The sequence below is a fragment of the Pseudomonas sp. 15A4 genome, from assembly GCF_016925575.1.
In the GTDB taxonomy this organism is placed as follows: Bacteria; Pseudomonadota; Gammaproteobacteria; order Pseudomonadales; family Pseudomonadaceae; genus Aquipseudomonas.
On sequence record NZ_CP068986.1, the window covers coordinates 986,479 to 1,101,821 of the forward strand.

Consider the following 115,343-nt stretch of genomic DNA (forward strand, 5'->3'; position numbering starts at 1 on the left):
CCCATCCTTCAACGCTGAGCATTCGCGCGATGGTGCGGGCAATCACCCCAGCCCCGATAAATCCTACGCATGCAGCCTTACGTGACTGACCGTTGAGCCAGTAAGCGCCCGACGCCGCCGAAGCAGCCGTTCGCACTGCGCTGATCTGCGCACCTTCAAGGCAGGCGAAGGGATAGCCAGTCTCGCGGTCGTTGAGGATGACCACGGCTGACGCCCTCGGCTTCTGCTGCGCGACGTTGCCGGGGAAGCTGGAGATCCACTTGATCCCGGCCACGGCATCCTCTCCCTCCAGCGCCGCCGGCAGCGCGATGATCCGGTTGGCAGGTTGTTGAGGGAAACGCAGGAAATAGCTGTCCGGGTTGAGCGTCTGGCCGTCATGGTGCTGCAGATACACCTGCTCAATGCGTCGCACCATGTCGTGGGCGTGGCTGTCGAGGATGTCTTTGATGACAGCGCCGGGGATCACGTGAAAGTCAGACATTCAGCGCTTCTCCCTCGAACGTGTGGACGTACTGCTTCAGATACCGCGTGATCGGTTGCGAGCTGAGCGCAGTCAGCTCGGCACGTCCGAACTTCTGCATCACCCACTCATCGTTGTAGATCGTCTCAAGGTAACGCTCGCCGGCATCCGGGGAGATCGCCACGACAACGGCGTCTTTGGGAATCCCCAGCGAGGGCGCTGCCAACCCGGCCACCACGGTCCCGGTGGAACCGCCCGCCAGCACGCCATTCGACTTCGCCAGCCAGCGACACATGGCGACAGTGGCGCGCTCATCCACCACTTGCTGCTTGTGCAAGTGGTGGGCGCGGAATATCGGCGGCATCTGGCTGGAGCCAAGTCCAGGAATGAAGCGCGGACCGGGCGCCTGACCGAAAGTCACCGAACCCGCGCTGTCTACCGCGATGATCTTGGTGCGCGGCGAATGCTTGCGGAAATACTGCACGCAGCCCATCAAGGTGCCGGTGGTGCCAGCCCCGACGACCAGGTAGTCCAGCGCCGGGAAGGCGATATGGATCGAACGCGCCGTGGTGTGTTCATGGGTCTTGGCGTTGGCCGGGTTGCTGTACTGGTTGAGCCAGAGATGACGGGGATCACGGGCCACGGCATCGCGGATGTACCGAATGCGCGTGCCCAGATAACCGTCGTTGTCATCGCGCTCCGTGACGATGACGATCTTTGCGCCGAAGGCTTCCATCATCTTGATGTTGTGCAGGTTGGTGTTGGGGTCGACGACGCAGCAGAACGAGTAGCCCCGCTCGGCGCATATCATTGCCAGCGCAACGCCGAGGTTGCCGGACGAGGACTCGATGAGAACGGTGTCCTTGTGGATAAGTCGGCGCTCGGCGTAGGAATCGATCAGGCCAATGGCCGTCTTCATCTTGATCGAGCCCGCGGGGTTGCAGGACTCAAGCTTCAGGTGCAGGTTTTCAAAACCCAGGCCTTTTACCCTGACGAAGTTTGAATCGCCGACGATGTGGGAAATGAAGTTCATGGCCGTGCCTCGATGCGTGCAGGCCGGGTGTAGCTCGGCATGGTCATCAACGGCGCGCGCTGCCGGGGCTGGGCCGCCAGCAACGCATCGGTCAGGTGCTGCGCACGGAGGGCGACCATGGAAAATGACTGAGCGTCGCTGATGCCGTGGGTCTTTTCCGACGTGCCGTTGGCCAAAATCTGCACGCCCTCGCTGTGCTGCAGGGCAACGCGGTAATGCCGGTCGACCGCAAGCGTGCCGTCCTCGTCGCGCACCAGCCAGGGTTGCAGCAGGGTCAGCAGCGGCGGCACTGCGAGCTGTTCGTAGCCGGTGCCCAGGACAATCCCGTCGACGTACAGCACGGTTTCAACGCCGGTATTGCTGTCACGCAGCACCACCGAATAGGCATCGCCCACTTGTTCCACCGAGGCCACTTCGGACCAGGCATGCAGCTTCAGACGTCGGTGCCCCGTGACCTCGCCTTCGTACAGGAAGGAGTAAAGCGCCTGACTCTCGTCGACGTCGATGCCTGCGTAATTGGTCGACCGGATTTCTTCAAATACCCGGTTGCGGCGGCCCGGCTCCAGGTCGTGGAAATAGTCGACGTGCTCCGGCAGGAACGCCATGTTGGGGAACTGCCCCAGTTGCCCTACCTTGAAACCCACACCGCGGTGCACCGAATGCACCTGTGTGGTGGGTGCGGCACCGAGCAAGTGCGTCACCGCTTCGCCCGCGCTCTGACCCGAGCCCAGCACCAGCCAGCGTTGCGCGATCGGACCGCCGCCGAGGTGGATGTTTTTCAGGTACTGGGACGTGTGGAAGACACGACCGCCGAGATGCGGGCTGAATGCGTTCGGTATCCGGGGCAGGCTGCCGTGGGAAAGCACCAGCCGCTTCGTGCGATAAGTGCCCTTGGCCGTTACGACATCCACGCCCTTCAGGATGCCCTTTTCCGCCACCGGTAACACATCGAGCACGCCTTCGTCGTAGGCAACGTAGTCCTGGAGTTGCGCAGCGACCCATGCGATGTAGTCGGACCATTCGACCCGGCTGGCCGGACGTCCGAGCAATCCGAATTTGTACAGCCGCCCCTTCTCCTTCAGGTACATGGCGAAGGAAAATCGACTGCGCGGATTGCGCGGCGTCACCAGGTCTCGAAACACATGGTGGTTGATGTCTGTACCGGCCAGCAGAAACGCGCCATGCCACGTTGAATCACGCCCTTTTTCGAAGAAGCGAACGCGCTGGAAAGGCTTTTTGCCGTTGTCTTCCGCGTCATCTTCCAGCGCACAGGCCAGAGCGATACCAGCCGGGCCGAAGCCGACCGAAATGACGTCCAGCGATTCACGCACACCATCGGTTTCATACTGAGTCATGGTTATTCTTCCTGAAAGTTTCAAAAGACGTGGCAAGCGTTTGGGCAGGCCGCTTCAACACAGCAGACGTCGTTCATGGGCGTGCTCGTCGGTGTAAACCCACAGCGAAACCCGCGCGTAACTGTTCTCCCCGTCGCGGAAGCTGACAGGGCCGGCAGGGGTGGCAAAGTGATCAAAACGTAGCGCGTCCAGCAGTTCGCGCTGATCAGCGGCGGCTCGGTCCACCACGGCAAACGCTGCAAGCGTCTCGACGGCGTAAACCGGCGCCTGTTCGGCGTAGATCTGTTGATAAGTCGCATCGAATGACTGCGCCTCTGCCAGATCTCCCGCCCTGGGAAAGCTGATGACGAACACCGTGCCGGTTCGTTTCAATCCCTCCACCAGCGCAGGCGAAGCGGCATCGTCGGTAAAGAAAAGGGGCAACTCACAGCCATTAGCGCGCTTATCCACAAGAAACTGCCGACTGGCTTTCAAGCGGCCGCAAAATACAATGGCATTGGCGTGATTCACATCGTCGACCACTTCGACTGTGGATAACTGCGCTGCCTCACGCAGTTCATGCATTTGCTGACGCCCATGCAGGCTCGGGTCAGTGAACAAAGCGAGCCTGTGCAGGCCTTCAGCGTTGGCAAATTCGATAAGGCGTGTGGCCAACAGTCGGTCAGACGCACAAATGCGGAACGTGGTTTTCCCGGCGTCGGTCAAGGCTGCGCAGGTGGACGCGGGCAGGATCAACGGAATTCCGGCCTGTGCATAACTTTCAACAACTGCTGCGGCAGAGTCCGAAGCAAAATGACCAATCACAGCATCCACCTTCGCGTCGATGAAATGCCTTGCCGCCGCACGGCCGCCGTCAGCGCTGGCGCCGTCATCAAAATAGAAATGGCGCGCGCGGCGTACATGGGGGAACAGGTGACTGGACAGGTACACGCTGCGCAAGAAACCGCGCGCGTGCAGTGTGGTGCCGACGTCGAGTGCCGCGCAGATACCCAGGCGCTTCATGAGAACACCACCTCTGCGAATCGCGAAGGGCGGAACGCTTCCATGACCGATCTATAAGCCGCATCCATCGACACGCCGGACATCAATCCGCCCAGCTCGAATGCCAGCAGCTCTGCAACATTGGGTGCCATCTTGAAGCCGATCCCGCAAAATCCGGTGGCTATAAAGACGTGGCTCCTGGCGCTGGAACGCCCGATCAGCGGGCGACCGTCTTCGGTGTACGCGTCCCAGCCGACCTGTGTGACCACCGGCAAACTGTGGTGCCGGTCGTAGCCGAGACGAGAGACGCGGTCCATAACGTCTTGCTCGTTATCCAGCGGCGCCAGGTTCAGCTGATCCGCATGTTCTGCGCGCAGGCGTCGCTGGCCGCCCACTTGCACGAGATTGCGTCCAAGCGGCAGCAGGTAGGTATTCAGATGGTGAGCAACGATCGGCATGCTCGGGGCCTGGTCGCAGCCGAAGCGCGTGAAGGGGATCGTCCGCGCGTGCACGGCGTTGCTCGGCCGGGGCAAAGGGCCGCTGGCGCCACAGGCATCGACCACCCACGTCGCTTCCAGGCACAGCTTGCCAGCATGAACCTGAACATGGCCGTCCAGTTCGACGCAGCGATCCACGGCAAGGTGATCGAGGTACGTTGCTTTTTCACTGACGTAGCGGCACAGGTTCGAAACCGTGACACGGGCATCCACCGTGCCGCCATTGCGTTCGATAAGCAGGCATTCCCCGGCGCAGAATGGCGAGAAACGGCCGTTATCCAATGCATCGACGGAGGCGTGCAGTTCAATGCCCTCGCAGCCTTCGCTGTCCACCGCCTCCAGGTATTGCCCGCACACTTCGGCGCTGGCGATGTAAGCGACGCCACTGCGATTCAGTGCGCTTTCGTAGAAGGCGTGGACGATGCCTGGATTGCCGTAAAGTGATCCGCGCCGGGTCAACGGACGCAGCGCGGCGTCCAGCTCCAGACCGCGAACGATGCCGCCCGTGTCCCGCGTTGCGCCCTGGGCGCCAGCGATGCCTTTCTCCATCAGCGCCACATCGAGGCCGCTTTCAACCAGCGCCGCTGCGATCGAAGCGCCCATGATGCCGGCCCCGATCACGATCACATCAAATGAAGTTTTCATCGTCGTCGCGCGCCTCTCGGTCAGATTTCGTACTCGACCGCGCTGACATACACCAGCTGCTGCAGGACTTCTTTTTCAGTAAAGCGGCAATAGCGCAGGATCTGTTTCGCCAGATCCGGGAACACCGGCGCGCCGATGGCACCGATCAGCGCCATGTACGGCAGAATCCGCTTGCCGAGGGTCTGACGATCACGGGCGGCGTTGATGATGTCCGACAGCAGCACGGCGAGCCCCTTCATGCTGAAGTGATCCACCGACGTGGCTTCGAACCAGCGCGCGACCAGAATCTTGAGGGCCGCAGCGTCTGCCGCACTGACTTTCAGGCTGTCGCCGTCCACCCGTTCGCGCTCAGCCTGGGTGGCCAGTTTGGCCAGGACCTCATTGAAGGTGTGTTCACGCCAGGCGGAGAACTTCTCGACATCGAAGTCATCGGTGTCCTGCTCCGGCGCGATCAACGCCAGATAGAAGCGCGCGCTGTCAGTGCAGGCGTCGGCCACCAGGTCCCGCGCCCAGATCGCATAGTTGCGGCTAGTGGAAAGGTTCTTGCCGTTCAAGGTCAGAAACTGGTTGGTGTAGAAGGTCTGGCGCATGCGATAGCCGTGCATGGTCTGCAGCAGAGACGGGTAAACCATCATGTGGCTGAAGGCGCAGTCATAGCCCAGAAAGTGCACCAGCCGGCCTTTGCCGGAGCGGCAATATTCGTCGTACTCCCACGGCGCAAGCTTGTGTTCATTGAGGTATTCGCGAAAGGCCGCCAGGTAACCGGACAGGCCCATGACCCAGGTGTGTATGCGCCGGCTGCCATCGGGCTTGAGATCCAGCCCGCCATCGTAAGGCCGGGTAATGCCCCAGTCCGCCGGACCGATTTCGAATTCCTCCTCCAGGAAGCGGCGAATGAATGGCCGTAGCGGCGCATGTTCGAACGTGCTTTTGAGGTGGTTACGGAAATTCGACAGCGCCAGAAATTCACGCTCAATGGGACGCCAGATCATGGGCGTCGCACATAACTTGCAGCGGAAGTTATTCATCTTCGAGGCATTGGGCGTGTGCGCGCACTCTTCACACTGGCTGGCATCCGAGTCCGAGCCACAGTGGTCGCAGTTGCCCCGCCCAAAGGCTTCGTAGCCCCACTTATCACAGGCTTCGCAATACGGTTCCTGGCTGACTTTTTGTAAATGGCCCCCGCCTTTACCGCGTACTCGTACATCTCCTCGACGGCATTCTTGAAGTAGCTGTTGCCGTACGGGCGCATCCAGAAGTCGACTTCAATACCCATCTTCTTCAGCGTGTCGTTGATCTTGTCGGTGTTCTCCAGCGCAAGTGCTTGAGGGGCCCGGTCCAGCTCGATTCCTCGCCGCAGCATGTAGGACTGATAGTCATCGGAGTATGAGACGAGGGTGCAATCGTGACCGCGTTGACGTTGGGCGCGGGTGAAGATATCTGCCGCGAGAAACGGCCCCGCCATATGACCGATATGCAAATCACCATTTGGCGTGGGCGGCGTGATCGTCACGAGTAACTTGCCCATCACGACGCCCTCTGATCGGACACGTCATGAACCGTCGCCTTGTGCAGGACGAACTCATTGGGGGCCAATGCCTGCCGGGCATCTTCATCGAGAAAGCGGTTGGCGGAATCTCGATCCCACCACACGACGTAGAAGTGGAAGTCTTCGTCAGTGTTGTTGAACACATAGTGATCGGTGTGTTTGGGAATGGCGGCGATGTCACCCATGGTGAACGGGTACGTCTGATCCCCAACGATCAACTGAGCGGTACCCTTGATGCCGATAAAGAATTCCTGGTCTATCTGGGTGTGCGACAAGGATTTGGTGTGGGGTCGCACGACGCACCAGCCACCGCCGATGGGCGTCGGATAGCCGTTCCACGGCAGTAACCTTGCGCCATCCAGGTCATATTCATGAACCAGTTTGTCCCACGCCATAGGGCGAAAAATATCGAAATCAGTCATGAGGTTTTCCTTCAGTCAGAGCATCCTGCTCGCTGTTTTATCGGCGCCAGATTGAGCTGACGGGCACGTGCCAGTTAAGGGATAAACTGAAGAAAAGTGCCCCACTGGGCAAACTAGAAATCCGCAAGCAGCGGTTAAGTTTGACTTAACAGGCGTTGGCTTAATTGTTCGAATAATCAAGAAGTTGACTGGATTTATCAGCGCGGGTGTATCACCCGCGGACACTGAAGCAGGACTTAACTGCGTTGATAACTAACCAACGCTTTATGACACTGCAGAAATTGAGGGTGTACGCACTACCCGCTTCCCGGCTAAAGCCAGTCCTGCTGACACACCGCGTACTCACTGTAGGACCGGCTTTAGCCGGGAAAACGTCAGTGGCCACAGCGCGGAATCGAGGGTGGATGATCGCGAACTATCGCGTGGTGAATTCACGCTGACTGGCGACGGCCTGAGACACTAGCCAGTCGCGAAACTGTTTGCTGGATTTGGGGAGAATGGCCGTCTCGTCATAAACCAGGTAGTAGGCAATCGGCGTGTCGATCGTCGCGCGAAACGGTACGACCAATCGGCCGGACGCCAGCTCTTCCCGAATCAGCGAACGACGCACCAGCGCAATGCCCATTCCCGCCAGGGCAGCCTCGATGACCCCGTTGGAATCTACGAACACCGAACCTTTGTGAACAGCGGCCTCGCCATCTTCGATACCCACTGCACGGAGCCATAACGCCCAGTCTTCGCGGTGTTCGTCGTGCAGGAGGTTGTAGCTTTTCAGGTCAATGGGCGAGGACAGATACCGGGAATCCGGCAGCAGAGAGGGGCTGCAGACAGGCTGCAGTCGGTCGTTGATCAGCATCTCCACTTCCAGACCGGGGTAACGCCCCAGGCCGTGGCGCACGGCGAAGTCGACACCGTCGCCGAGCAAATCAACCAGCCGGTTGGTGGTACTGATCAGCACCTCGATGCCGGGGCAGATGGCCTGGAAATCAGGCAGGCGGGGCAGCAGCCATTGCATCGCAAAGCCGCTGGTGCAGCTGACAGTGATTGTATTCGGGCCGTTGTCGCTCATCAGACGCTGGGTGGCGTCGGATATCTGCCCGAGCGCGGGACGAATGGCCCGCAGGTAGATCTTGCCCTCGGCCGTCAGCTCCAGGCGTTTGGTGTTGCGGATGAACAGCGTGACGCCAACGGCTTTTTCGAGCTTGGCGATCTGTTGGCTAATGGCCGCAGGGGTCACAAACAGCTCACCGGCCGCGCCTTTCATGCTGGCGTGGCGCCCCGTCGCTTCAAAACACAACAGCGCGTGCAGGGGCGGGAATTTCATGCCTGACCTCGGTTAAGAAAATCTAATGTGCTTAAGAAAAGCTCGCTTGAGCACCGCCCTAGACACTGCTCAAATCATCACACCCTGACTCGAGGAGCGTCAATCAACAACTTTTCGGTCAGCGGATCAGCGATACGGATCAAGAAAGGAAGCGCAATGAAAGTCTCCGACTACGTTCGACTCATTGTTCTGGCCGCCATCTGGGGAGCCAGTTTTCTGTTCATGCGCGTTGCTGCACCGGTACTGGGCGCATTGCCGACCGCTTTCTTTCGCGTGTTGCTCGGCGCTATTGGCTTGATGGTGATTCTGGCCATTTTAAGAACCCGGCATGAGTTCAACGGCAAGTTCAAATCCACCTTGATCCTTGGCATCATCAACTCAGGCATTCCGTTTTTGATGTACAGCATGGCGGCCCTGTTATTGCCCGCAGGTTATTCCGCCATCTTGAATGCGACCACTCCATTGATGGGCGTATTAATAGGTTCTGTGTTTTTCAGTGATTCACTGACGCCCAAGAAAGCCATAGGCGTATTTCTTGGTTTGCTGGGCATAACCTTACTCACCACCACAGGCCCGGTGACGTTCACCACATCGGTGGTCATGGGCGCACTCGCTTGCCTAGTGGCGACCAGTTGCTACGGCGCCGCAGGCTTCCTGACCCGTCAGTGGATCGGCGATCGGGGAGGACTGGATGCCAAGCTCGTGGCGTTCGGCAGCCAGATTGGCGCGACGCTGTTCCTGCTGCCCTTCTTCGCCGTCTCCGCGACCGTCAACCCGCCAGCCACCTGGGGCGACTCAACCGTATGGCTATCACTGGCAGCCGTTGGTTTCGTGTGCACGGCCTGCGCTTACATTCTGTACTTCCGCCTGATCGCCGATATCGGCCCGGTCCGTTCGCTGACCGTGACCTTCCTGATCCCGCCCTTCGGCGTCCTGTGGGGGTGATGTTCCTGGGTGAAAAGGTTTCCGCCGGACACCTTTACGGCGGCGGCCTCATCTGCCTGGCCGTCTGGTTCGTATTGAGCCAAAGCAAGCCGAAGCCGGCACCTGTTCCTCAAGACCGCGCCGCCACAACCTGACAGCAACGTTACCCACACTTGATATCGGCGCCGGGTAAACACCCGGCCGGGCCCGGCTGTGCCTGAAATATCCAGCGTCGGGTGATAAGAACGCTTTGGGGATTCATCCGATGGCAACTCAAAGACACTTTTCCGTCACTTGGCTCACTGACAGCACTCTCACGGCGAGGTATGCAGGATGAGCAGAGCGATCCCGTTGATATCCCTCCGCACGTTCGTTGAGGTGTGCAAGGCCGGCAGCATGAAACGTGCAGCGGATCAGCTGTGTGTGTCGCCGGCCGCCATCAGCCAGCAGATCAAAGGGCTGGAGGACCAGATCGGCAGGCGCCTCTTCGAGCGAGACGCCAAAGGCATCCAGCTCACCCCTTGCGGACGCAGCCTGTATGACGAGCTCGCCGGCACCTTTGACGTCATCGAAAAAGCCTGGTCGCGCGCCGCACTCAAGGCGCCACGTCAGACGCGCCTGGTGATCAGCACGACCTCTACGATTGCCAGCTCCTGGCTGATCCCGGCACTGAGCAGCTTCAAGGAGCGCTGCCCCTACGTCGAGATATCGATTCAGATCTGTAACGGTCTTTCGGAGCTCAAGCACGGCCATGTGGATATCTGCATACAGCGTGAGACGGCGGCCTGTTGCGACAACCACGCGACGCACCTGTGGTCGTCCTACCTGATCCCCGTGTGCAGCCCGCACCTGCTCAGCACCCAGCGCAATATCGAGAGCCCGCAGGATTGTCTGACGTTCCCGCTCCTGCAGGACACCGAGCGCAACTACTGGAAGGTCTGGATGAACGCGTTCGGCATGAGCAATCGCAAAATGATTCAGGGTTCCAGTTATGGCGACGAGTCCCTGTTGATAAGTGCGGCTTGTGCCGGCCAAGGCATCGCACTGGTCAACAGCGTCTTCGCTTCCGAGGCTCTGCAAAGCAAACGGCTGGTGCAGGTCACCAATGCCACGGCGGAGCTCAAGTTCGACTATTTCGTGTATTGCGCGAAAGAACGGCGGGAAGAATGGGCGATAGCGGAGTTCATGAAATGGGCCGTGCAGCAGGCGGGCAAGACCGCGAAGGGGCAAGCGCGGGAGATTGAAAGCGCGGGCCAGGTGGCTTGATTCAGTTCGGACAAGCCTTTGAAAACATCTTTCAATTAATCATGGGGCTCATGCCAATTGAGTCCCGCGATGGGAGGCCAGCTCCGGGATTGCCCATGCGCCGCTGGCTTCCACTGCGGAAGCACCGTGAACGTTCGTTCCGGACATCATAGAACAGCTGTGTAGCCTGTTCGCCAGTCACAGTCCCTTCTGTTCGTGCCTGCTCGATCCGGCTGAATAGCGCGTCACACTCATCTTCAAGCCTGGGCCGGTCGACCTTATGCAGATCGTTGATGGATTGCTTGAGAACATCGAGAATAAAGATCACCTGGATCACGCTTTACCTTGGGGTCACTGAGAGGTGCAGACGTGAAGCATTGCAGCAACCATTACTGCCCGGCTTGACCCGAGAACTGCTCAACGGCAACCACAACACTGTTGGCACCTTGTTGAATATCCTTGATCACCTCGTCCGCCTCACTGGCCAGATCCAGCGCCGCGCCGGCCTGCTGCCTGCTTTTACCGATCATGGTCACGGCGCTGGACGCCAGAACCTGGTTGTTTTTCACGACCTCGAAGATTTCCGCCGTCGCTTTAGTGGTTCGAAGCGCCAGGTTTCTGACCTCGTCGGCGACTACGGCAAAACCCCGGCCCTGTTCCCCGGCACGTGCGGCTTCGATCGCTGCGTTCAAGGCCAACAGGTTGGTCTGGTCCGCGATGCTGCCGATGGTTTTGACAATAGTGCCGATTTCCTGGCTCTGGGCATCCAGTGCTTCAATGCCATGGGCAGCATCTTCCATCAACGCCGACAGTGTATTGAGGGTCGTGACGGTGTTCTGAATGACTTCGCGGCCTTGCTGGGCGCTGGCATTGGTTCGAACCGACGTGCCGTGGGCCATGCCTGCTGCTTCGGAGACAGCGCGCTCGCGGGTGACCTGGTCGGTGATAACGGTGGCTAATTTGGCAATCTTGTACAGCTTGCCGTTGGCATCCACGATCGGATTGTAGGAAGCCTCCAGCCATACCTCGTTGCCGAATTTATCCACCCGGCAAAACCTGCCGGCGACATACGATCCGTGTCGCAGGGTCTGCCAAAACTGATCATATTCTTCTGACTGAGCGTCGGATGGCGCGCAAAAGATTCGGTGGTGCTTGCCCAGGATTTGGGGAAGCGTATAGCCCATAGCGTCCAGAAAATTCTGATTGGCTGTCAGCACTAACCCATCCAGAGAAAACTCGATAACGGCCGTGGAGCGCATCAGAGCGCCCACCAGCGCTTCATTCTCTCTGGAGGCTTCGATGGTCCTCGTCAGCACGCTTGAATACAAAACGATTCGTTCGACTCGCCCGCTGTCACCTGCGAAGGGTATGACCATCGCCCGTAGCCAGACGTGTCGACCTTCACGGCTGCACAGGCGCAACGTGCCGCTGTAATGCTTGCCCTGGGCAACTGCATCAAGAGCCCGACGCTGATGTACATCACCGCTCAGTTCAGAAGGACTGAATTCACGCAGGGCACGACCGGACAATTCAGCCTGGGTGAAACCCAACTCTTTCTCAAACAGAGCATTCACCTCCAGGATGACGCCTCCCGCATCCAACGTGACGGATACGGTTTCGAGATCCAGCGTTGCCTTGACCTGCTCAAGAGCCCCCAGCCGTTTTTCCAATTGCTGGATTTTGTCTTTTAACCGGGTATTGAACATGGGGGCCGCTCTCATTGACTTGAGAAGCTATCGACGCGGCGAGGGAAACCTTGAGCCTCATAGACCGTAGGTCGTCAGGGTGGGTGCAGAAGGGATGCAGTTGACTTCAGCAAGGATGTAGGCAGGGTGAGCGAAGGCAAATTAAAAGCCGTGCTCATTAAGCTCACTAACTATCCACTCAACCTCAAAATCAACTAACTGAGCCTGAAGCCCTGCCTCATGCTCAAACCAATAGTCAAAACTTTCAATATCACTTTTCTTCAAGTAAAGATAATAGCCGCCAGTATCGCCATCACGGTCGTTCGCAACAGTAATTTCCCAGCCAGAATATTCGCCTGTGGTAACAATACCATTCCGAATGATAGACATATCCATATCCTAGTCCGCATAGGGATCATGATTATTAGAAATATATTTCCCAGTGCATTTTGGGGACGTTAGAACGTCAGCCCAGCAAGAAATCCTGCGTATCTACTGTCTCAACAGAGCCGTTCGTAACTAGAACACCTAAACCAAGCTGAGGGTCAAAGGTCGCGTCAAAAATAAAACCAATTTGACGCGATCCCGAGTCAAAAGGAGACATCACCTTAATGCACCTCAAAGAAACCAAATCCCGCATATCATCAACTGCGTGAACCTTGGGCGCTTTGATAGTTACCTCATCAGCATCAAAGCCCTCTCGGTACTCTTTAACCCTACGAAAGTAATAGCTAAATACCGCCTTTTCTACAGCCATAGAAACAGAATTTTTATTTAGATCAAATTCTCGGAATGCAAGTCTTTGAACTTCAGATATAGAATCCTCATCAAAAACCTGAATGACAAGTTCCACCTTACGCACGCTTCCAAAAATCAATAATTCAAATAACCCTGTCCAAACCCCGTCAAAATTCAGCTCACCAAAATCTCTATCAGCTATACCTGTCATCTCTTAAGCGCCTCCAACAAAGCTCTCTCAGCGACCCCGCCCAGATGACCGTACTTTACACCAAAATCCATCGAACCCACCTTGCCCGTGTGTAGCAACGAGGGCACCAACTGCAGGTTCGCATATCTTCAGCTTCATGCCAGGTAAGGTCCCTCCCGCACCGAGCTATATTTATCCTATATCTGGTCGAGCGATAGTCGCCCGAATAAGCAACCATAGCCGCTCTAACCGGATTCATTTCGATATACGTACAGCAAGCTAAAACATAGCTCCTAGCTGACCCCGACATTAACGGAAGCGCCCTTACCACAACTTCCGTTCGTCGAAATGTTTGATTGATATTGAACCTAGCGCTGCCCCATCCCCTGCGCAACAGTAGAAATTTAAGCTCACCATCCATACAATTCAGGAAGCGCGGTTAGTGTATAAATTTAAAATATAGTCTATATTTTAATAGAGGCACGCAGACTGATTGCGCCCCAAATAAAATGCAACGGCATACCCGGCGATAAAAATCGCAGATGACGAACCGTAAGCCCCCCTGACTGGAACAGAGCATACTTAGCCGCGCATCAATAGGCCAATAAACTAGAGCAATCAAGAAAGTAATCATATTTTTAAAGCGCAGCTCGGCTGAACTCTAACGCGCGCAAAAACGTGGGCTGACCCCTTAATGCATACCGCTATATGGATCCGACAACGAGTCGCCCAACTCAGAAATGGCAAGTGAAATCTCATTAAACACTTCTGGCGGCACATCTCTTTCAACCAAAGACCTCAGAAACATGTTGAGTCGCTCGAGCCCCAACCTAACCATAATACCAATGAAATTTTCAACCAGCTCTAAATCCTTGCCATCCCAGACGGATAGCAGATATTCCTCAATCCGGGTCCTCACACACAAATTTAAGACACTATAGGTATGCCATTGCCTTTCACCTAGCTCCATTAATGCCTTAATAAAACACGCACTATTCACCCTTTGGTTTTCTAGCGCACATAATAGCTGTCGAAACTCAGATTCAACCTCATTAACCGTCATTGAGTCTGGCAGTGAAGAGTAATAAGCAGAGCTTTTCATATTTAAAAATCTACTGGTATGTGCCCTGCCTTATTGGCAGAGTCCAAGATGGCTTTTGGGAAAAGCTTTATTTTGTGGAGGAACCTCAAGAATAACAGTACCTTGCCCGGTCTTGGGATTGATGAGGTTGTCCGTTCGGGCCCAGTCTTTGTAGTCCGTATCTGTAAGCGTTGTCTCAATTTGCCTGCCTCGGGCGCGCGGTTCAAGATCCCAAACATTTTTGCCGTTTTTCGGCGGCAGGACATCCGGTCTTGAAGATGCTGGGGACTCTCTCTTACTGGCCGCAATGGCGCGTTTGTACGCCAACGCTCCGGCGGCAGTACCCAGCCCCACCGCAAGCGCAACTTTGAGACCGTCGGTAATGTCTTTCGCTTGCGCGTCGCTCAGATTCCATTTTGCTTTGAGCGTATCGACCATCGCACCGACCGTGTGCTCAGTCGTCGCTGTCGCTAAAAGCTCATGGAATTCGAAGTTACAACAGCGGCAGTTCCTTTTGCACCAACGCATTATTGCCCTAAGAAAGCAGCCCGCACCATCAACATCCAACTTGTTGTACTGCGTTGCGTTCTGGGCAATCCAGCGGCCCTTCTCGAGTGATTTCGCGTCCGCGTCGCCTTGTGCGGCTGCTGCTGCCACGCCGACGATCTGAGAATTTTTAACAGAATTTATGATTTCTGCTTGCCAAGCCTGTGACTTTGAATTGGCAAGGAAAATGGACAGCTTCCACCAAGAGCACCATACTTGGCATTCCAGACGATCACAGATCGCGATGAGGGATCATACGTTATGTAATCAGCACCTGGGAGTGACGCTTTCCCAGGTCCGGAAATCGGGGTTTGCCCCGATTCAATAGCCTGACTCCAGCCGCGAGCATCCCCAACTGCGCCGTTTAACTCAGAATATGGGCTGCGTCCGTTATTAACCTTTGCAAGGACTTCTGGCTCGGCTTGATTTATTACTTCCAGACTCGTCTCCAAAACGTTCCTTTCAACTAGCGTGACTGCCTCTGAGGCAGTCAGCACACTAGCGCATTGGCTTTTTTAGACACAGTAGCTTTTGCACCATTTCACAAGCCCTAAGTTGAGACACAGCCCTTTCCTTCATATATGCTCACTAGACCAGCCCCAAGATCGGCTTGATCTGTTCGTTCATTTGTACAAAATTTTCATAGGACATGTTCGGATCATCGTTGAGAATTAAATAGACGCCCCCCATCAGCCGTATCGCCATAGGACACTTGCCTTTCAATCGTGCAACTACTTCATCAGGGCCATAGCCTAGAGCACGCTGACAGAGGGCTGCATTCCAGAACTGGGCAGGATATAGCGTATAAATATTGTTTCGGCCATCAATATCTATAGTTTTATCCTCACGCAACCGATTATAAACCGCATTATCATCATTTAACCCTCCTTGATAATACAGACCATACAGATCGTAGGATACATGAGCCCTATATCCCTTGAACGCCTCAATCACCTTTGGCAAGTGTTCACTCACAACAAGCTTATAATCAATGGCCTTGTTTGAAATTTTGAATCCAAACCGCAAGTGTTCGTCATAGGAGGCCTTATCTTCATATACGTATCGATCACCCCGATATGCATAGTCCCCCACGCACCGGAGCCCTCTGACGGGAAGTTTAACCGCATAGGTAGCACCTAACCCGTCGCCACAGCTTGGGGTAGCCGGAATCTCAAGACCCGCAAATCCTAATGGAGCACCGACACGAGACATCCTATCCATGACTTCAGCATGTCGCTGATTTATAGATAGACTTTTATCAGGGCACGCATAAAGCCATAGTTCTATATCTGCTGCACTCTTGGGGTTCTTGTCCTAGTACTAACAATGCTATCGAAACCATAGGACCGAATGAAAGCCTTGGCCTGAGCCTCAACTTTTTGATTCGGAAACTCATATACAACTTTATATCCGGGATTCTGATCCACGGCAGATTTCACACGCTGCAAAGTATCCAAAACCGACTTTTGCGTTGAAGGGCTCCAGATGGCCAGCTTTGTCTTTGCATCAATTAACATAACAGACGAACCATCAACCGCCGTCTCAATTCCGTCAAACTTAATGAAATTAACGCCTTTTTCATTGGGGTTGGTATAGCGCAGCGCCGGCACCCCTCCTTTACCTGTCGCTAAATCAGTAAACGCGCCACTAGTACCCGCCTGAAAGTCCTATGCCGCAGGCTTTCCTTTTGGGCCTTCCGCGACATAAATCAGACCTTTATTTTCACCACCCAAGGCTCTTGCCTCAGTCTCGGTAAGTACCCGAGTATTGAGGTTTGGCAGTAAGTCATCAACCTTACTTCCGAGGCTTTCTGCACCTTCGCCGTAAGCCTTCAGCAAAAGCTTACCAGTCCCCCGCAGAACAATCGCCTCGGCACCGACTCAGCGGCATTTCTGGCCAACGCCGTCAACGCACTGTTGTCTGGCGTGTTGTTTGCGGGATTGAGAGAGCTGAGGACCCGCTGTCCCTCGGTTGACAAATACGGCCCGGTGATAGCGCTTGCAGAATCGGCTGCGCTAGTGAACGACCACGCCGCCAAGACCGGCGGGAACCGCGCAACCAAAAACAGAAACACATCCCGGTAGTGTTGCAGCGGCGCCCAGTGACGAACCCCCGCCGATGGAGGTGTTCACACCGGTGCTGACAAGGTAGCCTTGCCAAACGTTAACTCTGCTGCACCACCTGTTGCTTTCGAACCAATTAATTGACGTCATAGTAGCTGTAAAAATCCGCATCAGACCAAAGTTCGTCATATGCGGTTAACGTGCTTCGCAGGGCCTCGCTACGAGGCTCCTCGGAAGGATTCATATTTGAAGTTACAAACTCTTTAATTTCGGACCACTGAAGCTCACGCATACAAAATGCCACAACTTCAAATGGCGAGTCTCCAGACATTAAAATCAATTTAAACTTATCTCTAAAATCTTCTTTATAGCAACGATGCTTTTTTACAAACTCCAAAATATTTAACAAGGACATCTCGTAGGAAATGTCTAGCTCTTCACCAAAAGCGGCTATAGCTATATCGCAAAGCTCATCAAACTCTTTAATGACGTCATTCATTTCGGCACCCAGGCACCTTTTCTTGAATTGCTAGGATCTGGCACCCAAATTTTTTTACATATCCCCCACTTCAAGCCCTTTTGGAGAAAAGGCATTTTCTGCTGCGGCTGGAGCAGCCCGACCAGAGGGCTCATAGTGCCCTGATATAGTATAAATATATTTAACTTCGCCGTTCAAAATCTTCACTTCTCCCGCAGCAACAACGGGTTTGCCATTCGCTAGATAAATGTGACCACCACCTACATCATTAAATTTTCGCCCGATCATTAACTAACCATCCTGAAGAACGATATAGTTATATCTCCTTGCGCCTGGGTCAACTTTGTATCTGAGATTAGCATTGGAATACCCGTTGGGTGATCTGGGAATTGATTGAAAAAACTAGGCGTCGCTTGCTTTTCCACAGAACCCGCTGTTGCTTTTTTCCACCTGCCGAAATTGTTCTATCAAATCAACCTCAGAACGAATGAGAAAGCGAGACAGATTTATTTAGAACGCAAACACTTTAATTAAATAAAACCGAACCCTTTCCACTTCAATATTTCAACCGCCATAAAGCTTAAAAAATTCATTCTATCTAGGATCCAGTATTGAACATCGTCAGGGATGAGCAATCCAAAATCGCTACTACAACGAGCATTCCACTGTGTTTTTGGCAACGCCAATTCCTCATGCAACCGACCATAGTCGGTATGTCGGTAAATCCCACGGTCGAAATTTACGTAAAAGCTCGGCAATTTCATACGCAAAAATTCCATTTTCGCAAATCCATTTCTCCACCATAAGACAAGAACCGCTCTACATCCTTATAAAAACTCTTGGCACTTTCCAAGGTTAAGCCTTTGAAAAAGAAATCGCGCATCATGGTAAAACTTATCACTTCTGCTTCGGCACTATCGATGTACTGATAAAAATTATGAGCTCCTAGGACTGAGATTCCACCCCGAAAGAGCCCAAGAGCTTTATCATAATCTTCCTGTTTTAGCCGGCCTGTTTCAATATACGACAAATAATCCGGCCGGACATCGATACAGTAATTGGACTTATCATCCACAACGTAATAATGCTGCTCTTTCAAAACAAACAGGGCAATTGATTTTCGCCCTTCAAACAGCTCACTTTCTAATGAGCTAAGCTTAGCGTCCAAACTCATGAAAAAACTCCTCCTGCGTCAATACTCGTGCATTTGATGAGTGTTTCTCAAGCAAGGAATCCCATACTTTCGGGAGTTCTAGTGAAACACTTGGCTTCCCTTGATTTGGATCCACAATCTTGGGGGCGTTAGGGTTCCTTATCTGACCGGGCAAAGGTCGTTGATCAATAGCTTCGGACATAATTTTCTGGTGCAACGATTGATCAACCTCAAAAACAACTACGTTACCGTCAGGCCTTTTATTAGACAGATAATAAGCAGCATGGCTGGGGCCATTTGTACTGACACATAACTGACCACTGCATCCAGAGTCAATCGATACCGTCCCATCAGATTTCACAGTAATTCGATTTTGACTAGTCTGGAATCCTGAGCCACCTGATTCAACCCTGAAATAAGTTTCAGTTTGTGTTGACGGCGCACCGCCATTTTCCGCAACAGGCCGAGAGCTTGGTTCATTTAATGCGGTTTTGCCTTTTGGACCTTCCCCGTAAGCCTTCAACAAAAGCTTACCAGTCCCCCGCAAAATAATCGCCTCGGCCACCGACTCAGCGGCATTTCTGGCCAACGCCGTCAGCGCACTGTTGTCTGGCGTGTTGTTTGCGGGATTGAGAGAGCTGAGGACCCGCTGTCCCTCGGTTGACACATACGGCCCGGTGATAGCGCTTGCAGACTCGGCTGCGCTGGTGAACGACCATGCCGCCACGCCGCCAAGACCGGCGGGAACCGCGCAACCAAAAATAGACACACATCCCGGCAGTGTTGCAGCGGCGCCCAGTGACGAACTTCCGCCGATGAAGGTATTCACACCGGTGCTGACAAGAGCGCCGGTCCGGGTTGCCGCCTCATCATGCCGGGCGATGAAGTCGTCGGCACTGTCCATGTAGCCGTAGTCGAACTGACCTGTCGCCTTCAGTTCGGCCAGTTCACGGGTGTAGCCCGCGCCTGCTGCTTCAAGCGCCTGTAGCTCATCATAGTGTTTGTCGGTGGTAGGTACGGAAGCGCTGCAATGAGCCAGGGCACAGGCAGCCGCATCAAGTCTCACCGCTCGATCCGGATTCTCGTTGCGCGCTTTTTCAAGCTCCATCGCAGCGGGTTGATGAAGACCCTTGTTGTACTGCGTTGCGTTCTGGGCGATCCAGCTGCCCTTCTCGAGTGATTTCGCATCCGCGTCGCCTTGTGCGGCTGCTGCTACCACGCCGACGATCTGAGAACTCATGTTCAACAGATTTTGATCGCCTTTGACCAACTCGTTCAGATACCCAACCAGAGCTTCATTGACCCCGGCCGCCAGTGCGCCCGTTCTGAAATCTCCACCCGTCGCTTCTGACAGCAGGCCGCCCACCATGGCGTGAATGATGACCTTGGGCGGTGTGCCATCCGAGATTTTGCCGTAGGTGTAGTCCCCTACGGCGTTAAAGCTGGCCGCTGCCAAGGTGTTGAACAGTGCGGTTTTCAGTGCATCACTGCCGCTACCGCCTTCACCCAGCGCATTGCTTAGCAGGGTTGACGTTCCGTTTTGCAGAACCTGATTACCCGCAAACTGGCCAACGCCTTCCCATGTGGAAAGATTAGGACCCGTAATCTTTCCGGTGTTTATATCGGTATGAGTGCCGGTCAAATCATCAAAATACGCAGCGGTCAGGCCAGCGGTTACACCCGAGATGGCATACCCCTTCAGAGCATCGGACGATGTCACGTCCTTGAATACCGCTCCCAGGTCCCCACGGTTGTTGATCACACTCACAGTCGCATTAGTCGCGGCGCCTGCGGCCACAGCACCCGCTCCTGCGGTCAGGAACGCCGCTGTGTTGGCGCCCATTGTTCCGGCAGTAACCGCCGCGCCGGTAGACGCACCTACCGCCCCCATTGCCATGGGGCCTACTACCGCTGCCATGACGATGGCGATAATGATTTGCGACGCCGGCCCCAAGCCTGAGTTGCTGTATTTGAAGCTTTCGTGGATCTCCTTGACCTGCCTCCAATCCACATCACCGCGCTTCTCGGCATCCTTGATCCACGCCAACTGCGGATCGGCCTTGACCATGGTGTCGATGGTCTGGCTGACGGTTTGCTGATTGACTTGTTTAACATCGATCTTCAGCCCGTTCACGGCTTGGATCACGGTCCGGCCCTGGGCAATCAATTGGCTCTGGCGGACGGTCTCGTCGGTGTTTCCTTTACCTTTGGAGGAGACCCAGAACGCATTGTTATTGCTCTTCTCATGGCTCTCTTGATGCAGGTCCTTGACCGCCTCGAAGGTGATAGCACCAGCGCTGTCCAGCGTAATGTCCTTACCACTTTGGAGCTTGGCGAGTTGATAGGTCTGGTCGCCTCCACTCTCGAGTATCAGGTCGCCGCCGTTTTTGATTTCAGTGCCTACATTGGTAACGCGGGTTACCTCATCGCGCTGGGTCTTTTTGGAGCCCCAGCCGCTGTCTTTCTTCATATCGTAGAGGGTGTGCGTGCTGTTCTCAGCCGCCAGCAAACTCAACTTACCCCCGCTATACAGATAAGCCTCATTCCCCGCACTGATCTTGCTCGCCACTACCGTCGTATCGCGCCCGGCCTGGCTTACAAAGTCCCCGCCTGCCGTCAACACGCTCGCCACTTGGGTAGTCTGGTCATCCGAGGTCTTGATGCGTTTTTTGCCGTGTTTTTCCTTGCCCTCGACGTTGTGCATGTCGCTGACCGACGCCACATTGAAGTCGCGCCCAGCCTCAACGATCAGGTCTTTGCCGGCCGTGGCCGTGCTGCCGATGATGTTGACGTCCTGCCCGGCCTTCATGTTGAGGTTGCCGCCCGCCGTGACGCTGGCGGCGAGGTTTTTGACGTCGGTGGTGATGCTGGATTTCTCGCCGCCGTCGCGGCTCTCGTGCTTGACGCGGGTGTCGCTGGCGGCGATCAGGTTGAGGTCGCGGCCGGCGGTCAGGTTGGCGTCTTTGCCCGCGGTGAGTGCGCCTCGGTTGGTGAGGTCGCGGCCGGCGTCGATGGCGAGGTTTTCGCGGGCGACGATGGTGCTGGCGCTGGTGTCGGTTAGGGTGCGCATGCCGGCGCCGTCACGTACCTGGATCGCGGTGTTGTCGTTGGTGATGTCGCCCTTGAGGGCGGCAAGGCTGACTTGGTTGCCGCGAATTTCGCCGGCCATGGCGTTGCGGATGCTGTCCTGGGCCAGCAGGCTCAGGTTATTGCCGGCTTCCATCAGGCCGCCGGTGTAAATGCTGCCGCTGCTGACGGCGGTGAGGTTGTTGCTGGCGCGCAGGGTGCCGACGTTGATCAGGTCGCCGCCGGTGACCAGGTTGAGGTCGCGGCCCTGGATCAGGCTGTTGCCGCGTACGTTGCGTGATTCGGCCTGGGCCAGGTAGAGCACCGGCACGAGGACGGTCTGGCCGTCGACTACGCGGTTTTCCATCCACACGATGTCGTGGGTCAGGGCGCCGACTTGCTGGCTGGTGAGCGTTACGCCGAGGCTCAGGCGCAAGGCGTCTTTGCTGGCGAGGGCGTTGTCCATCAGGTAGCGGAACTGGTCGGCGTCGCTGTAGAGGCCACCGGCGAGGAAGCGTTGGCCGGTTTGCGCGAGGACGGCGTCGCGGATCAGGCGGCTCTCGTATTGGCCATCTCCCAGCCGGCGCCAGGCGTTGTCATCGGTTAACCCGAGTTTGCCGAGCATGTAGTCGGAGCTGAAGAAGCCCGCGGTGGTGGCAAATTCCGGGTTGGTTTCGATCAGGTAATGGCTGGTGGGGTCGGGGTTTTTGACGAACAGGCCGTACTCGCCCTTGGGCGTCTGGAAGTTCGGCGCGGTGGTGGGGTCGACCGGCGCGAACGGTGTGCCGGTGTAGTCCACGGGTACGAAGCCGCCGCCGGGGGCGACGCTGGCAACCGGTAACACGCTACCGGCGGCTTGGGCGCTCGGGTCGTTGGCGTGTTTGCTCAGGTTGATGTTGATGCCGCCGACGGGGATGCCGGTCTGGTCGTCGCCCAGGGTGCCGGTCAACTGCGCCAGGGTGTTGTTGTGCAGCGTGCCGTTTTGCAGGGTGCGCGCGACGTTGAGGTTGACAGTGCCGCCGGCTTGCATCGTGGCGGCGTAGCCTGGGCCACCGTTGTCGGTCCAGGTGGTGACGTCGCTTGAGTGGGCGAAAGGCCGGCTATCGGGTGAGCGGTTTTTCAGTTCCTCGAAGCGCGCCTTGTCGAAATGCCCAGCCGCCGTGGCCGCATTGAACGCTGGAACGTCGACATATTGCATGCGTTCAAACAAATCGTCGGAAACGTGACCTGGCGTGCTGACGACAATCTTGCGCTCCCCGTGCGCGTCGCGGCGCCCTGGTTCAGCAGGTCACCGACGGTGATACTCAGGTCGCCGTTGGCTGCCATCAGGCTGTAGCGGTTCTGCACATTGTCGCCTTGCACCAGCATGTTTTTGCCAGCCACCAGGCGCGCCGCTACCGAATCCTTGGTCGCCGCCTCAAGGTACGTCTCGTAGATGGTGATCTCGCCACGTTCCCAGCTGTCTTTCTCGCCGCAGTGCTGGTAACAGATCCAACTCAGGCTGCCAGTGGTCAACGTCTGCCCGAGTTCGAATTCGTCTTTGGCGTTTTCGATAAAGCCTGCATTGATGCCGATGGAGCCTTCGCTTTCCACGGTGCCAGAGCGATTGCTGAACAGCGCCGCCTTGCCGCCATCCGCCGTTGCAAAACTCAAGTCGCCCTTGCTGTAAACGTCGCCATACAGGTTGCTGAAACCATTACCGCGCAGCGTCATGTCGCCACCGCTGAACAACAGCGTGTCTGCCGCGTTGTTGATACCGTTGACGGCCGTGAGGTTAACCGCGCCTTGAGCGCCGAGGGTGCCCCGGTTATTGATCTGCGCCGCTGCGATGTCCAGCTGCTGACGCGCAGTGAGGAAACCGAGGTTGTCCAGAGTCCCGCCCAGCTTGACCTGGGTATTGACGCCTGCGAGACGCCCGCCGTTCTGGCTGAGGTTATTCGCCGCCACACTCAGTGTTTGCAGGGCCGACACCCGGCCACTGTTGGTCATGTCGCCGGTGGTAGTGATGCTCAAGTCACCGTCGCTGAGCAGTTCCCCGCCATTGTCCAGGCTGGCTACGTCGAGGATCAAACCCTTGCCGCTCGCCATGCGGTCGCCCGCCTTCAGGGTCAGGCCTTGGGTGCTTTTATAGGTGAGGACTTCGTTTAGTTGCACGCTCCCCAGGCCATCGACGGAGCCGAATGCCCAATCGGCGCTGCCCATACCGTTGATAGTGCCTTGGCTACCGGTGAGGCTGGCGGTATTGATGTGGAACGCGCCCAAGCCCGCATGCTGCAACAGACCAGAAGTGTTGTTCAGGCTGGCAGCATCGAGGTTGAAAGCCGTGCTGCCGAATTCAAGGGTGCCGTTCTGGTTGTTGAGTGCGCCGCCGAGGTTGAGGGTGCTACTGGCACCGCCCAGAGCACGCAGTTGCCCGCCGGCGCTATTGTCGAGGTTGCCGCCGGTGAAGGTCAGACCCTGGTTAGCCTCGATCAGGCCGCCGTTGTTGGTGAGCGTGTCGCGTGAAGTCAGGTTGATCAGGTTGCCGCTGATCTGGCCATCTGCGCTGTTGTCGAGGCTGGCGCCGCTGACGGTGACCTGTTCTTTGGCGAACAGCTTGCCGCCGCGATTGGCCAAGGCTTCGACGGTCAGTTGCAAGTTGCCGAGCAAGCTTGCCATCAGGCCGCCGTTGCCGTTGTCAGCCGTGTTGGCGGTGACGGTCAGGGTATCGCCCTGCACGGTGCCACCGCTGTTGTTCAGGCTGCCGGTGTCCAGCTGGGTGTGCGCGCCTCCGCTGAGGATCAGGCCTTTACGATTGGACACATCGCTGCCGCTATAGCTCAGGCCTTGATCGCCAGCCAGCAGTTGGCCGCCCTCGTTGTTCAGGTGCTGGGCGGTGATGTCCACGCGCTTGCCGCGTAAAGTGCCGCCGCTGTTATCGAGAGTAGTGAGGGCCTTGACCAGAATGCTGCGCTCACCCGCATCAAGGGTGCCGCCAGCGTTGGTCAGCAGGTCGCTGACGTTGAAGGTGATGTCGCCGCCGTCGCTGACCAGTGCACCTTTATTGCTGTTGGTAAAGGTCGGCGCAGTTACTTCGACCGACTGGCCGAGCAGGATCCCCGCACTGTTGTCGAGGCGCTCGCCGCGCAGCTGCAACAGGCCTTCGCTTTGAATACGGCCTTGGGCGTTGAGCAATTGGCCCGGTCCTTTGAGCAGCAGGCTCACCCCTTGCGCACCACCGGCCAGCAGGCCAGCGTCGCGGTTGTCTAGGCCTGAGGCGCGCACATCGAGTTGATCTCCCAACACACGCCCGGCGCGGTTGTCGATGTCACCGCCACTGGCATCGAGCAAAATCTGCTTGCCGACGATCACGCCGCTCTGGTTGTTCAGTTTCGCGGCGTGCAGCTCCACGTTGCCCTGCCCGGCTTGCAAGCGGCCCTGAGCGTTATCGAGCTGCTGGGCGGTCACCAAGGTCAACTTGCCGGTATTGGCGCTAAGTACGCCATTGGCGTTGCTGCTAACGCTGCCTGCGTTGAGATTCAGGTCGGTGCCGGCCTGGGCAAAACCCTGGCTGTTATTGAAGGCATTGGCAACGGAGAGGTTCAACGCGCCGTTATCGGCCTGGATCAGACCCTTTTGGCTGTTGTCGAGGTCGCTGGCGTTCACCGTCAGCGCACCGGCGACCAGCACGCCGTTCTGATTGTTGAGGCTGGCCGCGTTGACCGTCAGGTCGTTGGCGACGATTTGCCCGCCACTGTTGTTCACGGCAGCGCTACTGAGCACCAGGCTGCCGCCGGCCATTTCAATGCGGCCCTGGCGGTTATCCAGAGAGGCAGTGTTGAGCGTCGCGGCCTGGCCTTCACCGAAGCGAATCAAGCCGCCCAGGTTGGCAATGGCCGGTGCATTTATTGCCAGGTTTTGCTCGCCGAAGATGCGTGCGGTGGCGCCCTGATTGGTCAGGTTGCTCGTATTGACGCTGACGGTTTTGGCCTGGACGATGCTGCCCTGGTTGGTCAGCGCCTGCGCGGCGGTGATCGCCAAGGCGCGGCTGGCCAGCAGGTCGCCACTGGTGTTGACGGTTTGCGCGTTCACCACCAGGTCGCCGGTGGCGTTGCGGCTGTTGTCCGTTGCCACGCCCGCTTCGATGATGCCGGCGTTAGTCACGCTGGCCGCGTTGAGTTCAATGCGTTGGCCGGCGGCCACGCTCTTCTGGTTGACCAGGGCTTGAGCGCTGGTGACGTTCACGTTGCCGGTGGCGTAAACCTTGTCAGCCAGATTAACGCTCTGCGCCGTAACCCTGACGTTACCGGTGGCCGCCGCCTGGGCCATGCTCAGGCGCCCATTGGCGTCCAGTTGAATATCACCGCCACTGGCCGCCAGCGTGCCGTCGAGCTTCACGCCCACACCCGCTTCGGTGCCCACCAGCTTGATTGCGCCAGCATACATACCGCCCAGAGCCGACGAGTCAATCGCCAGCTCGGGCTTGGTGCTGCCGTCGTCGGCGCGGGGTGTGGCTGTCAGGCTTTGGGCGTCCACATCGTTGCGACCGGCGATCACATTCAGTTCGCGCGCATTGATCTGCGCGTTGATCTTGGCCGAGCGGGTGATGATGTCGAAGCGGTCGACGTTGCTGGCGTTCAAGCCTTCACCGTCGATGGTCACGGCGCCACCGTCAACCTGATAGCTTTTCAGTTGGCCGTTTGCGTCGAGCACCGGCTTGCCGGTGGTGAGCGTGACGTTCGGTGTGTTGATGAAGCCGCAGCCGCTGCAGGTGACGCCGTAAGGGTTGGCAACGATGACTTTGGCCGACTGCCCCGCCACTTCGGTGTAGCCGCGCAATTGGCTGGGGTTGCTGCCGGTGACTTCGTTGAGGATAACGTTGGCCGCGCCGCCCTTGAGGTTGGGGTTGCCGACGATGTAGCCGCCCAACTGGGTGTTGGCCACCGTGCCGGTGGCGTTGTTGAGGATCACGCCGTTGGCGCCGACGTTGTAGTCCTGGAACTTGTTATGGGACAGGCCGCTGCCGTTTGGCGTGGCGATGTTCACCACGGGCATGCCGTTGCCCGCCTGGCCTACGGTGGTGCCCGGCGCACTGACCACGATGCCTTCGGCTTGGGCCAGCAGCGGCTGCCAGAACAGCGCGTTGATCAGGATCAGCACCACGCCGCGCTTGGGCAGACTAAAGAACGAGTCCCGCGGCTTCAGCGCAGCAGAAGGTTGGCGGGCGAGGAAGGCAAATTGGCGAACGTCCATTGTCAGATTCTCGATGTAACGGGGCGTTGAATTACAGGAAGAAATCCATGCGGAAGTAGATCGGCGCTTCGCGCTCGGTCACCACTCCCGGTCTTTCTAAAGAATGGGCAAAGGTCACGCTGGTGCTGACGTACTTGCCCCGAGCGAATAGCTCCAGAGAATTACTGGACACGCGACCATGTACGTCGCCGTTGTAGCGGTCGTTGCTGATCACGCCCTGGTCGTAGCCGATGCTGGTGCCGTACTCGGCAAAGGCCGGGCGCATCCAATCCAGCGTTACCGGGCGTGCCCAGCGCACTTCGTTGCGCCAGTAACCGCCGCTGTCGCCGGTCAGTTGCTGGTCCTTGAGACCGCGTACCGAGGCCGAGCCACCCAGGCTAATGCGCTGCGGGCTGAAGAGAATGTCTTCACTGCGCTGACCGGTGGCCAGGCTGGAAAAGCTGAACGACTCGCCCCACAGCGTGAACGGCTGCAGATAACTGACGGTGGCGGTGTATTTGCGGTAGCGCGAATTGGCCTGTCGGTTGCCGAACTCATCGCGTTCTTCTTCAGACTGGGCATCGAGCAAGCCGATGCCATTCTGCATGCCGAGGTCAAGGTTGACGAACGCATTGCCGATGCGCCGACCGTGGTTGAGGCCGAGCTGGAGTTCGCTGAGGCGGTTACTGCTCGGCTCCGTGCGCACGTCGAGGACGTAGTTGTTGGTACGCAGATGGGCCAGGCCAACGTTCACCGAGGTCTTGCTCACGTCGTCGCGATGGATCACCCGCTCGGCGCGCAGTTGGTGGTTCTCGTTGTCGCCATTGAGCTTGAATTTGCTGCTGTCGGTCTCGCCGTAGGTGCGATAGTCGCTTTCGCTGTACGTGTAGCTGAAGTTCCACCAGCCCCACGGCACGTTGTAATACAGCATGTTGTTTTTCGAGGTTTTGTGGTGGTCGCTGACAGCGTCGTGGCCGCTGCGCAGTATCAATTGGTCGCTCAGACCCAGCGGACTGTCCCATTCCAGGCCCGCGTCCCATTGCTGTTCACCGGTGCTTTCCTGGCCGTCGTTATTGCGCGACAGGCTGGCGCGCCAAGGTTTTTGCGGGACGTTGTTGACCACCACTTCACTGCCGCCGATCTGCTGGCCCGGGGTCAGTCGCATCTGCGCCTGCCTGGAGGGCAATCGGTTGAGCTGGTCCACGAGTTGCTCGATCTCGCGCAGGTTGAGCGCCTCGCCGACCTTGCCGGGAAAGGCCATGGCCAGTTCGCGGTCCGTCACAGTGCTGCCCTCGGCGGCTTTCAACGCTTCGAGTTTGCCTTCGACCACCAGCACCTGCAGGTGACCGCTGGAGAGGTCTTGTTGCGGCAAGTAGGCACGGCTGGTGACGCGGCCCTTGTCGATGTAGTAGTCGGTGATGACCTTGAGCAGCTCATTAAGCTGCGTTACGCCCAGGCATTGGCCGATGTAGGGTTTGAGCAGACGCGTGCGGTCGGCGGCGGACAGGCTGTCGGCACCCTTGAGATCGATGTCCTGAATCGGGAAGCAGCGGTTATCGGCCGGCGTGGCCGGGGCCTCGGGCTTGGTCTGCTTGCCGGGCAAGTCCTGAAGCTCCTGCAGGCGGCGACTCTGCTCTTCGAGCAAGCGGTTCTGCCGGTCGCGGATCAGGTCCTGATCGCCGGGCGTTGGGGCGGCGGTGGCGCTGTTCAGGCTCACATACGTGAGCAGAAAAGTGCAAAGCAACAACCGAATCCGTGGCAATGAGAAGGGCATGTTCGATCCGTCGAAAAATCAAGGGGCGGCAAATTACCATCGAATCCCGTTGATCCAAAGCGTTGGATCAGGTGGGCATTCGCGCCTGAAAAATCTGCAAACCCTTGATGGGCAATAAAATAAGGCACCGAGAAAGAGTTGCAGCCTGTTACGAGACTGGTAGTCCGACGAGCGGCAAGCGTTTAGTAGCAGGTCGGCGAGGCTCGCCGAGATGCTGTTAATTAGCCATCAGCCGGTGCCCGAGATTGCTTAGTGATGAGGAATGCAGAAAAGTTCGCGCGGTCTTTGTGAAGTGGATCCCAATTATCAAATTGCCGCGCTAATTCAGAAAGTCGATAACGCCCTGAGATCTGTGCTTATCTCACCGGCAGGTTAACGCGCACTTAACTGCGCTTTAAATGGCCTAAAGCTCACCGGAGTGAGCTTTAGGCTTAACGCATCGAGGGCTTCGATTCCCCGATTCGCTGGGACAGTGGCGAGATTGGCCAACGCACTGTGGATAACTTATTCCACCGTCACAGACTTCGCCAAATTACGCGGCTGATCCACATCCGTACCCTTCAGCACTGCCACGTAATACGAAAGCAGTTGCAGCGGGATGGTGTAGAGAATCGGCGTCAGTGCATCGAGGATATGGGGCATGGAAACCACATGAGTGCCCTCCCCGTTCACCAGTCCAGCCTGTTCGTCAGCGAAGACGATCAGCTCGCCACCCCGTGCGCGCACTTCCTGCAGGTTGGATTTCAGCTTCTCCAACAGCTCGTTGTTTGGTGCGACCGTGACAACAGGCATGTCACTGTCCACCAGTGCCAACGGGCCGTGTTTCAGTTCTCCGGCCGGATAGGCTTCGGCGTGAATGTAGGAGATCTCCTTGAGCTTCAACGCCCCTTCCATCGCCACCGGGAATTGCGCGCCACGACCCAGGAACAGGGTGTGATTCTTCTCGGCGAACAGTTCGGCAATTTTCTCCACGGTCGTGTCCATGGCCAGCGCTTCACCCAGGCGGGTCGGCAGGCGGCGCAACTCTTCAACCAGTTCTGCTTCCACGCCAGCGCCCAGCGTGCCCTTGACCTGCCCCAGTGACAGCGTCAGGAGCATCAGTGCGACCAGCTGCGTGGTGAACGCCTTGGTCGACGCGACACCGATTTCCGGGCCGGCTTGAGTGAGCAGGGTCAGATCGGATTCACGCACCAGCGAACTGATGCCTACGTTGCAGATCGCCAGGCTGGCAAGGAAACCCAGTTCCTTGGCATTGCGCAGCGCGGCCAAGGTGTCGGCTGTCTCGCCGGACTGGGAGATCGAAACGAACAGCGTGTCCGGCTGGACCACGACTTTGCGATAGCGGAATTCACTGGCGACTTCGACCTGGCAGGGAATGCCGGCCAAGCCTTCGAGCCAGTAACGCGCGACCATGCCGGCGTGATAGCTGGTGCCGCAGGCGACGATCTGCACGTTGCGTACTTTGGCGAACAGCTCCGCCGCTTGCGGTCCAAATGCCTGCACCAAAACCTGCTGCTGACCGAGGCGTCCTTCCAGGGTGCGCTGCACGACTTTGGGCTGCTCGTGGATTTCCTTGAGCATGAAGTGGCGGTACTCGCCTTTGTCCGCTGCTTCTGCACCCTCGTGGTACTGAACGATCTCACGTTCGACAGGCAGGCCGGATGCGTCCCAGATCTGCACGCTGTCGCGACGGATCTCGGCAATGTCGCCCTCTTCCAGGTACATGAAGCGGTCGGTGACCTGACGCAACGCCAGTTGATCGGAGGCGAGGAAGTTTTCCCCAAGGCCCAGACCCACAACCAGCGGGCTGCCACTGCGAGCAGCAATCAGGCGATCCGGTTGGTGTGCGCTGATGACCGCAAGGCCATACGCGCCGTGCAGTTCCTTGACCGTTGCCTTCAGAGCTGCAGCCAGATCGGGCGTGTCCTGCAGTTTGTGGTGCAGCAGGTGGACGATGACCTCGGTGTCCGTGTCAGACGTGAACACGTAACCCAGACCCTTCAAGCGCTCGCGAAGCGGCTCATGGTTTTCGATGATGCCGTTGTGCACCACCGCCAGTTGCTCGCTGGAGAAATGCGGGTGGGCGTTGCGTTCCAACGGTGCACCGTGTGTGGCCCAACGAGTGTGGGCAATACCCAGGCGGCCTGTGACCGGTTCGCCGGCGAGTGCCCGCTCCAGTTCGTTCACCTTGCCGACTCGACGGCGACGCTCAAGCACGCCGGCGTTGTTGAATAACGCCACGCCGGCGCTGTCGTAGCCCCGGTATTCCAGGCGCTTGAGACCCTCCAGCAGGATGGCAGTGATATTCCGTTCAGCGACAGCGCCGACAATTCCACACATGGTCTTCTCCTAGGAAACAGCAGCGCAAATCAAGGTTACGCCGCGAGCCTGAATTTGTTCGCGTGCCTCTTGAGGCAGGCGGTCATCGGTAATGAGGGTATGGACACTGCTCCAAGGCAGCTCCAGATTGGGAATCTTGCGACCGACCTTGTCGGCCTCGACCATCACGATCACTTCCCGGGCGACTTCGGCCATCACCCGGCTGAGGCCGAGCAGTTCGTTGAATGTGGTTGTACCGCGGGTCAGATCAATGCCGTCGGCGCCGATGAACAGCTGATCGAAGTCGTAGGAACGCAGCACCTGCTCCGCTACCTGGCCCTGAAACGATTCTGAATGCGGGTCCCACGTCCCGCCCGTCATGAGCAGGACCGGTTCGTGCTCCAGTTCACCCAGCGCGTTGGCGACATGCAGGGAATTTGTCATCACCACAAGGCCCGGCTGCAAGCCCAGCTCCGGAATCATCGCAGCCGTTGTGCTGCCGCTGTCGATGATGATCCGTGCATGTTCCCGGATGCGGGCAACAGCAGCGCGGGCGATGGCCTGCTTGAACCTGGAAACGGGCTGGCCGGGCTCGCCAATCAATTCCTGGGGCATGGGGATGGCGCCGCCGTAACGACGAAGCAGCAGCCCATTGCTTTCAAGCGCAGCCAGATCCTTACGGACCGTCACTTCGGAAGTCTCAAAGCGCTTGGCCAACTCGTCCACGCTTACCTCGCCCTGCTCATTGAGCAGAGAAAGAATGTTGTGGCGGCGTTGAGGCGTATTACGTTTCGACATGACTGGTTTAAGTTTCGTTTCGAAAGTTAACGAACGCAATGAAAGCTCATCGAAAGATATACGTCAAGGGGGAAATGAGTGTCGGTGAGAAGAACAGAGGATTTTTTCGAACGGTTGCCGCTCAGAGGCCGGCATCGGCTGCCTGTTTTGCAAACAGCCGACGGCACTGTGGATAACTTAGTCTTTCTTGATTTTCACCGGTCGCTTCCATCCTTCGATGTTGCGTTGACGCGCTCGGGCGACCGCAAGCTGTTCAGCCGGTACATCCTGATTGATGGTAGAACCCGCGGCAGTGCTAGCGCCCGACGCGATATGCACAGGGGCGACCAGCGAGTTGTTCGAGCCGATGAAGACGTCTTCGCCCATCACCGTCTTGTGCTTGTTGGCACCATCGTAGTTGCAGGTAATGGTGCCAGCGCCAATGTTGGTGCGCGCGCCGATGACTGCGTCACCCAGGTAGGTCAGATGACCTGCCTTGGCGCCCTCGCCCAGATGAGCATTCTTAAGTTCAACGAAGTTACCCACATGAGCGCGAGCGTCGAGGACACTGCCCGGGCGCAGACGAGCGAAAGGCCCTGCATCCGCGCCTTCGCCCACAATCGCGCCTTCGAGGTGACTATTCGCCTTGATGACTGCGCCCTTGCGCAAGGTGCTGTCCTTGATCACGCAATTCGGCCCGATCAAGACGTCGTCTTCGATGACGACTCGCCCTTCGAGGATGACGTTGACGTCGATCATCACGTCGCGGCCAACAGTGACGTCACCACGAACGTCGAAGCGCGCCGGGTCGCGCAGCGTGACGCCCAATGCCATGAGTCGGCGTGCTTCGCGCTGCTGGTAATGACGCTCGAGTTCGGCAAGTTGTTTACGGTCATTGGCGCCCTGCACTTCCATGGCATCGTCGGGCTGTGCGGTGGCGACCTCCAAGCCATCGTTTACAGCCATGGCAATCACGTCAGTGAGGTAATACTCACCCTGGGCGTTTTCATTGGAGAGACGACCCAGCCAGTCGGCGAGGCGCTTGCCCGGTACCGCGAGGATTCCGGTGTTACCTTCGTTGATAGTCTTCTGCGCTTCGGTTGCATCCTTGTGCTCGACGATAGCGCTGACGCGATGCTGCGCGTCACGGACGATGCGGCCATAACCGGTCGGGTCTTCCAGCGTGACCGTCAGCAGACCCAACTGCTGATCATTTACCAGCGCAAGGAGGCGGTGCAGGGTCTCTACCTGTATGAGCGGGACGTCGCCATAAAGAATGAGCACCGTCCCAGCCTTCAGCGCGGGCAACGCTTGAGCGACGGCGTGGCCAGTGCCCAATTGTTTCTCTTGAAGCACGAAATTCAGATCATCGCCCGCCAGTTGCTCTCGGACCCGCTCTGCGCCATGGCCGATGACGACGTGAATGCCTTCGGGAGAAAGCTGGCGTGCGCTGTGGATAACATGGCCAAGCATCGAGTTACCGGCTACAGGATGCAACACCTTGGGCAGAGCGGAACGCATGCGAGTGCCCTGACCCGCGGCGAGAATGACGATATCGAGAGACATGAAAGGATTCCAGACGAGCAGCCACATTAGCCGGGCTGATGATTCAGGCGATAAAGCCGAAAAAGAAAAAGGGTAGCCGAGGCTACCCTTTTACTCAATCGCGCAACGAGTCGCCGGGGTTAGCCGCCGAACTTCTTGCGAATTTGCTGAACGGTGCGCAGCTGAGCTGCGGCCTCCGCCAGACGTGCAGCAGCAGATCCGTAATCGAAATCTGCGCCTTTTTCATTCAGAGCACGCTCGGCAGCCTTTACGGCTTCCTGAGCTGAGGCTTCGTCCAGATCGGCAGCGCGTTGCACGGTATCGGCAAGCACTTTGACCATGTTCGGTTGAACCTCAAGGAAACCACCGGAGATGTAAAACACCTCGGCTTCGCCACCCTGCTTGATCAGGCGGATCGGACCTGGCTTCAAATCGGTGATCAACGGTGCGTGACCTGGAGCAATACCGATATCACCCAGGTTACCGTGTGCAATCACCATCTCGACCAGACCGGAGAAAATCTCTCCTTCCGCGCTGACGATATCGCAATGGACTGTCATAGCCATTTGCCTGCCTCAACCTGATTAGCGCCCGTCACCGGGCGCCTGGATTACAGTTTCTTGGCTTTCTCGATCGCTTCTTCGATGCCGCCGACCATGTAGAACGCCTGTTCAGGCAAATGGTCGTAGTCACCGGCGAGGATGCCTTTGAAGCCAGCAATGGTGTCTTTCAGGGAAACGTATTTACCCGAGGCACCAGTGAAGACTTCAGCCACGAAGAACGGCTGCGACAGGAAGCGCTGAATCTTACGAGCGCGGGATACCAACTGCTTGTCGGTTTCCGACAGCTCGTCCATACCCAGGATCGCGATGATGTCTTTCAGCTCTTTGTAGCGCTGCAGAACATACTGAACGCCGCGAGCGGTGTCGTAATGGTCCTGGCCAATAACGTTCGGGTCCAGCTGGCGCGAAGTCGAGTCCAGTGGATCGACCGCTGGGTAGATACCCAGAGAAGCGATGTCACGGGACAGAACGACGGTGGCGTCCAGGTGAGCAAACGTTGTGGCTGGCGATGGGTCGGTCAAGTCATCCGCCGGTACGTATACCGCCTGAATGGAAGTGATCGAGCCTTCCTTGGTCGAAGTGATGCGCTCTTGCAGCACGCCCATCTCTTCAGCCAGCGTCGGCTGGTAACCTACTGCGGAAGGCATACGGCCCAGCAGTGCGGATACTTCAGTACCGGCCAGTGTGTAACGGTAGATGTTGTCAACGAACAACAGAACGTCGTTACCTTCGTCACGGAACTTCTCAGCCATGGTCAGGCCAGTCAGGGCGACGCGCAGACGGTTACCCGGCGGCTCGTTCATCTGACCGTAAACCAGCGCTACTTTGTCCAGAACGTTGGAGTCCTTCATCTCGTGGTAGAAGTCGTTACCCTCACGGGTACGCTCGCCCACACCGGCGAACACGGAATAACCGCTGTGCTCGATGGCGATGTTACGGATCAGTTCCATCATGTTTACGGTCTTGCCGACACCGGCACCACCGAACAGACCAACTTTACCGCCCTTGGCAAACGGGCAAACCAGGTCGATGACCTTGATGCCGGTTTCCAGGAGGTCGTTGCCGCCAGCCTGATCAGCGAACGAAGGCGCAGGACGGTGAATGCCCCAGCGCTCTTCGGTTTCGATCGGGCCCGCTTCGTCGATCGGGTTGCCCAGTACGTCCATGATCCGGCCCAGTGTCGCTTTACCGACCGGTACGGAAATGGCTGCGCCGCTGTCGATTACGTCCAGACCGCGCTTCAAGCCTTCGGTGGAACCCATCGCAATGGTACGAACTACGCCGTCGCCCAGCTGCTGCTGAACTTCCAGAGTAGTTTCCGCGCCTTGTACTTTCAGCGCGTTGTAGATGCTCGGTACGCTGTCGCGTGGAAATTCCACGTCGATCACGGCGCCGATGATTTGAACGATACGTCCGCTACTCATTAGCTGGATCCTCTGAATATTTGAACCGTTAAACCGCGGCAGCGCCGCCGACGATTTCCGAGATCTCTTGGGTGATCGCTGCCTGACGCGCCTTGTTGTAGATCAGCTGCAAATCGCTGATCAGGTCACCGGCGTTGTCAGTGGCGTTCTTCATCGCGATCATCCGCGCAGCCTGTTCAGCCGCGTTGTTCTCGACCACCGCCTGATAGACCTGCGACTCCACGTAACGGACCATCAAGCCGTCCAGCAGCTCTTTGGCGTCGGGTTCGTACAGGTAATCCCAGTGGTGCTTGAGTTCTTGATCCTGGGTCGCAACCAACGGAATCAACTGCTCGACCGTTGGCTGCTGAGTCATGGTGTTGATGAACTTGTTGGACACCACGGACAGGCGATCAATACGGCCCTCCAGGTAGGCATCCAGCATCACCTTGACGCTGCCGATCAAATCGTTGATCGACGGCTCTTCGCCCAAGTGGCTGATCGCAGCGACGACGTTACCGCCGAAGTTGCGGAAAAACGCCGCACCTTTGCTGCCGACCACGCACAGATCGATCTCTACGCCGTTTTCACGGTTCTTCGCCATGTCCTTGACCAAAGCCTTGAACAGGTTGGTATTCAAGCCACCACACAGACCGCGGTCACTGCTCACCACGACATAACCAACGCGTTTTACTTCGCGTTCGATCATGAAGGGATGACGGTATTCCGGGTTAGCGTTGGCGAGATGACCAATCACCTGGCGGATGCGCTCCGCGTAAGGACGGCTAGCAGCCATGCGCATTTGAGCCTTGCGCATTTTACTGACCGCCACTTTTTCCATGGCGCTGGTGATCTTTTGCGTGCTTTTGATGCTCGCAATCTTGCTGCGAATCTCTTTTGCGCCTGCCATGTAACACCTATCAGGTTAGCAAGCGGGAGCCTCGCGGCTCCCGCTGCGGCTTACCAGGTTTGGGTGGCCTTGAACTTCTCGATGCCGGCTTTCAGGCCAGAATCGATTTCGTCATTGAAGTCACCCTTCACGTTGATCTTCGCCATCAAATCGGCGTGATCTCGGTTGAAGTAAGCAATCAGCGCTTGTTCAAAGCTGCCAACCTTGGCGATTTCGACGTCAGTCAGGAACCCACGCTCAGCGGCATACAGCGACAGCGACATGTCAGCAATCGACATTGGCGCATATTGCTTCTGCTTCATCAGCTCGGTAACGCGCTGACCATGCTCAAGTTGCTTACGGGTCGCTTCGTCCAGGTCAGAGGCGAACTGGGCAAATGCTGCCAGTTCACGGTACTGAGCCAGAGCGGTACGGATACCACCGGAGAGCTTCTTGATGATCTTGGTCTGAGCGGCACCACCCACACGGGATACCGAAACACCAGCGTTCACTGCCGGACGGATGCCGGAGTTGAACATGGCCGATTCCAGGAAGATCTGACCGTCAGTGATGGAAATCACGTTGGTCGGAACGAACGCGGAAACGTCGCCAGCCTGGGTTTCGATGATCGGCAATGCGGTCAGGGAGCCGGTTTTGCCGGTCACTGCGCCATTGGTGAACTTCTCTACGTACTCTTCCGAAACGCGGGATGCACGCTCCAGCAGACGGGAGTGGAGATAGAACACGTCGCCTGGGTAAGCTTCACGGCCTGGTGGACGACGCAGCAGCAGGGAAATCTGGCGATAAGCCACAGCCTGCTTGGACAGATCGTCATAAACGATCAGTGCGTCTTCACCGCGATCGCGGAAGTATTCGCCCATAGTGCAACCGGCATACGGAGCCAGGAATTGCAGCGCCGGGGATTCCGAAGCACTGGCCGCCACGATGATCGTGTTGGCCAGAGCGCCGTTTTCTTCCAGCTTGCGAACAACGTTGGCGATGGTCGATTGCTTCTGACCGATTGCAACGTAGACGCAGAAAATACCGCTGTTCTTCTGGTTGATGATCGCGTCGATCGCCAGAGCGGTTTTACCGATCTGACGGTCACCGATGATCAGCTCGCGCTGGCCACGGCCGACAGGGATCATCGCGTCGACAGCCTTGTAGCCAGTCTGTACAGGCTGGTCTACCGATTTACGCCAGATCACGCCTGGAGCAACCTTCTCGACCGCGTCGGTCTCGGTGTTGTTCAGCGGACCTTTGCCGTCGACAGGGTTGCCCAGTGCGTCGACTACGCGACCCAGGAGTTCCTTACCAACCGGAACTTCGAGGATGCGGCCGGTGCACTTGGCACTCATGCCTTCAGCCAGAGAGGTGTAAGCGCCCAGTACGACAGCACCCACGGAGTCTTGCTCCAGGTTCAGTGCCATACCGTAAACGCCGCCCGGGAACTCGATCATTTCGCCGTACATAGCGTCGGCGAGACCGTGAATCCGCACGATACCGTCAGACACGCTGACGACTGTGCCTTCGTTTCGGGCTTGGGAGGCTACATCGAGGTTCTCGATGCGGCCCTTGATGATTTCACTTATTTCGGAAGGATTGAGTTGCTGCATTGCTCTGCTGCCCCTTCAAACTCAAGATTTCAATGCTTCGGCTAGTTGCGCGAGTTTGCCGCGAACTGAGCCATCGATAACCAGGTCGCCGGCGCGGATGATGACACCACCTATAAGGGCGGCATCCTCCGCAGCGTGCAGGCGCACTTCCCGGCCGAGCCGTGCACTGAGAACCTTGGCGAGTTTGTCTTGCTGTTCTTGGTTCAATGCAAAAGCACTGGTCACATCCACATCTACCGACTTTTCCTGCTCGGCCTTGTAAAGCTCGAACAGTTCGGAGATCTCCGGCAGAAGCTGGAGACGGTCGTTTTCAGCAACGACGTGAATGAAATTCTGTGCCTTGGCATCGAACTTGTCGCCGCACACTTCAATAAAAGTGGCGGCCTTGTCTGCGCTCGTCAGTCGCGGGGCCTTGAGCATGCGCTGCATTGTGTCGTCTTGCGACACTGCAGCAGCCAGGCCGAGCATGGCTGACCAATTGGCCAGTTGCTGGTGCGCCTGTGCATGCTCGAAGGCTGCCTTAGCGTAAGGTCGGGCCAACGTGGTCAGTTCTGCCATGATCGCCCTCGCTTAAATTTCAGCAGCCAGTTTGTTTACCAGCTCCGCGTGCGCGTTTTGATCGATTGTGGCACCCAGGATCTTCTCTGCGCCGTTGACTGCCAGGCTACCCAATTGGGCGCGCAGCGCGTCTTTGACGCCGTTCAGTTCCTGTTCGATCTCGGCCTGAGCCTGAGCCTTGATGCGGTCAGCTTCAACGCGAGCCTGTTCACGGGCTTCGTCGACAATCTGGGTACCGCGTTTCTTGGCTTGCTCAATGATCTCAGCTGCTTGAGCCTTAGCCTCGCGCAGTTGCTGACCCACTTTATCTTGGGCCAGCTCCAGGTCGCGAGCTGCTCGTGTAGCAGCGTCCAGTCCATCCGCAATCTTCTTCTGACGTTCGTGCAAAGCCGCGATGACCGGAGGCCACACGAACTTCATGCAGAACAGCACAAAAATGAAGAACGCAACGGACTGGCCAATCAGGGTTGCATTAATGTTCACGCCAACACCTCGCTCGTTCGTTGTCCATCACACCAATCAACTCGAAAATTCGAGTGATCAGCCAGCGAGTTGACCAACGAAGGGGTTCGCAAAAGTGAAGAACAGAGCGATACCAACACCGATCATGGTCACGGCGTCGAGCAGACCAGCCACGATGAACATTTTAACTTGCAGCATTGGAACCATTTCCGGTTGACGCGCAGCGCCTTCCAGGAATTTACCGCCCAGCAAGCCGAAACCGATTGCAGTACCCAGTGCGCCCAGGCCGATCAGCAGTGCAACAGCGATAGCAGTTAGACCAACTACAGTTTCCATCTTTCCTCCCGACTTTTACGTCGTATTGGTTAGGTTTTCTTAGATTAAAGCGGTAAAGCAAAATCGTTTCTTACATCAAGCCCTCGCGGGCATCCCCTCACCGAAGCGATGGGATCATCAGACTCGCCAGGCGGGTCTCAATGGTTATCTTCGTGAGCCATCGACAGGTAGACGATGGTCAGCATCATGAAGATGAACGCTTGCAGGGTGATGATCAGGATGTGGAACACAGCCCACGCCCATTGCAGGACCACGCCCAGACCGCTAAGCCACAGCAGGCCGCTGCCGAACATGACCGCGATCAGAATGAACACCAGTTCACCCGCGTACATGTTGCCGAACAGTCGCAGTGCCAGGGAGATGGGCTTGGCCACCAGAGTCACGAATTCAAGCAGGAAGTTCACCGGAATCAACAGCGCTTGAACGAAAATGTTCTTGCTGCCGAATGGATGAAGGGTCAATTCGCCGATGAAGCCGCCGATACCCTTAATCTTGATGCTGTAGAAAATGATCAGCGCGAATACGGACAGTGCCATGCCCAGCGTCGCGTTCGGATCGGTGGTCGATACAGCGCGGAAAGGAATGTGGTGATCACCGGTGATCATGATCGCCAGCTGCGGGATCCAGTCGACAGGAATCAAGTCGACCGCGTTCATGAGGAACACCCAGGCGAAGATGGTCAATGCCAGAGGAGCAATCACGGCGCTACGGCCATGGAAGCTGTCCCGGACGCTGCCGTCGACGAATTCGACGAGCACTTCAACGAAGTTCTGCAGCGCACCCGGCTGACCGGAAGTCGCCTTTTTGCGGCCATGCGGAAGATGAGGACAAAAATCAGACCCAATGCGACCGACCAGCCGAGGGTGTCGACGTGGAAAGCCCAAAAGCCCATTTCTTTTGCTTCCGCTGCGGAATGCGCGAAGCCCCAACTGCCGTCTGGCAAATGACCGAAGGTCAAGTTCTGCAAGTGGTGCTGGATATAGCCCGAAGCTGTTTGCTCTGCCATGGTTGCCTCAAACGCCCTAATGTCTCGAAAGTCTTGTTCTCAATAGCAGGGGCGCAAACCAACTGACCAGTTGGGTCAGTATGAAAACGCCAAAAACCGCCAGCGGAGCCAGCGGCTTTACTCCTGCAAACGTCAGTGCAAAGAGCACTGCCGTAAAAATCAACTTGCCTGCCTCGCCGGCGTAGAACGACCGAACGATGGCCTGCGCTGCCCTGGCCCCGGAGTACCGGAATGCCTTATGAGCAAAATACACATTCGGCAGCCAGGCTATCAGGCCACCGCAAAGTCCCGAATACCCGGCTACGACGCCGTGCCACTGCCAAAGCGCCAGCGCTGCCCCCAGGAGGACAATCAACTGAGCCAGCAAGATCGGGAAAACAGCCAGGCGATGGAACGGCAAGCGGTTTGGCGTGCGTGTCTCCATCACATGGGCTCCTCGTAAGCCGGCCGCCAAAATCAATAACTTGGCATAAATTGTGCCGACAAAATGCGCGCAGAGTATAGGGGCGGTTCAGCCCCTATTCAACTGCCAGGTAGTGATTTCCGACTACGCGCTACGCATGATTTGTTTCAGCGAATGTGAGCGAGCACACCCTGTAGCTCGTCCAACGAGTTATAACGAATAACCAACTGACCTTTGCCCTTCTGTCCATGCCGGATTTGCACCGCGGAGCCCAGCCGCTCGGCCAGGCGCTGCTCGAGACGTGTGATGTCAGGATCAGCCTTCACCGGTTCGGCAGCCTCCTGTTTGCCGCTCAGCCACTGGCGAACCAGTGCTTCAGTCTGGCGCACGGTCAGACCGCGTGCGACAACATGTCGCGCCCCTTCAACCTGCTGATCTTCAGGCAGCCCCAGTAGGGCCCGAGCATGGCCCATCTCCAGATCACCATGGGAAAGCATGGTCTTGATCACTTCCGGCAATGCGATCAGTCGCAGCAAATTGGCGACGCTGACTCGCGACTTGCCTACCGCTTCGGCCACTTGCTGCTGGGTCAGCTGAAATTCCTGCTGCAAACGCTGCAGGGCAATCGCCTCCTCAATCGGATTCAGGTCTTCGCGCTGGATGTTCTCAATCAGCGCCATTGCGATCGCCGCTTCATCCGGCACGTCACGTACCATGGCAGGGATCGTCTCAATCCCTGCCTGCTGGCTGGCGCGCCAGCGGCGCTCGCCCGCGATGATCTCGAAGCGGTTGTCGGCAATCGGGCGGACCACGATCGGCTGCATGACCCCTTGCGCCTTGATCGAGTTCGCCAGTTCTTCCAGCGCCTGGGGATCCATATCACGACGCGGCTGGTATTTGCCTCGCTGAATCAGGTCCAGTGGAATGTGTTGAAGCTCGCGCTCAGTCGCCTTGACCGCCTGTTCTTCCAGTGCGGTGACGGTGGGGCTGCTCAGCAGTGCGTCCAGCCCACGTCCGAGTCCACGTTTCTTGACGGCCATGGAATTTCCTTAAGTGGGCTGAGCCGCAGTGCGACTGCCGCGACGTTGGCGACGAACCATCTCGCCCGCAAGCGCCAGGTAAGCCAGTGCGCCGCGAGAAGTCTTGTCGTACGCCAACGCCGGCATACCGAAGCTGGGCGCCTCGGCCAGACGAATATTGCGCGGAATGACAGTGTCGTACAGCTGCTCGCCGAAATGCTCTTTGAGCTGCGCCGAAACATCGTTGATCAGGCTAAGCCGCGGGTCATACATGGTCCGCAGCAAACCCTCGATCTTGAGTTGGGGATTTAGCAATTCACCGATGCGCTTGATGTTATCCACAAGGTCACTCAGACCTTCGAGCGCAAAGTACTCGCACTGCATGGGGATAATCACGCCATCGGCCGCGACCAGCGCATTGAGCGTCAACATCGAAAGCGATGGAGGGCAATCGATGAGGATGTAATCGTAATTTTCGCGGATGGGCGCGAGTGCTGCTCGCAGACGCGATTCCTTCATCTGCATTTCAAGCAGGACCACCTCGGCAGCCGTCAGATCACGGTTTGCCGGCAGCAGCTGATAGCCGCCGTGTTCGGAAAAGTGCATGGCCTGATTCAGGTCGCACTCGCCAATCAGCAAATCGTAGACCGAGTGCTCAAGCGCATGCTTATCCACACCGCTGCCCATGGTGGCATTGCCTTGCGGATCGAGATCGATCAACAGCACCCGACGCTTGGTAGCCACCAGCGAAGCCGCGAGGTTGATACAGGTTGTGGTTTTACCCACACCCCTTTTTGGTTCGCTATCGCGAATACCTTAGCCATTCTTGCGTGTGTTCCCTGTCATGCCGTGCGGCGCAGTATCAGCAGATGCCGTTGACCTTGGCAACCGGGTACGGCCAAGGCTTGCGCGCTTTCCAGATGAAAATCTGCGGGCAATGCTACCAGTTCATCCACTGGATGCAGACCCTTCATTGCCAACCAGCGCGTTTCGCCGTCGCCCATGTGTCGAGTCCACTGGGTAAAGTCTTCCAGACTGCTGAAGGCGCGGGAAATGATGCCGTTGAACGGCAGCGCGGGCTGGAATGCTTCGGCACGGCTGTGGATAACTTCCAGATTAGCGAGTGCAAGCTCAAGTTTTACTTGGGTCAGAAACCGGGTCTTCTTGCCATTGCTGTCGAGCACCGTGACTTTCATGTCCGGAAACAGGATGGCCAACGGGATGCCAGGCATTCCGCCACCGCTGCCGACATCCAGCTGACGCTCACCCTCGATGAAACGCACCACGCTCAAACTGTCCAGCAGATGGCGAGACACCATTTCATCCGGATCACGAACAGCAGTCAGGTTGTAGGCCTTGTTCCACTTGATCAGCAAAGCCAGGTACGCCAGCAACTGGCTGTGTTGGCTCTCACTCAACTCAACGCCTAGCTGTCGAGCGCCAAGGGTCAGTTCTTCTGCATGCTGCGGGGTAACCATCGAACTCAAGCGCTTTGCTCCAACTGACGGCCCGCGCCGCGTTTTTTCAGATGAATCATCAACAGAGAAATTGCCGCGGGCGTGACGCCGGGAATCCGCGAGGCCTGACCAAGGGTTTCAGGACGAGTTATCCCCAGCTTGCTCTGGATTTCCTTGGATAGACCGGAAATTCCGGCGTAATCGATATCCACAGGGAGCCGTGTGTTTTCGCTGGCACGCAGACGAGCGATTTCATCCTGCTGACGGTCGATGTAGCCAGCGTATTTGGTCTTGATTTCGACCTGCTCGGCGACCTGTGGGTCAAGCGAGCCGTGGCCGGTTAGAGCAACCAGACTGGCGTAGTCCACTTCCGGACGGCTCAGCAGATTCAGCAGATTGTATTCGTGGGTCAACGGGGTGCCGAAGTGCGCCGAGACCGCATCGCCCTGCTCGGTACCCGGACGAATCCAGGTGGATTTCAGGCGCTGTTCTTCCAGCTCGATGCCTTCACGCTTGGCACAGAACGCCGCCCAGCGGGCATCGTCTACCAACCCGAGCGCCCGACCCTGTTCGGTCAAACGCAAGTCCGCGTTGTCTTCACGCAAAATCAAGCGGTACTCGGCACGCGAGGTGAACATCCGGTACGGCTCCTGGGTGCCCAGCGTAATCAGATCATCCACCAACACGCCGATGTAAGCCTCATCGCGACGCGGACACCAACTGTCCTTGCCTTGAGCCCGAAGCGCTGCGTTGGCGCCCGCGAGTAAACCTTGGGCACCGGCCTCTTCGTAACCGGTTGTGCCGTTGATCTGTCCTGCGAAAAACAACCCACCGATAACCTTGGTTTCCAGGCTGTACTTCAGGTCACGCGGATCGAAGTAGTCGTACTCGATGGCATAGCCAGGCCGCACGATGTGGGCGTTTTCCATTCCGCGGATAGACCGAACGATCTGCAGTTGGACGTCAAACGGCAGCGAGGTCGATATGCCATTGGGATAAAGCTCATGGGTCGTCAAGCCTTCCGGCTCGATAAACACCTGATGGCTTTCCTTGTCGGCAAACCGATGGATCTTGTCTTCGATCGACGGGCAATAGCGTGGACCTACCCCCTCGATCTCACCGGCAGCGGAATACATCGGCGAACGATCAAGATTGGCCGCGATAATTTCGTGTGTACGGGCATTGGTGTGGGTAATCCAGCAACTGACCTGGCTCGGGTGGTGAGCCTTTGAACCCATGAACGACATCACCGGGATCGGCGTATCACCCGGTTGTTCGGTCATCACCGAGAAATCCACAGATCGGCCGTCAATGCGCGGAGGTGTACCCGTTTTCAGTCGGCCCACTCTCAACGGAAGCTCACGGAGCCTGCGTGCAAGCGCGATCGACGGCGGATCACCGGCGCGACCGCCCGAATAGTTCTGCAGACCGATGTGGATAAGTCCGCCCAGAAAGGTGCCCGTGGTCAAAACCACCGAGTCAGCCAGAAAACGCAGTCCCATCTGAGTAACGACGCCGCGCACCTGATCCTGCTCGACGATCAGGTCGTCGCATGCCTGTTGGAATACCCAGAGGTTGGGCTGGTTTTCGATGATTTCTCTGACCGCGGCTTTGTACAGCACCCGGTCAGCCTGGGCACGAGTCGCCCGCACTGCTGGGCCTTTGCGGCTGTTGAGCACGCGGAACTGGATGCCACTTTTGTCAGTAGCCGTCGCCATCGCACCGCCCAGTGCATCGATCTCTTTGACCAGATGGCTTTTACCGATGCCACCAATGGCCGGGTTGCAACTCATTTGGCCGAGGGTTTCCACGTTGTGCGTGAGCAGCAGGGTGGTGGCACCCATACGTGCGGACGCTAGTGCTGCCTCGGTACCGGCATGACCGCCGCCGATGACGATCACTTGAAAACGGGAAGGGAAATCCACCACGCACCTCGTGCCTGTTGTTTGGGGGGAATAGGAATGGCGGCAAGTATAGGGACTTACCCCCCTTAAGAAACCCGTTGCGCAAAATCTAACCAGCTGTGGATGAATGGCGCTAACAGAAATTAAAAAGAAAGAAATTTATAAGATCTTTGTTTTTATGTTTATTTCTACTGAGCACGATTTCTGTGGATAAAGCTCTGAATCCCTTATTTTACTTGATGTACAGAGCTCCAAAAGTCTGTGGTCATGTCGCCAAGAGCCCCTTGGATAACCTGTCTAAGCCTGTGGATTAAATGCATGGTTGTCCACAGGGCTGATTATCCTCAGCTCAGAGGCCTGTTTATCAACCGAGCTTAGCCATGGTTATACACAAGGCTTATCCGGGGACGCTGGTGCTGAACGGTCGAAATTGAAGCGCACTTGCCCCCTCCGCTATCGATTAGGAGTTTGGAAAAGTCGGAAAAACGGATAGGGAAGAGGCAGATCCGGAGAAAATTGACCTGCCTATGGACAGAGGAGGGGCTACTTGCCGATACAGAAGCTGGAGAAAATCCGCCCCAACAAGTCGTCCGAGCTGAATGCACCGGTAATTTCGCCCAAGGACTGCTGCGCTTGGCGCAGATCTTCAGCAAGCAACTCACCGGCGCCCGCCAAGGTCAGCTGCGAGCGACCATGCTCGAGAGAGGCACTTGCCTTGTGCAATGCTTCAAGATGGCGCCGGCGCGCACTGAAGCCTCCTTCAGCTGTTTGCTGATACCCCATGCATGCCTTCAGATGCTCTCTGAGAAGCTCCACGCCCTTGCCCCCTGACTTAGCGCTCAGGCTGATGGTCACGTGGCCATCGATACTGGTCACCAGTTCCACCGGTTCATTACTCAGGTCCACCTTGTTACGAATCAAGGTGACGTGGGCGGGGTCAGGTCTTTGATCCAGGAACTCGGGCCACAACGCGAAAGGATCGCCCGCCTCTGGCGCAGTTGCATCCACCACCAGCAGAATTCGGTCCGCCTGACCTATGGCCTGAAGCGCGCGCTGCACACCTATTTTTTCCACATGATCGTCGGTGTCGCGCAGACCGGCAGTGTCCACGACGTGGAGAGGCATGCCATCAATGTGGATATGTTCGCGCAGGACATCACGAGTTGTGCCGGCAATCTCAGTCACAATTGCCGCTTCTTTGCCGGCGAGTGCATTCAGCAGACTGGATTTGCCGGCGTTGGGTCTGCCTGCAATTACCACGTTCATGCCATCCCTTAGCAATGCGCCCTGGTTGGCTTCGTGGAGCACTGTGGATAACTGACTGCGAACGTCGTCCAGCATGGCAAGCACATGGCCGTCCGCCAGAAAGTCGATCTCTTCCTCCGGGAAGTCGATCGCAGCTTCGACATAAATGCGTAGGCTGATCAGTTTTTCCGTGAGTTCATGCACCCGCTGGGAAAATGCACCCTGCAGTGACCTCAACGCGTTACGTGCGGCCTGTGCAGAACTCGCTTCGATAAGGTCAGCGATGGCCTCGGCTTGGGCAAGGTCGAGCTTGTCGTTGAGAAATGCGCGTTCACTGAATTCCCCGGGCCTTGCCAGACGGCATCCCAACTGCACACAACGTTGCAGCAACATGTCCAGAACCACCGGCCCGCCATGCCCTTGAAGTTCGAGGACGTCTTCCCCGGTGAATGAGTGAGGGCCTGAAAAGTAGAGTCCGATGCCTTCGTCGATGATTGCTCCGCTTTCTCCCTTGAAGGCGCCGTAATGCGCGTACCGAGGTTGTGGCAGTTTGCCGAGAATCGCCTCTGCACACTTGCTGGCCTGGGGACCGGAAATACGGACGATGCCGACGCCTCCTCGTCCGGGAGCTGTTGCGATGGCCGCAATGGTTTCAAAAAGAACGTTCATGGGCCGACTCCTGGGCAACCAACGGATAGCAAAACGCCCCACGAGGGGGCGTTTTGAATGACTTGTTAACAGGGTAGATCAGGCTTCAGCTTTCTTGGCTTTCGCTTCGATGCTGCGGGTGATGTACCACTGCTGAGTGATGGACAAGGTGTTGTTCACAACCCAGTACAGCACCAGACCAGCCGGGAACCACAGGAAGAAGAACGTGAAGATGATTGGCATCAGCTTCATGACTTTGGCCTGCATCGGATCCGGCGGTGTCGGGTTCAAACGCTGCTGGATAAACATGGTAGCGCCCATGATGATCGGCAGGATAAAGAACGGATCCTTGATCGACAGGTCGGTTATCCACAGCAGCCAAGGTGCCTGGCGCATTTCAACACTTTCAAGCAGTACCCAGTAAAGCGACAGAAACACCGGCATCTGTACCAAGATCGGCAAGCATCCACCCAACGGGTTGATCTTCTCTTTCTTGTACAGCTCCATCATCGATTGAGAAAGCTTCTGACGATCGTCGCCATGCTGCTCTTTCAACGCGGCCAAGCGAGGAGCAACTGCACGCATGCGTGCCATCGACTTGTAACTGGCCGCCGAAAGAGGGAAGAAAAGCCCCTTGATTAGCATGGTCAGGAAGATGATCGACCAGCCCCAGTTACCTACGATGCTGTGGATATGTTGCAGCAGCCAGAAAATAGGCTGGGCAATGAACCACAGAATCCCGTAATCCACCGTCAATTCAAGACCTGGGGACAACTCCTTCAGGACTGCCTGACTCTTCGGCCCGGCGTAAAGCGTTGTAGTGGTCTCGGCTTTAGCGCCAGGTGCGACTGTCAGTGCCGGGCCTGTGAAACCGATGATGTAATTGCCGGCACTGTCCTTACGGGTGGTGACGGTGTTGCTATCAGTTTTGTTCGGAATCCAGGCGGTCACGAAGTAATGCTGCAACCAGGCAACCCAACCACCCTGAACGGTGTCCTTCACCGAACCTTTGTCGATGTCCTTCATGGAAACCTTTTTGTAAGGCTCCGAAGGAGTCCACATCGCAGCACCCAGATAGGTGGCCGTGCCAGTGGCAGTCGTCGAGGATGGGTCAGCGCTCGAATCACGTTTCAGCTGTGCGAACAGGTTACCGTTCCAAGGCTGGGCGCTCTGGTTGTCAATCACGTAAGAAACGGTCAGGTCATACAGACCGCGTTTGAACGTAAAGCGCTTAATGTAGTTGACGCCGCCGTCGCTGAATTTCAGGTCGACGACCAAGTCGTTCTGACCATCAGTCAACTGGTAGCTTTTTGCGTGGCCGAGTAGACCGGGCGACCAGTGGCTCGGGCGTCAGGGCCGTTTGCGCCAGTCAGACCGCTCTGAGCGAGAAAGATCCGTTCGCCGCCGTTATCGAACAGCTGGAAAGGAATCTCGGGATGATCCTGACGGCGTGGATAAAGTGGCAAACGAAGCTGCACCACATCGCCCCCTACCGGATCAATCTCCAGATTAAGGACGTCTGTCTTCACCTGGATCAGATCTTTGCTGGTGGCCACCGGCATTTCCGCAGGCGCAGCCACTTCGCCGGTAGCGCTAGGCACGTCTGCATTGGCAGTCGCTGAACCTTGCGGAGCATCAGGAATAGCGGATGTATTGGTGTTGGCAGCAACATTCTGAGTCGGCAAAGCAGCCTGACCGTAGTCCTGGTTCCATTTCAGGACACCGACATAGGTCACGATTGCCAGGGCGACGATCAGGATCGTGCGTTTAATATCCATGATTACTCGGCCATCGAAGAGGAACGGGAGGTGGGAGCAGGTGGAACCGGGTCATAACCACCGGGATTCCACGGATGACACCGACCTAAGCGACGTAAGGTCAGCCAGCCACCGCGCACCAGACCATAATTTTCAATGGCCTCGTACGCGTAGCAGGAGCAACTGGGGTAGAAACGACAGTGACTGGCCATCAGAGGACTGATGGCATAGCGGTAAAACTGGATCGGAACGAGCGCCAGTTTACGCATCAGGACTGTCTACCCCCGCAGTTTCGGTTTTAAGTTCGGGATCGGGCCGGCTGCGCGCCAGACGTTTCCAGAGCTTGCCGAAATGCTGAATCAATTCGGGGTTTTCAATGTCACCCAAGCCTTTGCGTGCGACGACGACGATATCCCATCCGACCAGGTTGTCCTGGTGAAGGCGAAACGACTCACGCATCAGGCGTTTCAAACGGTTGCGCTCGACGGAGAGCTTCACGCTCTTCTTGCCGATCACCAGCCCGAGACGGGGATGATCAAGGTCGTTGTTGCGCACAAGGAGCAGGAGATTTTTCCCCGGAACCTTGCCGGTGGGGGAGTCAAAGACTGCCTTGAAATGCCGGGGTGTCAGCAAACGCTTTTCCCGACTGAAGTCCTGACTCACCACCTGTGCCGATTAATCAAACTGCCAGACGCTTACGGCCTTTGGCGCGACGACGCGACAGAACTGCGCGACCGTTTTTGGTGGCCATACGAGCACGGAAACCGTGGGTGCGAGCGCGCTTGATAGTGCTGGGTTGGAAAGTACGTTTCATGGCGTGTTACCTGGTTCGTCCACAACGGGCCGGAATGGCCCCCGTTTTAAGAGACCGGGGATTCTAGAGAAAGCGGGCACGCAGGTCAATTTCCAACCAATGTTTCTTGCATTTACTTCCTGAGTGCATTCCATCGACAGCGAGAGATCGGGCGGTGCATTCTTGGCACGTAGATATAGAAATAAAGAAGGAAGGTATTTAAAGCTTCTTTGTAAAGCTTATAAAAGCTTAGGGCGAGGATTTCTGTGGATAAGATCCTACAAGCCCCGTATTACGTGATGTACAGAGCAAAGAAAGTCTGTCCACAAACGGTGCTGCGGGTGTGTGACAGCTGGCTACAAGCTGTGGATAGAACGCGCACTTATACACAGGCGTATTATCCACAGGTTTCAGACCGAGGTTATGCAACGAGCTGAGGGTAGGTTATCCACAGACCTTAACTATCCACTGATGGTCGTTCTTTTTAGGACTTTCTGTCTGGTTTCATGATCCGGCGCCCTACCTTCATGTGGATAAGTCCGCTACGGGTGGTTACAATGGCCGCTTGTTTTTGCCGCGCCGACTTCGGAACCTAGGGGATATTTGTGTCAGTGGAACTTTGGCAGCAATGCGTTGAGCTCTTGCGCGATGAGCTGCCTGCCCAGCAATTCAACACCTGGATCCGCCCGTTACAGGTTGAAGCCGAAGGCGACGAATTGCGCGTGTATGCACCCAACCGATTTGTGCTGGATTGGGTCAATGAGAAGTACCTGGGTCGATTGCTCGAGCTGCTGGGCGAGCACGGTCAGGGAGTCGCGCCGGCGCTTTCCTTATTAATAGGCAGCAAGCGTAGTTCGGCGCCACGTGCAGCCCCGAACGCACCGCTCGCTGCAGCTGCTGCCGCATCTCAGGCCGCTCAGATCGCTACCAACAACGATGCGCCGGTGGCCTCACCGGCGCCGCAGTCCGTCGCAACACCTGCTCCGACGATTCAGACCTCCTTGAATGTCGAGGACGAGCCTTCCCGGGCGAGCTTCGATCCAATGGCAGGCGCCAGTTCCCAGCAAGCTCCTGCTCGCGCCGAGCAGCGTAATGTTCAGGTTGAGGGCGCGCTGAAGCACACCAGCTATCTGAACAGGACCTTCACGTTCGAAAACTTTGTTGAAGGTAAATCCAACCAGCTGGCGCGAGCAGCCGCCTGGCAGGTAGCGGACAATCCCAAACACGGTTACAACCCGCTCTTCCTGTATGGCGGCGTGGGCTTGGGTAAAACTCACTTGATGCATGCTGTGGGTAACCACTTGCTCAAGAAGAACCCTAATGCCAAGGTTGTGTATTTGCACTCCGAGCGTTTTGTGGCGGACATGGTCAAGGCGCTTCAGCTCAACGCAATCAATGAGTTCAAGCGGTTCTATCGCTCAGTCGATGCGCTGCTGATTGATGACATTCAATTCTTTGCACGCAAAGAGCGTTCCCAGGAAGAGTTTTTCCACACCTTCAACGCGCTTCTGGAGGGGGGCAGCAGGTTATTCTCACGAGTGACCGCTACCCTAAAGAGATCGAAGGCCTGGAAGAGCGCCTGAAGTCACGTTTCGGTTGGGGCCTAACAGTTGCGGTCGAGCCTCCTGAGCTGGAAACGCGGGTGGCGATTTTGATGAAGAAGGCAGATCAGGCGAAAGTCGATCTCCCTCATGACGCCGCGTTCTTCATTGCTCAGCGCATCCGGTCTAACGTGCGTGAGCTTGAGGGTGCGCTGAAGCGTGTCATCGCTCACTCGCACTTCATGGGCCGAGACATCACCATTGAACTGATCCGTGAATCGTTGAAGGACTTGCTCGCATTGCAAGACAAGCTGGTGAGTGTGGATAACATTCAGCGGACCGTGGCCGAGTACTACAAGATCAAGATCTCCGACTTGCTGTCCAAACGCCGATCGAGGTCTGTCGCAAGACCGCGGCAAGTAGCGATGGCTTTGTCCAAGGAACTGACCAACCACAGTCTTCCGGAAATCGGCGATGTGTTTGGCGGCCGTGACCACACAACGGTGTTGCACGCGTGCCGGAAGATCAACGAATTGAAAGAATCCGATGCGGACATCCGCGAGGACTACAAGAACCTGCTGCGGACATTGACAACGTGACGCTGACGCAGCTTATCAAGGCAAGGGACTAGACCATGCATTTCACCATTCAACGCGAAGCCCTGTTGAAACCCCTGCAACTGGTCGCGGGCGTTGTCGAACGCCGTCAGACCTTGCCGGTTCTTTCGAACGTACTCTTGGTCGTTGAGGGCCAGCAATTGTCTTTGACCGGTACCGACCTCGAAGTCGAGCTGGTCGGCCGTGTGCAGTTGGAAGAGCCTGCTGAGCCCGGCGAAATCACCGTCCCCGCGCGCAAGCTGATGGACATCTGCAAAAGCATTCCCAATGACGCGCTGATTGACATCAAGCTCGACGAGCAAAAGCTGATTGTCAAAGCGGGTCGCAGCCGCTTTACGCTTTCTACCTTGCCTGCCAATGACTTCCCTACTGTGGAAGAAGGTCCGGGTTCGCTTACGTTCAGCCTTATTCAAAGCAAGCTGCGCCGCTTGATCGAGCGCACCAGCTTTGCCATGGCCCAGCAGGACGTCCGCTACTACCTCAACGGCATGCTGCTTGAGGTCCAGGCGGGCATTCTCCGCGCGGTCGCTACCGATGGGCATCGTCTTGCGATGTGTTCCATGGCTGCAGAGATCGAGCAAGCTGACCGCCACCAGGTGATCGTGCCGCGTAAGGGCATCCTCGAACTCGCGCGACTGCTCACTGAGCAAGACGGTCTGGTCAGCATCGTGCTGGGTCAGCATCACATTCGCGCGACCACGGGTGAGTTCACATTCACATCCAAGCTTGTCGACGGCAAATTCCCTGACTACGAGCGAGTGCTGCCCAAGGGTGGTGACAAGCTAGTCGTCGGTGATCGTCAGGCACTGCGCGAGGCGTTCAGCCGTACGGCAATTCTCTCCAACGAAAAATATCGGGGTATCCGCCTTCAGTTGGCCAACGGCCAGTTGAAGATTCAAGCGAACAACCCGGAGCAGGAAGAAGCCGAGGAAGAAATCAGCGTCGACTACAACGGCAGCTCTCTTGAGATCGGATTTAACGTGAGCTACCTGCTCGACGTACTGGGTGTCATGACCACGGAGCAAGTCCGTCTGATTCTTTCGGACTCGAACAGCAGCGCTTTGGTGCAGGAGTCAGGCAACGACGACTCGGCCTATGTCGTTATGCCGATGCGCCTCTAACAGCAGTTGATCGATGTCTCTTAGCCGCGTCTCGGTCACCGGAGTGCGCAATCTGCACCCGGTGACCTTCTCCCCATCTCCCCGCATCAACATCCTCTACGGCGCCAACGGCAGCGGCAAAACCAGTGTGCTGGAAGCTATACATCTCCTTGGCTTGGCGCGCTCTTTTCGTAGCGCGCGATTGCAGCCAGTTATTCAATACGAGCAACCTGCGTGCACGGTCTTCGGCCAGGTTGAACTTGCTGAAGGTGGCCACAGCAGTCTGGGTGTTTCCCGAGAGCGTCAGGGAGACTTCCAGATCCGTATTGATGGGCAGAACGCAAAGAGCGCCGCGCAACTCGCCGAAACGTTACCGCTCCAGCTAATCAACCCCGACAGTTTTCGACTCCTTGAGGGTGCGCCGAAGATCCGTCGTCAGTTTCTGGATTGGGGAGTGTTCCACGTGGAACCTCGTTTCATGTCGACCTGGCAGCGGCTTCAGAAGGCCCTCAGGCAGCGGAACTCGTGGCTTCGCCATGGTACACTTGACGCCGCTTCGCAGGCCGCATGGGACCGTGAACTGTGTCTTGCGAGCGATGAGATTGACGAGTTTCGGCGCGCTTATATCAAAGCGCTGAAGCCTGTGTTCGAGCAGACACTGAGTGAGCTTGTTCAGATCGATGGGCTGACGCTTAGTTACTATCGAGGATGGGACAAGGATAAAAACCTGAGTGACGTTCTGTCAGCGTCCCTCTACCGTGACCAGCAAATGGGTCACACGCAAGCGGGGCCGCAACGCGCGGACTTGCGCTTGCGACTTGGCGGGCACAACGCGGCGGATATTCTTTCTCGTGGGCAGCAGAAGCTTGTGGTCTGTGCCCTTCGTATTGCTCAAGGACATCTAGTCAGTGCGGCCCGTCGGGGCCAATGCATTTATCTCGTCGACGATCTTCCATCGGAACTCGATGAGAATCACCGCGGTGCGCTATGTCGCCTGCTGGAAGAATTACGCTGCCAGGTGTTTATCACCTGCGTAGATCATGAATTGTTGAGGGAAGGCTGGCTGATGGAAACGCCAGTTGCTTTGTTCCACGTGGAACACGGCAATATCACCCAGACCCACGACCACCGGGAGTGAAGGCATGAGCGAAAACCAAACGTACGACTCGACCAGCATCAAAGTGCTGAAAGGGCTCGATGCCGTACGCAAGCGTCCTGGTATGTATATCGGCGACACAGACGATGGCAGCGGCCTGCACCATATGGTGTTTGAGGTTGTGGACAACTCGATCGACGAGGCGTTGGCCGGTCACTGTGACGACATCAGTATCATCATTCACCCGGACGAATCGATCACTGTTCGTGACAACGGTCGTGGCATTCCGGTTGACGTGCATAAAGAAGAAGGCGTTTCAGCGGCCGAAGTCATCATGACTGTATTGCACGCTGGCGGTAAGTTCGACGACAACTCCTACAAGGTGTCAGGCGGTCTGCACGGTGTGGGCGTTTCGGTCGTCAACGCACTTTCCGAGGTTTTAAACCTCACTGTTCGCCGCAGCGGTAAAGTGTGGGAACAGACGTACGTTCATGGTGTTCCACAAGAGCCAATGCAGATCGTTGGTGAAAGTGACACCACGGGTACAGAGATCCACTTCAAGCCCTCCTCCGAAACCTTCAAGAATATTCACTTCAGCTGGGACATCCTCGCCAAGCGCATTCGCGAGTTGTCGTTCCTCAACTCCGGTGTGGGTATCGTTCTTAAGGACGAGCGCAGCGGCAAGGAAGAGCTGTTCAAATATGAAGGCGGTCTGCGGGCGTTCGTTGAATACTTGAACACCAACAAGACACCTGTGAATCAGGTCTTCCACTTCAACATCCAGCGTGAGGATGGCATCGGCGTTGAGATTGCCCTGCAGTGGAATGACAGCTTCAATGAAAACCTGCTGTGCTTCACCAACAACATTCCGCAGCGCGACGGTTGGTACCCACCTCGTCGGCTTCCGCTCTGCCCTGACGCGTAACCTGAACAACTACATTGAGCAGGAAGGTCTGGCGAAGAAGCACAAGGTCGCCACCACCGGTGACGATGCGCGTGAAGGCCTGACAGCGATCATCTCCGTCAAGGTTCCTGATCCGAAGTTCAGCTCGCAGACGAAAGACAAGCTGGTGTCTTCAGAAGTGAAGACCGCGGTTGAGCAGGAAATGGGCAAGTACTTTTCTGACTTCCTGCTCGAGAACCCAAACGAAGCCAAAGCCGTTGTCGGCAAGATGATCGATGCGGCACGTGCTCGTGAAGCCGCGCGTAAAGCCCGTGAGATGACTCGCCGCAAAGGTGCGCTGGATATCGCAGGCCTGCCCGGCAAGCTGGCTGACTGCCAGGAAAAGGACCCTGCCCTTTCCGAGCTGTATCTTGTGGAAGGTGACTCTGCTGGCGGTTCCGCCAAGCAGGGACGTAACCGTAAGACTCAGGCCATCCTGCCACTGAAGGGCAAGATCCTGAACGTGGAAAAGGCCCGCTTCGACAAGATGATCTCGTCCCAGGAAGTGGGTACGTTGATCACGGCACTGGGCTGCGGTATTGGCCGTGACGAGTACAACATCGAAAAACTGCGCTATCACAACATCATCATCATGACCGATGCTGACGTCGACGGTTCGCATATCCGTACCCTGTTGCTAACCTTCTTCTTCCGTCAGCTGCCAGAACTGGTAGAGCGTGGCTACATCTACATTGCCCAGCCGCCGCTGTACAAGGTGAAGAAAGGCAAGCAAGAGCAGTACATCAAAGACGACGATGCCATGGAAGAGTACATGACTCAGTCGGCTCTTGAGGATGCAAGCCTGCACCTGAACGAATCGGCGCCTGGCATTTCCGGTGCAGCGCTGGAGAAACTGGTTCACGACTTCCGCATGGTCATGAAGACCCTGAAGCGTCTCTCCCGTCTGTACCCGCAAGAGCTGACCGAGCACTTCGTCTACCTGCCAGCTGTACCAATGGAGCAGCTGTCTCGATCATGCCGCCATGCAAGAGTGGCTGGCGAAGTTTGATGAACGTCTGCGCGTGGGTGAGAAATCCGGCTTGGTCTACAAGGCCAGCTTGCGTGAAGACCGCGAGCGTAACGTATGGCTGCCAGAGGTCGAACTGATCTCCCATGGTCTGTCCAACTACGTGACGTTCAACCGCGATTTCTTCGGCAGTAATGACTACAAGACAGTCACAGCGCTCGGTGCTCAGATCAGCACGCTGCTGGAGGAAGGCGCTTACGTTCAACGTGGCGAACGCAAGAAATCTGTGACGGAGTTCAAGGAAGCACTGGCCTGGTTGATGGCAGAGAGCACTAAGCGCCACACCATCCAGCGCTACAAAGGTCTCGGTGAAATGAACCCCGATCAATTGTGGGAGACCACGATGGACCCAAGTGTCCGACGCATGCTCAAGGTGACGATCGAAGACGCCATCGGCGCTGATCAGATCTTCAACACCTTGATGGGTGATGCAGTAGAACCGCGCCGCGACTTCATCGAAGCCAACGCACTGGCGGTGTCGAACCTGGATTTCTAAGGTTCAGCCGCTAACGAAACAGCCCCAATGATGCGAATCGATTGGGGCTTTTTTGTTTGAGGATTCAGCTAACCGTTTTGATGGGATTGATCGCCGACGTCATCCTCCCTCGCCTGCTCAAGCGTTTGCCCCATTCAATACCTCGCTGTTCAATGAAGCGGTGGCTGACCGTAGATATGCCCACGATGATGATCAATAGGCCAAGCAGCAGGAAGTTATCAGCCACTGGGTCGTTGAAAGAAAGCATCGGACCTGGCGAAGCACCGGCGTAGGTGACGATAGCGTGGCCGGTGATTTTCCCCACCAGCAGCATGGCGAGTGTAAAGGCGAATAGCACCATCGCATGGGTCATGTAAATCGAGTAGGAAAGCGTGCCCAGTTTTTCAAAGGGGCCAGCCTTCAACAGGGTTGAAATGACCCCTCCCTCAAACGAGAAAATCAGCATCAGCGCGCAGAAGCTCATCATCAGAATGATCTGTTTGTGATCGGCGTTACTCACCAGCAAGTCCACTGTCAGGCAGATCCCGACCACTTCCAACGCTGTGTGCAGCCAGCGCGGAATGCTCTTGTGTTGGATGACCTGATAGATCTGGTAGGTCATCACGCCTGCGAAGAAACAGGACAGGCCTTGCAAGGCGGGCTCCATCAGGAAGGCAAGTCCCAGGGAGAGGCAAGCCGTAGCCGTCAGAGTAATAACCAGAAATATCAGCATGGCAAAGCGCGGAGTACACACGAGTATTCCCGCGAAGATCATGTAGAGGTAGTACTCGACACTGATACTCCACGCCGGAAAGTTGAAGGACTGCGGATTGAATCCCGGCCACCAGGATTGCAACAACAGCAGGTTGGGAATGATTTCCTCGGGCGCACGCTGTCCGGTGAAGCTGGGCTGATTGAACGCTATGCCGGCATGCTCCGCGCCCAGCTTCATAACCTCCAACGCGATAGCGAGCAGAAGTACAAAGACGTGCAAGGGGTACAGTCGAAAGGTGCGAGTGATGAAAAACTGCCTGAACTGGTCCGTCGTTGCCAGCCGCTGGCCATAGGTGTGCACCATGACAAAGCCGCTCAGGACGAAGAAGAAGCTGACCATGTGATGAGCATTTCTGAAGAACGCCCATTCGCCGAAACTCTGTGCAATGTGCATGTGATAAACCGCAACGCTTAGCGCGCAGATGCCCCGGAAGCCGTCCAGCACCTGGAATCTTTTCATCGCAAACTCCCTGTAGAACCCATGCCGTATGCGTTTAGATCCTTCCCCAGTGCGCAGGTCATCATGCGGTACCCTTCCCTGCTCTGATCCAACGGGTTTTCAAGCTGTCCAGGCCACTGCTAAAAACCCCGGCAAGCCCATGGCGCCACGCCATGGCCGGCTTTTCGATAAGGTGCCAAGAGAATATGGCTGCCAGTAGCGCAAGCGGGAACGCTAGCAGCATCATGCTGACAGGCCCAATGCCTTTAAACAGATGGGCGAGGATTTCCTGAATCGGGAAAGCGTAGATATAAACACCGTACGAGTAATCACCCAGCTGGTTGTAACGGTCGGTCACGGGGCGGGTGGCAAACCCGAGGTAGAAAATCAAATACGCCCAGGCCAGCACAAAGCACTCAAAGAAATACGGCGTGCGCCAAGTGCAGACGGCTAACGTGGCGAAAGGCAGGAAGCCAATAAATCGATGCGGGATATAGTCGCGATATCGGTAGAACGACATGCCCAGCACAAACGGCAAACTCCACGTGAAGAAGAACTCGGCACAGTGGAAATCTTCGAGCAGCGTGGTGTTCAGCATCAGGACTTTGAAGGTGACGTACAGCGCAGCGTAGAACATTAGAAAGCCCGCGAATTTGCGTCCCTCACTGTAGAACGCGAATGCGCCAAGTCCGCCGACCAGTACGTAGAGCGTGACCTCGTAAAAGAGTGTCCACAGCGACCCGTTGATGCCGGGCCAAGGGTTGTTCTCGAACACGCCAGGCAGCTGGAATTTCATGCTGAAGAGCGTCAGGTTATGGGTTAGATAACCGTATGTTTCACCTGAACTGAAATATTCTGACGGACCCAGTGTCGTAAACAAGGCTCCGATCAGCAACACGCTGATCAGCAGCACAAGTGTTAGCCCAGGATAGATGCGCAGAAACCGAGCGATGAAAAAGTCCATCGTGCTGGCCGCGCGATCGCGACTCAGGGAGATGAAAAAGCCGGAGACGCAGAAGAAAGTGATCACCGCCAGTTCACCCAGTGACAGGCCGATCCACTTCGAGAGCGGCTCGATCGCTTCACGGCCGAGTGCAAGAGGATAACTGTGGGAGATCAGTACCGCAGTAGCGGCCAGCATTCTGATCAGGTTGAAGTTGTTGTTTCTTATGGACGCCAGGTCACCCAACGTATTCATACAGCCTCCGCGCGAGATCAGGGTCATGTCGGTTCGATCCATTCACCGCTGTGACGCTCACGCCGTCGGGGACGCGCGATATCGAGAGGGTTGGAAATGGTTGTGAGCCTGAACGATACACTGGGGATGATGCACGTCTAATTGGCATCTCCAATCGGGATGCGGATTACCTGCATGCCCTGTCAGCCAATAATTTGGCCCTGAAACTCGAACGATAGATTTTATTAGGCAGGTTAGTGTCGTTTCGCCTTGAGTGGCGAATGACAGCGGTAAAAACCTGGATACCCGCCGATTGAAACGTTGCATCAGGACAGATGTACGACCAAGGAGCCTCAGGCTTATGTCGATTCGCAAATACCAGAAAGTACTAACCATCCCTCGGGTGCTGCCTGCCACGTTCTTTATGTTCGTTGCGGGGCTGCCGCTGACCATCATGGGGCTCACGTTGAGCCTGCATGTGCTCAATGAAATGGGCGGCAGCTATTTTGATGCGGGCGTAGTGGGGACCGCGACCGCCTTGGGTTTTGCCGTTGGCTCTCCCTCCTCGGCCGGATGATTGACCGTCACGGCCTACGCCCGGTGGTGGCGGTATGCGGGACGCTGTCGACGCTCGCCTGGATCCTGCTGCCGATGGTGAGCTACTGGCTGTATGTCCTTCTGGCTTTCGTAGCCGGTCTTTTTACGGTGCCAACGGGTTCGCTTGCCAGGCAGTTCGTTGCCAGTCTGGTACCGGAGGATCAGCGCCGGCCTGCCTACTCGCTCAACATGATGCTCATGGAGCTTTCCTTCGTCATCGGGCCCGCCACTGGCATCCTGTTAATCACTACCTACTCGGCGACTGCCACTCTGGCGGGCATTGGCCTTTGGCGCGCGCTTTCCTATGTCGTGCTCTATGTGTTGAACTGGCCGACGCGCAATGTGGATGAAGTCGCTGCAAATCCTGATCGCGTACGTCCCAAACTCCGCACCTGGATGAGCGGCCGTTTGCTGGCGGTAATGTTCGTCAGTGCGGGTGCGTTGTTCGTGTTGTATGGCACCGAGCTGGCACTGATCGCCGTGCTGCGCGCCAGCGATCAACTTGCCTTTACGGGGTATGTCATCGCAGCCATGTCCATTGCCTCCATTGTGGGTGGGTACGTGCATGGGATTGTTCACAGGTCGTGGTCGCAGATGAAACTCGCCTTGGCAATGAGTCTCCTGCTGCTGCCCGTGGTTTTCTTTGATGACGTCTGGTGGTGGCTGATGCTCGCGCTGCTGCCCACCAATCTGCTGTGCACACCGACGCTGGCCGCAGGTTCTGAAGCCGTCGCCAAGCTAGCGCCTTCCAGCGTGAGAGGTGAAGTGATGGGGTTGCACGATTCGGCGTATCGAATAGGCCAAACATTGTCCGCGCCGATTGTGGGATTCGCGATCGACAGTGTGTCCCCTGCCATGGGATTTGTCGCAGCGGCGTGTGGAGGGATTGTGCTGGTGGGTCTAGGGGCGCTTTGCAATCTGCGGATATCAGCGCCGGCCAGAGCGGCTTGATTCACAGATCGGTCTCGGCCGCACAGGCTCAAGACCGGTATTTTCAGGTCATCGACAGACGTTGAGAAAAAACTTATGCACGTTTTGGGGTTTTAAGCGCTCGAAGAAATAAGCATTAAAATTAATGAGTTAGCAGTGAATTTCTCGAATTTCTACTTATTCGTGCACAGGTTATCCACAATTCACGCCGGTGATTTCTCAGGTGTAGGCGCAGGCATTGCGGGCGATCCCAAATCACGCTGGGTTTGCTCGTTCCAGGCCGAGACGCGATCGTTCAGCGCAGCGATTGCGCGAGGGCCAGTGCCCTCTGCGTACATCGGTTTGCCAATCACGACTTCGATGGTCCCCGGCTTTTTACCCCAGCCCTCTTTAGGCCAATAGCGGCCGGCATTGTGGGAGATGGGCAGGACGGGTAGGTCCGCGTTAACCGCCAATGCCGATCCGCTGCGCGAGAACTTTCCGATATGGCCGTACGGCACGCGTGTGCCTTCAGGGAAGATCAGCACCCAGACGCGATCTTTGAGCAACTCATCGCCTTTCTTCGCCACGACCTTCAGCGCCGCTTTGGGGTTATTGCGATCAATGGCGATGGGACGCAGCATCGCCATCGCCCAGCCGAAGAAAGGCACATACAGCAACTCCCGCTTGAGCACTTGGCTCAACGGCTGGAAATGCGCCGAGAGAAAAACGTTTCCCACGTGCTCTGGTGATTGGAGACGATCACGCACGGCGTCTCGGGAATGTTTTCCTGGCCGGTAACATTGACCTTGATGTTGAGGAACACGCGGGTCAGCCACAAGGCGCAGCGGCACCAGTACACATTGATGAAGCGATAACGAAGACGGAACGGCAGGAAAGGTGCAATAAAGAAACTCAGCGAACACCACAGCAGGGCGGTAGTGCCCAGCAGCAGGTAAAAGAAGAAAATCCTGATGGCCTGCACAATCGACATAGCTGCTTTTACCGTTACGGGGCAATTGCCCGAATTGAGCGAGCCGTTGAATAGCCGTTAGCCGTTCAACGGGGCGCTGTTGTGGATTAGTTCTGCGGCAACCGCCGCCAGATCATCGAAAACCAACGTGCCTGCGGGCAATGCACCGCTTCGCGTCTTCTGACCTTTACCGGTCATGACCAGAACAGGTTGTGAGTCGACGGCCACCGCCGCCTCCAGGTCACCCTTGCTGTCGCCCACAAACCACACGCCGCGTAAATCGACGGCGTAATGGCGGGCAATGGTCTTCAGCATGCCCGGTTTTGGCTTGCGGCAATCGCAGCCGGCGTCCGGGCCGTGGGGGCAATAAACAATCAGTCCGATCTCACCACCCTCCTCCGCCACGAGTTCACGCAGGCGTGCGTGCATGGCATCGAGCGTTGCGAGATCGTAGTAACCGCGAGCGATGCCGGACTGGTTGGTAGCCACTGCCACCGTCCAGCCTGCTTTGCTCAGTTGCGCAACGGCCTCGATTGAGCCAGGGATCGGAACCCATTCCTCCACCGACTTGATGTAGGAGTCGGAGTCCTGATTGATCACCCCGTCCCGATCGAGAATCAGCAACTTCATTGGCATCCGCTCCGCTGTCAGCCCAACAACGAGATGTCGGCAACGCCGAGGAACAGATTGCGCAGACGGGCAAGCAAGGCGTACCGGTTGGCTCGCACGCTGGCGTCTTCCGCATTGACCATCACGGCCTCGAAAAACGCATCCACAGGCTCGCGAAGTGCCGCAAGACGGGTCAGCGCTTCGTTGTACTGACGGCTCGCGGACATCGGCGCTACGGCCTGATCTGCTTGCTGAATCGCCGAGTACAGCGAGAACTCGTTGGCGTTATCGAAGTACTTCGGTTCGACGGTCTGGGCGATGTTCCCGTCCGCTTTGCTCAGCAGATTGGAAACGCGCTTGTTCACGGCGGCCAGTGCTGCCGCTTCAGGCAATTTGCGGAAGGCTTGAACAGCCTGAACACGTTGATCGAAGTCCAGCGCCGAAGCAGGCTGCAAGGCACGCACCGACAGGTAAACCGAAACGTCTACGCCTTCGTCTTCATAACGCGCGCGCAGACGGTCGAAGATGAACTCCAAAACCTGCTCCGGCAGACCGGCCGGTTTGATCTTCACACCGAACTGAGCGACGGCGAACTGCACGGTTTTGACCAAGTCCAGATCCAGCTTCTTCTCGATCAGGATGCGCAGGATCCCGAGCGCGGCCCGACGCAAGGCGTACGGGTCTTTACTCCCGGTCGGCAGCATGCCAATACCGAAGATACCCACGAGTGTGTCGAGCTTGTCGGCGATGGCGACAGCGGCGCCGGTCAACGTGCCTGGCAATTCAGCGCCAGCGCCGCGCGGCATGTACTGCTCGTTCAACGCCAGTGCGACGTCTTCGGGTTCGCCGTCGGCCAAGGCGTAGTAGTAGCCTGCAACGCCCTGCATTTCGGGGAACTCGCCGACCATCTCGGTCGCCAAGTCGCACTTGGACAGCAAGCCTGCACGCGCGGCGCGCTGAGCATCGCCGCCAATGCGTGGCGCAATGAACGCGGCCAGCTTGGAAACACGTTCGGCTTTGTCGAATACCGTGCCCAACTGCGCCTGGAACACTACGTTCTGCAGGCGCTGGTTGAAAGTCTCAAGCTTCTGCTTCTTGTCCTGCTTAAAGAAGAACTCGGCGTCGGTCAGACGGGGGCGAACGACTTTCTCGTTACCGTGGACGATCTGGGAAGGGTCCTTGCTGTCGATGTTCGCGACCGTAATGAAGCGCGGCAGCAGCTTGCCTTCGGCATCCAGCAGGCAGAAATACTTCTGGTTGTCCTGCATCGTGGTGATGAGGGCTTCCTGCGGCACTTCAAGGAAACGCTCCTCGAACGAGCACACCAGCGGCACGGGCCACTCGACCAGCGCAGTCACTTCATCGAGCAATGCCGGCGGCACGATGGCGGTGCCCTCGTGTTGCGTGGCGAGCTCTTCGACGCGCTTGCTGATCAACTGACGACGCTCGCTGAAATCTGCAAGCACATAGGCCGCGCGCAAGTCGCTGGCGTAATTGGCCGGGGACGAAATGCGCACGCTGTCCGGATGATGGAAGCGATGGCCACGGGATTCACGACCGGACGTCTGGGCGAGGATGGTGCAGTCGACGACTTGATCACCAAACAGCATGACCAGCCATTGGGTCGGACGTACGAATTCTTCCTTGCGCGCGCCCCAGCGCATGCGCTTCGGGATCGGCAGGTCGTTGAGGGAATCTTCGATGATGGTCGGCAGCAGACTCAACGTTGGCTTGCCAGGAATGCTCTGGCTGTAGCGCAGTTTCGGGCCGCTCTGGTCGATTTCGCTCAGGTCCACGCCGCACTTCTTGGCGAAGCCCAAGGCAGCCTGGGTCGGATTGCCATCGGCATCGAACGCGGCCTGGCGTGGCGGGCCGTCCAGATTGACGCTGCGATCCGGCTGCTCGGTGGCGAGTTGACTGATCAGCACGGCCAGACGACGCGGCGCGGCATAGACCTGCTTGGCGCTGTAAGTCAGACCGGCAGCCTGCAGACCTTTTTCGATACCGGCCATGAACGCATCGGCCAGGGTATTCAATGCTTTGGGTGGCAGTTCTTCAGTGCCCAGTTCAACCAGAAAATCTTGAGCACTCATTGCGCAGCCTCCAGCTTGGCCAACACTTCATCGCGAATATCGGGCGCGGCCATCGGGAAGCCGAGCTTGGCCCGGGCCATCAGGTACGCCTGGGCCACGGAGCGAGCCAGGGTGCGGACGCGCAGAATGTACTGCTGACGCGCCGTCACGGAAATCGCGCGACGGGCATCCAGCAAGTTAAAGGTGTGAGAGGCCTTGAGGACCATTTCGTAGCTCGGCAATGGCAGCTCGACTTCGATCAGGCGCACGGCTTCGCTTTCATAGAAATCGAACAGCTCGAACAGCTTGTCGACGTTGGCGTGCTCGAAGTTATAGGTCGATTGCTCCACTTCGTTCTGATGGAACACATCGCCGTAGGTGACTTTGCCGAACGGGCCGTCAGTCCAGACCAGGTCGTAGACCGACTCGACACCTTGCAGGTACATCGCCAGACGTTCGAGGCCGTAGGTGATTTCGCCGGTGACCGGGTAGCACTCGATACCGCCGACTTGTTGGAAGTACGTGAATTGCGACACTTCCATGCCGTTCAGCCAGATCTCCCAACCCAGGCCCCAGGCGCCGAGGGTTGGGGATTCCCAGTTGTCTTCGACAAAGCGAACGTCGTGCACGAGTGGGTCAAGACCCACGTGCTTCAGCGAGCCAAGGTACAGCTCCTGGAAATTGTCCGGGTTAGGCTTGAGAACGACCTGAAATTGATAGTAGTGCTGCAGGCGATTCGGGTTCTCGCCATAACGGCCATCGGTAGGACGACGGCTCGGTTGTACGTAGGCGGCGTTCCAGGTTTCCGGGCCGATGGCGCGCAGAAACGTAGCGGTGTGGAAAGTGCCGGCGCCCACTTCCATATCGTAGGGCTGAAGTACCACACAACCTTGCTCAGCCCAGTATTGCTGGAGGGCGAGGATCAAGTCTTGGAAGGTACGCACGGCTGGCGTAGGCTGGCTCACGAAATTCACCTGTACTGGGGGCTGCGATTTAAAGAGCGGGAGTATACCCGATTCGGCCGCGCCTCCACCCTTGGGAGCCCTATGCCACGCTGCTTTTGGTGCAACGAAGATCCGCTTTACATGGACTACCACGATCAAGAGTGGGGCGTGCCGTTGCGCGATGCGCAGATGCTGTTCGAGTTCCTGTTGCTCGAAGGGTTCCAGGCTGGACTGTCGTGGATCACCATCCTGAAAAAGCGTGAGCGCTACCGTGAAGTGATGTTCGGCTTCGACGTCCAGCGCGTCGCTGCGATGACCGATGCTGAAATCGAAGCGCTGATGCAGGAGCCCGGCATTGTGCGCAACCGCCTCAAACTCAACGCTGCGCGCAGAAACGCCCAGGCCTGGTTGCGGCTGGAGGATCCGGTCGCGTTTGTCTGGTCTTTCGTGGGCGGCGAGCCGAAGGTCAATCACTTCAAGGACCGCAGCGAAGTCCCGGCCATTACCCCCGAGGCCGAAGCGATGAGCAAAGCGCTGAAGAAAGCCGGCTTCACCTTCGTCGGCCCGACTATCTGTTACGCCTACATGCAGGCCACCGGTATGGTGATGGACCATACGGTTGATTGCGATCGATACGCCGAGCTGGCGGGTGATGTGGATAATCGGCTCCCATGAATGGTTACAATGGCCGCCTCATGTATTCGGGAGTGATCTGTGGATAAGTTCAAAGGCGCCTTGATGGTTGGGGCACTGCGCCTGTTTGCTTTGTTGCCGTGGCGCGCAGTGCAATGGGTCGGCACCTGCATTGGCTGGCTGATGTGGAAGTTGCCTAACCGGTCTCGCGACGTCGCGCGGATCAACCTGTCCAAGTGCTTCCCCGAACTGAGCCCTGAAGAACTCGAAGCACTGGTCGGCCGCAGCCTGATGGACATCGGCAAGACCCTCACCGAAAGCGCCTGCGCGTGGATCTGGCCGGCGCAGAAGTCGATCAATCTGGTTCGCGAAGTCGAAGGGCTTCAGGTGTTGAAAGATGCCCTGGCGTCGGGCAAGGGCGTAGTCGGAATCACCAGCCATCTCGGCAACTGGGAAGTGCTCAACCACTTCTATTGCAGCCAGTGCAAACCGATCATTTTCTACCGGCCACCCAAGCTCAAGGCCGTAGACGACCTGCTGCGCAAGCAGCGCGTGCAGTTGGGCAACCGCGTCGCAGCGTCCACCAAGGAAGGCATTCTCAGCGTCATCAAGGAAGTGCGCAAAGGTGGCTCGGTCGGTATTCCGGCGGATCCGGAACCTGCCGAGTCAGCAGGCATATTTGTGCCGTTCTGCGGGACGATGGCGCTGACCAGCAAGTTCGTGCCGAACATGCTGGCGGGCGGCAAGGCGGTTGGCGTGTTTCTACACGCGATGCGTCTGGAGGATGGTTCTGGCTACAAGGTCGTCCTCGAGGCGGCGCCGGACGACATGTACAGCACCGACACCGCGACGTCGGCAGCTGCCATGAGCAAGGTGGTTGAAAAGTACGTGCGGGCCTATCCCAGCCAATACATGTGGACCATGAAGCGCTTCAAGAAACGACCGGAAGGCGAGAAGCGCTGGTATTGAGCTTTTAAAAAAGCTCAAACCCACCTGAAACAGTCGTTCCACGTCGCGAATGTACTTTTTATCCACAAGGAACATAACCACGTGATCGCCCGATTCGATCACGGTGCTGTCATGGGCGATGATCACCTGATCGGCGCGGGTGATGGCGCCGATGGTCGTGCCGGGCGGCAGGTTGATGTGCATGATGGCTTTGCCAATCACCTTGCTGGATTTGGCATCGCCATGGGCGACTATCTCGATGGCTTCTGCCGCGCCCCGACGCAACGAATGCACACTGACGATATCGCCGCGCCGCACGTGTGCCAGCAACGTGCCAATGGTGGCGAGCTGAGGGCTGACGGCGACATCAATCTCCCCGCCTTGCACCAGGTCGACATACGCCGGGTTGTTGATGATCGTCATCACCTTCTTCGCGCCGAGACGTTTGGCCAGCAACGACGACATGATGTTCGCCTCGTCGTCGTTGGTCAGCGCCAGAAACAGGTCGGCATTGTCGATGTTCTCTTCCACAAGAAGGTCGCGATCGGAAGAGCTGCCTTGCAGGATCACCGTGTTGTTCAGCGTGTCTGACAGGTGACGGCATCGTGCCGGGTTCATCTCGATGATCTTGACCTGATAGCGGTTCTCGATGGCCTCCGCCAGCCGCTCGCCGATCTGCCCGCCGCCGGCAATCACGATGCGCTTGTAGCTCACATCCAGACGACGCATCTCGCCCATAACGGCGCGAATATCCGCTTTGGCAGCGATGAAAAAGACCTCGTCGTCAGCCTCGATAACCGTATCGCCTTGGGGAATGATCGGACGGTCGCGACGGAAAATAGCCGCGACGCGAGTCTCGACATTGGGCATGTGCGTGCGCAGTTGACGCAGTTGCTGCCCCACCAGAGGCCCGCCGTAGTACGCCTTGACCGCCACCATCTGCACTTTGCCGCCGGCGAAGTCGATGACTTGCAGCGCGCTGGGGTATTCGATGAGTCGCTTGATGTAATGGGTGACCACTTGCTCAGGGCTTATCAGCACGTCGACAGGAATGGCGCCGTTGGCGAACAGGCCTGAGCGGGTCAGGTAAGCCGACTCGCGAACGCGGGCAATCTTGGTCGGCGTCTGGAACAGCGTGTACGCGACCTGGCAGGCGACCATGTTGGTTTCGTCGCTGCTGGTAACGGCCACCAGCATGTCGGCGTCGTCGGCGCCGGCCTGACGCAGCACGGTAGGAAATGAGCCGCGACCGTGAACGGTGCGGATATCAAGGCGATCACCCAACGCTCGCAGACGATCCTGATCGGTGTCCACAACAGTGATGTCATTGGCTTCGCTGGCCAGATGCTCGGCCAGCGTACCGCCGACCTGCCCTGCGCCGAGAATGATGATCTTCAATCAGTCTCTCCTTGAATGATGATGCCGTCACACCGGGTATTGGTTCTCACGCCGCTGCGATCTTGATCAGTTTGGCGTAGTAAAACCCGTCATGCCCGCCTTCCTGCGCCAGCAACTGACGGCCGTGGTGCTGCTTCAAGCCAGGAGGCGGATTGCCTTGCTGACCGGCGATATCCAGCTCCCTTGCGCCAGGCGTACGCGACAGGAATGCATCAATGACTTCGGTGTTTTCAGCCGGCAGCGTCGAGCACGTGGCATACAGCAAAATCCCGCCCACCTGCAGCGTCGGCCACAGTGCGTCGAGCAATTCGCCCTGCAGCGCGGCGAGGGCGGGAATGTCATCCGCCTGGCGGGTCAGCTTGATGTCGGGGTGGCGGCGGATCACGCCAGTCGCCGAGCAAGGCGCGTCGAGCAGGATTCGCTGGAACGGTTTGCCATCCCACCATAGATCCGTGGCGCGGGCGTCGGCGGCGATGAGTTCGGCACTCAGGCCCAGGCGATCGAGGTTCTCTTTGACCCGCACCATGCGCTTGGCTTCAAGATCCACTGCGACCACGCCCGCCAGGCCCGGTTGGACTTCCAGCAGATGGCATGTCTTGCCACCCGGTGCGCAACAGGCGTCCAGCACACGTTGACCCGGCGCCAGCTCCAGCAAGTCGGCGGCCAGTTGCGCGGCCTCATCCTGAACGCTGATCCAGCCCTCAGCGAAACCCGGTAGCGAACGAACATCGCCCGGTTCGGTCAGCACAATTCCATCCTGGCTGAACGTGCAAGGCGTCGCGGCGATGCCTGCGTCCAGCAACAGCTGAAGGTACTGCTCGCGGGTTTTGTGCCGGCGGTTGACCCGCAAAATCATCGGCGGGTGGGCATTGTTTGCCGCACAGATCGCTTCCCAATGCTCAGGCCAGGCGGCCTTCAACGCTTTCTGCAGCCAGCGTGGATGAGCCGTGCGCACCACTGGATCGTGTTCCAGCTCCGTCAGCAATGCCTCGCCTTCCCGTTGGGCTCGACGCAGCACAGCATTGAGCAACGCTTTTGCCCACGGCTTTTTCAGCTTCTCGGCACAGCCCACGGTTTCGCCGATAGCGGCGTGGGCGGGGATGCGCGAATAGAACAGCTGATACAGGCCCACCAGCAATAAAGCCTGCACGTCGTTATCAGCGGTTTTGAATGGTTTCTGCAGCAGCTTGGCCGCAAGCGCAGACAGCCTCGGCTCCCAGCGCGCGGTGCCAAATGCCAGGTCCTGGGTCAGCCCGCGGTCGCGGTCTTCAACCTTGTCCAGTTGTGTGGGCAAAGAGCTGTTCAGCGATGCCTTGCCGCCCAATACGGCAGCCAGGGCCTTGGCGGCGGCCAGACGCGGGTTCATTGCGCATCCACCGCTTGGCCGAGGACGGTGCCGACGGCGAACTTCTCGCGGCGGCTATTGAACAGGTCAGCGAAGCCCAGCGGTTTTCCGCCCGGGAGTTGCAGACGGGTCAGACGCAGCGCGCCGTCGCCGCACGCGACCAACAGGCCTTCTTTGCTTGCGTCGATGATGCTGCCGGGTGCGCCCTCCCCATCGGCGATCTGCGCGGCCAGCACTTTCAGCGCTTCGCCATTGAGCATGGTGTGGCAGATCGGCCAAGGGTTGAAGGCGCGTACCAACCTTTCCAGCTCAACCGCCGGACGGGTCCAGTCGATGCGTGCTTCGTCCTTGTTCAGTTTGTGCGCATAGGTGGCGAGGCTGTCGTCCTGCACTTCGCCAACCAGCGTGCCCTCAGCCAGCCCGGCGATGGCTTGAATTACCGCGGGTGGACCGAGCTCGGCAAGACGATCGTGCAGCGTGCCGCCGGTGTCGTCGGCCGTTATCGGCGTCGTCACCTTGAGCAACATCGGGCCGGTGTCCAGGCCCGCTTCCATACGCATGACCGTCACGCCGCTCTCGGCATCGCCGGCCTGCACCGCGCGCTGAATCGGCGCAGCACCGCGCCAGCGTGGCAGCAACGAGGCGTGACTGTTGATGCAGCCCAGCCGCGGAATGTCCAGCACGGTCTGCGGCAGAATCAGGCCGTAAGCGACCACGACCAGCAGATCCGGCTGCAACGCGGCCAGCTCGGCCTGGGCTTCGGGTGCGCGCAAGGTAGGCGGCTGCATGACAGGGATGTTGTGTTGGAGGGCGAGCTGCTTGACCGGGCTCGGCATCAGCTTCTGACCACGACCGGCCGGGCGGTCTGGCTGGGTGTACACCGCAATGACGTCGTGGGGACTGTCGAGCAGGGCTTTCAAATGCTCGGCGGCGAATTCCGGGGTGCCGGCAAACACGATGCGCAGTGGCTCAGTCATGGGCTTCTCTTGAAGTAAGACTGTAGAAACGCGCTTGCCCGCGATCGCGTGGTGTCAGCCAAGATATGCGGCAGAGGACAGGTCGCTATCGCGGGCAATCGCGCTCCTACGGTAGAAAGGAGGATGGCGGGATCAGGCGTTTTGCTTGTGGAGTTTTTCCAGCTTCTTCTTGATCCGGTCGCGCTTGAGATTGGACAGGTAATCAACGAACAGCTTGCCGTTCAAGTGATCGCATTCGTGCTGGATGCACACCGCGAGCAGGCCCTCGGCGATGAATTCGTAAGGCTGACCGTCACGGTCCAGTGCCTTGACCTTGACCCGCTGCGGACGATCCACGTTTTCGTAGAAACCTGGAACGGAAAGGCATCCCTCCTGGTACTGATCCATCTCGTCGGTGAGCGGCTCGATTTCCGGGTTGATGAACACCCGCGGCTCGCTGCGATCTTCGGAGAGGTCCATCACCACCACGCGCTTGTGTACGTTAACCTGCGTTGCGGCGAGACCGATGCCAGGCGCTTCGTACATGGTTTCAAACATGTCGTCGACCAACTGGCGAATGCCGTCGTCCACTTCAGCCACCGGCTTGGCGATGGTGCGCAGGCGCGAATCGGGAAATTCGAGGATGTTTAGAATGGCCATATACGTAAGGGATGCACTGTAGGGTAAAGTCAAAATCGGCTGCTAGGCTTGGGACGTCACAAGCTGCAGCCCTAGTAAAACCGGAAGTCTCGCAAGACTCAGCGTTTCACGCGAAGCCAACATGATAAAGGGATTCACCGCATGAGGAAATCACTACTCGCCCTGCTGCTGTTGGCCGCGACAGGCCTTGTCCAGGCGCAAGTACAGCTCAGGGATGGCCATCCACAGAGTTACACCGTTGTCGCCGGTGACACACTTTGGGACATTTCCGGAAAATTTCTTAACCAGCCCTGGAAGTGGCCGGAGCTCTGGCGCGCCAATCCACAGGTTCACGACCCTGATCTGATCTACCCCGGCGATACGCTCAACCTGGTTTACGTCGATGGTCAGCCACGCATCGTGGTCAATCGCGGCGCGTCCCGGGGCACGATCAAACTGTCCCCGCGCGTGCGCAGCACGCCGATTGCCGACGCGATCCCGACTATCCCGCTGGGCGCAATCAATGCGTTTCTGCTGAACAATCGAATCATTGATAACGCGAGCCAGTTTGAAGCCGCGCCTCATGTCGTGGCCGGCCCCGGCGAGCGGGTGCTCAGTGGCGCGGGTGATCGCATCTATGCCCGCGGGCAGTTCGAACCGAGCCATGTGTCCTACGGCATCTATCGCAAGGGCAAGACCTACGTCGACCCGGCGAGCGGCGTGGTGCTGGGCATCAATGCCGATGACATCGGCAGCGGCCAAATCGTTGCGAGCGAAGGTGACGTGGCGACGCTGCAACTGCAGCGCTCGACGCAGGAAGTACGCCTCGGCGATCGTCTCTTCGTCAGCGAAGAACGCGGAATCAATTCCACCTTTGTCCCCAGTGAGCCCCAACAACCTATCAACGGCACCATCATCGACGTGCCGCGGGGCGTGACCCAGATCGGCGAGTTTGACGTGGTCACTCTCGATCGCGGCCGGCTTGATGGCTTGGCCGAAGGCAACGTACTGGCGATCTACAAGACTGGCGAGACGGTCCGCGACCGGGTCAATGGCGATCAAGTCAAAATTCCAGACGAGCGCTCTGGGCTACTGATGGTCTTCCGCACCTACGAGCGATTGAGCTACGGCATGGTGCTGCACGCAACGCGATCTCTGGCAGTGCAGGACAAAGTCCGCAATCCGTAATGCTATGTATCAGCTGTAAATCACTTTTCTCCACCGGCATGCTTCACTTATCAAATTGTTGTTAACAGACTTATCCACAGCTTGGCCCATCGATTGAGGTGGGTCGCGGATCAAGGAAGATCACATGCCGTTGTTCGAAAAGGCCGGTCAGTCGCCGGCTGAGCTGGAAGCCCGTTTGCGTTTGCATCGGCTGCCGGAAGTCGGTCCAAAACGTTTCCACACCCTCATCGATGCATTTGGCAGCGCCTCTGCCGCATTGAGTGCGCCGGCTTCAGCGTGGCGATCTCTACGGCTGCCGGCGGCCAGTGCCGAGGCCCGTCGCAGTGCCGAAGTGCGCGACGGAGCCAGTGCTGCACTGGCCTGGTTAGAGCGTCCGGCCCAGCATTTGCTGATGTGGGACGACCCTGACTACCCTGCGCTGTTGGCAGAAATCCCGGATCCACCGCCCCTGCTCTTTATCGCCGGAAACCGCGCTTTGCTTGATCGCCCGCAGCTCGGAATGGTGGGCAGTCGACGTGCTTCCAAGCCCGGGCTCGACACCGCTGCAGCGTTCGCGAGAAGCCTGGCCGGTGCTGGTTTTGTGATCACCAGCGGGTTGGCGCTGGGTATCGACGGCGCCGCGCATCAAGGTGCGCTGGATGTAAAAGGCGGGACAATCGGCGTGCTTGGCACAGGCATCGAAAAACTTTATCCACAGCGGCATCGCCAACTTGCAGCGCGCATGATCGCCGATGGCGCGGTGATTTCCGAGCTGCCACTGGACGCAGGTCCTCACGCGAGCAACTTTCCCCGGCGCAATCGAATCATCAGCGGTTTATCCCTGGGCGTGCTGGTGGTCGAGGCGAGTGTCGCTAGCGGATCGCTGATCACGGCACGTCTTGCCGCCGAGCAGGGCCGTGAGGTCTACGCGATCCCCGGCTCGATCCATCATCCGGGCGCCAGGGGTTGTCACCAGTTGATCCGTGAAGGGGCGGTGTTGGTGGAAACCATCGACCACATTCTTGAAGCGCTGCAGGGCTGGAAAAACATTGCGCCGAGCCATGACGTCGTTGATAAGCCGTCGACGCCGCTCCATCCGCTGCTCGCCCTCTTGCACGCAGCGCCGCAAACCGGCGAGGCGCTGGCCCACCACAGCGGTTGGCCTTTGCCAAAAGTCCTGGCAGCGCTGACCGAGCTGGAACTCGACAGCAGCGTGGCCTGTGAAGCCGGGCGATGGTTTGCCCGGGCACGCTGAGGTTAAACTGCCCGCCTGCGTAATTTGGGAGAACGGACGATGGTCAGCAGTTGGCGAGTGCAGCAAGCCGCACGAGAAATTCGGGCCGGGGCGGTGATCGCCTATCCAACCGAAGCGGTGTGGGGGCTGGGCTGTGACCCTTGGGATGCGGAGGCGGTGTATCGCCTGCTGGCAATCAAGGCGCGGCCTGTTGATAAGGGCTTGATCCTGATCGCAGACAACATCCGTCAGTTCGATTTCCTCTTCGAGGACTTCCCTGAGCTGTGGATTGATCGCATGGCCAGCACCTGGCCGGGACCGAATACCTGGCTGGTGCCCCATCAAGGCCTGTTGCCGGACTGGATCACCGGAAAGCACGACACCGTCGCCCTTCGGGTCAGCGATCACCCTATCGTTCGCGAGTTGTGCGCCCTGACAGGCCCCTTGGTGTCGACTTCCGCCAACCCGACCGGCCGCCCCGCTGCCCGGTCACGACTGCGCGTTGAGCAGTATTTTCACGAACAGCTGGACCTGGTTCTGGGTGGCAGTCTTGGCGGGCGTCGCAACCCAAGTGTGATCCGGGATCTTGTAACCGCTGAGGTGGTAAGGGCGGGGTAATGCCCTTCCACCGTCTTGCAGGGTGAGATCAAGGCACCAGAATGATCGACCCAACCGTTCTGCGGCCGGACAGTTCGGTATGGGCCTTGGCGGCATCCTTGAGGGCGAACTTCTGGATGTCGTCGACCTTCACTTTGCCGCTGGCGACCATTTCAAACACTTCATCCGCCATCGCCTGCAAAGCTTCCGGGGTGTTCGAGTAAGAGCCTAAGGTCGGGCGGGTAACGTAGAGCGAGCCTTTCTGGGCGAGTACCCCCAGGTTCACCCCGGTCACTGCGCCTGACGCATTGCCGAAGCTGACCAGCAGGCCGCGCAATTCCAGGCAATTGAGAGACGTTTCCCACGTGTCTTTGCCGACACCGTCGTAGACCACCGGCACCTTCTTGCCATCGGTCAATTCCAGTACACGCTGAACGACGTCCTCCTTGCTGTAATCGATCACTTCCCACGCGCCATGCGCTTTGGCGTGCGCGGCCTTTTCTGCCGAGCTGACCGTGCCAATGAGCTTGACGCCCAAGGCGTTGGCCCATTGGCAGGCGATGGAACCCACGCCGCCGGCAGCGGCATGGAACAAAATGGTTTCTTCAGGGCGGATCTCGTAGGTCTGGCGAAACAAGTACTGCACGGTCAGGCCCTTGAGCATAACGGCGGCGCCCTGCTCGAAGCTGATGCCGTCAGGCAGTTTGGCAATGTTCGCGGCCGGCGTCAGGTGAACGTCCCCGTATGCACCCAACGGGCCTGTGCCGTACACCACCCGGTCGCCGACTTTGACGTGGGTGACTTCGCTGCCGACCGCTTCAACCAGCCCCGCGCCTTCGTTGCCCAACCCCGACGGAAATGAAGGCGCCGGGTAAAGGCCGCTGCGAAAGTAGGTTTCGATGAAATTAACGCCAATCGCCTTGTTGCGCACGAGCACGTCTTTCGGACCCGGTGCCGGGGGTTCGAAGTCTACGTACTCGAGCACCTCGGGACCGCCATAAGCCTTGAACTGGATACGTTTTGCCATTTGCTTTCTCCGTCATGGGTCGGAACTGCAGGGGATGACTGTTGATGCGAAAGGGCTCTATCGGACTCCTTCGTCGGCGCTTCGTCAACTGCGGCATCCGCCAGGCCGGTGATATGCTACGGACCGAATTTCGCCGACGGGATTTGCGCAGCGAGGCGTGCTATCAACGCCAAGACTGGCTGAATCCCGCTCCCGACGCACGTTTCAGTTTATGCAGGTACTGCCCATGTCCTTTCGCACCGATGCCGTCAAAGCCTACTTGCTCGATCTTCAGGACCGCATTTGCGCCGCGCTGGAAACCGAAGATGGCAGCGCCCGTTTCGTCGAAGACGCCTGGGAACGGCCTGCAGGCGGTGGCGGACGAACCCGAGTGATCGAGAACGGCCACATCCTCGAAAAGGGCGGGGTCAATTTTTCCCACGTCTTCGGCGCTGGCCTTCCCCCTCGGCCAGCGCCCATCGACCGGAGCTGGCAGGACGAGGTTTCGAAGCCCTCGGTGTGTCGCTGGTGATGCACCCGCATAACCCACACGTGCCGACTGCCCACGCCAATGTGCGGTTTTTCATCGCAGAGAAAGAGGGTGAAGAGCCGGTATGGTGGTTTGGCGGCGGCTTTGACCTGACCCCTTATTACGGCGTCGAGGAAGACTGCATTCATTGGCACCGCGTTGCCGAACAGGCCTGCGCGCCGTTCGGTGCCGACGTCTATCCCCGCTACAAGGCGTGGTGCGATCGCTACTTCCATATCAAGCACCGTAATGAGCCGCGTGGGGTCGGCGGACTGTTTTTCGACGACCTCAACGAGTGGGATTTCGACACCAGCTTCGCGTTCATTCGCGCCATCGGCGATGCGTTCGTCGAGGCGTACCTGCCCATTGTTCAGCGCCGCAAAGACACCCCGTACACGCCTCAGCAACGCGAATTTCAGGAATTCCGCCGTGGGCGTTACGTTGAATTCAATCTGGTGTACGACCGCGGCACCTTGTTCGGCCTGCAGTCGGGTGGCCGCACTGAATCGATCCTCATGTCGCTGCCGCCGCAAGTGCGCTGGGCCTATGACTGGAAAGCCGAGCCAGGCAGTGAAGAAGCACGCCTCACCGATTATTTTCTGCAGGATCGCGATTGGCTGGCTGAGGCAGCACAGTGATGGCCGACCAGTATGTTGTCTTCGGCAACCCTATCGCCCACAGCAAATCGCCGCTGATCCATCGCCTGTTCGCCGAGCAGACCGGTCAGGCCCTCGACTATGAGACCTCACTGGCGCCGCTGGACGGCTTCAGCGCGTTTGCCAAGGCGTTTTTCGAGACAGGCCGGGGCGCCAACGTCACCGTGCCCTTCAAGGAAGAAGCGTACCGGATGGCCGATCAGTTGACCGAGCGCGGTCGTCGTGCCGGAGCGGTCAATACCTTGGCCCTTCAAGCGGACGGGAGCCTGCTGGGTGACAACACGGACGGAGCCGGTCTGGTTCGAGACCTGAAGGTGAATCATGGCATCACGATCAAGGACAAACGCATCCTTGTGCTCGGAGCTGGTGGCGCAGTGCGTGGCGCGCTGGAACCCTTGCTGGCGGAAGATCCCTACGTGCTGGTGGTTGCCAATCGCACGGTAGAAAAGGCTGAACAGCTGGCCCAGGAGTTCGCCGACATCGGCCCGGTGCTGCCCGCAGGCCATGACTGGCTAGAAGAGCCGGTGGACATCATCATCAACGCCACGTCGGCGAGTCTGTCGGGCGAAGTCCCGCCCATTGCGCCCGGCCTGATTCAGCCTGGCGCGACCTTTTGCTACGACATGATGTACGCCAAAGAGCCGACTGCATTCTGCCGCTGGGCCACGGAGCACAGCGCCGGACAGGCAGTGGATGGTTTGGGGATGTTGGTCGAGCAGGCCGCCGAGGCGTTTTACCTGTGGCGCGGCGTGCGACCGGAGTCAGCGCCGGTGCTGGCGGAGCTGCGGCGGTTGATGGTGCAGAACGGATAACGCGTGCGCTCATCCAAGCTCACAACACTGCAGTTCTGCCTGTTTACGCAAAAATTGTGGGAGCGAGCTTGCTCACGAAGACGCCATTTCAGGCGCTGAAGATCTCTCGAATGTACAGACCTCTTCGCGAGCAAGCTCACTCCTACAGACTGATATTGGCCCTGTAGGAGTGAGCTTGCTCGCGATGCTTCTCGTCGGCGCTTACAACTTGGCCTTCACCGCTGGCAGCGCATCTTTGTCGTCAATGGTTTTCACGCCGCTCAGCCATTTATCCAGCACCGCCGGGTTGGCTTTCAGCCACGCTTTCACCGCCTCGGTATTGCTGACCTTCTTGTCCACAACGGTCTGCATGATCGAGTTTTCCATGTCTTGGGTGAAGACCAGGTTGGAAAGCAGCTTGGCCACGTTCGGACAGGCGTCGGCGTAGCCTTTGCGGGTCACGGTGTAGACACTGCCGGTATCGCCGAAGTACCTCTCGCCACCTTTGAGGTAGTGCATGCCTTTGATCTGCACGTTCATCGGGTGCGGCGTCCAGCCAAGGAACACCACGAATTCCTTCTTCTTCACGTTGCGCTGCACTTCGGCCAGCATCGCCTGCTCGCTGGACTCCACCAACTTCCAGTCACCCAGTTCGAACTCGTTCTTTTTGATGATCTCTTGAATCGAAGCATTGGCCGGAGCGCCCGAGCCGATGCCGTAGATCTTCTTGTGGAACTTGTCCGCAAATTTGTTCAGGTCGGCGAAGTCGTGAACGCCCGCGTCATAGACGTAATCGGGAACCGCGAGGGTGAACTCGGTGCCTTCCAGATTCTTCGCGTATTGCGTCACGTCACCCGAGGCGATGAATTTGTCGTAGAAGCCCTGCTGCGCCGGCATCCAGTTGCCCAGAAAGACGTCGAGTTGCCCGTCCTTCAGACCGCCATAGGCGATCGGCACCGCCAGGGTGTCGATCTTGGTTTTGTAGCCCATGCCGTCGAGCAAAAAGCCTGCGGTGGCGTTGGTCGCAGCGATATCGCTCCAGCCTGGATCGGCCATCCGCACAGTGCTGCAGCTAGCGTCGGCGGCATAGGCCACGACGCTGCTCAAGCTCAAGACCCCAACCGCCAGCGTGGTGAACAGCTTATTCATGGTGTGCCCCTTTTTGATTTTCTAGGTGTTGGCAGGGTTCAAGGTTGTGGATAACGGGCCTTGCGCTCCAGGTCGTCGAGATCGATATGGTTGCGCATGTACTGCTGACTGGCGTCGACCAGCGGCTGGTGATCCCAACTCTTCAGCTTGCCGATGGCCAGCGACTCGGCGACGAAGCGCCGGCGACGCTGGCTGGCGAGCACCTGGTGGTGTATCGCCGGAATGTCCCACTTGGCCTTTGCTTCGGCCAGGAACGCAGCGAACAGGTCGCGATGAGCCTCGAATCGACTCAGCTCTTCCTGCTCCTTCGGATCGTTGCGCACGTCATAAAGCAGACATGGGTCCCGTTCCGAATAAATGAATTTGTACGCGCCGCGACGAATCATCATCAGCGGGCTGTTGGTGCCCTCGGCCATGTACTCGCCAAACACCTCGTCGTGGCCGCCCTCACCCTGGAGATGCGGCAACAGTGAACGGCCATCGAGTGGCAAACCGGCGTCCAGCTGACCATCAGCCAACGCAACAAACGTCGGCAACAGGTCGGCGGTGGACACCGCGGCCTGCACGCGGCCGGCCTTGAACTGCCCCGGAGCGTACACCAGCAGCGGCACCCGCGCCGACATCTCGAACCAGTGCATTTTGTACCAGAGCCCGCGTTCGCCCAGCATGTCGCCATGGTCGCCGGAGAACACAATGATCGTGTCGTCAGCCAAGCCTGTTTCTTCCAGGGTTTTCAGCAGTTTGCCGACGTTGTCATCAATGTAGCTGCATGCGCCGAAATAGGCGCGGCGCGCATCGCGAATCTTTTGCTCGGGCAGCGGCTTGTCCCAAAGGTCATAGACCTTCAGCAGGCGCTGGGAATGCGGATCCTGTTCGGACTGGGCCAACGGCGAGTGGGGCATCGGGATTTCGTCGTCGCTGTACAGATTCCAGTAAGACTTGGGAATGGTGTACGGATCGTGGGGATGGGTCATCGACACCGTCAGGCAAAACGGCTGATCGCCGTCTTCGCGGATGTGATCGAACAAATATTGTTGAGCCTTGAACACCACCTCTTCGTCGAAATCTAGCTGATTAGTGCGCACGCAAGGTCCGGCTTGCAGCACCGATGACATGTTGTGATACCACGTCGGGCGCACGTCCGGTTCGTCCCAGTTCACGGCCCAACCGTAGTCGGCCGGATAGATGTCGCTGGTCAGGCGTTCTTCGTAGCCGTGCAATTGATCGGGGCCACAAAAGTGCATCTTGCCGGCCAGCGCCGTGCGATAGCCAAGTCGACGCAGGTAGTGGGCGTAGGTCGGCACATCAGCGGGGAAGTCGGCGGCGTTGTCGTAGGCGCCGATCTTGCTCGGCAACTGACCGCTCACCAAGGTAAAACGCGACGGTGCGCACAGCGGACTGTTGCAATAGGCGGCATCGAACACCACGCCTTCAGCGGCGAGGCGACTCAAGTGTGGCATCTTGATCGGAGAAGTGGCGTAAATCGGCAACATGGGCGCGGCCATCTGATCGGCCATGATGAAAAGAATGTTTTTGCGCTTCATGTATTCGCGGCATCCCATAGTCATTATTTATGCGAAAGTGCTCCGACCGAGGATGGTGCCCATGCCGTCTGCGGTAAAGCCCATATGAGGCAATGCTTAGGATAAGTGCAGCTTATGTTTGAAGCCCTTGGTGCCATGTCACTGGATTTGCTTCGCGGTTTTGAAGCCGCCGCACGGCTGCGCAGTTTTACCGCTGCTGCCATCGAGCTCGGCACCACTCAGCCGGCCATCAGCCAACAAATCAAGCGACTGGAAGAGCAATTGGCGACGCGGCTGTTTGATCGCATCTATCGTGGCATCGAACTGACGGACGCCGGGCAGATTCTCTTCAATCACGTACAGACCGGGCTGGAGTCGATGGACGCTGGCCTCAGCGCAATCACCGAGCAGCATCACCACGAAGTTTTGCAAGTGGCGACCGACTTCGCCTTCGCCGCCTATTGGCTGATGCCGCGGCTGCACCGATTCCACAAGGACAACCCCGACGTCGACGTCAGCCTGGTCACCAGCGAGCGCAGTCACAGCATGCTGCGCGCGGATATCGATGTGGCCGTGTTATTCGGTGACGGGCGATTCAAGCAGGGAGAAAGCCACTGGCTGTTCAGCGAAGAAGTGTTCCCGGTGTGCAGCCCGCAATTGCTGAAGGGGCGCGACTTGCCCTTGCCCACCGAGGCGCTGAAAGATTTCGCCCTGCTGCACCTTCGCGGCGAAGGCGGCAACAACTGGTTCGACTGGAGTGGCGTGTTCCGCGCCCTGAATATCCCCCAGGCACCCGCGCCGGGGCAGCTGCGATTCGACAACTACACGCTGATGATTCAAGCGGCGATCGGCGGCCAGGGCGTGGCCATCGGCTGGCGCCATCTCGTGGATGATTTGCTGGAGCAGGGTTTGCTGTGCCGCCCGATCGAAGCCAGCGCCGTCTCCGGGTACGGTTATTACATCGTCCTGCCGCAACGTAAACGGCGCGTACAGATCGTGCAGCGGTTCGTGGACTGGTTAAGAAGTGAACAGGCGTTGAGCGGGGATTTGCTGAAGGGCAAGGCGCTGCCGTCGATTGCGGTTTAGGGCCTGGTGACAATCTTCGATGCTGGTCTGGCGGCGCAGCGATCCGGGACCAGCAGGCTGTCATTACGGTGCCGCAGATATAGCTGCAGGGACATAAATTGTGGGAACGAGCTCGCTCGCGAATAAGCCAGTACAACCGCTAAGTTTCTAGCGGCTGGAAGGCCCCTTTCGCGAGCAAGCTCACTCCTACTGGTCGTGATACCGAAGCTGCCTTAATTCAGCACGCCATCCAGAATTTCATAAACAATCCCGCTGCCAATGGCGATCAACACAACGTCCGGGCCCAGGCGGCGCCATTCGTAGCCATCGTATTGAGGCAGGTACTGCAGCGAGCGTGGGTCCAGTCGACGGCCGTAACCGCGTGGCAGCGGGTGGCCTTTGATGATGTGGACGCCAGGAGGCAGCGGCTGACCGCGACCGATGACTTCACGGTGTTCGCTGATGGTCCTGCGCACATCGCCGAAGTCCGCAGGAGGACGCCCGCCCCGTTGATTATTGCCACGGTTATCGGGACGCGGTTCGTTGCGATGATCGTTGCCGTTGTTATTGCCATTACCGCGATCGCCCTGCGGACCGCCTGGCTGGCCGTGGTCCTGATGCTGGCCCGGGCCGCTGTCATCGCCGCCGCGTTGATCCGGTGGTGCAGCCTGAACCAGTGCGCTGGCGCTGAGCATCAATACGCCCAACCCGGCGATCAAACGATTCGAGACTTTCATGTGGCGCGCTCCTGAGCAAATTCGGGCAGCAAAAGGGGTTCAGGACGTGGTCCTGAACCCCTTCGCTGTACGGCTTAGTGTGCGGCCAGGGACTGAGATTCCTCTGTATCAGAAACTTTACCCTCGGCTACGCGGGCTTTACGCACGCCTTGCGACAGCTGCGCGCACAGCCCCAACACGCCGCTCACTGCCTGTTCTGGCGATGGCGCGTTGGCGATCTGGTCAATCAGTGCCGAACCGACGACGACACCGTCGGCGACGCGTGCAATGGCTGCCGCTTGTTCCGCCGTGCGAATGCCGAAGCCGACACTGATTGGCAGATCGGTATGGCGGCGCAGGCGTTGCACGGCGTCTTTCACGTGATCGATCGTCGCCGAACCCGCGCCTGTCACGCCCGCTACCGACACGTAGTAAACGAAGCCGGAGCTGCCGTTGAGCACGGTCGGCAAACGAACGTCGTCGGTGGTCGGCGTGGTCAGACGGATGAAGTCCAGGCCAGCATCCTGCGCGGGGTCGCACAACTCGGCGTTGTGCTCCGGCGGCAGGTCCACCACGATCAGCCCGTCGATACCCGACGAATGAGCTTCGGAAATGAAGCGCTCGATGCCGTAGTTGTGGATCGGGTTGTAGTAACCCATCAGCACCAGCGGCGTGACGCTGTCTTCTTCACGAAATTCGCGAACCATTTGCAGCGTCTTCGCCAGGTTTTGCTTGGCATTAAGCGCGCGAATGTTCGCCAGCTGAATTGCCGGGCCGTCCGCCATCGGGTCAGTGAACGGCATCCCCAGTTCGATCACATCGGCACCTGCCTTCGGCAATCCCTTGAGGATCGCCAGCGAGGTGTCGTAGCCCGGGTCGCCTGCCGTGATGAAAGTCACCAGGGCCGCGCGGTTTTGTTCTTTCAGTTCGGCAAAACGCGTTTGCAGGCGGCTCATCAGTGTTTCTCCTGCTGGGACAGATCCAAGTGGTGCATCACGGTTTGCATGTCCTTGTCGCCACGACCGGACAAATTGACCACCATCAGGTGATCCTTCGGCAGCGTTGGCGCGCGTTTGAAAACTTCAGCCAGGGCGTGTGCGGTTTCCAGCGCCGGGATGATGCCCTCGAGGCGGCAGCATTGGTGGAACGCAGCCAGTGCTTCATCGTCGGTGACCGAGGTGTATTCGACGCGACCGATGTCGTGCAACCAGGCATGTTCAGGACCGATGCCTGGATAGTCGAGACCGGCGGAAATCGAGTGGGCGTCGATGATCTGGCCGTCGTTGTCTTGCAGCAGGAAGGTGCGGTTGCCGTGGAGTACGCCCGGAACGCCGCCGTTCAGGCTGGCGGCATGCTTGCCGGTCTCGATGCCGTGACCGGCCGCTTCGACGCCGATGATGCGCACACTCGTGTCATCGAGGAACGGATGAAACAGGCCCATGGCGTTCGAGCCACCGCCGATGCACGCCACCAGACTGTCCGGCAGACGGCCTTCGTGCTCTTGCATCTGCACGCGGGTTTCCTTGCCGATAACGGACTGGAAGTCACGAACCATTGCAGGGTAAGGATGCGGCCCTGCAACGGTGCCGATCAGGTAGAAGGTGCTGTCGACGTTGGTGACCCAGTCACGCAGCGCCTCGTTCATGGCGTCTTTCAGCGTGCCGGTGCCCGCGACCACCGGAATGATCGTGGCGCCCAGCAGCTTCATGCGGAACACGTTGGCTTGCTGACGCTCGATGTCAGTGGTGCCCATGTAGATGACGCATTCCAGGCCGAAGCGCGCAGCCACGGTAGCGGTGGCAACGCCGTGCATGCCAGCGCCGGTCTCGGCGATGATGCGTTTTTTGCCCATGCGCCGCGCCAGCAGGATCTGGCCGATGCAGTTATTGATCTTGTGCGCGCCGGTATGGTTGAGCTCTTCGCGCTTCAGGTAAATCTTCGCGCCGCCACAGTGTTCGGTCAGACGCTCGGCGAAGTACAGCGGGTTTGGACGACCCACGTAATCGCGCTGGAAGTACTCCAGCTCTTTCAGGAACGAAGGATCATTCTTCGCGATTTCGTACTCGCGGTTCAGATCAAGAATCAGCGGCATCAAGGTTTCAGCGACATAACGACCGCCGAAAGCGCCGAACATGCCACGGTCGTCCGGGCCTTCGCGGTATGCAGTTTGAGTCTGGCTCATGTGGACCTCCGGGGATGCGAATAGGGTGAGCCGTCAGGCAGTGATCACACTCTAACCAGCGCCAGCGACGATGAAAACCGATAAGATCGGCGCAACCTGTCAGGAAAACTCACACATCCCATGAGCCGAGACCTTCCGCCCCTCAACGCACTGCGTGCCTTTGAAGCCACCGCCCGGCTAAACAGCGTCAGTCAGGCGGCCGAGCAATTGCACGTGACCCATGGTGCTGTTAGCCGTCAGCTGAAAGTGCTGGAAGAACACTTGGGCGTAAGCCTGTTCAGCAAGGATGGACGTGGCCTGAAACTCACAGATGCCGGAATTCGGCTGCGGGATGCGAGCGCCGAAGCGTTTGATCGTCTGCGCGGTGTCTGTGCCGAGCTTAGCCAGGGCAGCGCCGACGCGCCGTTCGTATTGGGCTGCTCTGGGAGCCTCTTGGCACGCTGGTTCATCCCAAGGCTAGGTCGCCTGAATGCCGATCTTCCCGACCTGCGCCTCCACCTCTCGGCAGGAGAAGGCGATCTTGACCCACGACGCCCGGGCCTGGACGCGCTGTTGATTTTCGCTGAACCGCCATGGCCTGCGGACATGCAGGTCTTCGAGCTTGCCAGCGAGCGCATCGGGCCGGTGATGAGTCCACGTTTCGCCCGGTTCGACGAGCTGCGACACGCCCCGGTCAATGCGCTACTGGGTGAGCCCTTGCTGCAAACCACATCGCGGCTGCAAGCCTGGCCGACATGGGCGACGCAAAACGGCATCGAGCCCGACGCGCTGAGCTACGGACAGGATTTCGAGCATTTGTATTATTTACTGGAGGCGGCCGTTGCAGGCTTGGGAGTGGCGATCGCGCCGGAGCCGTTAGTGGCTGACGACCTGAAGGCCGGACGCCTGGCTGCACCATGGGGTTTCAGTGAAACCCCGGCGCAGCTGGCGTTGTGGGTACCGAAGCGCGCCGCGGATGGACGCGCTCAGCACCTCGCTCGGTGGCTCAAGCAGGAACTCGAGCGATCGGGGCGGGCTTGATCAGCCGCGCTTGCACAGCAGATAAGCTGCCAGCAGGCCGATTGCGCCAACAGCGACGCCTGCGGTGGTCCAAGGGTGCTCTTGGGCGTAATCACGGGTCGCAACGCTGGTTTCGCGGGTTTTGACCTTGACGTCTTCGTAGACATCGCTCAACAGGCTGCGCGAATGGCTCAGCGCGTTTTCAGCATTGGCTTTCAGGTTTTTCAGGGTCTTGCGCGACTCGTCTGAAGCGTCAGACTTCAAGCCTTCCAGCGACTTGAGCAGACTCTCGATCTCGGCTTCCATGCTTTGCAACGACGCTTTACGGGATGACGTGAATGCCATGATTTAACTCTCCTGCTGTAATGAGTGGCGTGTGTTGATTCCGACTACAGGGTTTCGAGAAAGTGCAGTGCGTAATGCGAAGTACCGTTTCTTCTGAACTTTTAGACCGCATTTCGGCACAGAGATAGTGAACACAATCGCTGCGGCGCTGCCACCGCGCAACATCCTTCAGGAGAACTGCCATGTCTGATCATCACACCTACAAAATGCTCGAGCTGGTCGGGTCATCGACCGTGAGCACCGACGACGCGATTCAGAACGCGATTGCCCAGGCTGCCAAGTCCGTAAAACTTATGGAATGGTTCGAAGTACTGGAAACCCGTGGCCACATCGAAGACGGTAAAGTCGGCCACTTCCAGGTGACTATCAAGGTCGGTTTCCGCATCGACAACAGCTGAGCCGCTGAACTTTTACAGTGGCCGAGTGCCACAACCTTCGCTATACATACCGCGCAGTCGTGACTTTTAAGAAGGTTCATGACGCAGGTTCATGTAGTCAGGCCGCCCGATTGGAGCGGCCTTGTTGATCCGAAAATTGCGCCTGACGAGGGGATGTACCGATGAAAAAAGTTCTGTTGGCCATAGGCTTGTTGAGCATTGCGGGCACTACCATGGCCGCCGGCAAGTCGTGTGATGACGTGAAAGCCGACATCGACGCGAAAATTAAAGCCAAAGGCGTTTCGTCCTACACGCTGGAAGCCGTTGAAAAAGGCAGCTCGGCGGACGGCAAAGTCGTCGGCACCTGCGAAGGCGGCAGCATGGAAATCGTTTACAAGCGCGGCTGATACCGGCCCGCTGGCACAAAAAAACCGACGCATCTGGCGTCGGTTTTTTTGTTTATGACAGACAGCTCCAGCGCGTAATCCTGAATCAGCCCTTAGCTGCTTGCGCCAGTATCTCGTAAGAGCGCAGGCGATCGGCGTGTTCGTACATGTCGCAGGTGAAGATCATCTCGTCAGCGTCAGTCTGCTCAAGCAGCACGTCCAGCTTGGCGCGAATTTTTCCGGGCCACCGACGACCGCCAGTCCCAGGAAATCCATCACCGCGTCGCGCTCATGGGGCAGCCACAACCCATTCATGCTCTCGACCGGCGGCTTCTGCATCAGGCTCTGCCCACGCATCAGGCTCAGGATGCGTTGATACACCGACGTCACCAGATACTCGGCGCGCTCGTCGGTCTCTGCAGCGGCCAGTGGAACGCCGAGCATCACGTAAGGCTTGTCGAGGACCTCCGAAGGCTTGAAGTGGCTGCGGTAGACGCGAATCGCTTCGTGCATGAAACGTGGCGCGAAGTGCGACGCGAATGCGTACGGCAGCCCCCGCTCACCGGCCAGTTGAGCACTGAACAGGCTAGAGCCCAGCAACCAGATCGGCACGTTGGTGTTGGTGCCGGGCACAGCGATGACCCGTTGATGAGGCTGACGCGGCCCGAGGTAGTTGACCAGTTCAGTCACGTCATCCGGGAAATCATCGGCACTGCCGGAGCGCTCGCGACGCAAGGCGCGAGCGGTCATCTGGTCGGAACCCGGCGCGCGGCCGAGGCCAAGGTCGATACGCCCCGGAAAAAGGCTTTCCAGCGTGCCGAACTGCTCGGCGATCACCAGCGGTGCGTGGTTGGGCAACATAATCCCGCCCGACCCGACCCGGATGGTCGATGTGCCACCGGCCAGATAGGCCAGCAAAACAGAAGTGGCCGAACTGGCGATGCCGTCCATGTTGTGGTGCTCGGCCACCCAGAAACGGTTGTAGCCCCATTTCTCAACGTGTTGCGCCAAGTCCAGGGCATTTCGCAGCGATTCTGCCGGCCCTTTGTCTTCACGGACGGGCACCAGATCGAGCGTCGAAATCTTCACATCAGCTAATCGTTTCATAGGCCGTTGTTGATCCTCTTGGGCTTGAAGCGGTGTATCCATCGGGGACATCACGCGAGCAAACCGGCATTAAGACTAAATATTTGCGTTAAGCCATAGAATAAGGGCGTATTTCAGAGTTGCAATGGGCAACGCGAAATTTCCTACTAATTTGGTCGGAATTAACATTGCGTCGGTCCGCAAAAAAGCACGTGCGGCATACGCGTTGAACTAAGTCCCGCCTACACTCCTCAGAACTTTGGTCCGCGTGCGAGCGAAATCGCACTTTTCATGAGGAGACACCATGAGCATCGTCAAGAAAGCATCCGCCCACTGGGAAGGTGACCTGAAGTCGGGTATCGGCAGCATCTCTACTGAAACCGGCGTCCTGCGCGAAGCGCCTTACGGCTTCAAGGCCCGTTTCGAAGGCGGCAAGGGTACCAACCCGGAAGAACTGATCGGCGCAGCCCACGCTGGCTGCTTCTCGATGGCACTGTCGATGATCCTCGGCAATGCGAACCTGAAAGCCGACAGCATCGACACCACCGCTGACGTTACCCTGGATCAAGTCGACGGCGGTTTCGCGATTACTGCGGTACACCTGACACTGAAAGCCAAAATCCCTGGCGCCACCCAGGAACAGTTCGAGAAGCTGACCAACGATGCGAAGGAAGGCTGCCCGGTTTCGAAAGTACTGAACGCCAAGATCACGCTCGATGCCACCCTCGTGAGCTGATTCGCGTTACTGTTGCATTTGGTGGCCCGCAATTGCGGGCCATCTTCGTTATGGACGCGCCAGAACCGGCGTGCGCCCCCACGGTCACATGCAAGGCCGATGCGTATCGCACGGTGTCGAAGGAGTCGATCATGAAACGTATCGCCGCAATCCTGATTTTCGGAGCGCTGAGCACCAGCGCTTTCGCTGCACCCAAGCCATGTGAAGAGCTAAAAGCTGAAATCGAAACGAAGATTCAGGCTCAGAGCGTCAGCTCATATACGTTGGAGATCGTGGCCAATCAAGACGTCACCGACCAGAGCATGGTCGTCGGTACTTGCGAAAACGACACGAAAAAATCATCTACCAGAATAACGGTCGTTAGTCCGGGCGTGAGCTGGAGTATTTCGTAGGCTGTGTGCAAGCCATCTCGTGTGCGCGGCGAGGCCTAGATAACGCGTCAAGGGATGCAGAAAATCTCCCCCTCCTCCGCGAGCACATTGCGCTGCTCGTCCCGCAGCTGCGCGTCGATGTCGTTGGTGATATTGCGCACGTCGAGGCGATAGCGGTGGCCGGCCTCGAAGCGGTCGTAGTTGATCGTCACGTAGCAGGTTCGCTCGTTGTAGATGTCCATAGACAAACCCATCGCACCCGGCGCGTATTCGTAGTCGTAACGCACTTCCAACTTGTGTTTGCCGGGCGTCACCTGAAAGAAGCGACCGTCGTAGGTGCGCACGCCGTCGAGCTTGTCGGCCATCAGGGTTTTGCCGGTGAACGTATGCAGGTCGACCCACGCCTGCTGGGGATCAACCGCGGGCAGCGGCCCCGCGCATCCGGCCAGAAGACTCAGGGCAATGATGGACAGAGGCAAGCGCATGACGAACTCCGCAATGGGGCAATTGGCGATGATGGTTGCGTCAGAGGCGGGCTGTCCGGCATAACGCTGATGTGTAGGCATCATGAATATCGACGTTAAGGCAGCTGCATGATTCGATCAAAAAAGGCCTGGCTGCAACGTGGCTTGCCGATGCTCGCAACTTTACTCCTCGGCGGCTGTTCCAGTCTTTCCTATTACTCGCAACTGGCCAGCGGCCAGATGGCCCTGCTGCGAGCGCGCGAGCCGGTTGCCGACGTCATCGCTGACCCGAATCGCGACACCAAGTTGCGAGATCACCTCCTCAAGTCGCAGCAGGCTCGTGGGTTCGCGACCGAGCATCTGCACCTGCCGGATAACCGCAGCTACCGCCTTTACGCTGACATCCATCGCCCGTTCGTTGTCTGGAACGTGTTCGCGACCGGCGAATTTTCCCTTGATCCTGTCACCCATTGCTTCCCCATTGCCGGGTGCGTGGCCTATCGCGGCTATTACACTCAAGGCGCCGCGCGCGGGGATGCGGCTGTGCAGAAGCTTGAGGGAAAGGACGTGTATGTCAGCGGCGTGGAGGCGTATTCGACGCTTGGCTGGTTCGATGACCCGATCATGAGTTCGATGATGAACTGGGGCGATGAGCGACTGGCCACGCTGATCTTCCACGAGCTGGCGCACCAGCGGTTTTACGTGAAGGACGACAGCGAGTTCAACGAGTCCTACGCCAGTTTTGTGGAGCAGGAAGGCACCCGCCAGTGGCGCGCGGCGCGTGGTTTACCTGCCGAAGGAGGATCTTCGGAAGCCCGGCGACGTGATCAACTGACCGAATTGGTCCTCGTCACCCGCGATCGGCTGAAGGCGCTGTACGCCGAGCCGCTGAGTCCGCAGGTGATGCGCGAACGCAAGGCCGCGGAGTTCGAGCGTCTGCGCAGCGAGTATCGGCAGTTGCGCGACAGCCAATGGGGCGGCGACACGCGTTTCGACGGCTGGGTGTATGCGCCGATGAACAACGCACGCCTGTTGCCCATCGGTTTGTACGATCAATGGGTGCCGGCGTTTGAAGCGTTGTTCAGGCAGGTCAACGGCGACTGGCCCGCGTTCTATTCGGCGGTGGAAAAGCTGGGCGGATTGCCCAAGGATGAACGCAAGGCGGCGCTGGAACGGCTGGCTAAAAAATCCACGTAATGCCGGCGCCGTTGTGATCGTTCCTACAGATTGAGTGTTCTCAGCTTCTGAGAAACGCCTCATGCAACGCGCCCACCGAATCAAAATGATACGTCGGCGCTTCGGCCTCCAGCTCCTCCCGACTGCCAAACCCATATCCCACCGCCGCCACGTCCAACCCGTTGCGCTTGCCGCCAATCAAATCGTGTTTGCGGTCGCCGATCATCAGCGTCTGCTTCGGGTCGAGCTGCTCTTCGTCCAGCAAGTGCCGGATCAGCTCGACCTTGTCAGTGCGGGTGCCGTCCAGCTCGCTGCCGTAGATCACCTTGAAATGGCGCGCGAAGTCGAAATGCCGGGCGATTTCATGGGCGAACACCCAAGGCTTGGACGTCGCGATGAACAGCGTACGGCCCTGATCCGAGAGCATGTCGAGCAGTTCGAAGATGCCGTCGAACACCAGATTCTCGTACAGCCCCGTCACCTTGAAACGCTCGCGGTAAAAGCCCACCGCGTCCCAGGCCTTCGCTTCGTCGAAATCGTAGGCGCGCATGAATTGCTGCAACAGCGGCGGGCCGATGAAATGCTCAAGCCGGGTGATGTCGGGTTCGTCGATACCCAGCTTGCTCAAGGCAAACTGGATGGACCGGGTGATGCCTTCGCGCGGATCGGTCAGGGTGCCGTCCAGGTCGAACAGAATATTCTGGTAATGCATGGGTGCTCTCAGCAGGGATTGTCGAAGCCTTCGGCCAGATGCTGGTCTTTCAGCTTCACGTAATTGGTCGCGCTGTAGGGAAAGAAGGCGATCTCTTTTTCGGTCAGCGGGCGCACCTGCTTTACCGGACGCCCGACGTAGAGAAACCCGCTCTCGAGGCGTTTGCCGGGCGGCACCAGACTGCCCGCGCCGATGATCACCTCATTCTCCACCACCGCGCCATCCATGATCGTGGTGCCCATGCCGATCAGAATGCGATTGCCGACGGTACAGCCGTGCAGCATGACCTTGTGGCCGATGGTCACCTCATCGCCGATCAACAGCGGGAAACCGTCGGGGTTGAAAGGGCCGGCGTGGGTGATGTGCAGCACACTGCCGTCCTGCACGCTGGTGCGCGCACCGATGCGGATGCGGTGCATGTCGCCACGGATGACGGTCAGCGGCCAGACCGAACTGTCGGCGCCGACTTCGACATCGCCGATCACAATCGCCGAATGATCGACAAAGGCCCGCTCGCCAAGGGCCGGGGTGTGGTTTTGGAACGTGCGAATGACCACGATAGGCTCCTTCTCTGGCGCCGATAGCTGCGGTCGGCGCTGATTGTAATTAAGATGCGTGGGTGTTTCTTTTAGCCAAGGTGCCAAACCGTGAGCGCGAACAACCCTCTGTTGCAATCCTACGACCTGCCACCTTTCTCGGCGATTCGCGCCGAGCATGTAAAACCTGCCATCGAACAGATTCTCGCCGACAACCGCGCCGCGATTGCCGACATCCTCGCCAAGCAAGGTTCGCAGCCTACATGGGCTGGCCTGGTGCTGGCGATGGACGAACTCAATGATCGCCTGGGCGCCGCCTGGAGCCCGGTCAGCCATTTGAACGCTGTGTGCAATAGCGCGGAACTGCGCGAGGCCTATGAGTCTTGCCTGCCGGCACTGAGCGCCTATTCGACCGAAATGGGCCAGAACCGCGAGCTGTTCCAGGCCTTCGAAGCCTTGGCCAACAGCCCGGAAGCGGCCAATTTCGACGTCGCCCAGAAGACCATTCTTGAACAATCGCTGCGCGATTTCCGCTTGTCTGGCATCGACCTGCCGCCAGAACAGCAAAAACGCTATGCCGAAGTGCAGAGCAAGCTGTCCGAGCTGGGCAGCCAGTTCTCCAACCAGTTGCTCGACGCGACTCAAGCCTGGAGCAAGCACGTCACTGACGAAGCCGCCCTCGCCGGCCTGACCGATTCGGCCAAGGCGCAAATGGCCGCCGCAGCCCAGGCGAAAGACTTGGAAGGCTACCTGATCACGCTCGAATTCCCGAGCTACTACGCTGTCATGACCTACGCCGAAGACCGCGCGCTGCGCGAGGAAGTTTACGCGGCGTATTGCACCCGCGCGTCAGACCAGGGCCCGAACGCAGGCAAAAACGACAACGGCCCGATCATGGAGCAGATTCTCGATCTGCGTCAGGAGCTGGCCAAACTGCTGGGTTTTGCCAGCTTCTCCGAGCTGAGCCTGGCCACCAAAATGGCCGAGTCCAGCGATCAGGTTCTCAGCTTCCTGCGTGATCTGGCCAAGCGCAGCAAGCCGTTTGCCGCTCAGGATCTGCAGCAGTTGAAAGCCTATGCCGCCGAACAAGGCTGCCCGGACCTGCAGAGCTGGGACAGCGGTTTCTATGGCGAGAAGCTGCGCGAACAGCGCTACAGCGTTTCCCAAGAAGCCCTGCGCGCCTACTTCCCGGTCGACAAAGTGCTCACCGGCCTGTTCGCTATCGTACAAAAACTGTACGGCATTGAAATCGCCGAGCAGAAGGGCTTCGACACCTGGCACCCGGACGTCCGCCTGTTCGAAATCAAGGAAAACGGCCAGCACGTCGGGCGCTTCTTCTTTGATCTCTACGCCCGCGCCAACAAGCGTGGCGGTGCGTGGATGGACGGCGCCCGCGATCGTCGTCGCACGGCTGAAGGCACGCTGCAAAGCCCGGTCGCCAACCTGGTCTGTAACTTCACTCCGGCGGTCAGCGGTAAGCCGGCGTTGCTCACCCACGATGAAGTCACCACGCTGTTCCACGAATTCGGACACGGTCTGCACCACCTGCTGACCCGCGTCGAACACGCGGGTGCGTCGGGGATCAATGGCGTTGCCTGGGATGCTGTCGAGCTGCCAAGCCAGTTCATGGAAAACTGGTGCTGGGAGCCGGAAGGTCTGGCGCTGATTTCCGGCCATTACGAAACCGGCGAGCCGCTGCCTCAGGACCTGCTAGAGAAAATGCTCGCCGCGAAGAATTTCCAGTCCGGCCTGATGATGGTCCGCCAACTGGAATTCTCGCTGTTCGACTTCGAATTGCATGCCACCCATGGCGACGGCCGTACCACGCTGCAAGTGCTCGAAGGCGTGCGTGACGAGGTGTCGGTGATGCGTCCGCCTGCGTACAACCGCTTCCCGAACAGCTTCGCGCACATTTTTGCTGGCGGTTACGCGGCGGGCTATTACAGCTACAAGTGGGCCGAAGTGTTGTCTGCCGATGCGTTCTCGAAGTTCGAGGAAGAAGGCGTGTTTAACGAGCAGACCGGCCGAGCGTTCCGTGAGGCCATTCTGGCGCGGGGCGGGTCCCAGGCGCCAATGGTGCTGTTCGTCGACTTCCGCGGACGTGAGCCGTCGATTGACGCACTCTTGCGCCATTCGGGCTTGAGTGAGGAAGCGGCAGCATGACCGAGACACCGCGGGTGATTACCAAGAAACGCTTTATCGCCGGGGCGGTCTGCCCGGCGTGCAGCGAGCCTGACAAGTTGATGATGTGGAACGAAGACGACGTGCCGCACCGTGAGTGCGTGCACTGTGGTTATTCCGACACCCTCAACGCGCAGGGGCAATCGATCCCGACAGAACTTGGCACGCGGGTGAACAAGCCTGCGGTGAAGCCGGCCGATCCCAAGGTGCAAGGCGTGCAGTTTTTCCCGAATCCGAAGCTGAAGAAACCGGTTGATCCGAGTTGACGTGATCTCGGATAAAGAAAGGGATACCCGTCGTGGGTATCCCTTTTTTGTAGCGTTTGTGGATTACTGTGCGCCGCCGATATAACCGAAAGAGATTTTGCCACCGATGGCCTTGGTGTAATTCGTCACTTTGACGTCGCTGTTTGAATAGCTGCTGTTGAAGCTCGGGATGACCACGGGAAGGGTAATGTCGCGCAGAATCTCGACAGTCGTCCGCCCCTCGTTGAAATTGCCTTGAGGATGGCCCGTGAGCGTGAAAGACGCACCCGCTTTGGCTTTGATGATGCGGGCCGACTTGATTTCATCGTTGGAGCAGCCAAAGCTGTTGCTCTTCATCTTCATGGTGTAGCTCGAACTGAAAGGAATCACGCAATCCAGGTTCTGACTGGCGTTAGTGCCCTCGTAAAACGCCACGGATGCGTCCGAAAAGTTGGTGGGTGTCCGGCCAATGACAATGCGCGACGTCTTTCCATCAAGCCCGTTGTTGCGGTTATAAACGGCTTGGTAATTGCTGTTGCTCGCGTCGGACTCGAAGCTCGGGATGACCACACGTTCCCCAATTCCAATGTTGCGCTTCACATCGATGGTGATGTGATCGTCCTGAGTATTGCCACTGCCACTGTCGAACAACTGAATGCGGGTTCCAGTGGCAACACCCGACAAGGACATCGACCTCGCCTCATCGTTTTCACAACCGTTGGCCTTGCGATCAACCACCCCGGTTCGGACAGGGATCACGCAGACAATGTCTTGTGACCGGCTTGCATTTCGACCTTCATGCAAAAAGATGCCGCCATTGTTGAGCGCAGCGGTGTAACGCTCTGCCTCACCGCTCTTGTAATTGTTGATACCAACGTAGTTGGGGCCAACACCACAGTTGTGCTGGCGGCGCTTGAGGTAAGTCAGGTTGTTGTCGTAGCTGGCCGAGTCGAAGACGGTAGAGGTGCCCGGATGAAACTGATTCATGAGGAACAACCTTTTCCATTGCTTGCCCGTCGAGCTGGCAACCTTTTCGGTGTTGAGCGGCAACCCGTCCCAGCGCGTGGGGCAAGACCAGTCGTGAGTTCTTTCAATGCTGCTGGCAACGTTCCCCAGCGTGTCCCACTTGTTCTGCACAATCCAATCCTGATCAAACATGACCGTGATCTTTTTCCCTGAACCCAGTAGTCGCCTGCGACCTCGCGTTTGTCTGTGAACAGGATCAGGCGGTTATTGCGTGCCGCCATCTGGTTGATCGTCGGCCACTGATTCGCAGCGAAGTTTGCCGGGTCGAATGAAACGCTCGACAGCTCCGGCAAGGTATTGAATACCTCCTGAAGGTGCTCCCGCTTCACGTACGTTTCAAGGAACAACGTAACCACCTCACCTGGATTTTTTTGCAGGAAAGGCAGGAATTCGTTTTTTAAATGTGCGGATAACGGCCCATAGCAGGCAAGTTTCTGATGGCACACTTTGATACGTTCTTCGGGGCGAGGGTTTGAACCTTCGACGTAGAGATCAAGCATGAAACCCCGGACGCCATCGTTGAGTTGGGCCGGCATTTCCTTCAGGTTTTGGTTGATCTTTTCATAGGAATTGTGGGTGGTGACCCAACTGTATTCATTGAAGGGTTTATCACGCGAATCGAGCGTCGTCGCGTAGGCGTTGAGCGTGCCGATGCTAAAGAGCGTCGCCAGCGCACACGCCGGGTAATTGAATGTCATTGTCGAAATCCTTTTCGATTGGGTGTTTCTGGTAAACGTTGCATGGCTCCATGCCGTGATTGGCATGTACTGAGTAATAGTTTTGTTTTGCGTGAGTGCAAACTTCACGCTGTTCAGTTGTATTGCAAGATGCAAAGGTGATGAGCGCTGTTAGATGCCGTGGATTGCCAACGGTGGTCATGCATATCGCTAGTTGATCATGCCCGCTTTGCGCGAAAAGCCTTTGATCGCACAGAGGCTAAACACGCTAGTGCTGCACGCACCCGCGTCCATTGCCGACTTCAGTGCCGCCACATCGACGTTGTCGATGTAGGCAATCCCGCGCTTGAGGCTGTCTTCGTCGCCATAACCACCATGTTCCATCTCATCCAGCGCCGCTTGCTTGCTCCAGCCCTGGGCAACGATGCGGTACATCGCTGCCACCAAACCAGTGCGGTCCAGCCCGTGCTTGCAGTGAATCAGCACCGGCCCGTTTTGCTGCGCGGTCTGGATGGCGCGCAGACTCTCGATGACATCGGCATCGTCAATGTGCACCACCTGCAGCGGAATCTGCACCTGCGCCACGGAGGCATCGGTCAACCATTTGCTGTCACTTTCCTTGAGGAAATTGATCACCGTGTGAACGCCAAGCCGCTGCAGAAGCGGCTGTGCTGCGGCGTCCGGCTGACGACTGCGGTAAAGCGTGGGCGTTATCTGGTAGAGGTTGTAGTGCGGGTCGACAAGTTGCGCCCACTGCGCCGGGCGTGACGATTGCGCGGATGAAGCATCCTCGGCTTGAGCGAGAGACACAGAGGATACGGTCAACAGCAAGAGGAGTTGAGCAGCGAGCGGGCGAAGGCGCATGGAAGACGTACCGTGGAAACAAGCCGTTTATCGATGAGGCAAGTTTTCGCCGCGCAGGGTCAAGGCGCTGTGAGGGGGGTGTCAAAAGATAGTGAAAGCCGTTGATCGGCGCCAGAGTGTTTTTCCGGGGCGGCGCGTTAACGGCATGAGCGTTTCGCGATACTGTATGCATAACCAGTTATCAAGGAGCCGTCATGTCCATTCAGTTGCCCCCACGCGGGCGCGGCACTGCGACCAACCCCTACAACCGCTTCGCCCCCAACCGATCGGTGGCCGAAGACGACGGCTGGTATCAGGAAGTACCGCTGACCCAAGCCACCACCGTCACGCTGGAAACCGCCAAGAGCATCATCGCGCGTAACTCATCGCCCGACATTCCTTTCGACCGCTCGATCAATCCTTACCGAGGATGCGAGCACGGTTGTATTTATTGCTACGCCCGGCCGAGCCACGCCTATTGGGACATGTCGCCGGGGCTGGACTTCGAGACCAAATTGATCGCCAAAACCAATGCTGCCGCTCTGCTGGAGCAGCAGCTGTCCAAGCCAGGCTACAGCGTTGCGCCAATCACTCTGGGGGCGAACACCGATCCGTATCAGCCCATCGAGCGCGAATACACATTGAGCCGGGCGACGCTGGAAGTGCTGCTGCGCTATCGCCATCCGGTGACGATCATCACCAAAGGCTCGCTGATTCTTCGGGATCTGGACCTGCTGGCCGAGCTGGCGAAGTTGCGGCTGGTGTCGGTGTTCATCAGCCTCACGACCCTGGACGACGAGCTCAAGCGCATCCTTGAACCCCGGGCTGCCGCGCCCAAGGCCAGGCTGCGGGCGATCCGGGTGTTGCGTGATGCCGGTGTCCCGGTGGGCGTGTTGCTGGCGCCGATGATTCCGATGATCAATGACATGGAGCTGGAGAAGCTAATGGCCGAGGCCAAGGCCGCTGGCGCGTTGAGTGCGAGCTACGTGATGCTGCGCCTGCCGATGGAGGTTGCGCCGCTGTTCGAAGAGTGGCTGCAGGCGCATTATCCGCAAAGGGCCGAGCACGTCATGAGCCTGGTTCGGCAGAGCCGAGGCGGCGAGGTGTACGACAGCCGTTTTGGCTCGCGAATGCGCGGTGAGGGGGTATTCGCTGAGTTGCTGGCGCAGCGTTACAGCCTCGCGACCAAGAAGCATGGCTTGAACCGCCGGGAAAGTTTTCAGCTCGACTGCAGCGCGTTTTGCCCACCCGGCGGTCAGATGTCGCTGCTGTGACTCGGATGGCGTCTTAACTGTGTTCCACCACAACAGCCGCTTGCGGTTTAGATTTTCTAAAGCGAGACCCGCGATCTAGAGCCACGCATTCAGTTTCAATTAAGTTTGCGTCGTTAAGGTGAGTCGGAAGTGACCGATTGGTCTTGTAGGAAAAGATACGCAAGAAGACCAGAAAAAAGTGGGTCATCCACAGGATTCGCCGGAAAATCCACTTAAATCCGTCAGAGAGGATGAAACATGAGTGACCAGGATAAGCAGCCTCAGGCTGCGACGACAGGCGTAACGCCTCAGGTGGAAACCGCCGAAATGGCGTTGAAGCAGATCGTTGATGGCTTCAAGCATTTCCGCCATGACGTCTTCCCTCAGCAGGAAGAACTGTTCAAGAAACTCGCCACCGCCCAACATCCCCGGGCCATGTTCATCACCTGCGCGGACTCGCGCATCGTCCCGGAACTCATCACCCAAAGCTCCCCGGGTGACCTGTTCGTCACCCGTAACGTGGGCAACGTTGTCCCGCCGTACGGTCCCATGAATGGCGGCGTTTCTACCGCTATCGAATACGCCGTACTGGCTTTGGGCGTGCAGCACATCATTGTCTGCGGCCACTCCGATTGCGGGGCCATGCGCGCCGTTCTCAACCCCGACACGCTGGAAAAAATGCCGACGGTCAAAGCGTGGCTGCGCCATGCCGAGGTCGCCAAGACCGTTGTGCAGGACAACTGCAATTGCACTGGTGAGCATGAAACCATGCACGTGCTCACCGAAGAAAACGTCATCGCGCAGCTGCAACACTTGCGCACGCACCCCTCCGTGGCGTCCAAGCTGGCCAGCGGTCAGTTGTTCATCCATGGCTGGGTCTACGACATCGAAACCAGCGAAATCCGCGCTTACGATGCCGAGCAGGACTGCTTCCTCGCGCTGGATGGCGACCACCCGGTGCCCATGGCGTCGATCCCCCGCGGGCGATATTAATCGCCGGCTGACCCGCTGCGCCTGAGCGCAGCGGCGTTGGCCCTGACGGTTCCACCTCATACAAGCTCGTAGCGGCCGCACATAGCGCGTGCCGCCGGGCGTCGTCACGTCTGAATTCCGGAGAGTCGTCATGGCTACTACTGATCTGAAAGCGTTGTTACCACGGGAGCTGCTGGCTTCCGTGGTGGTTTTTCTGGTGGCCCTGCCTTTGTGCATGGGAATCGCCATCGCGTCCGGCATGCCGCCGTCAAAAGGTTTGATCACCGGCATCATTGGCGGCTTGGTAGTGGGGTGGCTGGCCGGTTCGCCACTGCAGGTCAGCGGCCCGGCGGCAGGTCTGGCGGTGCTGGTGTTCGAGCTGGTCCGAGAGCACGGCATGGCCATGCTCGGGCCGATTCTGCTGCTCGCCGGTGCGCTGCAATTGCTGGCTGGACGCCTGAAGCTCGGCTGCTGGTTCCGCGTGACCGCTCCGGCGGTGGTGTACGGCATGCTGGCGGGCATCGGCGTGCTGATTGTGCTTTCCCAGTTCCACGTCATGTTCGACAGCGGACCCAAGCCTTCCGGACTTGATAATCTCGTCGCGTTCCCGCAGACCGTAATGGGTGCGTTGGGGATGGGCAGCGCCATGCAGGCCGGTCTTCTCGGGCTAGGCACCATCGCGGTGATGTGGCTGTGGGAAAAGCGTCGGCCCCATGCACTGCGGTTCGTACCGGGCGCGTTGCTCGGCGTCGGCATCGCCACGGTGGTGAGTCTGGTGATGAGCTTGCAGGTCAAGCGCGTCGAGGTTCCGGCCAATCTTGCTGAAGCCATCGACTGGCTGCGCCCCGCAGACCTGTTGAACCTGGCCGATCCTGCCATCCTGATCGCGGCGATTGCCGTGGCCTTCATTGCCAGCGCTGAAACCCTGTTGTCGGCAGCGGCGGTGGATCGCATGCACGACGGTCAGCGATCGGACTTCGATAAGGAGCTCAGCGCCCAAGGCGTGGGCAACATGCTCTGCGGGCTAGTCGGCGCGCTGCCGATGACCGGCGTAATCGTGCGCAGTTCGGCAAACGTGCAGGCGGGTGCGAAGACCCGTCTGTCGGCGATGTTCCATGGTTTGTGGCTGCTGGCGTTCGTGCTGTTGCTGTCGAGCGTGTTGCAGAGCATTCCTGTGGCGAGTCTGGCCGGCGTGCTGGTCTACACCGGTGTGAAGCTGGTGAATGTTCAAGCGCTCAAAGGGTTGGGACGCTACGGCCGCATGCCAATGTTCATCTATGGCGCGACCGCCAGCGCGATTGTCCTGACAGACCTGTTGACGGGTGTGTTGATCGGCTTTGGCCTGACCCTGGTGAAGCTGGCGCTGAATGCTTCGCGCTTGAAGATCAATCTTGTCGACCTGCCGGCCGAAGGCGAAATGGAGCTGCGCCTTAATGGCTCGGCCACGTTCCTCAAGGTGCCGGCGCTGACGCAAACGCTGGAAACCGTGCCGCCGGGAACCACGCTGCATGTGCCGTTGGGCAACCTGACGTACATCGACCACTCCTGCCTGGAGCTGCTGGAAGAATGGGGACGCGCCAACGCGGCGCAGGGCTCGCGTTTGCTGTTGGAGCAGCGGCTGCTCAAGCGTCGCGTGGAGGGAAGAATCCGTACGTCGATCGGAGGAGCAGCGTTGCACTGAGGCGGGTAAAGGGAGTGCGGGATCAGTCTTTCCCGCGCTCCAGTTCCAGCCCTACGCCCAACTGACGTGACAGGCTGGGCCAGCGTTTCCACGCCGCATCGGTGTCCGGGCTGGCGAGGCGCTCGCGGTAGGCTTCCACCGATTCCAGCGAGAAGCTTTCGTCATTCAACATCTCGTCGATGGCGTGATGCACCACTTCGTCGAGCTGATTGGCGAAGGCCTCGCCGATCAGTTGATGGGCGATGACGCTGGCCACCGTGGTGTTCATCGGTATCAGCGGCTGGCCGAAATGCTTGATGTACAGATCATTCACTTCTTCCACCAGACGATGGGCGAGATACGCCTCATCCAGCAGCCCGTCCAGACCTTCGTGGCCCGCCATGATGGCGGGCGGCTCGGTGAAGAACTGTTCGGCGATTTTCAGGACCGGCTTGATCTGGCTTTCAATGCCCGCCTGCAAAGCGACGTCATGGGCGGCGTCCAGCAGGTCCGGCACCTGACCGATGTAAGCAATGACGAAACGCGTCAGCACGCCTCGCGCGTCTACGTCTGGCAAGTGAATGGACGGGTGAAGATGAGGAAGTTGCGACTCCAACTGGCGCGCTAGCTGACCGGATTGGTTTTCGTGTTCCTGAGCTCGGGTGATCTGCTCGCGCAATGCGGCGGTGTTCATGAATGCTCCATAGGCAGTGAAACCAGGCAGTCATTATAGGGAAGTCCATACCTTAGCCTGCCCACAAATGACGCTAAGACGTAATTGTCATAACAGCTTCATGGTTATGTGCATAATCGCGCGACCGTGGATCACTCATTGTGCTGAACTCATGACCCGAACCCAGAAAACCGTACTCATCCTTGTGGCCATTCTGGCGCTGGTGCTTGGCCTGACCGTCTACCATACGCTGTCCGGAATTGACCAGGGCGACCAGACCGCGCTCGTCGACGCAGGCATTATCCTTCTCCCGCAGAGCCGCACTGTGCCGGATCTCTCGCTCACCGATCAGGACGCCCAGCCCCTTTCACTGAGCCAATTGAAGGGCAAATGGACGGTGCTGTTCTTTGGTTACACCTTCTGCCCGGACATCTGCCCGACCACTCTCGCCCAGCTGCGTCAGATCAAAAGCGAGCTGCCCGGTGAGGCCGTCGACAAACTGCGCATTGTGCTGGTCAGCGTCGATCCTGATCGCGACACCCCGCAACAGCTCAAGCAATACCTGGGTTATTTCGACAAGCAGTTCGTCGGTCTGAGAGCGCCGGTGGATACGCTGCAGAAGCTGGCGAATGCCGTGAGCATCCCCTACATCCCGGCTGATACCAGCAAGCCGGGATACACGGTCGACCACAGCGGCAACCTCGCCCTCCTCGGCCCCGATGGCACCCAACGCGGCTTCATCCGCGCGCCGCTGAACAGCCAGAAGCTGGTGGCGCAGTTGCCGGGGCTGGTGGAGAGGAAGTGAGGAACGATGATCTCGGCGTTGCGCCGAGATCATTGGTGTGGGGGATCAGAACGCCGGAACGACCGCGCCTTTGTACTTCTCGACGATGAACGCCTTGGTTTCCGGGCTGTGCAGTGCGGCGACCAGTTTCTGGATGGCCGGGGCATCCTTATTGTCTTCGCGGGTCACGAGGATGTTCGCGTAAGGCGACTCCGATCCTTCGATGATCAACGCATCCTTGGTCGGATCAAGCTTGGCGGTCAGGGCGTAATTGGTGTTGATCAGCGCCAGGTCCACCTGCGTCAGCACGCGTGGCAGAGTAGCGGCTTCCAGTTCGCGGAATTTCAGGTTCTTCGGGTTCTGCTGAACGTCGCCTGGCTTGGCGGTGATGCTGTTCGGATCCTTCAGGGTAATCAGCCCGGCCTTGACCAGCAGCAACAGAGCACGGCCCTCGTTGGTGGCGTCATTCGGGATCGCGACATTAGCGCCGTCCGGCAGCTCGGCGAGGCTCTTGAGCTTGTCCGAGTAAGCGCCAAAAGGTTCGATATGAACCTTGGCCACGCTCACGAGATGGGTGCCCTTGCCCTTGTTGAACTCATCCAGATACGGCTGATGCTGGAAGAAATTGGCGTCCATGCGCTTCTGATCGACCTGCACGTTCGGCTGAATGTAATCGTTGAACACCTTCACGTTCAGCGTCACACCTTCCTTTGCCAGCATCGGCTTCACGAACTCGAGAATCTCGGCGTGGGGCACGGCGGAGGCCGCCACGGTCAAGGTCTCGTCAGCATGGGCAGACAGCGCCGCCACAGCAGCGAATACAGCCAACAACTTCTTCATGTCTACTACTCCTGAAATGCACGCGCGGTGGCATGCATTGGCCGGTCAGTGACCGGCGAATTCGGTTAACGGTGTGAAAAGTGCGCGACCAGTCTGTCGCCGACGGTTTGCAGGATCTGCACCAGCACCAGCAGCAATACGACCGTCACAAACATCACATCGTTCTGGAAGCGTTGGTAACCGTAGCGAATCGCCAGATCGCCCAGGCCACCGGCACCGACCGCACCGGCCATGGCCGTGAACGACACCAGCGCAATCGCAGTCACGGTGATTGCGGCAAGAATGCCCGGACGTGCTTCAGGCAACAGCGCCTTGATCACGATCTGCCGGGTCGTTGCGCCCATGGCCTGAGTGGCCTCGATGATGCCGCGGTCCACTTCCCGCAGCGCGGTTTCCACCAGGCGGGCGAAGAACGGGGTGGCGCCTGCGATCAATGGCGGCAGCGTGCCGAGAATGCCCAGCGAGGTGCCGGTGATGATTTCCGTCAGCGGCATCATCACGATCAGCAGGATGATGAACGGCAGCGCCCGCAGCATGTTCACGATCAGGCCAACGGTGGTGTAGACCGGCTTGTTCTCAAGCAACTGACGCGGCGAGGTCAGGAACATCAGCACGCCGAGCGGCAAGCCCAGCAGGACGGTGAAGGCCAGCGAGACGCCGAGCATGATCAGGGTGTCGCCGGTCGCCAGCCAGATTTCGTACCAGTCGACGTTGGAAAACAGGTTGAGAAAAGTGTCCATCAGCGCAGGACCTCCATGTGAACGTCGGCTGCGGTGAAGCGGGCAAACGCGGCGTCCATGTCACCACCGGTGATGGCCAGCGTCAATTGCCCGTAAGGCGTGTCTTTGATGCGGTCGATACGGCCGGCCAGAATGCTGTAGTCCACGCCGGTTTCCCGCGCGACCGTTCCAAGCAATGGCGCGTAGGTCGCTTCGCCCTGAAACGTCAGGCGCACGATACGGCCCTGAACGTGGGCGAAATCGCTGTTCAGCTGGTTTTCGTCGACTTCTTCGTCTTCCTGCACAAAGCGCCGAGTGGTCGGGTGCTTGGGGTGCAGAAACACATCGGCCACAGCGCCCTGCTCAACGATGACGCCCGCGTCCATGACCGCCACCTGATCACAAACACGACGGATCACGTCCATTTCGTGGGTGATCAAAACGATGGTCAGCTTCAGTTCGCGATTGATCTCGGCCAGCAGCTGCAACACCGATGCCGTGGTTTGTGGGTCGAGGGCGCTGGTGGCCTCGTCGCACAGCAGAATTTTCGGCTTGGTCGCCAGCGCGCGGGCGATGCCGACGCGTTGCTTCTGACCGCCGGACAATTGCGCCGGATATTTTTTGGCGTGATCGGAAAGACCCACGCGGGCGAGCAATTCGGCCACGCGCTGATCGATCTGCGCGCGGGACATGTCCCCGGCCAGGGTCAGCGGCATGGCGACGTTGTCGGCCACGGTCTTGGACGACAGCAGATTGAAGTGCTGGAAAATCATGCCGACCTGACGGCGGAAGCCGCGCAGGCCGTCGGCGTCCAGCGCGGTGACATCGACGTCATCAACCAGGATCTTGCCGCCGCTGGGCGCTTCAAGGCGGTTGATCAGGCGCAGCATGGTGCTCTTGCCGGCGCCGGAGTGGCCGATCAGGCCAAACACCTGGCCATTTTCGATGCGCAGGCTGGTGGGGTGCAGCGCGGGAATTTCCCGATCGGCGACCCGATAGGTTTTGTGGACGTTCTGAAACTCGATCACGGAGCGAACCTTGTGGGGCGCGTTGAAAAATCAGCGTGGAGACTCATGCCTTCATCACGCTGCTGAGCGATGCCATTTCGGCTACGGCTGGGTAAACCGGGCGCGCATTTTAGCCTGTCGAATCCGGGTTGGGCCCAGCCTTCTTAGCATTTATTTCGCACCGAACCTGCTGAACGGTCATATGGATGGCCGACTGTCAGTCTGATGATGAAAATCGAAGAATCGGAAAAACAAACGGAACGGCTGTTTTCATCATCAGTCACTTACTTAGCGCCTGAATAATGCCTGACTTCGTGTCAGGCATTTCCGCTTACGAGCTCCTGCCGCCGCCACACCCTGGTGCGCAAAAAGGAGCCGTCCGAACTGAGGAGTTTTGTCTGATGAGTACGAACACCAATCCACCTGTTAGCGCCAACGCCAACAGTGAACTGGCTGGCACTGACACGCTGGACCGTGGCAACACCAACGCCAAGGTCGAAAGTCTTGAAACGTTCCGCTCCGACGCTACCGGCGAGGCTTTGCGCACCAATCAGGGCGTAAAGATCTCCGACAACCAGAACACGCTGAAAGTTGGCTCGCGCGGCCCTTCGCTGCTCGAAGACTTCATCATGCGCGAGAAAATCACGCATTTTGACCATGAACGCATTCCGGAGCGCATCGTCCACGCGCGCGGCACGGCGGCGCACGGTTATTTCCAGACCTACGAGAACCATTCCGCGCTGTCCAAGGCCGAATTCCTGCGCGATCCGGGCAAGAAAACCCCGGTCTTCGTACGTTTTTCCACAGTTCAGGGCCCACGCGGCTCCGGCGATACCGTCCGTGACGTACGCGGTTTCGCAGTCAAGTTCTATACAGGCGAAGGCAACTACGACCTGGTCGGCAACAACATGCCTGTGTTCTTCATCCAGGACGCCATCAAGTTTCCCGATTTCGTACATGCGGTGAAGCCAGAGCCCCATAACGAAATCCCTACCGGCGGCTCGGCTCACGACACGTTCTGGGACTTCGTTTCCCTGGTGCCGGAATCCGCACACATGGTGCTGTGGACCATGTCTGACCGTGCGATCCCGAAAAGCCTGCGCTCCATGCAGGGCTTCGGCATTCACACCTTCCGCATGATCAACACCGAGGGCAAGTCCTCCTTCGTCAAATTCCACTGGAAGCCCAAGTACGGTACCTGCTCCCTGGTGTGGGACGAAGCACAGAAACTGGCGGGCAAGGACACTGACTTCCATCGCCGCGATCTGTGGGAGTCCATCGAGATGGGCGACTACCCGGAATGGGAACTGGGCGTACAGATCGTCGCCGAGGAAGACGAGCACAAGTTCGACTTCGACCTTCTGGACCCGACCAAAATCATCCCGGAAGAGCTGGTGCCGGTAACACCGCTGGGCAAGATGGTGCTCAACCGTAACCCGGACAACTACTTCGCCGAGACCGAGCAGGTTGCGTTCTGCCCAGGCCACATCGTGCCGGGTATCGACTTTTCCAACGATCCGCTGCTGCAAGGTCGGTTGTTTTCCTACACCGATACGCAGATCAGCCGACTGGGTGGGCCGAACTTCCACGAGATCCCGATCAATCGTCCGGTCTCGCCGAACCACAACAACCAGCGTGATGCGCAACACCGCACCACCATCGACAAGGGTCGTGCGTCCTACGAGCCGAACTCGATCGATGGCGGCTGGCCGAAAGAAACCCCGGCCGGTCCGCAGGATGGCGGCTTCGAGACGTATCACGAGCGCGTCTCGGCAGAGAAGGTGCGTGAGCGCAGCCCTTCCTTTGGCGATCACTTCTCCCAAGCCACGCTGTTCTTCAACAGCATGAGCGAGCACGAGAAAGAGCACATCATCGCGGCCTACAGCTTCGAGCTGGGCAAGGTTGAGCGTGAGCACATTCGCGCCCGTCAGGTGAACGAGATTCTCGCGAATATCGATCTCACACTGGCTAAACGTGTGGCTGAAAACCTTGGCTTGCCAGCGCCGACCGCCCCAACTGCCCAAGCGCAAAGCAACGGCAAGTTGACAGTCGATAAGTCGCCGCTGCTGAGCCAGGCAAACTTGCTGCCTGCCGACATTGCCTCGCGCAAAGTTGCCATTTTGGTCGCCAATGGCGTCGATGACAAAGCCGTAGCGGCGATGAAAGCGGCGCTGGAAGCCGAAGGCGCACATGCCAAGGTGTTGGGTCCTACCTCCGCACCGGTTAAGACCGCGAGCGGCGCAACGCTGGCCGTCGATGCTTCGATGGAAGGTTTGCCATCGGTCGCGTTCGACGCTGTGTTCATTCCGGGCGGCGACGCTTCGATCAAAGCGCTGAGCGGCGACGGCGTGGCACTGCACTACGTGCTTGAGGCCTACAAGCATCTCAAAGCAATCGCCTACGCGGGTGACGCTCAGAAACTGATCGATCTGCTGCGTCTGGAAGCCGATGCCGGCTTGCTGGCGGTCTCGGACAGCGCTTCCTTCAAGGCGTTTTTCGATGCAATCCAGCAGCACCGCGTCTGGGCTCGTGAGCCAAAAGCGAAGGCAATTCCTGCGTAATTTGCAGGGCTAGCCCGTAACAAAAAGGCGTTGCCCGCGAGGGCAACGCCTTTTCTTTTGATCAAAAATCGATCAGAGCTGAGCGGGTTTCAACACGATCTTCGCCGGCTCGGTCCGCTCGATTTCACGCTGCATCTGCAGTTCGAAATCCGGGTTGATCTTCGTAACGCGCTTGGTCAGCAAGGTCGCCAGCCAAGGGTAGTCGTCGGTGCGTGGCACTTGCACGATGACGTCGCAGTTGAAGGCTGTCACGTCTTCAGCGATGTCACTCAGCTGCCGGCGTAGCTGCTTCATGTCTCCAAGCTTCAGCTCGATGGTTGTGCTTTCGGCGCTCGGGTCGATCACCTTCGCCTTGCGCTTGGCTTCGGCAGCCCGCAGATCGGCTTCTGCCTTTTCCAGCTCGGCTTTACGGGCGTGGGCGATGGCACCGTTGACGCCACTGGTCAGCGCCGGAGCCTTTGGCATCAGGGCACGAGCACGGCTGAGCGCGGTGGCGGCAGCGTTCATGTCGCCCTTTTGCAGCACGATCTGGCTGCGACTCAAATAAGCCTCAGCCAATTGGCGCTGGTATTGCTCGAGTCGAGGATCGTCCGGGGATTTGCCTTGCAGCGCGGCGAGTTGATCTTCCGCGGTGGCCAACTCGCTGCTGGCAATGTTCTGTTCCAGCTGCTGATAGGCATCGGGTACAGCCGCAGGCGCGGGCTGGTCGACGGGCTTGCTCTGGCAAGCGCTCAACAGAACGGAAAATGCAGCAAGCAGCAGATAACGGGATGCGAACGGCTTCATTCCTGCGATTCTCTATTTGCGCAAAAAACGAGCAAGTCTACACACAAGTGGCTTGCCCCGAAAATAACTGATCACTATCGGTAGGCGGGCAAAGAGTCATTGCACATTGCCGCCATTAGATTATTGCGGAGTATGACTCTACCCGCCACCCAAGGTTCTACCGCTTGGGCAAAAGGAAGCTGAGCAGAAACAGCGCCGCCGCCGCGACCACGATGGACGGGCCTGCCGGGGTGTCTTTGAACCAGGACAACGCCAGACCCGCGCACACCGCAACGACGCCGATGATGCTTGCCCCCATGGCCATTTGCTCCGGCGAGCGGGCGTGACGTTGTGCCGCAGCGGCGGGAATGATCAGCAGCGACGTGATCAGCAACACGCCGACGATCTTCATGGCCACCGCGATGACCACGGCGATCAGCAGCATCAACGTCATGCGCAGTGTCGCCACCGGCAGCCCTTCGACCGTCGCCAGCTCTTCATGCACAGTGATCGCCAGCAGCGGCCGCCACAGCGCGCAGATCAACACCAGCACCAACGCGCTGCCTGCGAGGATCCACGCCAGATCGTTCGGGCTGATGGCCAGCAGGTCGCCGAACAGATAGCCCATCAAATCAATGCGCACGTCCCGCATGAAGCTCAGCACCACCAAACCCAACGACAATGTGCTTGGCGCGAGAATCCCCAGCAACGTGTCGGAGGCCAGCGGTTGACGCTGCTGCAGGGTCACCAGCAACACTGCCAGCAACAGGCAGCCCACGGTGACGGCGATCGTCGGACTGATTTCCAGCAGAAAGCCCAGCGCCACGCCGAGCAGCGCGGCATGGGACAGCGTGTCGCCGAAATAAGCCATGCGCCGCCAGACCACGAAAGACCCCAAGGGGCCTGCCACTACCGCTAACGCGAGGCCTGCGAGCAAGGCGTAAAGAAGAAAATCAGCCATGCTTGCAGCTGTCCCCGTGGTCGTGATTGTGGGTATGAACGTGATCGTGGACTTGAGCGGGTTGGCAGACTTCGCCATGCAGGTCGTGCGCATGATCGTGATGGTGGTGATAGATCGCCAGGCTCGGCGCGTTCAGGCCGAACAGCTCAACGAAAGCCGGATCGTTACTGACCTGCTCGGGGTGACCGGAGCAGCACACGTGGCGATTGAGGCAGACCACTTGATCGGTGGTGCTCATCACAAGGTGCAGGTCATGGGAAACCATCAGCACACCGCATTGATGCCGATTGCGCAGCTGCGTGATCAGCGCGTACAGCTCGGCCTGTCCGGCGACATCCACGCCCTGCACCGGCTCGTCGAGCACCAGCAGCTCCGGCTTGCGCAACAGCGCTCGCGCCAGCAACACGCGCTGCATCTCGCCACCGGAAATCCCTTGCAGCGGGCTGTCGATGACCTTTTCGGCGCCGACCTCGACCAGCGCCGCCCGCGCGGTATCGCGATCGACGCCGGGCACCAGACGCAGGAAACGCAGGACCGACAACGGCAGCGTGGCATCAATGTGCAGCTTCTGCGGCATATAACCAACGCGCAGTTTCGGCTTGCGCCAGATTTCGCCCGAATCAGCCTTGAGCAGCCCGAGCACGGCGCGCACCAGCGTGGTCTTGCCCGCCCCGTTGGGGCCGATCAGGGTGACGATTTCACCTGAACTGACGCTCAGCTGGATATGTTCCAGTACGCTCTGGCCGGCGCGTGTCACGCTGACGTCCTTCAGGCGGATCAGTGCATCGCTCATCAGGCGGCCTTGCATCCGGCACACACGCCAACGACTTCGACGGTCTGGGCTTCAACGTCAAAGCCCACCTCGTTGGCAGCGTCGACGATGGCGGCGCTGATGGTGGCGTGCTGCAACTCGATCGCGGCGTGGCACTCGCGGCAGATCAGGAACTGGCCCTGATGCGCGTGGGTGGGGTGGTTGCAACCGGCGAAGGCGTTCAACGACGCGATGCGGTGCACCAGGCCGTTTTCCAGCAGGAAGTCCAGCGCGCGGTACACTGTAGGCGGTGCGGCGCGGCGGCCGTCTTCTTCGCTGAGCACGGCGAGGATGTCATAGGCGCCCAGCGGCTTGTGGCTCTGCCAGACCAGTTCCAGCACGCGACGACGCAGGGCCGTCAGCCGCAAGCCTTTGCCCGCGCACAGCGAGTCGGCTTCAGTGAGCGCGCTGTGCACGCAGTGGGAGTGATCGTGGGGGCGACTGGCCAGGGGTGTTTTGGACATGAGCGGCGACGGCCTTTGAGAGAGACGTTATTATGTTACCCGTTCCTGCCCCCATGAGTGGTTATCGTGTCCCGACTTTTTTACTTTTTGTCGTATTTATGACTGGTTTTTCAACCGCCACTGCCGCCGATGCCAGCGTGCGAGTACTGACCAGCATAAAGCCGCTGCAGCTGATCGCCGCTGCGGTGCAGGACGGAATCGCGGTGCCGGAAGTCCTGCTTCCGCCGGGCGCATCCCCTCATAACTACGCGCTACGGCCGTCCGACGTACGGCGCGCGCAGGAAGCCGATCTGCTCTACTGGATCGGCCCGGACATGGAGACATTCCTGCTCCGCGTGTTGTCCGGGCGCAGCAAAGCCTCGGTCCCGGTCGAGTCGTTGCCGGGCATGCACCTGCGTCATTTCACCGCCAGCGCCGAGCATCACGATGATGACGAAGACGAGCATGACCACGATCATCGCCCGGGCAGCGTCGATGCGCATTTGTGGCTGTCGTCAGTCAATGCGCGGGTAATTGCGGCGAAGATGGCCGCCGACTTGAGCCAGGCCGATCCGGCCAATGCGGCGCGTTACGAGAGCAACGTCAAAGCCTTCAGCGCACGCCTTGACGCGCTGGACGCCAAAATCAAACAGCGGGTCGCCGGTATTTCAGGCAAGCAGTATTTCGTGTTCCACGAGGCGTTTGATTATTTCGAAGAAGCGTATGGGTTGAAGCATGCGGGCGTCTTTGCCGTCAGCAGCGAGGTTCAGCCGGGTGCTCAGCACGTCGCCGCCATGCGCGCGCGGTTGACCGAATTCGGCAAGACCTGCGTGTTCAGCGAGCCCCCCTTCGCCCGCGTCTGGCCGACACGTTGAGTGCAGGTCTGCCGGTCAAGCTGGCCGAGCTTGACGGGTTGGGCGGCTACACACCCGCCACCGCCCAGGGTTATGAGCAATTGCTGAGCAAGCTGGCGGATGATCTGGCGGGGTGTCTGGAAGGTTTGTAAGCTCTGGACCAATGCCTTCGTGAGCAAGCTCACTCCCACATGGACGGTAATGTGTGGGAGTAAATGGGGTGGCGCTCCAACCTTGCTTCTCGACTTTTACAACGCGAACGGCAACGGAATGTGAGTTTCCTGCCGCTGTTCCAGGCGTTTGCGGAATTCGTCCGGATCGTGGATCAGCACGTCCTGCCCGGCGAAGGTTTCGGCGGCGATCAGGCGTGACAGCCAGAAGCGTACGCAACCCACGCGCAGCATCGTCGACCACAGCTCGGCTTCGGCGGCGGTGAACGGCCTCAGCGCGGCATAGGCACCCAGAAACGCCCGGGCTCGCGGCCCATCGATGGTGCCATCCTCAAACGAGCACCAGTCATTCACGGCAATCGCCACGTCGTACAGCATCGGCCCGGAACAAGCATTGTAGAAATCGATCACGCCCGTCAGGTGAGTGCCTTCGAACAGCGTGTTGTCGCGGAACAGGTCGGCGTGCAGATTAGCCCGCGGCAGCGCCATGATGGCAGCCTTGCGACGCTGAATTTCCTCAACGGCTTTGGTCAGCAGCGCGCCCTGCGCTTCGTCCAGGTGGGAGATGAAATTACCGCCCTCCTCCAGCATCCAGTCCAGACCACGGTCGGTTTTGCGCTCGATAGTCTCGCTGCGCGTGGCCATGTGCATGTGCGCCATGAATTCGCCGATCTGCACACAGTGCTGAGTATTGGGCTCAGCCGGGTGCCTGCCGGACAGGCGCGGTTGCAGCAGCGCCGGCTTGCCTTTCAGCTCGCGCAGGGCCTGGCCGTCGGTGGTGCGCAGTGCGTAGGGCACAGGCAGATTGGCGTCGTGGAGGACATCCAGCAATTCAATGAAAAACGGCATCTCCTGAACCGGGCCGCGCTCGACCAGAGTCAGCACGAACTCGCCTTGCTCAAGGCTGATGAAGAAATTGGTGTTTTCACTTCCAGCGGCGATGCCCTGAAAATCACGCAGGGCGCCAAGCCCGTACGGGGCAAGAAAAGCTTCCAGCTCGGGCCGAGCCAGGGAGTAAAAACGGACATAGAGGACTGCCAGCAAGAGAGTGAATGTAGGGCGTTACCAGCTGAATAGTACCCATTGGGGTATCAGCATGTCCGGTTGATCCGAACGGATGAATTGACCACTTGTGCCGTCGGCGCGCACCAGATAATAAGGCTTGCCGTGTTTGGGCGTGATCTTCACGGCGTACACGAATCCGTTCGCACGATACTCCTTGATGAAGCCGTCGCTGTCCTGACGGATGGTCACATCAGGCTCTGCCGATGGCGCTTCGTCATCCGCCGCGACCGCCAGCCACGGACAGGCAATCAACCCGCCGAGCAGTAACAGGCGATTCAGCGCGCGCATGATAACCTTGTGCCTTTGTCGTCAACGGTCCGCGCATTCTAGCGCCGACCCCGCCGAAAAGGTTGATCTTGCACATGAGTCTTGCGCCCCTCGTCCTGGTGGACGGTTCTTCTTATCTTTACCGCGCGTTCCATGCGCTGCCGCCGCTCATGACCTCCAAAGGCCTGCCCACCGGTGCGGTCAAGGGCGTGCTGAACATGCTCAAAAGCCTGCGCAGGCAATACCCCGAAAGCCCGTTTGCCGTGGTGTTCGATGCCAAGGGCGGAACGTTCCGCGACGCGCTGTACGGCGAGTACAAAGCCAACCGCCCCAGCATGCCGGACGACATGCGGGTGCAAATCGACTTCTTGCACAACTGCGTGCGAGGCCTCGGCTACCCACTGTTGTGCGTTGAAGGCGTTGAGGCCGATGACGTGATCGGCACATTGGCGCGCAGCAGCGCGGCCGCGGATCGTCCGGTGGTCATCTCCACCGGTGACAAAGACATGGCGCAGCTGGTCGATGGCCACATCACGCTGGTCAACACCATGACCGGCAGCGTGCTGGACGTCGCCGGCGTGAAAGAGAAGTTCGGCGTCGGCCCGGAACACATCATCGATTACCTCGCGTTGATGGGCGACAAAGTCGACAACATCCCCGGTGTCCCGGGTGTCGGTGAGAAAACCGCAGCGGGCCTGCTGATGGGCATCAACGGTGGCCTGAAAGAGCTTTACGCGAACCTCGACAAAGTGGCAACGCTGCCGCTTCGGGGTGCCAAATCCCTGCCGGCCAAACTCGAAGAACACAAGGAGATGGCCTTCCTATCCTACGAGCTGGCGACCATCAAGATCGACGTACCGCTGGACATCGAACTCGACGCTCTGCACTGCGGCGAGCCTGATCGTGAAGCGCTGATGGCGCTGTACACCGAGCTGGAATTCAAGAGCTGGATCACCGATCTGCAGCGTGACGCCCGCCAGGAAGGTGCTGAAGTTATTCCCGCTGCCGAGCCCGCGCCCGTCATCGAGGCCAGGTACGAACTCATTCTTGAGCAGACCCAATTCGACGACTGGCTGAAAAAGCTTGAAGCCGCGCAACTGTTCGCCTTCGTGGTGCAGAGCAACGGCACCGACGCCCAGCGCGCGCAGATCGTAGGCCTGTCGTTCGCGATCAAGACCCACGAAGCTTGTTATATCCCGCTCACCCATTCCTATATGGGCGTGCAGCAGCAACTGGACCGCGAAGCGGTGCTGAAAGCGGTCAAGCCGATGCTGGAGGACGCGAGCAAAATCAAGGTCGGCCAGCACGCCAAGTTTGCGATCAACCTGCTGGCCAACTGCGCCATCGATGGTGACCAGAACCAAGGCATCAACGTGCAGGGCGTCAAGTTCGACACGATGCTCGAATCCTATGTGCTCGATTCCACCGCGACGCGTCACGACCGTGACAGCCTGGTCGCCAAGTACCTGGACCACACGCCGGTTAATTTCCAGGACATCGCAGGCAAAGGTGCAAAGCAGCTGAGTTTCGACCAGATCGCGCTGGAACAGGCTGGTACGTATGCGGCTGAAGAGGTCGACCTGACGCTGCGCCTGCACGAAGTGCTGCAAGACCGACTCGCCAAGACGCCGAGTCTGGCCCCGGTACTGAACGATATCGAAATGCCGCTCATGCCTGTACTGGCGCGCATCGAGCGTCAAGGCGCGCTGGTCGATGCCAACCTGCTCGGCAATCAGAGCGTCGAGCTGGGCAACAAGATGACCGAGCTTGAGCGCGAAGCGTTCGCCATCGCCGGTGAGGAGTTCAATCTCGGCTCGCCTAAGCAGCTCGGGGTGATTCTCTACGAAAAGCTCGGCATGCCGATCATCAGCAAGACCGCCACCGGCCAGCCGTCCACGGCTGAAGCGGTGCTCGCGGAACTGGCCGAGCAAGAATATCCGCTGCCGAAAGTGCTGATGCAGTACCGCTCGATGAGCAAACTGAAGAGCACGTACACCGATCGCCTCCCGGAGCAGATAAACCCGCGCACCGGGCGAATTCACACCTCCTACCATCAGGCGGTGGCGGTGACCGGGCGTCTGTCCTCCAGTGACCCGAACCTGCAGAACATACCCATCCGCACCGCCGAGGGCCGTCGCATTCGTCAGGCGTTTGTCGCCCCTCAAGGCTACAAGCTGCTGGCGGCGGACTACTCGCAGATCGAGCTGCGGATCATGGCGCATCTGGCCAAGGACGAAGGTTTGCTGCATGCCTTCCGCAACGACCTGGATGTGCATCGGGCGACCGCGGGCGAGGTATTTGGTGTCGAACTGCCGGACGTGACCAACGACATGCGTCGCAGCGCCAAGGCGATCAATTTCGGGCTGATTTACGGCATGAGCGCGTTCGGGCTGGCCAAGCAAATTGGTGTCGATCGCAAGCAGTCCCAGGCGTACGTGGATCGCTATTTCGCGCGCTATCCCGGCGTACTGAATTACATGGAGCGCACTCGTACTCAGGCGGCGGAACAAGGGTACGTCGAGACCATCTTCGGCCGTCGCCTGTACCTGCCGGACATCAACGCGAAGAATCAGGCGCTGCGCAAAGGTGCCGAACGCATGGCGATCAACGCGCCGATGCAAGGTACGGCGGCTGACATCATCAAGCGGGCGATGGTGGCGGTGAACGGCTGGCTGGATGCGTCAGGTCTGGATGCTCGCGTCATCCTGCAGGTTCACGATGAACTGGTGCTGGAGGTGCGTGAAGATCTGGTCGAGCAGATCAGCAAAGACATCCGCGTGCACATGAGCGGCGCGGCCGAGCTGGATGTTCCGCTGCTGGTCGAAGTGGGTGTGGGCAACAACTGGGATGAGGCGCATTAATAGCGCCTTGTCGTTCCGGTTCCGAGCGGAATCGGAACCGCGCTCTGCCATTAAATTTCCGCCGGTTTTTGAACTTCGGCGGACAAAACCCGGTCTGATTTTGCGAATGGCTGACGTAGCCGTTCATGCTCCTATGTTGTGTTAAGTGTTGGCAGATATCCGGACCCCTCCCGAGAGGTCTGGACTTGGACCCCGAACTTCCCTCCCCACATGAAGTCCGGGGTTTTTTTGCCTGCGATTCAGGCCGCCGGTGCCTTGTCTTCCAGCTCCATCCAGTCGGCCAGCACGGTGTAAGCCTCTTCCAGGCCCATGCGCTTGGGTGCCGAGAACAGCTGGATGGTGATTGCGTCACCCCAACCGCGATGGATTTCAGACTGGACTTTGAGCAGCGTGTTTTTCGCCGCGCCAAAGGTCAGCTTGTCGGCTTTGGTCAGCAGAATATGCATCGGCATACCACTGGCGATCGCCCAGTCGAGCATCAGAAGGTCGAAGTCGGTCATCGGGTGGCGGATGTCCATCATCAGGATCAACCCCTTCAGACTTTCACGGCCGCCCAGGTAGGCTTCGAGGTGGCGCTGCCAGTGCAGCTTCAGCGGAATCGGCACCTTCGCGTAACCGTAGCCGGGCAAGTCGACCAGACGGCGGTCGTCGTCCAGGCTGAAAAAGTTCAGCAGCTGGGTACGGCCGGGGGTTTTCGACGTGCGCGCCAGGCTGGCGTGAGTCAGGGTGTTCAGCGCGCTGGATTTACCGGCGTTGGAGCGGCCGGCGAATGCGACTTCAAAGCCTTCGTCATCCGGGCATTGGTCGACTTTGGCAGCGCTGAGCATGAACTTGGCTTGTTGGCACAGGCCGAGAATAGGGTTCTTGAGTTGCATGGGATATCCGGTGAGGGCGTTGCGACGTGCGCGGCAACGGGGTGTCTTTTTCCGTTCAATGGGCGCGAGTATATAATGCCGCGGGTTTTCATGTGTGCCTTGTCCTGCCCCCGCAAGGGTGTTGCCGACGCGAGAACCCGCCTGGCCTGTGCACTGAAACGTCCAAAAACAGGCCGCTTCCTCTCAAGACAGCCCATCATGAGGGCCGCACTTTCAGCCGCATCGGATCAACCCATGAACGCATTTCTGTCGAGCCTGCTGTTGACTCTGAGCCTCAATGGCTTCGTGCAGGCCGCTGACTCGCCAGCGGGCGATCCGGTCGCCGGCCAGGCGAAAACAGCGGTTTGCGGCGCTTGCCATGGCCCTGACGGCAATAGCCTGGTCCCCATCTTCCCGAAGCTCGCCAGCCAGGGTGAGCGCTATCTGCTCAACCAACTGCACGACATCAAGGACGGCAAACGGGTTGTGCTGGAAATGACTGGGCAGCTCAATCCGCTCACCGATCAGGACTTGGCCGACATCGCCGCTTATTACGCCGGCCAGAAAGGCAGCGTCGGCACTGCCGATCCCGATCTCGTCTCGCTTGGTGAAGCGCTGTTTCGCTTTGGCAAGCTCGATCAGGGTATGCCGGCCTGCACCGGCTGCCATTCTCCAGACGGTGCGGGGATTGCAACGGCAGGTTTTCCGCACCTGAG

The 115,343-nt window shown here is 58.3% G+C and carries 96 protein-coding genes and 14 pseudogenes (2 of these 110 only partly in view); 32 read left to right on the plus strand and 78 right to left on the minus strand.

The features are described from left to right. The 9 genes and pseudogenes from sbnB to gcvA form a co-directional block, all read right to left on the minus strand. Nucleotides 1–481, minus strand: the 5' portion of a protein-coding gene (gene sbnB, locus JN403_RS25855; protein WP_345945834.1) for a 2,3-diaminopropionate biosynthesis protein SbnB. 527 nt of this gene lie to the left of the window's left edge; the window shows 481 of its 1,008 coding nt (coding positions 1–481); the start codon lies at nt 479–481; its stop codon lies off the left edge, out of view. After that, nucleotides 474–1,493 carry a 2,3-diaminopropionate biosynthesis protein SbnA gene (gene sbnA / locus JN403_RS25860; protein ID WP_345945835.1) on the minus strand — a complete coding sequence of 340 codons (1,020 nt, stop codon included), beginning with the start codon at nt 1,491–1,493 and terminating at the stop codon, nt 474–476. Before sbnA ends, sbnB begins: the two co-directional genes overlap by 8 nt. Next, on the minus strand, nt 1,490–2,848 hold the full coding sequence (locus JN403_RS04390; RefSeq protein WP_205485568.1) for a SidA/IucD/PvdA family monooxygenase: 1,359 nt from the start codon (nt 2,846–2,848) through the stop codon (nt 1,490–1,492). The genes sbnA and JN403_RS04390 overlap by 4 nt, the downstream gene beginning before the upstream one ends. 54 nt (nt 2,849–2,902) lie before the next feature. After that, nucleotides 2,903–3,850, minus strand: a complete 948-nt coding sequence (locus JN403_RS04395) for an ABC transporter substrate-binding protein (protein ID WP_205485569.1) — start codon at nt 3,848–3,850, stop codon at nt 2,903–2,905. Continuing rightward, nucleotides 3,847–4,971 carry an FAD-binding oxidoreductase gene (locus JN403_RS04400; RefSeq protein ID WP_205485570.1) on the minus strand — a complete coding sequence of 375 codons (1,125 nt, stop codon included), beginning with the start codon at nt 4,969–4,971 and terminating at the stop codon, nt 3,847–3,849. The genes JN403_RS04395 and JN403_RS04400 overlap by 4 nt, the downstream gene beginning before the upstream one ends. A 20-nt stretch (nt 4,972–4,991) precedes the next feature. Further along, nucleotides 4,992–6,227: a class I tRNA ligase family protein gene (locus JN403_RS04405; RefSeq protein WP_240356934.1), complete on the minus strand. Its 1,236-nt coding sequence runs from the start codon at nt 6,225–6,227 to the stop codon at nt 4,992–4,994. After that, nucleotides 6,140–6,499: pseudogene (locus JN403_RS25275) on the minus strand (class I tRNA ligase family protein); the annotation flags it as partial. The gene JN403_RS04405 and the pseudogene JN403_RS25275, both read right to left, overlap by 88 nt. Beyond that, nucleotides 6,499–6,942, minus strand: a complete 444-nt coding sequence (locus tag JN403_RS04415) for a cupin domain-containing protein (protein ID WP_205485574.1) — start codon at nt 6,940–6,942, stop codon at nt 6,499–6,501. The pseudogene JN403_RS25275 and the gene JN403_RS04415, both read right to left, overlap by 1 nt. 415 nt (nt 6,943–7,357) lie before the next feature. Beyond that, complete coding sequence (gcvA, locus tag JN403_RS04420) at nt 7,358–8,266, minus strand: transcriptional regulator GcvA (RefSeq protein WP_122534246.1); 909 nt, start codon at nt 8,264–8,266, stop codon at nt 7,358–7,360. A gap of 156 nt (nt 8,267–8,422) precedes the next feature. Here gcvA and JN403_RS04425 point away from each other — a divergent pair. Both JN403_RS04425 and JN403_RS04430 read left to right on the plus strand, forming a co-directional pair. Continuing rightward, nucleotides 8,423–9,345, plus strand: a pseudogene (locus tag JN403_RS04425) (DMT family transporter). Between the two features lie 178 nt (nt 9,346–9,523). Beyond that, a complete protein-coding gene (locus JN403_RS04430) occupies nt 9,524–10,456 on the plus strand; it encodes a LysR substrate-binding domain-containing protein (protein WP_205485576.1) in 933 nt (310 codons plus the stop codon). A gap of 31 nt (nt 10,457–10,487) precedes the next feature. Here the strand turns inward: JN403_RS04430 and JN403_RS04435 are convergent, their stop codons facing one another. From JN403_RS04435 to rpmH, 34 genes and pseudogenes are all read right to left on the minus strand, one after another. Beyond that, nucleotides 10,488–10,772, minus strand: coding sequence for a hypothetical protein (locus JN403_RS04435; protein ID WP_205485578.1), 285 nt, complete (start codon nt 10,770–10,772; stop codon nt 10,488–10,490). A 52-nt stretch (nt 10,773–10,824) separates the two neighbouring features. Then, entirely contained in the window at nt 10,825–12,141 is a 1,317-nt protein-coding gene (locus tag JN403_RS04440) for a PAS domain-containing methyl-accepting chemotaxis protein (RefSeq protein WP_205485586.1), read from the minus strand. Nucleotides 12,142–12,282: 141 nt separating this feature from the next. Continuing rightward, nucleotides 12,283–12,516: a hypothetical protein gene (locus tag JN403_RS04445; RefSeq protein WP_205485588.1), complete on the minus strand. Its 234-nt coding sequence runs from the start codon at nt 12,514–12,516 to the stop codon at nt 12,283–12,285. A 70-nt stretch (nt 12,517–12,586) separates the two neighbouring features. After that, a complete protein-coding gene (locus JN403_RS04450) occupies nt 12,587–13,069 on the minus strand; it encodes a hypothetical protein (RefSeq protein ID WP_205485590.1) in 483 nt (160 codons plus the stop codon). A 670-nt stretch (nt 13,070–13,739) separates the two neighbouring features. Then, entirely contained in the window at nt 13,740–14,150 is a 411-nt protein-coding gene (locus JN403_RS04455) for a hypothetical protein (protein ID WP_205485592.1), read from the minus strand. Between the two features lie 30 nt (nt 14,151–14,180). Beyond that, nucleotides 14,181–14,786 (minus strand): hypothetical protein, encoded by a 606-nt coding sequence (locus JN403_RS04460; RefSeq protein WP_205485594.1) that lies wholly within the window; start codon nt 14,784–14,786, stop codon nt 14,181–14,183. A 477-nt stretch (nt 14,787–15,263) separates the two neighbouring features. After that, nucleotides 15,264–15,887, minus strand: a complete 624-nt coding sequence (locus JN403_RS04465) for a hypothetical protein (RefSeq protein ID WP_205485603.1) — start codon at nt 15,885–15,887, stop codon at nt 15,264–15,266. A gap of 71 nt (nt 15,888–15,958) precedes the next feature. Then, the gene (locus JN403_RS04470; RefSeq protein ID WP_205485606.1) at nt 15,959–16,285 is read right to left on the minus strand and encodes a hypothetical protein; all 327 of its coding nucleotides are present in this window, start codon (nt 16,283–16,285) and stop codon (nt 15,959–15,961) included. A gap of 589 nt (nt 16,286–16,874) precedes the next feature. Then, a complete protein-coding gene (locus tag JN403_RS04475; RefSeq protein WP_205485608.1) occupies nt 16,875–17,237 on the minus strand; it encodes a hypothetical protein in 363 nt (120 codons plus the stop codon). Between the two features lie 54 nt (nt 17,238–17,291). Further along, nucleotides 17,292–17,504, minus strand: a complete 213-nt coding sequence (locus tag JN403_RS04480) for a hypothetical protein (protein ID WP_205485610.1) — start codon at nt 17,502–17,504, stop codon at nt 17,292–17,294. Nucleotides 17,505–17,976: 472 nt separating this feature from the next. Next, the gene (locus JN403_RS04485) at nt 17,977–18,390 is read right to left on the minus strand and encodes a hypothetical protein (RefSeq protein WP_240356813.1); all 414 of its coding nucleotides are present in this window, start codon (nt 18,388–18,390) and stop codon (nt 17,977–17,979) included. Next, nucleotides 18,374–26,667 (minus strand): annotated as a pseudogene (locus JN403_RS04490) (DUF637 domain-containing protein). Before JN403_RS04490 ends, JN403_RS04485 begins: the two are co-directional and overlap by 17 nt. A gap of 31 nt (nt 26,668–26,698) precedes the next feature. After that, nucleotides 26,699–28,420 carry a ShlB/FhaC/HecB family hemolysin secretion/activation protein gene (locus JN403_RS04495; protein WP_205485612.1) on the minus strand — a complete coding sequence of 574 codons (1,722 nt, stop codon included), beginning with the start codon at nt 28,418–28,420 and terminating at the stop codon, nt 26,699–26,701. A gap of 504 nt (nt 28,421–28,924) precedes the next feature. Continuing rightward, nucleotides 28,925–30,760: a glutamine--fructose-6-phosphate transaminase (isomerizing) gene (gene glmS / locus JN403_RS04500; RefSeq protein ID WP_205485614.1), complete on the minus strand. Its 1,836-nt coding sequence runs from the start codon at nt 30,758–30,760 to the stop codon at nt 28,925–28,927. A 9-nt stretch (nt 30,761–30,769) separates the two neighbouring features. Next, nucleotides 30,770–31,537, minus strand: a complete 768-nt coding sequence (locus JN403_RS04505) for a DeoR family transcriptional regulator (RefSeq protein WP_172610189.1) — start codon at nt 31,535–31,537, stop codon at nt 30,770–30,772. A 177-nt stretch (nt 31,538–31,714) separates the two neighbouring features. Then, nucleotides 31,715–33,082 (minus strand): bifunctional UDP-N-acetylglucosamine diphosphorylase/glucosamine-1-phosphate N-acetyltransferase GlmU, encoded by a 1,368-nt coding sequence (glmU, locus tag JN403_RS04510; protein ID WP_205485616.1) that lies wholly within the window; start codon nt 33,080–33,082, stop codon nt 31,715–31,717. Between the two features lie 119 nt (nt 33,083–33,201). Next, nucleotides 33,202–33,627 (minus strand): F0F1 ATP synthase subunit epsilon, encoded by a 426-nt coding sequence (locus JN403_RS04515; RefSeq protein ID WP_037016911.1) that lies wholly within the window; start codon nt 33,625–33,627, stop codon nt 33,202–33,204. A gap of 44 nt (nt 33,628–33,671) precedes the next feature. Continuing rightward, the gene (gene atpD / locus JN403_RS04520) at nt 33,672–35,048 is read right to left on the minus strand and encodes a F0F1 ATP synthase subunit beta (RefSeq protein WP_037016914.1); all 1,377 of its coding nucleotides are present in this window, start codon (nt 35,046–35,048) and stop codon (nt 33,672–33,674) included. Between the two features lie 28 nt (nt 35,049–35,076). Continuing rightward, complete coding sequence (gene atpG / locus JN403_RS04525; RefSeq protein ID WP_037016916.1) at nt 35,077–35,937, minus strand: F0F1 ATP synthase subunit gamma; 861 nt, start codon at nt 35,935–35,937, stop codon at nt 35,077–35,079. 50 nt (nt 35,938–35,987) lie between these two features. Further along, a complete protein-coding gene (gene atpA / locus JN403_RS04530; protein ID WP_065988057.1) occupies nt 35,988–37,532 on the minus strand; it encodes a F0F1 ATP synthase subunit alpha in 1,545 nt (514 codons plus the stop codon). Between the two features lie 21 nt (nt 37,533–37,553). Beyond that, nucleotides 37,554–38,090, minus strand: coding sequence for a F0F1 ATP synthase subunit delta (locus JN403_RS04535; protein WP_037016920.1), 537 nt, complete (start codon nt 38,088–38,090; stop codon nt 37,554–37,556). Nucleotides 38,091–38,102: 12 nt separating this feature from the next. Then, entirely contained in the window at nt 38,103–38,573 is a 471-nt protein-coding gene (locus tag JN403_RS04540) for a F0F1 ATP synthase subunit B (RefSeq protein ID WP_065988056.1), read from the minus strand. A gap of 57 nt (nt 38,574–38,630) precedes the next feature. After that, nucleotides 38,631–38,888 carry a F0F1 ATP synthase subunit C gene (gene atpE, locus JN403_RS04545; protein ID WP_002555987.1) on the minus strand — a complete coding sequence of 86 codons (258 nt, stop codon included), beginning with the start codon at nt 38,886–38,888 and terminating at the stop codon, nt 38,631–38,633. 137 nt (nt 38,889–39,025) lie between these two features. Beyond that, a pseudogene (gene atpB / locus JN403_RS04550) lies at nt 39,026–39,894 on the minus strand (F0F1 ATP synthase subunit A). A gap of 16 nt (nt 39,895–39,910) precedes the next feature. Beyond that, on the minus strand, nt 39,911–40,318 hold the full coding sequence (locus JN403_RS04555; RefSeq protein WP_205485618.1) for a F0F1 ATP synthase subunit I: 408 nt from the start codon (nt 40,316–40,318) through the stop codon (nt 39,911–39,913). 146 nt (nt 40,319–40,464) lie between these two features. Beyond that, a complete protein-coding gene (locus JN403_RS04560; protein WP_122534258.1) occupies nt 40,465–41,337 on the minus strand; it encodes a ParB/RepB/Spo0J family partition protein in 873 nt (290 codons plus the stop codon). 9 nt (nt 41,338–41,346) lie between these two features. Next, a pseudogene (locus JN403_RS04565) lies at nt 41,347–42,140 on the minus strand (ParA family protein). A gap of 18 nt (nt 42,141–42,158) precedes the next feature. After that, nucleotides 42,159–42,794: a 16S rRNA (guanine(527)-N(7))-methyltransferase RsmG gene (gene rsmG / locus JN403_RS04570; RefSeq protein ID WP_205487228.1), complete on the minus strand. Its 636-nt coding sequence runs from the start codon at nt 42,792–42,794 to the stop codon at nt 42,159–42,161. Between the two features lie 5 nt (nt 42,795–42,799). After that, nucleotides 42,800–44,698, minus strand: coding sequence for a tRNA uridine-5-carboxymethylaminomethyl(34) synthesis enzyme MnmG (mnmG, locus tag JN403_RS04575; protein ID WP_205485620.1), 1,899 nt, complete (start codon nt 44,696–44,698; stop codon nt 42,800–42,802). A gap of 522 nt (nt 44,699–45,220) precedes the next feature. After that, nucleotides 45,221–46,591, minus strand: a complete 1,371-nt coding sequence (gene mnmE / locus JN403_RS04580; protein WP_205485622.1) for a tRNA uridine-5-carboxymethylaminomethyl(34) synthesis GTPase MnmE — start codon at nt 46,589–46,591, stop codon at nt 45,221–45,223. Nucleotides 46,592–46,669: 78 nt separating this feature from the next. Continuing rightward, a pseudogene (yidC, locus tag JN403_RS04585) lies at nt 46,670–48,348 on the minus strand (membrane protein insertase YidC). A 2-nt stretch (nt 48,349–48,350) separates the two neighbouring features. Further along, the gene (gene yidD / locus JN403_RS04590; protein WP_074886126.1) at nt 48,351–48,596 is read right to left on the minus strand and encodes a membrane protein insertion efficiency factor YidD; all 246 of its coding nucleotides are present in this window, start codon (nt 48,594–48,596) and stop codon (nt 48,351–48,353) included. Next, nucleotides 48,589–48,990 (minus strand): ribonuclease P protein component, encoded by a 402-nt coding sequence (gene rnpA / locus JN403_RS04595; RefSeq protein WP_122534378.1) that lies wholly within the window; start codon nt 48,988–48,990, stop codon nt 48,589–48,591. The genes yidD and rnpA overlap by 8 nt, the downstream gene beginning before the upstream one ends. A gap of 16 nt (nt 48,991–49,006) precedes the next feature. Continuing rightward, nucleotides 49,007–49,141 (minus strand): 50S ribosomal protein L34, encoded by a 135-nt coding sequence (rpmH, locus tag JN403_RS04600; RefSeq protein ID WP_002551315.1) that lies wholly within the window; start codon nt 49,139–49,141, stop codon nt 49,007–49,009. Nucleotides 49,142–49,787: 646 nt separating this feature from the next. On the opposite strand from rpmH, the pseudogene JN403_RS04605 reads away from it, so the two are divergent. The 4 genes and pseudogenes from JN403_RS04605 to gyrB all read left to right on the plus strand — a co-directional run bounded on the left by JN403_RS04605 (nt 49,788) and on the right by gyrB (nt 55,940). Then, nucleotides 49,788–51,260 (plus strand): annotated as a pseudogene (locus JN403_RS04605) (chromosomal replication initiator protein DnaA). A 35-nt stretch (nt 51,261–51,295) separates the two neighbouring features. After that, nucleotides 51,296–52,399, plus strand: coding sequence for a DNA polymerase III subunit beta (dnaN, locus tag JN403_RS04610; RefSeq protein ID WP_205485624.1), 1,104 nt, complete (start codon nt 51,296–51,298; stop codon nt 52,397–52,399). A 13-nt stretch (nt 52,400–52,412) separates the two neighbouring features. Further along, a complete protein-coding gene (gene recF, locus JN403_RS04615) occupies nt 52,413–53,516 on the plus strand; it encodes a DNA replication/repair protein RecF (RefSeq protein ID WP_205485626.1) in 1,104 nt (367 codons plus the stop codon). A 4-nt stretch (nt 53,517–53,520) separates the two neighbouring features. Beyond that, nucleotides 53,521–55,940: pseudogene (gene gyrB / locus JN403_RS04620) on the plus strand (DNA topoisomerase (ATP-hydrolyzing) subunit B). Nucleotides 55,941–56,004: 64 nt separating this feature from the next. Here gyrB and JN403_RS04625 read toward each other — a convergent pair. Both JN403_RS04625 and JN403_RS04630 read right to left on the minus strand, forming a co-directional pair. Next, nucleotides 56,005–57,153: an acyltransferase gene (locus JN403_RS04625; RefSeq protein WP_205485628.1), complete on the minus strand. Its 1,149-nt coding sequence runs from the start codon at nt 57,151–57,153 to the stop codon at nt 56,005–56,007. 61 nt (nt 57,154–57,214) lie between these two features. Continuing rightward, on the minus strand, nt 57,215–58,357 hold the full coding sequence (locus JN403_RS04630) for an acyltransferase (protein ID WP_205485630.1): 1,143 nt from the start codon (nt 58,355–58,357) through the stop codon (nt 57,215–57,217). A 313-nt stretch (nt 58,358–58,670) separates the two neighbouring features. Between JN403_RS04630 and JN403_RS04635 the strand changes: the two genes are divergently transcribed. Both JN403_RS04635 and JN403_RS04640 read left to right on the plus strand, forming a co-directional pair. Further along, nucleotides 58,671–58,886, plus strand: a complete 216-nt coding sequence (locus JN403_RS04635; RefSeq protein ID WP_205485632.1) for a hypothetical protein — start codon at nt 58,671–58,673, stop codon at nt 58,884–58,886. Continuing rightward, entirely contained in the window at nt 58,883–59,857 is a 975-nt protein-coding gene (locus JN403_RS04640; protein WP_205485634.1) for an MFS transporter, read from the plus strand. The genes JN403_RS04635 and JN403_RS04640 overlap by 4 nt, the downstream gene beginning before the upstream one ends. Before the next feature lie 182 nt (nt 59,858–60,039). On the opposite strand, the pseudogene JN403_RS04645 reads toward JN403_RS04640, so the two are convergent. The 4 genes and pseudogenes from JN403_RS04645 to glyQ all read right to left on the minus strand — a co-directional run bounded on the left by JN403_RS04645 (nt 60,040) and on the right by glyQ (nt 64,434). Continuing rightward, nucleotides 60,040–60,809 (minus strand): annotated as a pseudogene (locus JN403_RS04645) (lysophospholipid acyltransferase family protein). Between the two features lie 57 nt (nt 60,810–60,866). After that, complete coding sequence (gene gmhB / locus JN403_RS04650; RefSeq protein WP_205485636.1) at nt 60,867–61,424, minus strand: D-glycero-beta-D-manno-heptose 1,7-bisphosphate 7-phosphatase; 558 nt, start codon at nt 61,422–61,424, stop codon at nt 60,867–60,869. 11 nt (nt 61,425–61,435) lie between these two features. Further along, entirely contained in the window at nt 61,436–63,490 is a 2,055-nt protein-coding gene (gene glyS, locus JN403_RS04655) for a glycine--tRNA ligase subunit beta (protein WP_205485638.1), read from the minus strand. Beyond that, nucleotides 63,487–64,434, minus strand: a complete 948-nt coding sequence (gene glyQ / locus JN403_RS04660; protein WP_065988033.1) for a glycine--tRNA ligase subunit alpha — start codon at nt 64,432–64,434, stop codon at nt 63,487–63,489. The genes glyS and glyQ overlap by 4 nt, the downstream gene beginning before the upstream one ends. Nucleotides 64,435–64,515: 81 nt before the next feature. On the opposite strand from glyQ, the gene JN403_RS04665 reads away from it, so the two are divergent. Further along, nucleotides 64,516–65,088, plus strand: coding sequence for a DNA-3-methyladenine glycosylase I (locus JN403_RS04665; RefSeq protein WP_205485640.1), 573 nt, complete (start codon nt 64,516–64,518; stop codon nt 65,086–65,088). Nucleotides 65,089–65,127: 39 nt separating this feature from the next. Further along, nucleotides 65,128–66,015: a lysophospholipid acyltransferase gene (locus tag JN403_RS04670; protein WP_122534273.1), complete on the plus strand. Its 888-nt coding sequence runs from the start codon at nt 65,128–65,130 to the stop codon at nt 66,013–66,015. Between the two features lie 6 nt (nt 66,016–66,021). On the opposite strand, the pseudogene trkA reads toward JN403_RS04670, so the two are convergent. The 4 genes and pseudogenes from trkA to def form a co-directional block, all read right to left on the minus strand. Beyond that, nucleotides 66,022–67,392, minus strand: a pseudogene (gene trkA, locus JN403_RS04675) (Trk system potassium transporter TrkA); the annotation flags it as partial. 46 nt (nt 67,393–67,438) lie between these two features. After that, nucleotides 67,439–68,758, minus strand: coding sequence for a 16S rRNA (cytosine(967)-C(5))-methyltransferase RsmB (gene rsmB / locus JN403_RS04680; protein ID WP_205485642.1), 1,320 nt, complete (start codon nt 68,756–68,758; stop codon nt 67,439–67,441). Then, nucleotides 68,755–69,714 carry a methionyl-tRNA formyltransferase gene (gene fmt / locus JN403_RS04685; RefSeq protein ID WP_205485644.1) on the minus strand — a complete coding sequence of 320 codons (960 nt, stop codon included), beginning with the start codon at nt 69,712–69,714 and terminating at the stop codon, nt 68,755–68,757. Before fmt ends, rsmB begins: the two co-directional genes overlap by 4 nt. A 132-nt stretch (nt 69,715–69,846) precedes the next feature. Further along, complete coding sequence (gene def, locus JN403_RS04690) at nt 69,847–70,353, minus strand: peptide deformylase (RefSeq protein WP_205485646.1); 507 nt, start codon at nt 70,351–70,353, stop codon at nt 69,847–69,849. Nucleotides 70,354–70,494: 141 nt separating this feature from the next. Between def and JN403_RS04695 the strand changes: the two genes are divergently transcribed. From JN403_RS04695 to JN403_RS04705, 3 genes are all read left to right on the plus strand, one after another. Continuing rightward, the gene (locus JN403_RS04695; protein WP_205485648.1) at nt 70,495–71,520 is read left to right on the plus strand and encodes a LysM domain-containing protein; all 1,026 of its coding nucleotides are present in this window, start codon (nt 70,495–70,497) and stop codon (nt 71,518–71,520) included. 124 nt (nt 71,521–71,644) lie between these two features. After that, nucleotides 71,645–72,754, plus strand: coding sequence for a DNA-processing protein DprA (gene dprA / locus JN403_RS04700; protein WP_205485656.1), 1,110 nt, complete (start codon nt 71,645–71,647; stop codon nt 72,752–72,754). Between the two features lie 39 nt (nt 72,755–72,793). After that, nucleotides 72,794–73,351: an L-threonylcarbamoyladenylate synthase gene (locus tag JN403_RS04705; protein ID WP_065988020.1), complete on the plus strand. Its 558-nt coding sequence runs from the start codon at nt 72,794–72,796 to the stop codon at nt 73,349–73,351. Between the two features lie 28 nt (nt 73,352–73,379). Here the strand turns inward: JN403_RS04705 and JN403_RS04710 are convergent, their stop codons facing one another. Continuing rightward, nucleotides 73,380–74,357, minus strand: a complete 978-nt coding sequence (locus JN403_RS04710; RefSeq protein WP_205485658.1) for an NADPH:quinone reductase — start codon at nt 74,355–74,357, stop codon at nt 73,380–73,382. Nucleotides 74,358–74,583: 226 nt separating this feature from the next. Between JN403_RS04710 and hemF the strand changes: the two are divergent. Together hemF and aroE are read left to right on the plus strand one after the other, a co-directional pair. Continuing rightward, nucleotides 74,584–75,503: pseudogene (gene hemF / locus JN403_RS04715) on the plus strand (oxygen-dependent coproporphyrinogen oxidase). Beyond that, on the plus strand, nt 75,503–76,333 hold the full coding sequence (gene aroE / locus JN403_RS04720) for a shikimate dehydrogenase (RefSeq protein ID WP_205485660.1): 831 nt from the start codon (nt 75,503–75,505) through the stop codon (nt 76,331–76,333). The pseudogene hemF and the gene aroE overlap by 1 nt, the downstream one beginning before the upstream one ends. A 201-nt stretch (nt 76,334–76,534) precedes the next feature. On the opposite strand, the gene choX is transcribed toward aroE, so the two are convergent. After that, nucleotides 76,535–77,461, minus strand: coding sequence for a choline ABC transporter substrate-binding protein (choX, locus tag JN403_RS04725; RefSeq protein ID WP_205485668.1), 927 nt, complete (start codon nt 77,459–77,461; stop codon nt 76,535–76,537). A 38-nt stretch (nt 77,462–77,499) separates the two neighbouring features. Further along, nucleotides 77,500–79,005, minus strand: a complete 1,506-nt coding sequence (gene betC / locus JN403_RS04730; protein WP_205485670.1) for a choline-sulfatase — start codon at nt 79,003–79,005, stop codon at nt 77,500–77,502. Nucleotides 79,006–79,119: 114 nt separating this feature from the next. On the opposite strand from betC, the gene JN403_RS04735 reads away from it, so the two are divergent. Further along, on the plus strand, nt 79,120–80,070 hold the full coding sequence (locus JN403_RS04735) for a LysR family transcriptional regulator (RefSeq protein ID WP_205485672.1): 951 nt from the start codon (nt 79,120–79,122) through the stop codon (nt 80,068–80,070). A gap of 212 nt (nt 80,071–80,282) precedes the next feature. On the opposite strand, the gene JN403_RS04740 is transcribed toward JN403_RS04735, so the two are convergent. The 3 genes from JN403_RS04740 to trpB form a co-directional block, all read right to left on the minus strand. After that, entirely contained in the window at nt 80,283–80,786 is a 504-nt protein-coding gene (locus JN403_RS04740; protein ID WP_205485687.1) for an anti-virulence regulator CigR family protein, read from the minus strand. A gap of 74 nt (nt 80,787–80,860) precedes the next feature. After that, the gene (trpA, locus tag JN403_RS04745; protein ID WP_205485690.1) at nt 80,861–81,721 is read right to left on the minus strand and encodes a tryptophan synthase subunit alpha; all 861 of its coding nucleotides are present in this window, start codon (nt 81,719–81,721) and stop codon (nt 80,861–80,863) included. Beyond that, nucleotides 81,721–82,947 carry a tryptophan synthase subunit beta gene (gene trpB, locus JN403_RS04750; protein ID WP_205485692.1) on the minus strand — a complete coding sequence of 409 codons (1,227 nt, stop codon included), beginning with the start codon at nt 82,945–82,947 and terminating at the stop codon, nt 81,721–81,723. The genes trpA and trpB overlap by 1 nt, the downstream gene beginning before the upstream one ends. Nucleotides 82,948–83,067: 120 nt before the next feature. On the opposite strand from trpB, the gene JN403_RS04755 reads away from it, so the two are divergent. Then, a complete protein-coding gene (locus JN403_RS04755) occupies nt 83,068–83,967 on the plus strand; it encodes a LysR family transcriptional regulator (protein ID WP_205485694.1) in 900 nt (299 codons plus the stop codon). Here the strand turns inward: JN403_RS04755 and JN403_RS04760 are convergent, their stop codons facing one another. Next, entirely contained in the window at nt 83,968–84,291 is a 324-nt protein-coding gene (locus JN403_RS04760) for a DUF883 family protein (RefSeq protein WP_122534291.1), read from the minus strand. 182 nt (nt 84,292–84,473) lie between these two features. Between JN403_RS04760 and JN403_RS04765 the strand changes: the two genes are divergently transcribed. Together JN403_RS04765 and JN403_RS04770 are read left to right on the plus strand one after the other, a co-directional pair. Next, nucleotides 84,474–84,689: a dodecin gene (locus JN403_RS04765; RefSeq protein WP_065987998.1), complete on the plus strand. Its 216-nt coding sequence runs from the start codon at nt 84,474–84,476 to the stop codon at nt 84,687–84,689. A 161-nt stretch (nt 84,690–84,850) separates the two neighbouring features. Beyond that, a complete protein-coding gene (locus tag JN403_RS04770; protein ID WP_122623653.1) occupies nt 84,851–85,075 on the plus strand; it encodes a DUF1161 domain-containing protein in 225 nt (74 codons plus the stop codon). Between the two features lie 85 nt (nt 85,076–85,160). Here JN403_RS04770 and JN403_RS04775 read toward each other — a convergent pair. Next, a pseudogene (locus tag JN403_RS04775) lies at nt 85,161–86,161 on the minus strand (LLM class flavin-dependent oxidoreductase). 283 nt (nt 86,162–86,444) lie between these two features. Between JN403_RS04775 and JN403_RS04780 the strand changes: the two are divergent. Beyond that, complete coding sequence (locus JN403_RS04780; protein ID WP_037017022.1) at nt 86,445–86,876, plus strand: OsmC family protein; 432 nt, start codon at nt 86,445–86,447, stop codon at nt 86,874–86,876. A gap of 131 nt (nt 86,877–87,007) precedes the next feature. Next, a pseudogene (locus tag JN403_RS04785) lies at nt 87,008–87,240 on the plus strand (DUF1161 domain-containing protein). A gap of 75 nt (nt 87,241–87,315) precedes the next feature. Here the strand turns inward: JN403_RS04785 and JN403_RS04790 are convergent. Beyond that, on the minus strand, nt 87,316–87,732 hold the full coding sequence (locus tag JN403_RS04790; RefSeq protein ID WP_172612998.1) for a hypothetical protein: 417 nt from the start codon (nt 87,730–87,732) through the stop codon (nt 87,316–87,318). Nucleotides 87,733–87,840: 108 nt separating this feature from the next. Between JN403_RS04790 and JN403_RS04795 the strand changes: the two genes are divergently transcribed. Next, nucleotides 87,841–88,908 carry an aminopeptidase gene (locus JN403_RS04795; protein ID WP_205485696.1) on the plus strand — a complete coding sequence of 356 codons (1,068 nt, stop codon included), beginning with the start codon at nt 87,841–87,843 and terminating at the stop codon, nt 88,906–88,908. Nucleotides 88,909–88,948: 40 nt separating this feature from the next. Here JN403_RS04795 and JN403_RS04800 read toward each other — a convergent pair whose 3' ends face one another. Beyond that, on the minus strand, nt 88,949–89,599 hold the full coding sequence (locus JN403_RS04800) for an HAD family hydrolase (protein WP_205485698.1): 651 nt from the start codon (nt 89,597–89,599) through the stop codon (nt 88,949–88,951). A gap of 8 nt (nt 89,600–89,607) precedes the next feature. After that, a complete protein-coding gene (locus JN403_RS04805) occupies nt 89,608–90,156 on the minus strand; it encodes a gamma carbonic anhydrase family protein (RefSeq protein WP_205485700.1) in 549 nt (182 codons plus the stop codon). Between the two features lie 90 nt (nt 90,157–90,246). Here JN403_RS04805 and prlC point away from each other — a divergent pair, with 90 nt between their 5' ends. Both prlC and JN403_RS04815 read left to right on the plus strand, forming a co-directional pair. Continuing rightward, entirely contained in the window at nt 90,247–92,298 is a 2,052-nt protein-coding gene (gene prlC, locus JN403_RS04810) for an oligopeptidase A (RefSeq protein WP_205485702.1), read from the plus strand. Further along, nucleotides 92,295–92,582, plus strand: a complete 288-nt coding sequence (locus JN403_RS04815; protein ID WP_122534299.1) for a YheV family putative zinc ribbon protein — start codon at nt 92,295–92,297, stop codon at nt 92,580–92,582. Before prlC ends, JN403_RS04815 begins: the two co-directional genes overlap by 4 nt. 63 nt (nt 92,583–92,645) lie before the next feature. Here JN403_RS04815 and JN403_RS04820 read toward each other — a convergent pair whose 3' ends face one another. The 3 genes from JN403_RS04820 to JN403_RS04830 all read right to left on the minus strand — a co-directional run bounded on the left by JN403_RS04820 (nt 92,646) and on the right by JN403_RS04830 (nt 95,128). Further along, nucleotides 92,646–93,548, minus strand: coding sequence for a hypothetical protein (locus JN403_RS04820; RefSeq protein WP_205485705.1), 903 nt, complete (start codon nt 93,546–93,548; stop codon nt 92,646–92,648). Beyond that, nucleotides 93,545–94,285 (minus strand): hypothetical protein, encoded by a 741-nt coding sequence (locus JN403_RS04825; protein ID WP_205485707.1) that lies wholly within the window; start codon nt 94,283–94,285, stop codon nt 93,545–93,547. The genes JN403_RS04820 and JN403_RS04825 overlap by 4 nt, the downstream gene beginning before the upstream one ends. A gap of 189 nt (nt 94,286–94,474) precedes the next feature. Next, complete coding sequence (locus JN403_RS04830) at nt 94,475–95,128, minus strand: dual specificity protein phosphatase family protein (protein WP_205485716.1); 654 nt, start codon at nt 95,126–95,128, stop codon at nt 94,475–94,477. Nucleotides 95,129–95,322: 194 nt separating this feature from the next. Here JN403_RS04830 and JN403_RS04835 point away from each other — a divergent pair, with 194 nt between their 5' ends. The 3 genes from JN403_RS04835 (at nt 95,323) to JN403_RS04845 (ending at nt 99,013) form a co-directional block, all read left to right on the plus strand. After that, the gene (locus JN403_RS04835) at nt 95,323–96,381 is read left to right on the plus strand and encodes a PA0069 family radical SAM protein (protein ID WP_205485718.1); all 1,059 of its coding nucleotides are present in this window, start codon (nt 95,323–95,325) and stop codon (nt 96,379–96,381) included. Between the two features lie 237 nt (nt 96,382–96,618). Beyond that, the gene (locus JN403_RS04840; RefSeq protein WP_122534303.1) at nt 96,619–97,353 is read left to right on the plus strand and encodes a carbonic anhydrase; all 735 of its coding nucleotides are present in this window, start codon (nt 96,619–96,621) and stop codon (nt 97,351–97,353) included. A 130-nt stretch (nt 97,354–97,483) separates the two neighbouring features. After that, on the plus strand, nt 97,484–99,013 hold the full coding sequence (locus JN403_RS04845) for a SulP family inorganic anion transporter (RefSeq protein ID WP_122534304.1): 1,530 nt from the start codon (nt 97,484–97,486) through the stop codon (nt 99,011–99,013). Nucleotides 99,014–99,035: 22 nt separating this feature from the next. Here JN403_RS04845 and JN403_RS04850 read toward each other — a convergent pair whose 3' ends face one another. Beyond that, on the minus strand, nt 99,036–99,686 hold the full coding sequence (locus JN403_RS04850; protein ID WP_205485720.1) for a hypothetical protein: 651 nt from the start codon (nt 99,684–99,686) through the stop codon (nt 99,036–99,038). A gap of 151 nt (nt 99,687–99,837) precedes the next feature. Here JN403_RS04850 and JN403_RS04855 point away from each other — a divergent pair, with 151 nt between their 5' ends. Then, nucleotides 99,838–100,470 carry an SCO family protein gene (locus tag JN403_RS04855; protein ID WP_205485723.1) on the plus strand — a complete coding sequence of 211 codons (633 nt, stop codon included), beginning with the start codon at nt 99,838–99,840 and terminating at the stop codon, nt 100,468–100,470. Between the two features lie 45 nt (nt 100,471–100,515). Here JN403_RS04855 and JN403_RS04860 read toward each other — a convergent pair whose 3' ends face one another. From JN403_RS04860 to JN403_RS04870, 3 genes are all read right to left on the minus strand, one after another. Next, nucleotides 100,516–101,289 (minus strand): MetQ/NlpA family ABC transporter substrate-binding protein, encoded by a 774-nt coding sequence (locus JN403_RS04860; protein WP_122623668.1) that lies wholly within the window; start codon nt 101,287–101,289, stop codon nt 100,516–100,518. 65 nt (nt 101,290–101,354) lie between these two features. Beyond that, on the minus strand, nt 101,355–102,029 hold the full coding sequence (locus tag JN403_RS04865) for a methionine ABC transporter permease (RefSeq protein ID WP_065987960.1): 675 nt from the start codon (nt 102,027–102,029) through the stop codon (nt 101,355–101,357). Beyond that, nucleotides 102,029–103,036, minus strand: a complete 1,008-nt coding sequence (locus JN403_RS04870) for a methionine ABC transporter ATP-binding protein (RefSeq protein ID WP_074886255.1) — start codon at nt 103,034–103,036, stop codon at nt 102,029–102,031. Before JN403_RS04870 ends, JN403_RS04865 begins: the two co-directional genes overlap by 1 nt. Before the next feature lie 380 nt (nt 103,037–103,416). On the opposite strand from JN403_RS04870, the gene katE reads away from it, so the two are divergent. Further along, nucleotides 103,417–105,576: a catalase HPII gene (gene katE / locus JN403_RS04875; RefSeq protein ID WP_122623670.1), complete on the plus strand. Its 2,160-nt coding sequence runs from the start codon at nt 103,417–103,419 to the stop codon at nt 105,574–105,576. A gap of 72 nt (nt 105,577–105,648) precedes the next feature. Here the strand turns inward: katE and JN403_RS04880 are convergent, their stop codons facing one another. The 4 genes from JN403_RS04880 to JN403_RS04895 all read right to left on the minus strand — a co-directional run bounded on the left by JN403_RS04880 (nt 105,649) and on the right by JN403_RS04895 (nt 108,577). After that, complete coding sequence (locus JN403_RS04880) at nt 105,649–106,362, minus strand: PA5502 family lipoprotein (protein WP_205485726.1); 714 nt, start codon at nt 106,360–106,362, stop codon at nt 105,649–105,651. Between the two features lie 157 nt (nt 106,363–106,519). Continuing rightward, on the minus strand, nt 106,520–107,302 hold the full coding sequence (znuB, locus tag JN403_RS04885; RefSeq protein WP_205485737.1) for a zinc ABC transporter permease subunit ZnuB: 783 nt from the start codon (nt 107,300–107,302) through the stop codon (nt 106,520–106,522). Further along, nucleotides 107,295–108,095 carry a zinc ABC transporter ATP-binding protein ZnuC gene (gene znuC, locus JN403_RS04890; protein ID WP_205485746.1) on the minus strand — a complete coding sequence of 267 codons (801 nt, stop codon included), beginning with the start codon at nt 108,093–108,095 and terminating at the stop codon, nt 107,295–107,297. Before znuC ends, znuB begins: the two co-directional genes overlap by 8 nt. Next, nucleotides 108,095–108,577 (minus strand): Fur family transcriptional regulator, encoded by a 483-nt coding sequence (locus JN403_RS04895; RefSeq protein WP_192130555.1) that lies wholly within the window; start codon nt 108,575–108,577, stop codon nt 108,095–108,097. The genes znuC and JN403_RS04895 overlap by 1 nt, the downstream gene beginning before the upstream one ends. A gap of 98 nt (nt 108,578–108,675) precedes the next feature. On the opposite strand from JN403_RS04895, the pseudogene JN403_RS04900 reads away from it, so the two are divergent. Beyond that, nucleotides 108,676–109,562, plus strand: a pseudogene (locus tag JN403_RS04900) (zinc ABC transporter substrate-binding protein). Between the two features lie 96 nt (nt 109,563–109,658). Here JN403_RS04900 and JN403_RS04905 read toward each other — a convergent pair. Then, the gene (locus tag JN403_RS04905; protein WP_205487229.1) at nt 109,659–110,591 is read right to left on the minus strand and encodes a homoserine kinase; all 933 of its coding nucleotides are present in this window, start codon (nt 110,589–110,591) and stop codon (nt 109,659–109,661) included. A gap of 51 nt (nt 110,592–110,642) precedes the next feature. Continuing rightward, on the minus strand, nt 110,643–110,933 hold the full coding sequence (locus JN403_RS04910; protein WP_065987944.1) for a DUF2782 domain-containing protein: 291 nt from the start codon (nt 110,931–110,933) through the stop codon (nt 110,643–110,645). 74 nt (nt 110,934–111,007) lie between these two features. Here JN403_RS04910 and polA point away from each other — a divergent pair, with 74 nt between their 5' ends. Continuing rightward, nucleotides 111,008–113,773, plus strand: coding sequence for a DNA polymerase I (gene polA / locus JN403_RS04915; protein WP_205485749.1), 2,766 nt, complete (start codon nt 111,008–111,010; stop codon nt 113,771–113,773). Nucleotides 113,774–114,012: 239 nt separating this feature from the next. Here polA and yihA read toward each other — a convergent pair whose 3' ends face one another. Beyond that, nucleotides 114,013–114,648 carry a ribosome biogenesis GTP-binding protein YihA/YsxC gene (gene yihA / locus JN403_RS04920; RefSeq protein WP_065987940.1) on the minus strand — a complete coding sequence of 212 codons (636 nt, stop codon included), beginning with the start codon at nt 114,646–114,648 and terminating at the stop codon, nt 114,013–114,015. Nucleotides 114,649–114,882: 234 nt separating this feature from the next. On the opposite strand from yihA, the gene JN403_RS04925 reads away from it, so the two are divergent. Continuing rightward, nucleotides 114,883–115,343: the 5' portion of a c-type cytochrome gene (locus JN403_RS04925; protein WP_205485751.1), read on the plus strand. The gene runs 157 nt beyond the window's last position; the window shows 461 of its 618 coding nt (coding positions 1–461); it begins with the start codon at nt 114,883–114,885; the stop codon falls past the right edge of the window.

Coding starts and splice junctions, on each gene's coding strand:
- sbnA (WP_345945835.1), bottom strand. CDS start 1,493: ATGAACTTCATTTCCCACATCGTCGGCGATTCAAACTTCGTCAGGGTA.
- JN403_RS04390 (WP_205485568.1), bottom strand. CDS start 2,848: ATGACTCAGTATGAAACCGATGGTGTGCGTGAATCGCTGGACGTCATT.
- JN403_RS04395 (WP_205485569.1), bottom strand. CDS start 3,850: ATGAAGCGCCTGGGTATCTGCGCGGCACTCGACGTCGGCACCACACTG.
- JN403_RS04400 (WP_205485570.1), bottom strand. CDS start 4,971: ATGAAAACTTCATTTGATGTGATCGTGATCGGGGCCGGCATCATGGGC.
- JN403_RS04415 (WP_205485574.1), bottom strand. CDS start 6,942: ATGACTGATTTCGATATTTTTCGCCCTATGGCGTGGGACAAACTGGTT.
- gcvA (WP_122534246.1), bottom strand. CDS start 8,266: ATGAAATTCCCGCCCCTGCACGCGCTGTTGTGTTTTGAAGCGACGGGG.
- JN403_RS04430 (WP_205485576.1), top strand. CDS start 9,524: ATGAGCAGAGCGATCCCGTTGATATCCCTCCGCACGTTCGTTGAGGTG.
- JN403_RS04440 (WP_205485586.1), bottom strand. CDS start 12,141: ATGTTCAATACCCGGTTAAAAGACAAAATCCAGCAATTGGAAAAACGG.
- JN403_RS04445 (WP_205485588.1), bottom strand. CDS start 12,516: ATGGATATGTCTATCATTCGGAATGGTATTGTTACCACAGGCGAATAT.
- JN403_RS04450 (WP_205485590.1), bottom strand. CDS start 13,069: ATGACAGGTATAGCTGATAGAGATTTTGGTGAGCTGAATTTTGACGGG.
- JN403_RS04455 (WP_205485592.1), bottom strand. CDS start 14,150: ATGAAAAGCTCTGCTTATTACTCTTCACTGCCAGACTCAATGACGGTT.
- JN403_RS04465 (WP_205485603.1), bottom strand. CDS start 15,887: ATGTCTCGTGTCGGTGCTCCATTAGGATTTGCGGGTCTTGAGATTCCG.
- JN403_RS04475 (WP_205485608.1), bottom strand. CDS start 17,237: ATGAATGACGTCATTAAAGAGTTTGATGAGCTTTGCGATATAGCTATA.
- JN403_RS04480 (WP_205485610.1), bottom strand. CDS start 17,504: ATGATCGGGCGAAAATTTAATGATGTAGGTGGTGGTCACATTTATCTA.
- JN403_RS04485 (WP_240356813.1), bottom strand. CDS start 18,390: ATGAGTTTGGACGCTAAGCTTAGCTCATTAGAAAGTGAGCTGTTTGAA.
- JN403_RS04495 (WP_205485612.1), bottom strand. CDS start 28,420: ATGCCCTTCTCATTGCCACGGATTCGGTTGTTGCTTTGCACTTTTCTG.
- glmS (WP_205485614.1), bottom strand. CDS start 30,760: ATGTGTGGAATTGTCGGCGCTGTCGCTGAACGGAATATCACTGCCATC.
- JN403_RS04505 (WP_172610189.1), bottom strand. CDS start 31,537: ATGTCGAAACGTAATACGCCTCAACGCCGCCACAACATTCTTTCTCTG.
- glmU (WP_205485616.1), bottom strand. CDS start 33,082: ATGTCTCTCGATATCGTCATTCTCGCCGCGGGTCAGGGCACTCGCATG.
- JN403_RS04515 (WP_037016911.1), bottom strand. CDS start 33,627: ATGGCTATGACAGTCCATTGCGATATCGTCAGCGCGGAAGGAGAGATT.
- atpD (WP_037016914.1), bottom strand. CDS start 35,048: ATGAGTAGCGGACGTATCGTTCAAATCATCGGCGCCGTGATCGACGTG.
- atpG (WP_037016916.1), bottom strand. CDS start 35,937: ATGGCAGGCGCAAAAGAGATTCGCAGCAAGATTGCGAGCATCAAAAGC.
- atpA (WP_065988057.1), bottom strand. CDS start 37,532: ATGCAGCAACTCAATCCTTCCGAAATAAGTGAAATCATCAAGGGCCGC.
- JN403_RS04535 (WP_037016920.1), bottom strand. CDS start 38,090: ATGGCAGAACTGACCACGTTGGCCCGACCTTACGCTAAGGCAGCCTTC.
- atpE (WP_002555987.1), bottom strand. CDS start 38,888: ATGGAAACTGTAGTTGGTCTAACTGCTATCGCTGTTGCACTGCTGATC.
- JN403_RS04555 (WP_205485618.1), bottom strand. CDS start 40,318: ATGGAGACACGCACGCCAAACCGCTTGCCGTTCCATCGCCTGGCTGTT.
- JN403_RS04560 (WP_122534258.1), bottom strand. CDS start 41,337: ATGGCCGTCAAGAAACGTGGACTCGGACGTGGGCTGGACGCACTGCTG.
- rsmG (WP_205487228.1), bottom strand. CDS start 42,794: ATGGTTACCCCGCAGCATGCAGAAGAACTGACCCTTGGCGCTCGACAG.
- mnmE (WP_205485622.1), bottom strand. CDS start 46,591: ATGAACGTTCTTTTTGAAACCATTGCGGCCATCGCAACAGCTCCCGGA.
- yidD (WP_074886126.1), bottom strand. CDS start 48,596: ATGCGTAAACTGGCGCTCGTTCCGATCCAGTTTTACCGCTATGCCATC.
- rpmH (WP_002551315.1), bottom strand. CDS start 49,141: ATGAAACGTACTTTCCAACCCAGCACTATCAAGCGCGCTCGCACCCAC.
- dnaN (WP_205485624.1), top strand. CDS start 51,296: ATGCATTTCACCATTCAACGCGAAGCCCTGTTGAAACCCCTGCAACTG.
- recF (WP_205485626.1), top strand. CDS start 52,413: ATGTCTCTTAGCCGCGTCTCGGTCACCGGAGTGCGCAATCTGCACCCG.
- JN403_RS04625 (WP_205485628.1), bottom strand. CDS start 57,153: ATGAAAAGATTCCAGGTGCTGGACGGCTTCCGGGGCATCTGCGCGCTA.
- JN403_RS04630 (WP_205485630.1), bottom strand. CDS start 58,357: ATGACCCTGATCTCGCGCGGAGGCTGTATGAATACGTTGGGTGACCTG.
- JN403_RS04635 (WP_205485632.1), top strand. CDS start 58,671: ATGTCGATTCGCAAATACCAGAAAGTACTAACCATCCCTCGGGTGCTG.
- JN403_RS04640 (WP_205485634.1), top strand. CDS start 58,883: ATGATTGACCGTCACGGCCTACGCCCGGTGGTGGCGGTATGCGGGACG.
- gmhB (WP_205485636.1), bottom strand. CDS start 61,424: ATGCCAATGAAGTTGCTGATTCTCGATCGGGACGGGGTGATCAATCAG.
- glyS (WP_205485638.1), bottom strand. CDS start 63,490: ATGAGTGCTCAAGATTTTCTGGTTGAACTGGGCACTGAAGAACTGCCA.
- JN403_RS04665 (WP_205485640.1), top strand. CDS start 64,516: ATGCCACGCTGCTTTTGGTGCAACGAAGATCCGCTTTACATGGACTAC.
- rsmB (WP_205485642.1), bottom strand. CDS start 68,758: ATGAACCCGCGTCTGGCCGCCGCCAAGGCCCTGGCTGCCGTATTGGGC.
- fmt (WP_205485644.1), bottom strand. CDS start 69,714: ATGACTGAGCCACTGCGCATCGTGTTTGCCGGCACCCCGGAATTCGCC.
- def (WP_205485646.1), bottom strand. CDS start 70,353: ATGGCCATTCTAAACATCCTCGAATTTCCCGATTCGCGCCTGCGCACC.
- JN403_RS04695 (WP_205485648.1), top strand. CDS start 70,495: ATGAGGAAATCACTACTCGCCCTGCTGCTGTTGGCCGCGACAGGCCTT.
- dprA (WP_205485656.1), top strand. CDS start 71,645: ATGCCGTTGTTCGAAAAGGCCGGTCAGTCGCCGGCTGAGCTGGAAGCC.
- JN403_RS04705 (WP_065988020.1), top strand. CDS start 72,794: ATGGTCAGCAGTTGGCGAGTGCAGCAAGCCGCACGAGAAATTCGGGCC.
- JN403_RS04710 (WP_205485658.1), bottom strand. CDS start 74,357: ATGGCAAAACGTATCCAGTTCAAGGCTTATGGCGGTCCCGAGGTGCTC.
- aroE (WP_205485660.1), top strand. CDS start 75,503: ATGGCCGACCAGTATGTTGTCTTCGGCAACCCTATCGCCCACAGCAAA.
- choX (WP_205485668.1), bottom strand. CDS start 77,461: ATGAATAAGCTGTTCACCACGCTGGCGGTTGGGGTCTTGAGCTTGAGC.
- betC (WP_205485670.1), bottom strand. CDS start 79,005: ATGAAGCGCAAAAACATTCTTTTCATCATGGCCGATCAGATGGCCGCG.
- JN403_RS04735 (WP_205485672.1), top strand. CDS start 79,120: ATGTTTGAAGCCCTTGGTGCCATGTCACTGGATTTGCTTCGCGGTTTT.
- JN403_RS04740 (WP_205485687.1), bottom strand. CDS start 80,786: ATGAAAGTCTCGAATCGTTTGATCGCCGGGTTGGGCGTATTGATGCTC.
- trpA (WP_205485690.1), bottom strand. CDS start 81,721: ATGAGCCGCCTGCAAACGCGTTTTGCCGAACTGAAAGAACAAAACCGC.
- trpB (WP_205485692.1), bottom strand. CDS start 82,947: ATGAGCCAGACTCAAACTGCATACCGCGAAGGCCCGGACGACCGTGGC.
- JN403_RS04755 (WP_205485694.1), top strand. CDS start 83,068: ATGAGCCGAGACCTTCCGCCCCTCAACGCACTGCGTGCCTTTGAAGCC.
- JN403_RS04760 (WP_122534291.1), bottom strand. CDS start 84,291: ATGGCATTCACGTCATCCCGTAAAGCGTCGTTGCAAAGCATGGAAGCC.
- JN403_RS04765 (WP_065987998.1), top strand. CDS start 84,474: ATGTCTGATCATCACACCTACAAAATGCTCGAGCTGGTCGGGTCATCG.
- JN403_RS04770 (WP_122623653.1), top strand. CDS start 84,851: ATGAAAAAAGTTCTGTTGGCCATAGGCTTGTTGAGCATTGCGGGCACT.
- JN403_RS04780 (WP_037017022.1), top strand. CDS start 86,445: ATGAGCATCGTCAAGAAAGCATCCGCCCACTGGGAAGGTGACCTGAAG.
- JN403_RS04790 (WP_172612998.1), bottom strand. CDS start 87,732: ATGCGCTTGCCTCTGTCCATCATTGCCCTGAGTCTTCTGGCCGGATGC.
- JN403_RS04795 (WP_205485696.1), top strand. CDS start 87,841: ATGATTCGATCAAAAAAGGCCTGGCTGCAACGTGGCTTGCCGATGCTC.
- JN403_RS04800 (WP_205485698.1), bottom strand. CDS start 89,599: ATGCATTACCAGAATATTCTGTTCGACCTGGACGGCACCCTGACCGAT.
- JN403_RS04815 (WP_122534299.1), top strand. CDS start 92,295: ATGACCGAGACACCGCGGGTGATTACCAAGAAACGCTTTATCGCCGGG.
- JN403_RS04820 (WP_205485705.1), bottom strand. CDS start 93,548: ATGAATCAGTTTCATCCGGGCACCTCTACCGTCTTCGACTCGGCCAGC.
- JN403_RS04825 (WP_205485707.1), bottom strand. CDS start 94,285: ATGACATTCAATTACCCGGCGTGTGCGCTGGCGACGCTCTTTAGCATC.
- JN403_RS04830 (WP_205485716.1), bottom strand. CDS start 95,128: ATGCGCCTTCGCCCGCTCGCTGCTCAACTCCTCTTGCTGTTGACCGTA.
- JN403_RS04835 (WP_205485718.1), top strand. CDS start 95,323: ATGTCCATTCAGTTGCCCCCACGCGGGCGCGGCACTGCGACCAACCCC.
- JN403_RS04840 (WP_122534303.1), top strand. CDS start 96,619: ATGAGTGACCAGGATAAGCAGCCTCAGGCTGCGACGACAGGCGTAACG.
- JN403_RS04845 (WP_122534304.1), top strand. CDS start 97,484: ATGGCTACTACTGATCTGAAAGCGTTGTTACCACGGGAGCTGCTGGCT.
- JN403_RS04850 (WP_205485720.1), bottom strand. CDS start 99,686: ATGAACACCGCCGCATTGCGCGAGCAGATCACCCGAGCTCAGGAACAC.
- JN403_RS04855 (WP_205485723.1), top strand. CDS start 99,838: ATGACCCGAACCCAGAAAACCGTACTCATCCTTGTGGCCATTCTGGCG.
- JN403_RS04860 (WP_122623668.1), bottom strand. CDS start 101,289: ATGAAGAAGTTGTTGGCTGTATTCGCTGCTGTGGCGGCGCTGTCTGCC.
- JN403_RS04865 (WP_065987960.1), bottom strand. CDS start 102,029: ATGGACACTTTTCTCAACCTGTTTTCCAACGTCGACTGGTACGAAATC.
- katE (WP_122623670.1), top strand. CDS start 103,417: ATGAGTACGAACACCAATCCACCTGTTAGCGCCAACGCCAACAGTGAA.
- JN403_RS04880 (WP_205485726.1), bottom strand. CDS start 106,362: ATGAAGCCGTTCGCATCCCGTTATCTGCTGCTTGCTGCATTTTCCGTT.
- znuB (WP_205485737.1), bottom strand. CDS start 107,302: ATGGCTGATTTTCTTCTTTACGCCTTGCTCGCAGGCCTCGCGTTAGCG.
- znuC (WP_205485746.1), bottom strand. CDS start 108,095: ATGAGCGATGCACTGATCCGCCTGAAGGACGTCAGCGTGACACGCGCC.
- JN403_RS04895 (WP_192130555.1), bottom strand. CDS start 108,577: ATGTCCAAAACACCCCTGGCCAGTCGCCCCCACGATCACTCCCACTGC.
- JN403_RS04910 (WP_065987944.1), bottom strand. CDS start 110,933: ATGCGCGCGCTGAATCGCCTGTTACTGCTCGGCGGGTTGATTGCCTGT.
- polA (WP_205485749.1), top strand. CDS start 111,008: ATGAGTCTTGCGCCCCTCGTCCTGGTGGACGGTTCTTCTTATCTTTAC.
- yihA (WP_065987940.1), bottom strand. CDS start 114,648: ATGCAACTCAAGAACCCTATTCTCGGCCTGTGCCAACAAGCCAAGTTC.